This window comes from Paenibacillus sp. TSA_86.1 (genome assembly GCF_052691815.1).
Map to the genome: position 1 here is coordinate 173,014 of NZ_JBQZGE010000006.1, position 115,343 is coordinate 288,356.

A 115,343-nucleotide genomic window follows, 5' to 3' on the forward strand; every position below is an offset into this window, starting at 1 on the left:
TTTTAAACGAATATGTATTAATCACAACAACATCGTAACTTTCTCCCCTTCCCAAACGTTTATACTATATAGCAACAAGCAACTTATGGGAGGTTTGGAAGTGGATCAAAAGAAAATGGTTGTGAGCTTGCTCGCCAGTGCAATGTTGATCAGTTCAACGGCGGGTCTGGCGATGGCTGCAAATACAACAACGAAGTCAACGGCTGCCAGTAGCAATAGTAAGGCAACGAAGAAAACAACAGCTCCGAAAAAACAGGTTGTACATACCCTGGGGAACCTGTCCCCTGTTAAGGTGACTGCACGCAGCACCGTAAGATTAACGGATGTGAACATTCTGGCTCAGGATGATGGTAACGTCGTGACATATACGCTGTCGTATCAAAATAATGACAGTAAACCTCTGATGATGATTGATTATTGGAGCAAGGTGAAGACGAGTGGAGGCACGGTGTTCTCCCCTAAACTGATCACGAAGGATCAGGAAAAGAAATCAATCTCTCCTGGTTCCACGGTAGAGCTGACTTATGTCATGAAAGCGGGCCGTGAAGTGAAGATTAGTGATCTGAACTTCCTGATCGTGAAATGGGACTTCAGTCAAGCTAACTATGAACGTACGCTGGGCAAGTTTAATGTGCCTGCCTCTTATAGCATTGTTACACCTGTAGGTAAACCTAAGACGGTTCGTCTAAGTGACTCTGCCGTGAAGGTCAAAGTCTCCGGAATTAAAGTCTATCCAGGTGAAGATAAGAATCAGTATGTGAAAATTGGAGTCAATTTAAACAACATTAGCTATAAATTGTTGGAGAATCCAAACATCAAATGGATTTTGCGTACTCCGGGTGGTGCGAACTATCCATTAATTCCTGACAAGGACAGTGCAACGGTGAGCATTCAGGCACAGGCGAACAAGTCTCTGGGTCTGATGGCTTCAGTTCCTGCATCCGTTAAGTTGCAAAAGTCCGAACTGCTGCTTGTAGAGGAACAGGGCGAAGAGAAAAGTGTGCTTCCTGTAGCAGCTCTGCAGCTGCCTGAGGCAAGCAAAAGTAATGTAAGTGTTGCAGCAAACCAGTCTAATATTATTTCGATTGATGGACAGCCTCTGTCTACGTTGTTAAGCTCCTCCAGAGTTCGTGTAGATGATGGGGAATATACGTTAAACATGCAGATGGTACTTAAAAACGAAGGTAAAAAGGCGATCAAGGTACCGACATACTCCTTCGAGGTACGTATGGCTGATGGAACGATTAATCCCATCGAAACCAAAGCATTGGACAACTTGAAATTGAATCCAGGCGATATCAAGACCATTAAGCTGAGTGGAACATTCCAAGGGGATGGCGACACCAGCAAGATGAAGTTGTATGTCATGAGCCCTAAAGACAAGAACGAGGGCACAGATTCCGCAACGACAACTCCGGCAAACGGATTGGTCTTCTCTTATCCTGTCGGAGTCTATACTCTGCCTGAGTCCGTGTCCGAGGGGGATGGACTGACGACAGAAACCGTTATCAAAAATAACAAAGGTACATTTGGTGTATCGTTCGGTTCACTGCAACGTTTGCCATGGCTGGATAGCGATATCATTGCCGCTAAGGTGACGATTCGCAATGCATCCACCAAAACGGTACAGCTTCCGGAACTGGAAGCAATGTTTACGATTGACTCTGCGAAGATCGATGGAGATAAGAAGTTAATCTACATGCAAACCGGTAAACTGCTGGGTGCAGGTATGACAACGGAAGCTTATCTATTAACGAAGATCCCATCAGATCTGCGGATGTCCCGTTTGGAGCTTAGCCTGAACGAAAAGGTAAGTGAAGAAGAAACGAATGAATGGATTACACTGAATACCTCTGGTCTGATCCAACCGGTATCCTTCATCTCCAAAGGTAAAACGTACCTATCTGGTACGGGGGATAAAGAGACGGAGATGGGTGCACGCAGAACGATCCGTTATCCAGGGGCATCATCCGATATTGTGTATACGGAATTTGAGATGACGAATAAATCTTTGCGTCAGAGCGGTCTGGGCAAACTGGTAGCTTACTATAAGACAGCAGACGGTCAGTACTATAGTGCAACGGCAAAACAATCGGAGCGTTTGCCAGGACCTGGACAGAAATCCATTGTGACGTTCTGGGCCAAACTGCCAAAATCCGTTACCTTCTCGGACTTGAAGCTGGTTGTAGGTGAAGGGGTTGCCGATGGTAAGTTTGTAACTGGTGAAGGAGAAGCAACAGCTTACGTTAATGCTATGGCATTCGAGGTTCCACCCGTATCCATCAGTGTACTAGGCTCCCTCAGCAACATTGATCTCTACCCTTATAATCTGACAGCACATAGTGTGCGCGCTTATCTGGCAGGCAGCGCGTCTGTGCAGATTGAGATGAACTACACACTCACTCGCAACGAAGAGACAGAGATGGCTGAAAATGAACATAAGCTAATTCTCACACTGACGGATCAAGCGGGTAAGTCGTATGAGAAAGAGCTGACGTTGGGCACAGACATCAAGGCGGGTAAGAACCAAACTCTGACCTGGAGCATTGAAGACAACTTCTTCGAGAAGCTGCGTGGCGGTTCGTATCGTCTGAGCCTGGATGATCAATTCCAGGGACAGCGTCTACGTCTGGCAGAACAAACCTACGGATATGACCTGACAAAGCTTCCTAGGGAAGAACCGACAGAGGTGAAATAAGGAATATTACTTCCTGCAAGCTCTTACTAAGTCGTACTTCGATTACGAGAATGAACACAGAAAACCTCGCTTCCCCATGAAGGGGAGCGAGGTTTTACTTGTCCCATCTCATCTTTTTCTCTATAGTTAAAGTTAATAGATTACCAGAGGAGGAACAAATTACAGATGAAGTCATATATGAAAGTATCTCTGGCCGCACTGGCCATTGGTGTTGGTGTGTGGGTAGGGGCGGTATATAACGATACAGCTATTGGTGCAGGTACAAGTCAGCCGGGAACCGCAGATGATCCGGTGGTGACGAAGAGTTATGTGGATCAGCAGATTCAGAAGGCACTGGGCGGGGGTGCTGGCACAAGTCCGGGAACATCCACTGGTAACAATGGATCGACGGGAACAGGCAACACAGGCGGATCTAGCACAGATCCGGGACTGCCGCCGCTGGTATCAGGTGCAACAGATACCGTGGAGATTGTAACCGTGAAGCCGGGTCAACAGCTGCTCGGTAAATCTGGCGCGGAGTTCATTGTACGTAGCGGTAAAGCGGTGATCGTCAGTGAGGGTACGAATGGTGTAGCCGATCTGACGGACGGGGTAGACCTGACGAATGGTCAGGCAGCGCCGACCAATCACCTGCTTTCTTTTCCAAGGGACGGACGTGGTATTACGGTTCTGGATGGTAACAAGTACAGCTTGACAGTCATGGTACGCGGTGGATATACGTTGAAATAGGTTGTGCAGATTGGTGTGAAATTATTCTTTTTCTATTGGTGGCTTATTGCTCAGATTAACCAGTTCTAACAATCATTAATACGGCTAGCCGGGCATGTTCCTGCTCACTCTATACCTGTAGACAACCCACAAACGGAGGTGCAGGAACAATGGCTAGAAGTAATAAGAAGGTTGTGCCGGAAAGTCGTCAAATGCTCGATCAGATGAAGTATGAAATTGCTGCTGAGTTTGGTTTGAATGTAGGCTATGGTAGCCGCGGGGGTCTGGCAGGTGCAGATACCGAGTTTGGCGGAGAGCTTGGCGAGATGAGTGACCATTCATATGGGCAGTATAAAGGGTGGGGGCATCTCACATCCCGGGAAAATGGATCGGTCGGTGGAGAGATTACCAAACGCTTGATCCGTCAGGCAGAACAGCACTTGTAGAACTCATTCGTAACGTGCCCTTGAATTGACACCACTTGACAAATACGATAAGATGGCATATGAGGTATGCAACCTTTTCCACTAGGGAAAGGTTGATTTTTTGTTAAGGCCATTTCCTGAAAAATCCTTGTCTTCGTTAATGCGGATCAGTGTCCTTATTATACTGTAAGCTTCTTCGAGGGTATAGTGAACGAATCGCCGTTATGTTTTGTTCGGGCAATCGCCATACTATTGTTATGGGAGGTTGAAACTTCATGTCTATTAAAGGCCGACATCTTTTTACATCGGAGTCTGTAACTGAAGGACATCCGGATAAAATCTGTGATCAGATCTCTGACGCTGTTCTGGACGCATTTCTTGTGAACGATCCAAATGCTCGTGTAGCGTGCGAAGTTTCGGTGGCGACAGGCCTTGTGCTTGTTATTGGCGAGATCAGCTCTGCTTCTGAATATGTGGACATTCCAGCTATTGTGCGGAATACGCTGAAGGAAATCGGATACACGCGTGCCAAATACGGTTTTGATTATAATACATGTGCGGTACTGACGTCACTCAACGAACAGTCCGCTGATATTGCACAAGGTGTTAATGCTGCGCTGGAGCATCGTGATCCAGAGCAAATGGCACGTGAAACAGAGAACATTGGTGCAGGTGACCAAGGTCTGATGTTTGGTTTTGCAACCAACGAAACACCGGAACTGATGCCACTTCCAATCGCTTTGTCCCACCGTATCGCACGCCGCCTGGCGGAAGTGCGCAAGAACGGTACGCTCGAATATTTGCGTCCAGATGGTAAAACACAAGTGACGATTGAATACGACGGTGACAAGCCGGTACGTGTGGATACCATTGTGGTATCTACGCAGCATGCAGAAGAGACAACACTGGAACAGATCCAGAAAGACATCAAAGAGCATGTAATCCTGCCTGTCGTTCCAGCGGAATTGCTGGACGAGAAGACCAAATATTTCATTAACCCAACGGGACGTTTTGTTATTGGCGGACCTCAAGGGGATGCAGGCCTGACAGGACGTAAGATCATTGTAGATACATATGGTGGTTATGCACGTCACGGCGGTGGTGCATTCTCGGGTAAAGATCCGACGAAGGTAGACCGTTCTGCAGCGTATGCTGCTCGTTATGTCGCGAAGAACCTGGTTGCTGCGGGTCTGGCTGACAAGGTGGAAATTCAACTTGCTTATGCAATCGGTGTAGCGAATCCGGTATCCATCAACGTGGATACTTACGGAACAGGCAAAGTCAGCGAAGAGAAGCTGGTGGAGCTTGTACGCAACAACTTCGATCTTCGTCCAGCCGGCATCATCCGTATGCTTGATCTGCGTCGTCCGATCTACAGACAAACGGCTGCTTACGGTCACTTTGGCCGTACAGACCTTGATGTACCTTGGGAACAAGTGGACAAAGTAGAACTGTTGAAAACGCAGGCAGGTCTGTAAGCGAAAGCAATGTTTAACATAAAAGTGGAGAATATGACAAAGCCTTTGGTTCCTTATGGGATCAAAGGCTTTTTTATGCTGAATTTCTAAAAAAATAAAATCCTATAATTTCCAAATGGTTAAACTTCATTCCCAATTTGACCGACATACATATAGAGGTCTGTACACCAGACATAAGGAAATAGGATTGAGGGGGAAGGATGGGTGTTTGTGAATAAATGGGCTCGTAAGGGATGGATTGCACTATTCGTTGTCATGTTAATGACACAAGGCTTGTTAACCGGCTGGACAGGCGGAAATACGGCTTATGCCGCAGATGACTTGGCTGCGAAGGGAATTAGCGCCACATTACCTCTGTTAAATGCAACGCAGGCGGACGGAACACAGCCGCTAAAGATTGAATTCACCAACCCGGTGAGAAAAGTAACTGGAACGCAAGAAAAAATCAGCATTCACCGACTTTCAGATAATTCGGTAGTACGTGACATTAATGTCGGCGATCCAACTGTAATTATTACACCTGATGATGCGGCTGTAGATGCGACTTTGGGAAAAGTAATTACCATCACGCCAAGTCAGGCATTGCCTGGAGGCAGCTTTTATGTTTCCATTGGCAATCGGTCTTTTGTATATGCGGATGGTCAGACTTTTTTTGAAGGACTGAACAAAGAGTGGACATTCCATGTAGCTGCTGCAAGTCCGGCCAGACTACTAAACCGTACGCCGCAAACGGCATCTACGGGAGTATCACCATCAGCTAATATCACATTGACCTTTGATCAGGCCATGTCCAGAGGCATAGGTAAGCTGCAAATCTATCAAGGAAATACGTTGTTCGAAGAGGTGGACGCAAGTTCTCCACAGATTAGCTTCAATGGTTCCCAAACGACGGTAACGATTGATCCAGTTCGAAATTGGGCCAATAACAGCACCATATACATAGCTGTACCCGAAGGTTATTTCCGTGATGCACTTGGCAATGATACGGCAGCGATTCAGCGAATCGACTGGGGGTTCAGTGTGATCTCTGATCCATCGGCAATCACAGTAGCCTCCCTGTCTCCTGCGAATGGAGCAACGGGAGTTGCGCTCTCAACGGAACTAAATGTAACCTTCACCAAAGAGCTGGATACCAGCTATTCTGCTCAAGCCATCCTGAGAAGTTCGAACGGTGGTACGGTTAACGCAACAACGATCATTAATAGCTCGAATAACCGTCAGCTACGCATCATTCCACAATCTGCTCTGACGAGTAATACAACGTATACAGTCGATATTCCGGGTAACGTCTTCCGGGATCGTTCCGGTAATCTGTTCACAGGTCTAACCGGGACAAGCTCATGGACGTTCAGAACCCTGTCTGTCGATACGACACCTCCGGTGCTTAAAACAGCGAAAATGTACAGTAATACGATTATTCGTCTAACCTATGATGAATGGTTATCCACGTATGACCTGCTGCCTTCCAGCTTTGCAGTGACGGTCAACGGTGAAAATCGCAGTGTAAGCACGGCTTATGTCTCAGGCGATAGTGCACATGTTGTGCTGGATACAGGAGTCGCTGTCGGACAAGTGGTGAAAGTAGCTTATACTGCACCAACAACAACTACACGTAGAATTCAGGATTTGTCCCTGAATGCGGCAGCCTCCTTCTCGGCAAGAGATGTGGAAAATGGACTGGATTCCATTATGTCCAAACCTCGTGAAGGTGTGGCATACACAAACAGCATTACTCTCTACTATCCAGAGACCGTATATATCAATTCCAGTAATGCATACAAACAGTTCAGTGTTACTGCGGATGACAAAAATATTGGTGTAAGCAGCATGTCAACCAACACCAGTTCACAGGTTACGTTGAACCTCGGTTCTTCGATCAGCAACGGTGAGGTGGTACGAGTATCGTACCAGCCAGGCAACGAGCCGGTAAAAGACAGCCGCGGGCAGCCGCTTGCAGGTTTCAGTGGGTTCTATGTACGGAACACCAATGATTCGAAGCCACCTGTATTCCAGAAGGCTGAAGTTAATGCCAATAAGCTGTGGATTTATTACAATGAGCCGCTCAGTCGATTGAACAAACCGATGAACAATCAATATTCGGTACTGGCAGACGGCAAACCGATATTTGTGAACAACGTGGACATTGATGATGATCTGGTGACGCTAACGCTGACCACGCCAGTGACAAGTACACAAGTTGTGACGTTATCTTATGTGCCGGGGGCAACTCGGTTGACGGATCTGAGTAACAATCAGGCTGCGTTGCTGGATCTTGTGCCCGTTACACAGACATTCGGAAACGGTACAATTCTGTCCGGCGTTCTGCAAGGAGATACGATTCAGATCAACTTCCGGAACGCATTAAAATCAGAAGCGGTATTGACCCCTTCCCAATTCAGAGTGCAGATTGGCAATGAGATTATTCCAGCCAGCTCAGCCTCGGTTAACGGGTCTGTTGTGACCATTAAACTCTCTAAAGCTGCCCAAGCGGGACAGTCGGGCACAGTGACGTATACACCGGGCGGTGTGCAGCTTAGAGATGCATTGAATACAGAAGTTGGGGCGTTCGGACCTTTGACGCTGCAGGAGAAGTCGGCGAGTACTACCCCAACCGATAATACATCGGCAGGACTTCCATCCTGGCTAACGGAACGTAATGCGAATAACTCCGGTTTTGCTCAGAGTATGTTAGTTCTGGGTACGGATTCCGCAACGGCCAAAACAGCAGCTTCTCGTTATAACCGTACAACACAGCAGTACACTCTTGATGAGAATAAGCTTGAACAGGCCTTCAATTACGCTTCAAATAGCTTTAAGTTGAATCAACCGATCATATTTGAAGTTCCAGCAACGAGTGAAGCAGCCTATGTGGGTATTCCATTCCACAAGCTCTCTCAACTGGCAGGGAAATACCGTACAGGTACGGTCGGGGTCAAATATAAAGACAATGTATGGATGGTCCCTTTTGCAGACCTCACATTTGTAACTATGGGACAAAGTGCAGGAATCACGACGGCTCCAGGGACAGCAACGTTGTATGTTCAGATGGAGGCTGTGCCAAGACTATCCGCAGGTGCCATGGACTTCATGTTATCCAGATCCAATGCACAGAGTCTGGGAGAAGCAACAGAAACCTTTGTTACACTCTTTAACGGCAACACGGGAAAAAGTGTAGAGCAAAATATTAAAAGTCAATATATAACTAAGGTGCCTGGAAACACTTCGACACTGTTAACGACCTTGACAGCGATTGATCCTAACTCACAATCGTTATCGTATATACCAACGTCTTACCGAACCTCTTCGACAGGGATTGTAGCAAGAGGTCTGCTGGATGGAAATCGCGTGATCGCACCGATTACCCATCTGGTCAGTTTCCCGAAAGCATCGGATTGGTCCAGAGAAGCATTAACGGAACTCGCTTCCAAATGGATTATTACCTCGGATAATCTGGACAAGTATAATGTCAAAACGAATATCACCCGTGCCGAGTTTGCTGAACTCGTTGCGAGAGGGTTAGGACTCAAACCAGATGCTTCTTCAGCACCATTTACTGATCTTGGCAGAAGACCTGAGACGAATGGATATATCGGCGCTGCAGTGAAGGCAGGCATTATTGAGGGTGTAGGCAAAGGGAAGTTCCAGCCAAACAGCCCAATTACCCGTGAACAGATGGCGATTATGTTAATCAAAGCCATGAAATCTGTTGGCCAACAACCGGCACTTCAGGAAGACGCAGATGTTACGCTGAAGGTGTTTAAGGATAAAGACAACATCAAAGCATCCAAGGATTTTGTAGCCAAAGCTGTGCAGACAGGCATTATCCAAGGAAACCTGGATAAGACCTTCAAGCCTTTGGGTAAAGCAACCAGAGAACAAGCAGCCGTGATGTTAAAACGGATGTTGAATCAGATCGGTTATCTGTAATTGAAATGAGCCGGTTTCAAAACTCATAAGATATAAAGGTTCAAATATAAATATGCAGAATTATTCCCCAGGTATGGAGACTCACTTCAGGCCTGGGTCTTTTTTTTACCAAAAAAGCCCTTAATATTCAGGATAATCGTAACTTTTTCCACAAAAAACAGTCTATTAATAGAAGGGTATGCTAGAGGTCGTTCTATGTACTGCCACTCGGCTGCATAAGTGTGATGTCTAAGATTGATATACAAGATGGGAGAGACGTTTCGAACATGCTGGGGAAACATGGGAAACAGCGACAAGACGTTAAGTACAACAAGGCAAAGAAATGGGCAATTGTAACACTGGCAGGTGTGATCTGGATTGCACCCGTAATGAGTGCAGGCGGGCAGATATGGTCTGGAACTTCATGGCAATCGGTAGCATCGGCCGCATCGACGAATACGAGCAAGCTCGGAGAAGAAATTCTGACTTCGGGTGCTAAGCTCATGAAATACAGATATACGACAACACGTTCAGGATCTAAGGTGAATGTGCTTGCAGATGTGATCCAGGTAGATCTGCAAAATCCTTATGTGAAGCTGGATGTGATGACAGGTAGAGGCAACAAGTTAAACAGCAAACAGAGCACTGGCGGTATGGCGAAGGAAAACGGCGCAGTGGCTGCGGTGAACGGGGATTATTTTAACGTATCCGGGGAAATGTCACCGATTGGCGGTCAAGTCTCTGACGGAGTTCTGGTGTCTACACCATCTGAACTGAAGGGCATGTATGCCCTCACCGTAACCAAGGATGGCAAGCCGATGATCGATGAATATTCATTTGATGGCACAGTGAAGGCACAGGATGGTTCAACCTTTGCCCTGCGTGGGATAAATAAGGAGGACTATACGGTTGAAACGGGATCGGGTTCATACAGCCATGCGAACTCCATGTATATTTATACACCTGCATGGACGTCAACCAAACGTCCGAATGATCCTTCTACCACGCCGACGGAGGTGCTCGTACAGAATAATGTCATCACGCAAATTTCGGATAAAAAGGCGTTAAATATGACTGTGCCGTCAGACGGGTATATCCTTCGTGCCCATGGTACAGCGGCGACATGGATCATGAGCCACCTGTCTGTCGGGCAGACAGTGGGAGCAGATTACAGACTGGTCGCCAAAACGACAGGACAGACTGTTGACCCAAGTAGTCTGGAAATGATGATTGGTGGTCATACGATTCTGGTGAACGGAGGCCAGGCGGCTTCCTTCTCGCGGAATATCGCTTCTTCGGGAATTGGTGGTGTCCGTGCCAGAACAGCGGTAGGATATTCTCAGGATGGCCGCTACGTGTACATTATTGCAGCAGAAAAGAATGGGAATAGCAGTGGTATGTCCCTGACTGAACTCCAGTCGTTCATGACCAGTATCGGGGTATGGAAAGGCATGAACCTGGACGGCGGCGGATCAACAACCATGGTTACACGTCCGCTGGGTGAACAATCGGCCAGCCTGACATTTAATACCGAGTACGGTACCGAGCAGCGTCAAGTTGTCAATACACTCGGCGTGTTCTCAACAGCACCTGAAGGTAAGCTGAAGGGCTTTGCGGTAAGCGGCAGCCAGACGTTGCTTGCAGGTCAGGAAGGCAAGTATTCTGCGAAAGGGTATGACACCTATTACAACCCGATCGCCACAGGCAATATTCCGTTGACCTGGAAATCAAGCAATAACGGAATTGTCAGTGTCAGCAACGGAACGATCAAAGGTGTGAAGCCGGGTACAGCAACGTTGACGGCTACGAGCAGTGGAGCTGCATCCTCGATCAAAGTAACGGTACTGGGCGGCAGCGAGCTGGCTTCTCTGACAGCTGGTTCAGGTCTTGGTTCGCTTCAAGCGGGTACCACCGTCTCGATTCCAGTTACGGCTACTACGAAGAGTGGGCAAAGCGTGACTGTACCAGCGGATTCTCTGACATGGGAATTCATTGGATTTAAAGGAAAAGTAGCAGGTGACCAGCTGACGGTATCATCTGTGAATGATGGAGCACAGGTTGGTTATGCGATCGGCCGTTATGATGGTTACAGCACGGTTGTTGTACTCTCTGCAGCAGCGAGCGAAACCATCTGGGAGAATTTCGAAAACGCGAACTATCCGATTAACTTCACAACCAATGCAGCAGGTGTCACAGGGTCGGCCGCAGTCGTGGCAGGAACCGGTGAAAAGGCTGGATCTAAGGTACTGCAACTCAGTTACGATATGACGGGTGGAACCGGTAAAATGTACGCCTATGCGGAGCTGAACGGTTCAACAGGTAGAGACGTATCAGCAACGGCAACCTCCATGTCGATGGATGTGATGGGTGACAAGAGCCTGAACTGGCTGCGAGCGGAATTCACAGATGCCAAAGGCAAAACGGTATATGCCGATCTTGCCAAAGCGATTGACTGGAACGGATGGAAGAAGGTTAGCGTAGACCTGAATGGTCTAAATATGGCTTATCCGGCAAAACTGAAGCGTGTATATGTTGTTAACGTAGAAGAGGGGCAGGATGAGCGTGCGATGACCGGAATGGTTGCGTTCGACAACATTGCGTTCACGATGCCTTCGAAATCCAGCGAAGTTGGATTGCCTGTGGGCACAGCTTCACTGGTGCTTGGACAGAAGTCGATGACGGTGAACGGTACAAAAAAAATCATTGATGCAGCACCAGTCATTCAAAATGGAACAACATATGTGCCCATCAAACATGTACTGGATGCCTTTGGCGGACAGGCAAGCTGGGACAGCAAAAATCAGCGGATTACCGTAATTCGCGGCAGTAAACTGATCGATCTGGTGGTAAGTCAGAAAGAATTGGTTCTGAACGGCAAAAGACAGAGCGCAACGGTTGCACCTTACGTAAGTGGGGGTAGGACTTTAGTCCCTCTCAGACTCGTATCCGAGCAACTTGGGCTGACTGTAAAATGGGAACAGAACACGAAGACCGTTACCATCTCATCGTGATATGGTATGATATATACCGGAAACGATAGAAATGGAGTCGAACAAACGTGGATTTACAAGCCGATGCCATAGACCGCGTCATAAAAAACGCCATACAAGTCATGGAAAACAGCAAATATCAAATGTTTGAAATCATGGACTCCACTCGCGATGAGCTGAAGACGCTCAATGAGGAGCTCAAGTCAGTGCTGAAGGAAACGGCGGAAACGATCGAGAAAGTAGATCAATTGGAGCTGAATTACCGCCGTTCCCGGATCCGGCTGACAGAGGTGAGTCGTGACTTTGTCCGTTATTCGGAGCATGATATCAAACAGGCGTATGAGAAAGCGACACAGCTGCAGCTGGATCTGATGATTTATCGTGAGAAGGAAATGTATCTAAAGGCCCGTCGGGATGATCTGCAGAAGCGTGCCAAAAATGTGGAGGCTTCTGTGGAGCGTGCCGAGACGATTGGTTCGCAGATGGGCGTTGTGCTAGAATATTTGTCAGGCGAGCTGGGTCAAGTGACCCGGATTATCGAGTCTGCCAAGAATCGACAAATGATAGGTTTGAAAATAATTTTGGCCCAGGAGGAAGAGCGGAAACGTATTGCCCGGGAGATTCATGACGGGCCTGCGCAGATGCTTGCCAATCTAGTGCTTAGGACGGAAATTGTAGAAAGAATGCTCATTAAGCAGGATTTTAAGATGGTCCAGGCCGAAATAGTAGATTTGAAAGGCCAGGTTCGTTCAAGTCTTGAAGAAATGAGAAAAGTTATTTTCAATCTGCGTCCTATGGCACTGGATGATCTGGGTTTGATTCCAACGCTTCGCAAGTATGTGCAGGATTTTGAAGTAAAAACAAAAATCCGGTCGCTTTTTGAAACAAGAGGTAAGGAACATCGTCTCTCTTCTGCAATGGAGGCTGCAATCTATCGTCTCGTGCAGGAAGGTCTGTCTAATGCTGCCAAACATGCTTATCCCACATATGTTGTCGTAGAAATTACATACCAGGCTCAGCTCGTCAAAATTGTCGTACAGGACAATGGGCTTGGGTTCAAACCGGAGCTTCTTGCGAAGAAAAGCAAGGATCATACCCACTTCGGTCTGATCGGGATGAGGGAACGTGTTGAACTGTTAGAAGGAAGAATAGAGATTGAATCCGCAGAGAATCAGGGAACCAAAATAGTCATTCATATCCCGACAAACGTGGATAAGGGAAAGGAGTAGTAGGATGGAAAACCGTGATACTGGAAAAGCATCAATTAAAGTTCTTTTGGCTGATGATCATCAGCTGTTCCGAGAGGGCTTGAAACGCATTTTAAATATGGAGGACGATATTGAGGTCATCGGCGAATGTGGCGATGGTATTCAAGTGCTCGAATTCTGTAATCAGGATAAGCCGGATATCGTACTCATGGACATTAACATGCCTGTGGAGAACGGTGTTGAAGCGACCGAGAAACTGCGCGAGCTGTTCCCGGATGTTAAGGTTATTATTTTGTCTATTCATGATGATGAAAGTTATGTATTTGAAACACTCCGTAAGGGAGCAAACGGATATTTGCTGAAGGACATGGAGGCAGAGTCCCTGATCAATGCGATTCGTTCGGTTCATGAAGGGCATGCATTTATTCACCCTAAAGTAACGGGCAAACTGATTATGCAGCTTCGCCGTATGACGTATCTTAATGAGACAGGTGCGATGAGTGAAGGAGCTTCGAAGGAAGCAGGCGTTAAGTTTGTTGCCGGGGACAATAACCCGCTGACACGTCGTGAAGCTGAGGTATTGCGTTTGATGGCTGAGGGTAAGAGCAACAAGATGATTGGTGAATTTTTGTTCATCAGTGAAAAAACAGTTAAAAACCATGTCAGCAGTATTCTGCAGAAGATGGAAGTGGACGACCGTACACAGGCTGTTATTAACTCCATCAAATATGGATGGGTTACGCTGTAATAGGTGTAATTTTTAGATCTGTACTCACTCGCGCCCTCTCCACTCGCTGGATTGGTTTGCGGGTTGATGGACTTTATCACTGCACATGAACAAAGTGTCGGGGTGTGTTGAACATCTGTTCAAGTGAGCGTCGACTGGTTGTTGGCTGTAACCCTTCGGAATACGTGGCATATACTGCTGTATACAGGGATGTTCGCCATGGGTGAACATGACCTTCCGAGGAGGTGCAGTTGCCATGGTTGCTCATTTGACTATGATTCTGCTTATATACTTCCTGGCGGCAATGGCCGTTCATGTGATGCACCAGCGCCATACTTCCCGCCCGGAGTCCGAAGGCTTCGAGCAGATTCTGCTCATTCCTTCCAATCAGGTAGGACGAATTGAGGGCATTATTCGAGCACTTTGTCTGGAATTATTATATCGTGGTAAAAGCTTCACATTAACGGTGGTCGCCGATCATAAAGAGGCGGAGACCATCACGATTATTGAGAAGATGATGCAAAGACAAGGCATGGAGCTGTCTTATCTTCCTGCTGTGCCAGCGGAACTTGAACATGCAGTGCAGACAAATGAGGGCTATCGTCTCATTGATCTGCGCAATGCCAGTGATGAAGCCGGAAGCAGGTAATTCTCACACTAGTCATGTTGCAAATGTGGAGATACACATTTTTGACGGGAAAGATTACAGCATGGTGCTGTAGTCTTTTTTTTGTAATTGTAGCCAAGCCTGCCTTTAAATTAAAAATGGGTTTTATTGCAATCTATGGTTAGTTATTGGGTTTATCACTTCGGATGACGCTGGAAGAAGCATTTTGAAGTCAGAAGTCTTAAGTTAAAAATATAGACTGATCAAACTGGAAAAAGTTGCGCATATTCCAAAGAAAAAATCCAATTTTTTGTTAAAGTGATTGGGCAGCTAGTGTTTTTGACGGAATGCGTTGATCATAAAGCAGGCTCAGGTCAGTTAGGCAAGGTGTAGATTGGAAAATGAGGAATTGTTTTGAAGTGGAATCATCGTTATACTGAGAGAAGAAGCAAAGCTGTGATATAAACAATGGACATGAAGCACATGCTCCGGCGAAGGCGCCGGTTGGTATGTGCTTTTTTTGCGTTTCTGGACTTAAAAAGGGGAGGGAATGGCAGATGCAGGTTGGGCTTTATGTGTGCCGGGTGGGTGAGGCGTGGACTATGGTGATGTCTATTGATCTCCGGGTAGATGTGGTGTGGTGGCTGGAGGGGTTGAGTGGATGGAATGCGCAGCAATGGCTGGTGTTAAGCATGCAGTTGCCGTTAAGTCAGGCTTCATGGCTGGTGGATCAATTCGAGCCAGCACGTAGCATGAATCAATGGCGGACGGAGGCGTGGCAAAGTTATTTGAACAAGAAGCTGGACTTGTACGAGCAGCTCTCGGGTGAAACGGAGGCAAGGATAGGAACTGCTGCTGCGCATGCAGTTAGGGTGGGCGGGATGCCAAAGTCATATCCCGCCGAGTATTGGGCTCAGCTGGAGCAGTGCGCAGCATGGCTGGCTGAGCGGATGAGCGGCCGCCAATTACTGGCGGCCGAGGCCGAGGCGCTGCTGGCGGCGGAGCCCGCCATGCCGCCCGGGGGCTGGCGCGCGGCTGCGCAGCTCGCGCGCTTGCATGGGCGGCTGCAACTGACAGCCGCCCTCGAAGGGCCCGCCACGCGCCGCCGGCTCGCGTGGCTCGGCCGCGCGCGAAGCGCGCCCCGCTGCCACCGCTGTGGCAGCGAAGCCAGGCAGCGCGTGCCCTGCGCTGCCTGCGGCCTGGCGGCGTGCGCCTACTGCGAGGCATGCCTCGCGCTAGGGCGCAGCCGTGCCTGTGCGCTGCTGCTACGCAGTGCAGCGCAAGGGGCCGTGCCCGCACGCGGCGAAGCATCGCGTGGCACGGCCCTGGCCCCCACCGGCGGCGGACTCGCCCGGTGGGGGCTAAGCGCAGCGCAGAGCGCGGCAGCAGCCGCGGCGCTCGCGTTTTTGACCCGCCCGCCCGCCGGGGATGGGCCGGGGCGGTTCTTGCTCTGGGCCGTGACCGGGGCCGGCAAGACCGAAATGATATTCCCCCTAATCCAGCACACGCTGGATCAAGGGGGACGAGCGCTGGTCGCTACACCGCGCAGGGATGTCGTGCTGGAGCTGGCTCCGCGCCTCGCCAAAGCGTTCCCGGACACCTCGCTCGCGACGCTCTATGGCGGAAGTTCGGAGCGCTGGAAAGACGCTCAGCTCACGCTGGCGACCACACACCAGCTCATGCGTTTTTACCAAGGGTTTGATCTGGTAATCATCGACGAGCTGGATGCGTTTCCTTACCATAACGATCCCATGCTGGCTCACGCCGCCGCTTCGTGTTGCAAACCGGATGGCAACTTCGTTTATTTGTCCGCTACGCCGCCAGCCCGGTTACAACGTGAGGTTGCTCTGGGCAAGCTTGTTCATGCGAAAGTGCCAGTCCGTTTTCACCGGCATCCGCTGCCTGTACCGAAACTGATCAGCATGCCTACCGTGGCGCAGTGCATCAAACGTAAACAACTTCCAGCCTCCATCGTAAGGAGCATTCGCGCTTCCTTACAGCGTGATGCCCAAGTGTTTGTTTTTGTAACACGTATCGCCCAGATTGAGGCTTTTGTGCATCTGATGCGCCGGAATTTCCCGAACATCCCGATCGAAGGGACGTCGTCACAGGATACGGAGCGGGCCGCCAAAGTCATTGCATTTCGGGAACGCTCCATCCGTCTACTCGTGACAACCACCATTCTGGAACGAGGAGTGACGATCCCGCGGAGTGATGTGTTCATTTTGGATGCGGACAACGGACTTTTCGATGAGGCCTCATTGGTGCAGATGGCAGGCCGTGCAGGGCGCTCCTTGGACGATCCGGCAGGTCGTGTCGTGTTCGCTGCATCCCGCCGTACACGCTCTCAAGCCAAAGCCGTAGCGCAGATTCGTAAAATGAATGCCATTGCTCGTCGTAAAGGTTACCTGCATCCACCAGCCTCCAAATAGTCAAATTACATCAATGTACCCACCTGAACTTGAACAGGCGCACGGTAGACTAATCTTCTAAAAGAACAAATTTTTGTACCAGAATAATCTATCCTTTAAACAAAATCATTACATCTCTTCACTTAACGCTATCACTAACACTAACGCTATCGCCGTCACACATCCTGAGACTGAACACTTTCAACATACTTAAGCTCGCCACTTCTACTCATTATTTCGTCAAGAAAGGAGAAACACTTCATGCTTCGTTATATCTCCCATATCCTCGAACGTGTTCAACATATAACCAGGCATCTCCATCCACTGCTCGGCCCACCTGGTTCACCATGCTTGACTTGCGGAACTCGTGCGATTTTATCCTCACGTTACCCGGCGATATGCCAGCCTTGTGTGCAGCAGATTCCATGGATTCGGTCGATCCGCTGTCAACGATGTGGACGTGGTGTTGGATGCCCGGACTGTGCGCGTCCGCAGATGCAGAACCGCTCTTTTATCTGCAATCGGAGCGCCGTCCAATATAACGATCTGATGAAAGATTGGATAAGCCTATATAAATTTCGAGGCCATGAGCGCTACGCCCCGCTGCTAACTGCACTATTGATCCAAGCCTTTCAGGCGATGAGTGAGGAACTGACTTCTATATGTAAAAAGGAAACCAGGGAGCCGCCATGGCGTCCTGACGCTGTCACGTATGTACCCGTGAGCGGGGAACGCTTGGCCGAACGCGGCTTTAATCAGGCGGAGCGGCTGGCAGCAGGCCTTGCCACCGCCGCTCGTCTGCCCTGTATTGATCTGTTGCAGCGCCAGATCAACACAGGGAAACAAAGCTTCAAGTCTCGCGCCGAGCGGTTCGAAACGATGAAACATGCCTTTTTGATCAAGCTTGATGAATTTGATTTCAGTCTGCTCAGGAATTACAACAAGCCGTTTAGACTACTTTTAATCGATGACATCTATACGACCGGTAGTACGTTAGATGCTTGTGGACATGTCATTTTACAGGCAGCAAGTAACACTGGCATCCCGGTGGAAATCTATACACTCACATTAGCGCGGTCTTAATATGTTATTTTCATCGCTCAAAAAGTCAGAGTAATAAAAACGTTGGGATATATACAATAAGGTAAGATAACCTATTTAAAATAGCGGTGATCGACTTTAAGAAAGATTTCATATATACGCAATCTCATGCATTTTATATTTATCAATATTGTATAGACTTCACGTGAGAAAATAAGGTAATGTATAGATATTAACTATTCGGAAAAGGAAGTTGGAGAGGGGAGTTTTAGCGATGAATTTAGGAAATTGTCCTCGTTGCGGCAGATTGTATGCATTGAATTTTCGGGATGTATGCTCGAACTGTATCAAGGAGATGGAACAGGAATATCAAGTATGTGTAGAATATTTACGCGAGAACAAAGGCACTAACATACAGGATTTATCTGATGCAACTGAAGTTTCAATCAAAACAATCACCAAGTTTATTCGGGAGGGACGGATTTCCATCGAAAACGCCCCGAATATGATGTATCCTTGTGAAGTATGTGGGACTTTGATTCGAGAGGGACACATGTGTGATTCCTGTCGTACTCGATTAACCAAAGACTTGGCTGGCGCTGCTCGTGAAGTAGGTCAGAAGGAGAACAACCAAGTAGGCGTACGAACCTACAATACTGTCGACAAACTACGGAACTAATAGGAACGTGGTCTTAAATACGAATAATGCTATAACAAATGTTTTGGAACGTACCGATAAACTTATTAAAGATTATCGGTTTTTTTTATTATCCTACTCATTTCAAACACATAAAGATAAAGAAAGAACATTCTATTTTATTTGAAAGGAAGTGCACTTCGAATGAAAATCAACGAACCGAGTCGAATTGGAGCCATCAATTCATATCAGAGGAATGTAGAATCCAATCAGCAGGCTGAGGCCAAGAAAAGCCGCCGCAAGGATGAAGTATCCATTTCTCCGGAGGCGATAAAGATGCTTGAAGAACAAGGACGTACGCAAGATGCGGGACGGTTGCAACGGATTCAAGAATTAAAAGAACAGGTGGGCTCAGGAACGTATCAGGTAGACAGTAGCAAGCTTGCTGACAAGTTGCTACCGTATTTCAAGTCTTTTGATAAGGAATAGGTGATTATGTAATGGCAGCACTGGACAGATTAATTGCAGTTTTAGAGCAGATGGAACAAAGTCACCGCGATATGCTGGCACTCTGTCAGGTTAAACGAGAGGTAATCGTAAAAAATGATGTGGACCAGCTTATTGCTATCATGAATAAGGAATCTAAGTTTATGAAACTGCAGGAACCGCTTGATACGGAACGACTGCATGCTGTTCATGAACTACTTCAGGAGCGTGGCATCAAGTCCATGCTGAACCTGAATATTACCGAGATTTCCAAGCTGATCTTTGATCCGGCTGACAAACAGCGATTGTTTGAAGTTCAGAAGAAGCTGGCGGGAACATTACAGGAACTGAAAAACATTAATCAACTGAATCAAAAGCTGATCGAGCAATCGTTAATGTTTATTGATCTATCGATGGACATGTTTGCTTCGAGACCGGAACAGGATGCAACTTATCAGCATCCTGCTGATAAGCAGGGCAATCCAGGGCGAATCGGTCTGTTCGACACGCGTGCCTGATTAAATAGGGGGAAACCAGGTGACATCTACATTTCATTCAATCGAAACGGCTAGACGCAGTTTGTTCGCACAGACGACCGCTCTTAGCACGACAGGTCATAACATCGCTAATGCCAACACGGAAGGGTATTCGCGTCAAAGAGTAAATATGCAGGCATCCATTCCTATGGAGCCGTTTGCATTTCTGCATAGTACAACACCAGGACAACTCGGGACAGGGGTCGAATTTGACTCCATTACCCGTATTCGCGAGAAATTTTTGGATGACCAGTACCGCAATGAAAATACCAACTTCGGAAGTTGGTCCATTCAGCGGGATACGCTGGAGAAACTTGAGGCGATTGTCAACGAGCCTTCCAAAACAGGTTTTCGTACCGTTATGGATAATTTTTATAAATCCTGGTCAGATCTAAGTAAAAACCCGGAAGATGTTACGGCTCGCCGCATCGTTAAAGAGACCACGCTCGCTCTCACCGACGCCATGAATCAGATTAGTCGCCAATTAGACTCTCTGGATCAGGATCTGGACAGTAATATTGCAGTAAAAGGCAATGAGATTCAGGGTTACCTGGGTAACATTGCTAACCTGAACAGCGCAATCGTTAAAGTTGAATCTCTTGGTGATAATGCAAACGATTTGCGTGACCAACGTGACTTAATGGCAGACAAGCTGTCCAAAATTATGAATATCAGCGTTACGGATTCACCACAGGGTTATCAAGTTCAGATGAATGGACAAGCACTTGTGACTGGTGGAGCTGTACAGGCTACAGTAGATTCGGCGTTTTTGAATGACGCATATACAGCAGGCACACTCACGAACGGTGAGGTTCATGGCATGATCAAGTCCAGAGATACACTGGTGAGCGATTACCGTAAACAAATGGATGAGTTAGCGAATACGCTGGCTAACGGTGATATTGAGATTACTATCCCTGCGGGTTCTGTACTACCTGATAATACCGTCCTGGATAATGTTACATACACAGGAGCAGCGCGGACACTGGCAAGTGATCTCAAGGTTACTGTCAAAGGTTTAAACGGATTGCATCAGCTTGGGTACAGCATGGATGGTACGAACACCGGAGCTTTACCGTTCTTTACTGCAGCTGGCGGTGGGACTGCAATTACAGCGGGGAATATCTCCTTGAATGCAGCCATCGTGGCTGATCCCAATAAGATTGCCACTTCACTTCGGACAACAACGAATGCATCTGGAACAGAAACGGTAATCAAAGGAAATAATACACTGGCTAATCTACTTGCTAATCTCAAAGATACACCAATGAAATCAGCCGACGGCTTGCGTAATGCAACCATTGGAGGCCAATTTAGCGCTATCGTAGGTCAACTGGGTGTACAATCTCAGGAAGCTGCGCGCCAAACTTCCAACTCGGAGTTTCTGGTACAACAGGTAGATACGCGTCGTCAATCCGTTAGTGGTGTATCGCTGGATGAAGAGATGGGGAACATGATCAAGTTCCAGCATGCATATAGTGCATCTGCTCGATTTATGACCACATATGACCAACTGCTTGATAAATTAATTAACTCTACGGGTATGGTAGGCAGATAATAAGAAAGGAGAGGACTAAAGATAATGCGAGTTACCAATAATATGTTGAGTTCACAGTTGATTCTTAACCTGAACCGAAATGCACAGCAGATGAACAATACACAGACTCAATTGGCCACAGGGCGTAAGATTAACAAGCCATCGGATGATCCGGTTGGAATTACCTATTCTCTTCGTTATCGTGGGGAACTATCGTCTAATGAGCAGTATCAGAAAAATGTGGACAGTGCGATATCCTGGCTAGACTTCAATGATACCGTTATGGATCAGGCAGGAAGTGTAGTACAGCGTTTGAGAGAATTAACGGTACAGGCTGCAACCGGAACGAATCCACAGTCTGCTCTGGACAGCATCAATCAAGAAGTGAAACAGTTAAAAGCTCAGCTCATCGATATTTCAAACAGTACACTGAACGGGAAATATATTTTTAATGGTGAAAATTATACGGCTAAACCGTACGATTTTCCTACAAATGCGGATGGATCCTTTGATACATCCGGTGCTGCCTCAGTTCTTACGGATACAGGCAAGATTAATTATATCGTTGGTGAAAGTATCCAGCTTCCGATCAATGTGACCGGTAATGAAGTGTTTGGAAACTCTTCTGAGGCCGATAACTTGTTTGTCATCTTTAATACGATTAGTCAGGCTCTAGCCAGCGGAGATCAGAAGGAGTTATCGAATCAACTTAACAATATTGATTCGCGGACAAACCAAATGCTTTCCATTCGAGCAGAGATCGGCGCAAAAACCAATCGTATAGAACTAATGCAAGGCAGACTGAGTGATCTGGAAGTTAATTTATCTGATTTACAGTCTAAGGTTGAAGATGCGGATTATGCTGAATTATCCATTAAATCGAAAATTCAGGAAAATATTTATAATGCTTCGCTGTCTACAGGAGCTAAGATCATTTCCCAATCATTGGTTGACTTTCTAAGATAAAAGGGGAGATCCTCTGGTGAGTAGTATTCCAATGCTTCAGATCCATACAACACCTACTGTAATTCATATGGATGCAGACATGGGGAAATACTCCATTCGGCAACCGAAAGCAGAGATGGAGCTTCGTACCACGCCCGGAAAATTAACGGTACAAAGCCATCCAATTGACCTTAATGTGGATCAGTCCAAGGCCTTCTCAGCCTATCATGGAGGAAATATGTTTGATATGAATGCCCGGATCTATTCAGGTATTCAGCAGATTTTTCTGCAAAATATGGCTGAGCGTGTACAGCAAGGGAACGAGCTTGCAGCAATTCATAAGCCGGGCAATACGATTGCAAACATTGTGGGAACGAACTGGCAAGCGAAGCCTTTTCCAGAAACACGTACTCCTGCATCTTCAGGTAATGTGGCTATCCGTATTTCGACGAGAGCGCCTGACATTCGTTTTGAGGCAGGGAAATCAGAAATGAATGTCACGGTAAACAAACCTGAGATTGAGTACCAACGAGGAAAGTTGGATATCTATGTACAACAATACGGTTCTGTGCAGTACACTCCGCCTTCAATAGATATCGGATTATAAGTTATACTATAGAGCTATAGACGGTTGAAAGCATCCGCTATAGCTTTTTTTATCTAAAATTATTATCGCCAGGGAGGCGTTTATCATTTTTATTGAGACAAGTACTTGGGGCAAGATTGAAGTCGATGAAAAAAGTATATATCAATTTCCAAGAGGTTTGCCTGGTTTCGAAGATGAAACAAGTTTTGCGTTAATTCCTTGGGAAGAGACGCCTTTTAGTTATCTACAATCGTTAAAGGAGAAAGAACTCTCATTTTTGGTGGTTAGTCCATTTGAATTCAGGCAGGATTACAGTTTCGAACTCAGTGACGAAGATAAAGAAGAATTACTAATAGAAGAAGACGTGGCTGTCTTCTCTATCGTTACCATTCATTCCGAAATAACGAAATCTACAATGAATTTGCTCGCTCCGGTTGTGGTTAATCCTGTGAAGAGAATAGGTAAACAAGTGGTTTTACAACAATCGAGTTATCTGACCAGACATCTGATCTGGACGGAAGAACTGACTCCAACGAAGGGGGGAGCCTAAGATGTTAGTATTATCACGCAAAAAAGGCGAATCGATTATCATTCAGGATAATATCGAAGTAACTATTCTCGCGGTGGAAGGGGATACGGTGCGAATCGGTATATCTGCTCCCAAGCAGATTGATATCTTTCGAAAAGAGGTATATGCATCCATTCAGGAGGCTAACCGGGAATCAGCTGCACCAGATGCTCCAAGTGTTGCTGCCTTTATGGAGCTGCTTCAAGGAGTAGAGAACAAAAAAAAATAAAAAAATTCCAATTCACTATAAACAGTTCTCCTCTTCCTGTCGATATATAGTTTAGACGCTGCTTCGGCAGGGCGGCCGACCTTAATGTCGCGGCGTTTACCACATGGATGTGGAACTAACTTATTTTCAGGGAGGAAATTTCTAATGATTATCAATCACAATATCGCTGCAATGAACACTCACCGTCAACTGGGTGCAAACACAACAAACACAAACAAAGCAATTGAAAAATTGTCTTCCGGTCTGCGTATCAACCGTGCTGGTGACGATGCTGCAGGTTTGGCAATCTCCGAAAAAATGCGCGGTCAAATCCGCGGTTTGGATATGGCTACTAAAAACGGTCAAGACAGCATTTCCTTGATCCAAACAGCTGAGGGTGCGTTGAACGAAACTCACTCCATCCTGCAACGTATGCGTGAGCTTGCAGTACAATCTTCCAATGATACAAACACAGATAAAGACCGTACTGCATTGCAAGATGAAGTAAACGAGTTGGCGAAAGAGATCACTCGTATCTCCAACACAACTGAGTTCAACACAAAGAAATTGCTTAACGGTTTCGCAGATGGTGCTTCTTCTGTAACTAACGCTGCTAACCTGAGCTTCCACATTGGTGCAAATGCTGACCAAAACATCACTTTGACAATCAAAGCGATGGATGCTGCAAGCCTTGGGGTTGGTGCAGCTACTGGATCTACTTCTGCAACTGGTGCAACAGCAGCTGCTGTAACTGGTGGTATCAGCATCTCCAGCGCAACTTCTGCAAATGCTGCAATCACAACAATCAACAGTGCGATTGAAACAGTTTCCACTGAGCGTGCTAAACTGGGTGCTTACCAAAACCGTTTGGAGCACACAATCAACAACTTGGGAACAACTTCCGAGAACTTGTCTGCTGCTGAATCCCGTATTCGTGACGTAGACATGGCGAAAGAAATGATGAACCAAACGAAAAACAACATCTTGGCTCAAGCTTCCCAAGCGATGTTGGCACAAGCAAACCAACAGCCACAAGCTGTTCTGCAATTGTTGCGTTAATTTTAAGTTTTATAGAAAACTGCCAAGTTTTATCTTGGCAGTTTTTTTGCGTTAAAAATAGATTTACAAAACTTCTCAAATAAAATTACCGAAAAACGACTAATTAAAACAGGAAAATCCACCGACATATAATATAAGACTGAAGAGACGAGAGGGTTCTATGACTAAAACAATATCCTTATGTATGATCGTAAAAAATGAAGAGAACGTGTTGGAACGCTGTTTAGATAGTGTTAGAGAGTTTGTTGATGAAATCATTATTGTAGATACGGGCTCGATCGATGGCACACGAGACATAGCAAGAAGATATACAGATAAAATCTATTCCTTTGAATGGATTCATGATTTCTCTGCAGCTAGGAACGAATCCATTGGATATGCAGCATCTGATTATATCTTAGTGTTGGATGCTGACGAGTATTTAGAATCGGGTCATGAATTGCAACAAGATTTGCAAAAGGAACTAGATTACTATGTCTTTAATATTAAAAATACAACAGATCAAGGTACGACATTTAATCATACTGCAATAAGGCTATTCAGAAATAATATTGAATTATGTTATGAAAACAGATTACATGAACATTTGAACATTATTGATAAAAACTTTACAAGTGGAATTGCTAACGGTTTAATTGTTCACTCGGGATACGGGGATTTTACTAAACTTGAAGAAAAAAAGGTGAATCGAAATCTTCCGCTGATGAAATTGGAAGTTAAAGAAAATCCGACAGGATATAACTTGTTTAATATGGGGAAAACATATTTTGGATTACAGGATTACATGAAGGCAGTAGAGTTTTTCAAACGTGCATATTCATTAAGTAAGGATCGCATTTACCTGCCTGAATTAATAACTAAATTGGCATATGCGCTTGCAGAGATTGGACAAATCGATGAAGCATTAAATATTCTAAAAGATGCTACGATCATTTATCCTACCGAAACCGAAATGAAATATATCCAAGGAGTCGTATATAAAAAGGCAGGATATGATAAAGACGCTGAAGTTTGTTTCTTACACTGTCTTGAACTTGGGGACCAGGGTTCTACGGTGACGGAAGGTAGCGGGAGCTTTAGAGCTCATCTTCAGCTATCTGAACTATATGAACAAGATGGTTATTTAAATGAAAGTTATAAAGAGAAGATACAAGCGATGGAAATTAAGAACTCATTAGAAATTATTTTTGATTATTTGGAATTTACGTTGAGAATGAATCAGCCTGCTGAAGAAGTTATACAGAATATTGAGAAGTTTTATAAAATGGACAGTATTCAAGACTTGCAAAACCTAATGAATATGTTGTATGGTTTGCGTCATCCGTTACTGCATCACTACCTGGAAAAATTCAAAATAGCGGCAGATGCTTATATTAGTGCGGTCGCGATGATTTACAGTAAGGATCGGCAATTGATGAAGAATGTTTTGGATCGGACTGAGGATTTCACTAAAGAAGAAAATGGCGAAGATCTTCTACTCTTAGCGTATGTGTTCAAAGATGTAAATTTACTTACTCAACTTCAACCATTGATGAACTTGGGGAGCAAGGAATTAAAGAGTATTAGAATGCTCATTGAAGGAAAAGCTTTGCCTGGTTCAATCAGTGTGAGTTTAGAAAAAGTGTTGTTTGCATTGTGTGAGAAGTTAATTGTTATCGAGGAGTTTGATTTATTCCAGGAACTCGCGGAAAAACTTATGGAATTAAAACAAAATTATAAAATAACACTTAGCAAGCTCTTGAAAAAATATAACTTTGATGAGTTGGCTATAGATGTGTTAACTACCCTGTATAACAATAAAAACAATAACATTGAAGTCATGCAGTTGCTTGGAGACTTGTGTTTCCGGAATAACTATCTGGAAGATGCAGCATTCTTTTATAACTATCTAAAGGAAAATAACCCAACCTATAAAAACTATGAGAGATATTTCAATTTAACTAAAAATTCCAATAGTGAATTTGAGACAATGCAAGTGAAGAGGGAAATATCTAAACGTTATCCAGCTGCTCTATGGATAGCTAACATATAAATTTGAGTTAAAGAGTAAAGAAGTCAAATGAAAAATGTATTGATATTCGGAGCTTCTAGATATGGCAAGTGGATACTGTATCATTGGATGAGCGGGAATGAAAGAAAAAGTGTATGGTCTGAAGAAAGGGGGAGAATCGTTGCAGCATTATAATTAAATGATAATCAAGGAAATTATCAATTTATATATATGAGAATATAATGGGGTGTATTAGATGAATATCGCTTTATTAACAGCTGCAGGCACTGCCAGTAGAATGCGTCAGAGTATTCCGAAGCAATTTCTTCATATAGATAATAAACCAATTATAATTTACACAATGGAAGTTTTTCAGAATGATCCTAATATCGATGCTATAATGGTTGTTACCTTGGAGGGCTGGAGAGAAGTTTTGTTATCTTATGCTAAGCAACATGGGATCACAAAGTTAAAGTGGGTTGTTGCAGGTGGGGATACAGGTCAAGAATCAATCTACAAGGGTCTAATAGAAATACAAAAATCATGTGAAACAGAGGATACCATCATAGTTCATGATGGAAATCGTCCTCTAATTACGAATGAAATTATATCCGATAGTTTGGCTACATTTAAAAATTATGGGGGCGCTGTAGCCGCTATACCTTGTAATGAGGCAGTATTCCGAAGCGAGGATGGTTGTTCATCTGATTTTTATATACCGCGAGAACAGTTGTTTAGAACTCAAACGCCTCATACCTATACTCTGGGTAAACTTCTTTGGGCGCATGAAGAGGCAGCAAAAATGGGGATAGAAAATTCCGTAGCTAGTTGTACTCTAATGCAAGAGTTGGGCGAAAAAATATATTTATCAAAGGGCTCAGAAAAAAATATAAAGTTGACGACGATGGAAGATATGGAAATACTCAAGGCGCTTCTGCACACACAATAGGTCAATGTGGATGTAATATTCCGAGGAGACGATAACTTATGATCCAGAAAAAATTGAAATATGTTATGGATATAAAAAAAGTAGCAGATCAAGATCTCAACTGGAACAAGCTCACAAATAAGAAAATAGTAATATCAGGGGCCAGTGGGATGATCGGAAGATTTTTAATTGATGTAATTATGTATCGAAACAAGATTTATCAGGACAACATATCCATTATTGCTTTGGGTAGAAAAACGAGCCAAGGTATTGCTATATTTAAAGATTATTTAGAGGATGTACGATTTCAATTCATACCATGCGATATAAATGATCTAAATACGCTTAAGGGGATAGAGACTGTTGATTTTGTTATTCATGCAGCTAGTAAAACCCACCCACTGGAGTATTCAAATACACCCATTGATACGATATTAATTAATACGTTGGGAACAAACAATATGCTTGAACTAGCAGCTCGTGAAAAGGGCACGCGATTTGTAATGCTTTCTTCGGTCGAAGTATATGGAGAAAACAGAGGAGACGTTGAGGAATTTAATGAAGATTATTCTGGATATATTGACTGTAATACGTTAAGGGCAGGATATCCAGAAGGAAAACGAGTTTCAGAAGCGTTGTGCCAAGCGTATAGTAAAGAGAAAAATGTTGATTTTGTAACGGTTCGTTTAGCAAGAGTTTTTGGGCCGACTATGAATATGGATGATAGCAAGGCTTTGTCTCAACTTATAAAAAATGCAATAAATCAGGATGATGTTGTCCTTAAAAGTGAAGGTAATCAATACTTTAGCTATTGTTATGTCGGTGATGCAGTATTGGGGATTTTAAAAATAATGTTGGAGAGTAGAACTGGGGAATGTTACAACTTGTCTGGGAAGAATGGAAATATTACACTTAAAGAATTGGCAACTTACTTGGCGAACTTGAATGGTAAACAGATCAGATTCGAGATAGCAGATGAAGTTGAAAAAATCGGATATTCCAAGGCGAGTAAGGCTATCCTTAATCTCGACAAATTAAAGCAATTAAATTGGTCTCCTATATTTGATATTAAAGAAAGCTTGAAAAATACAGTTGAATTGTTGCAGGAATAAAAGAAATTATTATAATTTGGAGGCAACATGAGAGAGGCATTCAACGAGTACCTATATATTAGTTATAGAAAAATACAAGCTATGACTGTAGCTTTTTTTTACTATTTGTTTCGCATTTTGCCGATCGATGATAGAAAGGTTGTATTATCGAGTTTCGAAGGGAAGCAAGGATATAATTGTAATCCCAAATATATCGCAGAAGAATTATTGAGAAGAAATAAAACAAATCATCTGCCATTCAAACTTGTTTGGTTAGTTAACGACACAAATCGAACATTCCCAAATTCTATAATTGTGAAAAAAAACAATTTTTGGAACAGAGCATATCAACTATCAACTGCGGCTGTTTGGATTGATAACCATAGGAAACCGTTAGAGACCAGAAAACGAAAAAAACAATTGTATATAGGTACTTGGCATGGAGCCATTGGCTTTAAAGCTGTTGGTGAACTCAGAGGAAGTTCCTTTCCTACAATAGCCCGTTTGGTAAGCGAACATGATTCGAAACTAGTGGATTATTTTTTGTCTAATTCCTCATGGTGCAGTGATATGTATAGAAAAGCTTTTTTTTATGAAGGGGAAATTCTGAAGACCGGTTCTCCAAGGTGTGATATTTATAGAGAAGCTGAGGTTGCTCGAGAAAGAATATTAAAGGAGTTTCAACTTCCTAAGGGCTCTAAGATATTGATATATGCACCGACATTTCGAAGTGGAAGTCAGAAGACAGTCATGCATACATTGGCAGGCGGTAATCGGCTGTCCTATGAAGATTTACTAGAAACATTGGCTGAAAAGTTTAAGGGTGATTGGCATATATTTGTGAGACTGCATCCAGGGATTAAAACACGGAAGTTTGAAAGTGACGAGAATAATCCTAGAATTATTGATATTACGGAGAGGGATGACGTATACGATCTAATAGCAGCTTCTGATCTGTTTATTTCTGATTACTCAAGTATAGCTTTTGATGCGGCAACAATGAGAGTTCCCGTTTTTATCTTTGCTGAAGATTTAGAAGACTACATTCAAGAACGAGGTAATCTCCTTTGGAACATGGAAGATTTACCCTTTAAAGTTTCGTATAGTAATGATGAGTTATTGCGAAATATTGTTGAATTTGATGAGATGAAGTACCAAACGGAATTAGAACAATTTTATAAAAAAGTAGAATTATTAGAAGATGGACGTGCAGGTGAGAGAGTTGCAAATTTTATAGAGAGCCGTAGGATTGGCAGTAGTTGAAGAGATTTCAGAATGAAAATATAGAGAAGATGATTTCCTTAATTAAAGGGAATCATCTTTATTTCTTTTCCTGAAAAAGGTATTTATTGGGTGTGTCCTGGGGGCCTTTTTAACTAATGAAATTTTCTTTCTAGTCCGATATAAATTAGAGAACTTAAAGGTAAATCTACACATTTTATGTAACTTGAGAACTCTGTTGAGCCCGAGTTGATAGCAAATGTCAGTATTCATAGTAAACCATTTTTTATAACACATATGATATTAACAAATCTAGGAGGAATACAAAAAGATGATAACGGCAATCATTTTGGCTGGTGGCACTGGAGTTAGAATGAATAGTAGGACCAAACCGAAACAATTCTTAGAACTTCATGGAAAACCAATTATTATTTATACATTAGAACATTTCGAGAATCACCCACTTATTGATAATATTGTAGTGGTATGTGTTAGTGGTTGGCAAATTGAGCTTGAAAACGAAATTAAGAAGCATTACATTACTAAGGTTAAAAAGGTAGTTACTGGTGGCGAGACAGTTCAAATGTCCACATACAATGGTTTGAAGGCTATTTTTAATGAAAGTAATCAATCTGGAGAGAGTATAGCCATAATTCATGATGGAGTACGCCCATTAATTGATAAAAAATTAATAACGGACAACATTGAGATGGTTAAGCAGAGAGGCTCCTCAATCACAGTCAGTTATGCCATAGAAACAATATCTTCCGTAGATGATGATGGAAAAATTGTTAAAGTTGAAAATAGAGATAAAGCCAGAATTGCGAAAGCACCACAATGCTTTTATATGGACAAACTAATGGAAGCACACCATAGAGCTCAAAGTGAAGGAATTAATTGGATGATTGATGCAGCATCGCTGATGAATTATTACGGACATGATCTTCATACCGTAGTTGGATCAAATTATAATGTGAAAATTACAACCCCGGCTGATTATTATATTTTTAGAGCACTGTTTGAAGCAGAAGAGAACTCCCAGATATTCGGACTATAAAATGAAGAAATTAGGTGGTTAGATGAATACAACCTTGGAAAGTGACTTTGAATATATACAAAATGCTAACTTACCCTGGGAGAGATTAAAAAACAAAACAGTTTTTATTACTGGAGGTACTGGATTTATAGGTTCACTATTAGTTCGTTTTTTTGATTACATGAACAAAAAATATCAATGGAATACAAAAATTGTGACCCTCGTTCGTGATCAAAGTAAAGCAGAAATCTTATTAGATTCAGTTGGAGTAGAGATAATAAAAGGTGATATTTGTCAATTGCCACAGATTGAAATGGATATCGATTTTGTTTTTCATTGTGCAGCAATAACAAATTCAAAGGCAATGATTGAAGAGCCTGTTGAGGTGACGGAAGGGATTGTTCAAGGTACATTTAATCTGATGCGATTATCCCATGTTAAAAATGTAGAGAGTATTGTATTTCTCTCTTCAATGGAAGTATATGGTGTTAATGATGGGATTACCAGAGTAAGTGAGAAGGATCTGGGACATATTGAGATCTATAATGCAAGAAACTGTTATCCTCTAGGGAAGAGAATGGCTGAAAATATTTGTTTTAGTTTCTTTTCTGAGTACAAGGTTCCAGTTAAGGTTGCTAGACTTGCACAAACCTTCGGGGCAGGAATTTCTGATAATGAAAATAGAGTTTTTGCCCAATTTGCAAGAAGTGTTCTTTATGGCCAGGATATTATACTTCACACAGATGGGGCTGCAATGGGCAATTATTGCTATTCTGCGGATGCAATCCAGGCTCTTTTATATATTCTTTTCAACGGTAAAGAAGGGCAAGAATACAATGTGGTTAATGAACAAGCTAGTTTGAGTATTAGAGAAATGGCAGAGATTGTTGCTGAGAATGTTTCCGGAGGAAATATTAAGGTGAAATTTGATATCCCTCCTGTGAATAAATTCGGTTATGCTACCCCAAGTAATGTAAAACTATCGGCTGCCAAACTGCTGGAGCTAGGGTGGGAACCTAAATATGGTTTAGAACAGATGTATAAAAGAATGATTGATTATATGACTCTAACCGAACAAAAAGTGACTGTCTAACGGTACCTGAATTGAGATATCTCAAAATATTGTAACCTATTTAAATTATATAGTTGGATAGTGAGGTAGGGTTACATGATGGACGAACGAATTCTTCATATGTTTACGGAAGCGTTCAAAGAGTATAGCAAACTCCCTATAGCTTTATATGGTTTAGGAGTTAACACGAAGAAAATACTTGAGTTAGGTGATACGTTCAATTTTGTTGGAATTGTAGCAAATGATAGAGTTGGCGAAATCGTTTATGGTAGAGAAGTTCTGTCTATCGAGTCAGTTGTGGACAAAGCGGAAATCATCATCATTGTTTCTCAAATGAAATCTGTTAAAGCAATATACCAACGAATAAGAGATATTGAAGAGTATGGACTTGAAATTTACGATTTAACGGGTAATCAGCTGACTTCTAATCGCGGAAGTGAATTTCAAGAGGATCCCTATTGGGAGCTGAATTCAAAATTATTGAAAGAACATATCGATCGTAGTGACATCGTTTCGTTTGATCTATGGGACACACTAGTCATGCGAAAGGTTCTGAATCCGGCTCTGATTTTTAGTGTAGTTGAACAAAAAATGAATATTGTTTTGGATGACTTGAACTTTAAACAGTTGAGAACTGAAGCAGAGCAATTATTGTTGAACGAGGGAAAAGTTCCAACTCTAACAGAAATTTATCAGCTACTTCAAAAAAAACATTCAAAGCTCAGTTCACAGGTATGCGACCAGATGATGGAATTAGAAGTTTTGACAGAGATGAAGTATTCAATACAGAGAGAATCGGTTGTTCATTTACTGAACTATGCAAAAGAGCGTGGAAAACAGATTTATTTTCTTTTTGAGACTACTCTCACGGCTGTTCAGGTCAGCAAACTTCTTGAAAGCTGTTCAATTTTAGATGTGGCAGAAGCTCACATAGTGATCTCAAGTGAAGTGAACAAGACGACTCAAGACGGTTCATTGTTTGCATATTTTAATGAAATATCAGGTTCAGGTAAAAAAATGTTTATAGGTAACCGAAATGCTCATTTAGCCAAAGAACACAATATAGATGCACACTTTTTAGCGAATTCGTACGAGATGTTTAGTAAATCTTCAATTAATCATATTATCGATCAAGCAATTACGTTGAATGACAACATCATTCTTGGACTTTTTGCATCGAAGGCTTTTAATGATCCGTTTGCTTTGTCTTCCTCCAAGGGGAAGATGAAAATCGATAATTTATATGAACTTGGATACTACTGTTTCACGGCCTTAACACTAAAGTTCCTTACTTGGTTAATTGAGAAACATAAAGATAATAGTCGCTCAATCGTATTGTTTGCTTCACGAGATGGGTATTTTCTTCATCAGCTATACCAGAAAATTAGAAATAAATATATCAGTTTAGAGTTACCGGTAGGTATTTATTTTTATACATCAAGAAGAGCATTAACCGTTGCCTCCATCTATTCTGAAGCAGATATCATAAATATTGTTCGATCAGTATTAACTCTATCCGTGGGGAAACTTAACAAAATTTTAGAGCAACGATTAGGAGTTACTTTTGATGATCAGGATAAGGTACTTAATTGTGAACTCATTAATGTTGTAAGTAACGAGGATAGTACTTCAATTATAAACAGAGTTCTTGACTATAAATTACAAATTCTCAGTAATGCACAAAATGAGCGAGAAAATTATTTGAAATATATTAACAAAATTGTTGGTGATGACTACAGTGATAATTACAGGCTGTATCTCTTCGATTTATATACAAAAGGGACAAGTTATTACCACCTCAATAAATTATTATCAGCGAAAGTAGAGTTAGTATGCTTTGACCTGAAGGACCATCCAAATGAATTTATAACAAACTCTGATAGTGTACATCGCATGTATAAAGAATCTGATAAATTATCATTTTCTTTTTTTGAAAGAGTATATCAACTATTTGAGGTTGCGTATGCCTCTTCTGAAGGTCAACTACGATGTTTTGACAGTGAAGGTAATCCTGAATTTATTGAGAATAGCGAGTATAAATATAATGAGATCAAAACGTTGCAGAGAGGTATTATTGATTTTATGAGTGATTTGGAACATTTGGATGAAGATTGGTATTTGAAGTCTATTAATTTGAATATGACAGATTCTTTTGCTGAGATATTGGATGTAAGAAAAACGGTTATGTCTCCAACATTAAGCAAAGGATTTAGCTATTATGACAGTTTTGCTTCGGAAGACATGATGAACATATGGGAAAATACGGTTTAAGGGGAATCGGATGTGCGAAAAAAAGTATTAACTACGTTGATCAGTTTGACTAAATCACTTCAGGATGCGGTTTCTCATTTAGAGATACTTCTTAGAATGGGACGCCACACCGATGCTTTAGAAATTCTGAAAGGTTGTCAAGAGGGAGCAATTAATATTGGAACAACCATTGAGCAACAGTCTGTTCCAAATGCTTCTCAGATTATAAAGCGATTGGAAAATTTCTGTGAAAGTGTTTACCAAGTATATATTAACTTAGAGAATAGAGATTATCAGGCACATGGTGCATTAATAAATTTATCTAGTCAACTCCAAGAGATTGAATTTGTCATAAAAGAAATCAAAGTGAAATATGAAGTCGTTTTTCTGCCATATAAAGCTTCTATGTGGGATTCTATGGAGAGTGTATGGAAAGCTGCGAATGAAGATCCGAATTGTAATTGTTATGTTATTCCTATCCCCTACTTTGAGAGAATCAAAGATTCAGAAAATTCTTTAGTGAAGTACGAAGGAATGGAACTTCCATCTTATGTTACTAAGACCTCCTTTGAGCAGTATGATTTCAATCAGAAGATGCCTGACATTATTTATATTCATAATCCATATGATCAGTATAATAATGTTACGTCTGTCCATCCTGCATTTTATTCCTCAGTATTAAAAAAATATACAGAGATGCTAGTATACATCCCGTATTATGTTACAGGAGGTTCTGTATCGACAAGCCTTCTTTCTTTACCCAGTTATCAAAACATAGACAAAATTATAACTCAGTCCAATAGTTCAACTGAATTTTTTGGAAATTATGTATCTAAAGACAAGTTAGTTGCTTTAGGTTCTCCCAAAATTGATAAAGTGTTGTCTTTATCTAATGAAAGAGAAAGAAAATCTGAAATGGATGAGATGACAAAAGGAAAGAAAGTCATATTTTATAATACGAGTCTCTCTAGTATATACCAGTATAAGGAAAAATCTCTCCAAAAAATGAAACTTGTGTTCTCAATTTTTGAAAAGAGGGAGAATGAGGTGTTATTTTGGAGACCTCATCCTTTGGTTAAGGCTACATTGCAGTCCACATTTCCAGAGTTATACAAGGAATATAGTGAACTAGAACAAGAATTTATCATAAATAAAATAGGGATTCTAGATACGTCAGCTGATATTTCTCAAGCTGTTGCGTATTCGGATGCATACATTGGTGAGGAGGGTTCCTCAGTAATACATTTATTTGGTGTGCTGGGTAAACCTATATTTTTGCTTAATATTGACACCTTTGGAGTGGACGAGAGTCGTACAGGTTTTGTAGATGCATGTGTAGAAGGAGATTTAATGTGGTTTTCCCATATCCATTTTAATGCTATCTGTAATTTGAACATTCGTACTGGGGAAGTTGAAATCGTGGATACCATTATTGATGAAGCACTTTTTAATGAACGTTTATACCATGATAATGTGAAAATAGGCAATAAATTATATTTTGCACCAAGCCGTGCTAGAGAAATGACCATATATGATTTGGAAACTCGCCTATCCTTAAAGGGAGTTTATGAAGATGGGCCTGATAACATCCGTACTCGATTCACAAGAATGGTTCAACATGGAAATTTCTTATATATGCTTCCTTTAAATTATTCAGCTCTAGTGAGATATGATATGTATAACGGGACATTCAAGTACTACCCTGAAGTTGTTGATAAAGTTAAAGCACTTTATTCTAACAAGATTGATGGTTTGTATTTCATGAACGCATTCATTATAGAGGGGGATCTACTCCTTATGGCTGCGGCTCAAACGAATGTCATTCTGGAATTCAACATGATTACAGAGAATATAAACTTGTATAGAGTAGGAAAAAGTGAAAATGGATTTTATGGCATGGAATATGATGGAGAAAACTACTGGATTATCCCTAACGGAGAGGGTTCTATTATGAAATGGAATCGGAAAACAGGGCATGCATTGGAGTTTAACTCTTATCCTGAAGGATTCCTTTCTGGAGGCCATGGCTTCTATAACATCCTGCCTTTTGAGGGCTACATGCTTATGTTCCCTAAATACGGCAACATGATTGTTAAAATAGACACGGATACGGGAATAATGAGTGAATATCCATTATCTCTACCTTATAAAGAAGGAGAAAGAGAATCAGAGCGCCACGACTGGCAAAATAATTACTATTACGCAAAAAAGATAAATGATACAGAAATTATTGCTTTGACTGCATATAATAGCTCCCTGATCCGAATTGATACGGTTAAAAATCAAGCTGTTGTTACAAAAACTGACAATGTAAAAAGAAAGTCCAAGCTTGTTTTTAAAAGTTGTGGTGACAATTTACCGTATGCATGCAGAGAAGGAATTCTTTCTACCATAGAGGACTTCTTGAATGCGTTGAATGATGATTGGGGAATCAATTCGGAAAAGCAGAAGAAAGCTTATGAAGCGGTTATTAGCAATATGGATGGTACAAGTGGTCTGAAAATACACCAATATATGATAGACCAGATGGTTGATCATACTTAATTTGATGTGAGCATGCATAAGGGGGATTCGTGTGAGTGTTTGGAAGGATCAGACCTTTTTTGAGGAAGAAGTGAAATCAGGATATACCGTCTCTACAGAAATTAAAAAAATATGGGCTGTAGAACTTGATTTAATTTCTAAACTTAGAGAAGTATGTGAACGATATCACCTTACATTTTTTATAGCAGGGGGCACTTTACTTGGAGCTGTTCGACACCAGGGATTTATCCCATGGGATGACGATGCTGACTTTCTAATGCCTAGAGCCGATTTTGAAAAATTAAAAGAAATTGCACATATAGAGTTTACAGACCCCTACTTCTTGCAAACAGAGGAAAGTGAAGTAGATATGTATCTGGGGGGATTCGCCCGGCTCAGAAATAGTCATACTACCCAAATGAACCAAGTGGATATGAATCGGAACGCGAATTTGGGAATTTGGATAGATATTAGTATATTAGATTATCTTGAGGAAGATGAAGTGAAAAGAAAAAAACAGGTTGATAAAATCCGATTCTTCCAAAGATTAATGTATGCAAAAATTTTCAGGGAACAGGAAAAGTTTCTTGAATTATCTAAACCGAAATGGAAGTTGTTTATATTTTTTGCTAATCTTCTCTCCAGAGAGTGGATTCTAAAAAAATTACAAAGGTCAACAACTTCGTGTGAGCCCTCAAATTATGTAACCAGCTTCTCTTATCAACCTAATCGTTATTATCCAAAAAGGTATGAAACTGAAATTTTCATAGATAAGATTCTTTTGAATTTTCATGAATTAAAGTTACCAGCTCCAATTGGTTTCAATAAATATTTGGAACATCAGTATGGGGAAAAATACATGAAGTACCCGCCTGAGGACGAGCGTCGACCAACGCACTTAGGCATAATTAGCACAGAAATCCCTTATCAAAGATTTTTGTTGAACTTTCATAGCTTCCAACAATCGTTTACAGGTAAAACAATCGTGATTTTTGGCGCAGGGCAAATGCTGGAGTACTATTTAATGCATGAGGGAAAAACCATGCCCCCGGAGTTTATCATTGACAATAGTCATGAAAAATGGGGAACACACCTATTTGGTCTAAATATCAAGAAGCCGGATTCCTTATATGAACTCTCTAAAAGTGATCTAGTCATAATTATATGCAGCATCCATTATAAAACGATAGCCAATCAGCTCACTACTATGGGATTTGACTATTATATCTATGTACAAAATAAAGACTGGCTCTAACTCTACGAAGCCCTCTTATATCTCATGAGAAGCGCCCAATTTTCACTGTTATCCAGTTGTTAGAGCGTTTATCAGCCCGTAATCTTGTTGTTGGATAACAACAGAACACACAAAATGAGCAGGGGGTAGTCATGGTTAATGCAAATAAATTAACGGTTTTAAAGTCGTTTAAAGAAAATTTTGAAAAATATAAAAACAAAAAAATAGTCTTATATGGAACTAGTATTATTTCCCAATTTATTATGAGTGAATATGCTGATTACAATATCCTAGGTTTTCTGGATGGACAGAAAAATTACGGTTATGCGTTTGGTAAAAGGATTTATTCATATGAAGAATTGGAAGAAATTCAACCTAACATCATTATTATTGCTGCCGATAAAAAGAATATAAGATTAATTTATGATCGAATTTGCTATTTTTGTTACACTAACCATATTTCACTATATGCCGTTGATGGAAGAAATCTCTTTACATCATTCGATTACAATGGCTATACAGAAAAACAATTGAGATATAGTGAACTAAATGAGGATGACTTAAGATCAAGGATTGATGCAAACAACACTATATGTTTCGATATATATGATGTGTTACTTATGAGGAAAACTTTAACTAATGAAGATATGTTAACTATTGTAGAGGATAAGCTTCGTAGGAGAGGCATTGAAATTCCTGATTATATAAAAATGAGACAACTGGCCCAATCAGAAATTACCCAAGCGAACTATACAATAGATGATATTTATATAAATTTAATCAATTTAACGGGTGTATCAGACAAGACAGCGATGCTAGCACGCTCTATAGAGCTTGAAGTTGAGGAGAGTATCACTTGTAGCAGAGATAAGATGAAAGAACTTCTGCTATACGCAGTAAAACGTAAAAAACAGGTGGTTTTAAAGGTAGATACCTATTTGACAAAAGAATTTATAGAGAAGGTACTTCAAAAACATGAAATCAATCCGTACGTTAATATTTTTTTGAGCGATCATGAGTTTGAGATTGAGCTTGAAAACAATGAAGAGATGAGTACATGTCTTTACATTGGAGCAGATGCAGAAAAAGCGAAGATGTATCGGACGCACAATACGGTTGAGACTTTTATAATTAAGAGCGCTCAGGACATGTTTGAGATTTCAACGTACAGGAATCTTCAACATAGCCTGCAATCTGTTAATGAACGTTCCATGGCAGGTCTATTAATTTCTAAAGTGTTTAATAATCCATTTTCACTCTATCATGCTGACAGCAGGCCTGAGATTCAGAATACTTATGACTTTGGATACTCCTTTGTAGCCCCACTAATAACTAAATATGTACTTTGGATTATAGAAGAAATGAAAACCGACTCCTATGACGACATTCTTTTCGCCGCAAGAGATGGTTATATTGTGCACAAACTATACAAATTAGGATTAGAAAGTATGAAGATAGATATCCCTGTGGGAACTTACTTCCAAACTTCCAGAACGTTATGTACCATTGTTTCTACAATGGATGAAGAAGATATAAGATGGGTGGCTGATATTCCTCATGCTTATGCGCCCGAGCTTATGCTTCAAAGAAGGTTTAATCTAAATCCGGAAGACATTGAACCATATCATGAGGAAACGTATAAAGATATCGTCTCGTATGCATTGCACCATAAAGATGTAATTTACAGAAATTCTGAGATTGTACGAAAAAGATACTTGGAATATATGGACGATTTAGGGCTATCTAGTGATAAAAGGTATGCTTTTGTAGATTTTGTTTCCTCAGGAACGTGCCAGCGATTGTTGAATAAAATTATTCCATTTGAAATCAAGGGTTTATATTTCTGCAGATACAATAAAAATGATGAGGCTAAACTGATGTTACCCGTCGAATCTTTATTTGAGAGTATAGCGGAACATAACATCTATTGCAGCTACTCGTATGAACAATATTTAATGTTAGAGACCATGATGACCTCATTATTGCCGTCGATAGCCAGCATGAAATCTGGGGGAGAGTTCATATATGGTCACGAGGCACGAAGTCAAGAGGAATTACAATACGTTGAAGATATTCATCGTGCCATAGAAGATTACTTTAAGGATTTTGTGGGAAATTTGTACATTCAGAATGTTGAGATAAATAAATATGTTGTTGATACTATATTAAGTTACCATCAGCTCAAGTATACAAATGAACACTGTAGTATCTTTGATAATTTGAGGTTAATGGAAGATTTTGGTCAGTGGGACATGACATTATCAAGGGGAAATTAAAAGGTGGAATAACATTAATGGCAGTATTTAATTCGCAGTATGTATTTCATGATGAAGATCAGAGAGAGTTGGATGCAGAGGAACAGGATATCTCTAGATATATAGCTCAAAATACAAATGATGATTTCGATCTGTCAATATCCAAAGATCATAGATGGAAAATTTTCGATCAATTAACTCGTATGAGAAGATCACTTTTGAACTGGTATAGTTTTAAAAGTGATTCATCATTGTTAGAAATTGGTGGAGGGTTCGGAGCATTGACTGGTTTATTTTGTGACGTGTGCAGAGAAGTAGTTTCTGCAGAACGGTATAAAAATAGAGCAGAGCAAATTTATGTAAGGCACCAGAACAGGAATAACCTTACGGTATATGCGGGACGAATCGAAGAGATGCCCATTGAAAAGAAGTTTGATTATATAACGCTTATAGGATCGCTTGAATACAAAGGGAATGGCAGCAAGGACAAAAAAATCTATTCAGATTATCTCAATATATTAAAAGGATGGTTAAATCCAGGTGGGAAACTGCTTGTGGCTGTAGAAAACAGGTTAGGTGTGAAATATCTTTGTGGAGCTCCCGACCGATATACAGGTATTCCCTTTGCGGGGATAAACCAGTATCCGACAGGTAGCAGCGGATATTCTTTTAGCAAACAGGAACTAGTTGATATTATTGAATTAGCGGGTTTTCAGCATCATAAATTTTATTATCCACTTCCTGATTACAGACTGCCACAACTTATCTACTCTGAAGATTATATACCGAATACAAGTGTTGGTGAAAGAGTAATCCCTTATTACACGAATTCTGCATCACTGGTCGCTTACGAGAATGATTTGTACGATGATTTTGTTGAGAATAAGGTTTTAGATGTGTTTTGTAATTCTTTTCTGGTAGAGTGTTCTATTGATTCCGATTTTTGTGATGTAGTTTATGCTGCAGTATCTACAGACCGTGGGCGTAAAGAAGGGTTTGCTACCAAAATACACAGTAATGACATGGTTAGTAAAACACCTCTTTATGCAGAGGGAAAGCAACAACTAGAGGGTATAAAAAGCAATCTTGATTATATATCAAATAATGGTGTAAGTGTAATAGAAACGGAAATTTTTGAAGGTACACTCAAGATGCCATTTGTTAAGAGCAGTACTTTGTCGGATTATTTAAAAATGATCATTAAAACAGATTCCAATCAGTTTCTATCATTGTTCGACCTTTTATACACGGAAATTTTACGATCATCGAATCATTCAAATCAGACTAACTCTTCTCTGTATGGGTATGACAATCAAATAGATTACGGTATTATTTTAGAAAAAGCATTTATTGATATGATTCCAATCAACTGCTTCTTTCAGGACGGAAAATTAGTCTTCTTTGATCAGGAGTTTGTGAGAGAGAATTACCCAGCTAAGTACATTTTATTCCGAGCCATTAAATACACCTATTTTTTTATAAAGGATGCAGAGCAGTATGTTCCAATATCTAACTTGAAAGCAAAATATGGTTTACTGCATTTGTGGGAATATTTCGAAAAAGAGGAAATGAGATTTGTTTCTCTGAACAGAAAATATGAAGAATATCAGAGCTTTCTAGCAAGGGCATATGTGGATAGAGATCATATGCTTGAAAACGCAAAGCGTTTATTATAAATAGAAGATGGGGATAAAAACATGAATAAAAAGAAGGTAGTGTCGATTGTTGTCCCAGTTTATAATACGGAAGAATATTTGAGAAGATGTTTAGATAGCCTATTATTACAAACGTACCCTTATTTAGAGATCATTGTAGTAAATGATGCTTCAACAGGGGATGTAGAGAATATAGTGACAGAATATCAATTAAAAGACGACCGAATTTTTTATGTAAAGAATGAAACGAATCAAGGACTTTTTAAATCAAGAGTTAACGGTTCACTGCAAGCTACGGGTGAGTACCTTGCTTTTGTGGATAGTGATGATTATATCGGTATTGATTACTATCGTTTACTCATTGAGAATGCAACTGAAAATCAATCGGACATCGTTTTGGCGAGAACGGTTATGGTAGAGAAAGAGAAGGTTGTTTTTGGCATGCATGATATTGCATTTCCTGATCAGATAGTGCACGGTGATGCTGTATTAAACATGTTTTTAGCCCAAGAAGGTAGATGTTATAGCTGGCATACGATGTGGAATAAGTTGTATAAAAAATCACTTTGGGATCAATGTGTACCCTATTTCAAAAAACAAGAAGAACACATCGTGATGATGGAAGATATCGCATTCTCCTTTCCTTTATTTTATTTTGCCAAGAAAATGTCTAAAGTTAGTAACAGTGTTTATTATTACTGTCAGAATAAGGGGAGTTCTACCGACGTTAAATCAGCTTCAGTTCAACAGCTGGAGAAGAATTTAGGGGATATCTTCAAAGTATTCGATTTTGTGAAACTATTCCTGTCATCTGTTCAAGCTCCAGAAGATGTTATACAGAAGTTTTATGATTTTAGAAATTATTATTCTAGGGATTGGAAAAAAGGTTTAGAAAACCTTGAGAATGAAGAAGACAGAGTAAGGTTCACTAATATGATCATTGAATCTTATGGAGAGATCGGAGAGTTCAGGAAAGAGGACCGTCTCTTTAGAACAACCAGAACAATCTGGAATGACGAACTGGAAGAGATCAAAAAGAAAATATGGCGATCAGATTATGAATATATAAGCTTTGACTTTTTTGATACATTAATTACAAGACCTTTCTATAGACCAACTGATTTGTTTTATCTTTTGGATAAACGTTTTGAACAAGAAACCCAGCTTAGTATTAGTTTTCAGCAGGTTAGGATCGATGCGGAAATAGCTACAAGAGCTCTAATACAAAAGCAGCATCCTGAGTATCAGGATATAACGATTGATGAGATATATGAGTATATTCAAGATGTATATGGAATTTCAGCTGACATATGCAATACTTTAAAAGAGGAAGAACGAAATCTAGAAATCAAATTTACGAACCCTAGGAAAACAATTAGTGAACTGTATCAATTCGCTTTATATGCTGGGAAAAAAATTATAATTGTTTCGGATATGTATTTAGATGAAAAAACGATTACACGACTACTTGCTAAAAACGGGTATGCTGATTATCAAAAAATCTTCCTGTCCTCTAAAGAGCGTGTATTAAAGCATACTGGAGATTTATTTAGAAAAGTTTTAGACGATTTACAAGTAGAACCTAACCGGATGTTACATCTCGGAGACAATTATCATAGTGATATTCTGAAAGCTGGAGAATTGGGGATTCATACTGCGTTTATTCCCAGAACGATTAATATATTTGAGAACAAAGTAAAAGGCTTTGATACAGGTGAATGCAGCGCATTATCTGAGAAGGTGAGCGGGGTAATATTAGATAGGAGTAAGTTATTAGAATCAACCGGATATGGAAGTATGGTAGCAATTGCTGCTAATTATTATTTTGATAATCCATTCCGTCCATTTAATAGCGAGACGGACTATAATGCAGATCCTTATTTCATAGGATATTATGCAGTAGGAATGCATTTGGCTGGTCTGGTCAAGTGGATACAGCATCAGGCAGATTCACATCAAAGAGTTCTTTTTATGGCCAGAGACGGATTTTTGGTTAAAGAAGCATATGATATTTGGACTGAGTACACAGAAACAGCTCCAAAATCAAAGTATGTTTACAGTTCTAGAAAGTTACTTTTGCCTGCATCTTTAGAGCATAAAGTTGAATTTATGAACTTACCAATTCTTTATAATCAATACAGTCCCAAAAGCATTATGGACTTGTTACACTTCTGTACTCAGGACTTGACTGTGAAAGATAGAGAAGAAAAAATGTTGAAATACAGAATAAATGAAAATGAACGTTTTAATTCTAAATATGACTATCAGAATTTCATGAAAATTTATTTAGACGAATTCTACGATAATTATAAGCATCAAGAGTCTAAAGAGTTATTAACGCAGTATTATAAAGATGTTCAGGAAACAGATATTACCTTTGATCTTGGCTATTCAGGGAATATACAAAATTCTTTCGTTAGAGCCGTAGGTCAACCTGTGGATGTTATGTTTGTTCATTCTGATGCAATAAAGAGCAGACAATTAAGCCGAAAAGGAAATTTCGAGATTAAAACGTTCTATGATTTTTCACCCGCGATCTCTGGACTATTAAGAGAGCATATTTTATCAGACTACAATGCGTCTTGCGTGGGACTTCAAAGAGAAGGGACAGAAGTTGTGCCGATCTTTGAGATGGCTACAAAGCCATATACGGATACTTTTGTGATTGATAAGATTCATCAAGGAGCTAGGGCATTTATCAACAACTATTGTGAAACGTTTAGTGAGTATTTTGACTATATAACATTTAAAAATTATGAGATTTCTCTACCTTTTGAGGCATTCTTGAGAATACCTAAAGGGAAAGACTTGCAAATATTTGAAGGATCTTATTTTGAGGATGATGTGTTTGGAAAGCAGAATGCGATTAACATAGCTCAACATATGGAGAATCAGTATAAAGTATTACCTCAGTTTGCTGGGGAAGAGTCCGTAGAGTTGTTTCGAACAGCTTTCATCGACAGTATGAGGGTTAGTCGTAAATTGGCTTATTTCGGAGGGGGTAAAATTGGGAGAGAAATACTGGCCCAATATTCGGATTTGCCCGTTAAATTCTTCCTCGACAATGATAGAGAAAATAGTGGGAAAAATATAGAGGGAATAGAAATCAAACATCCTGGAGAAATTGAAAACTGGAAGGATATTTATATTATCATTACGACGTATCGTAGTTCAGAAATTGAGAAGCAACTTAAAGATTTAGGATTGCAAAAATATAGTGATTATATTAATTTCAATGAAATATTTAGAATCTTATAAAAGTGTATAAGAAGAAAAGCAAAAATAAAATCGTCGGAGATCTTAAAATGTAAGATCTCCGACGATTTTGTGTTGTAACATGAAAAGATATTAAATAGAATTCTGAATTAACTTTCGAATTTGTGTCGAACTCGTCCCTTTAGTATAGGGTAAGAATTCAATATTAGAACCAAGCTGATTTAATCGGTCTTTATCTTGGTTCCAACTAGGCTCATTCTTCCAGTCATCACCTGAAAATAAGCAGTCAAATTGGTAGAGTTCCCATGCCTTAAGTTTATCGATATTATCCATAGTGACCAGTTCGGTTCGATCAACATATTTTATGGCTTGGATTATGGCTTGACGTTCATCCTGAGGAATAAAAGGTGTTATGTTTTTGAAGTGAAAAACTAACTCATCAGTTAAGACCCCAACAATGAGATGATCACATCTTTCTTTTACTTTACGAAGCAGATTCAAATGGCCGATATGAAATAAATCAAATACTCCAGCAATATAACCAATATTATATTCCTTTTTTTTATATAGATCAGAAGGTTGCATGTAAATCACTCCTATATAATAAATCACGATTACAGCTTTAATATGAGCGTAGTTCCAATTATCGTATTTGAATTATTTGTTTATGTAAAGAATTATTTGAGTACATTTTTTATGTGATTATAACTAAACACGACTCACCATGGATTTGTTTAGGGGAGGGTTTAATTTAACATACCTCTTCATTCTCACTTAAAGATTGCCGATAAATATAATAAATAATTCCATCGGGGGATGAATGATGAATCTACAGTTTTCACTTTCTACCAATGTGACTGGGACTTCTTCAGCTACAAATAACACACCAGTTGAGCCTCGTAGTAATCAGGACAGCATGTTATTGCAATCGGTTAGAAACGGAACAGATTTATCCAAATTAGAACGGCAAGGTTTGAATATTTCACCTGGTGATGAACAACTCATCAAGGCAATTGACAAAGCGGTTAAAGCGCTTCAAGGCCCTACAACGACATTAGAAATGAGTGTTCACGAGAAAACAAATCAAATTCTCGTTAAAGTTCTTAATAAGGAAACTGGAGAAGTTCTTCGAGAGATTCCGCCAGAGAAAACACTTGATCTGGTAGCCAAGATGATGGAAATTGCAGGAATTGTGATTGATGAAAAGGTATAGGAGGGTGAGATAAATGGTACAACGGATTAATGGATTTTCGGGTATGGATGTTGACAGTTTGGTCAAGTCACTGATGACGGCTAAACGAGTTCCACTTGATAAATTGAAACAACAGAAGCAAATTTTTGATTGGACTCGGGATAGCTACAGAGAATTGAATAGTAAAATTGTACAAATGAGTAATAAACTCTTTGATATGAGTAGTAAATCGGAATTGCTAAATACTCAAAAAGCAACAGTAAGCGGGAACTCGACAGCTGTTAAAGCGGAGGCAAATGCGGAGGCAGGCAGCGCATCCATGGAAGTGAAAGTGACCAAGCTTGCTGAGAAGGCCGCCATGAAAAGTTCAACAGAACTTCAGGCTGGTGGAGTGAAAGCAACTCGTGCCACAACTCTTGCAGATATCGCAGGAAGTAGTGCTCAGTCAACATATGACCTCAACATTAACGATAAAACGATTATGTTTGCTAGCACAGATACCATGGCAGTTGTTGTTGCGAGAATAAACTCGCAGATGCCAACAGTGAATGCGTCTTTCGATGAAATTAGCGGTAAGTTTACGATTACACATAAAGAATACGGCAAAGAGATCACAGATACGGGCGAGAATAAACAATCCAAAGCGAGTTCGTTGACAGATGTACTCAAACTTGATGTGCCTGCCGATTTTGGTACGGGTAAAAAGGTGGATTATACCAAAGGAGAAGTTACCGTTACAAGTAGTTTAGGTGGCTCTCAAACATTTAACCCGTCTACAGATAATCTCACGGTTAATGGAGTGAAATTAACTTTCCTGGAGTTAAGCGGAAGTAATAACTCAAAAGTTACAACCCAGTCTGATCCAGCCAAGGCTGTTGAGACCATTAAATCGTTTGTGGACTCGTATAATGAATTACTAGGACTGATGAATTCCAAAATATCCGAACAAACCTATCGCAGCTTTAAACCTTTGACAAGTGAACAGCGTGAGAGTATGAAGGAAGATGATATCAAGAAGTGGGAAGAGAAGGCCAAAAGTGGTATTCTGAAAAATGATGGTATTCTCACTGATACTGTAACTACCATGAGATTGATTCTTTCTAACAATCTTAAAGGTCTAAGCGAAGCGGGAATAACAACAGGGCAGTACTATGAGAAGGGCCAGCTGAAAATTGATGAAGCTAAATTAACACAAGCTTTAGCAGCTAACCCGGAGAAGGTGTTGAGTATTTTCCGCGGTTCTACCTCGGATTTGAATAGCAAGCCTATTTTTGGTGAAATAAGAGAAAAGTTAAATGAGACGTTGGATATGTTTACGAAAAAAGTGGGTACATCCAAATTTGATACGAATGCTTCCATGGCTTTGAAAACAGAAAGTATTATGGGAGAGCAATTAAAAGATTATAACAATCGTATCTCAAACATGGAGCGAAAAATGACGGATTGGGAAACGCGATATTATAAACAATTTACAGCGATGGAAAAAGCAATGAGTAAATTCCAATCCCAATCTTCCAGTTTGGCAGGCTACTTTAAGTAAAAGAGGAGGAAGGATTTGAAATGATTACATCTCCTTATGAGAAATATAAACAAAATTCAGTACAGACTTCGACACCAGGCCAGCTGGTGATTATGTTATATGACGGAGCCATTCGCTTTGTAAAGGCGGGACTGGATGGCATAGAAAAAAAAGATTATTACAAAGCAAATGTGAACTTAGGTAAAGCTCAGACGATTGTTAGTGAACTAATGTCCACCTTAAACCAATCCTACGAGGTAGCAAAAGATTTGTTTGCCTTATATGAGTACACGAATCATTTACTTATTCAGTCGAACATTAAAAAGAATAAGAGCTTTGGTGAAGAGGCATTAGGATATTTACAAGAGCTGAGAGAAACCTGGGTAGTGATCAATAAACAAACCACAGGTACGCTATAGTATGGAGAGCAACGATCTAATAAACCAATTGCTGGATGAGCTTACTATCTTAACGGATGTCTTTGTAAAAGATATCGATGCAAAATCGTCGGATGAGACTGAAGCCTTTGTTAATGAACGGCAGCTTATTGTGGAACGTTTAATTGAGTTGAGTGGTACTCATAAGACAAGCCAAGAACAACAAACAAAGTTAAATCATGTCCTTGCTCATGATGCCCTGATCCAGTCTCGTATGTTAGCATTAAAAGAAGAGGCTCAGCAGTGGTTGATTCAGCGGAATGTAGCTCGAAATCAACGAGATGTCTATGAATCTAAATATACGGCAGACAGCTATCTCATGGATAAAAGAAAATAACTTTTATGCAGATCAAGATGAAGGGTAACCTCTTGGTCTGTTTTTTTTATTTTTAGCATTCAACATTTCTCCCTATAAATCTACAAAAAATACCAAGAAAACATTTTCTTTACCAATTGACAATGGATAAGTTTGGATGGTATTATCTGAATTGTGGGCTAGGGTTTTGGCCAGAGCTTCACTTCATTTGATGACGAAGGGAATGTTAGTGCATGCAAGGTAAAGTAAAATGGTTCAACGCAGAAAAAGGTTACGGTTTCATTGAGACTGAAGATGGCGGCGACGTATTTGTACATTTCTCCGCAATTCAATCCGAAGGCTTCAAAACTTTGGAAGAAGGTCAATCCGTAGAATTCGACATCGTCGAAGGCGCACGTGGACCGCAAGCAGCTAACGTAATCAAATTATAATCATCCGGACAATCCGACCTACATATATGGTTAGATGGTTACCAAATTGAATTATCGCTAGCATCAGACTCCGGTGATCCGGGGTCTTTTTTTGTGTTCATAAGTTTTACGTTTTACATAAAAGATTGAGTAACCTCATAAACGGTTAAATAATTGATCAAGCGCCTGATATATTGATTTATCTAAATACCCCAATATGCCCGAAAATGGCGAAATATCACGAAATATGGCGTTAAACCTACTTTGGTTGATGTGACTGGAGCAGATGTCATTATTCGGTCACCGGGAGTTTTTACATGGCGCTTACATTCGTGTTATAATGAAGTGGCAAAGATAAAGGAGGAGTGCCCTATGAATTTAAGTATTCGAGGTCAACAAATCGAGGTTACCGAAGCTTTGAAAGATTATGTCGACAAAAAGTTGAGTAGACTCGAGAAGTATTTCGATGCACCCCTTACCTCTGACGGTGCCGTTACACTGAGCACGACAAGAGGATTGCATACAGTCGAGGTGACGATTCCTTTGAAAGGCTTTGTGCTCCGTGCTGAAGATGAGAGCGATGATATGTACGCATCCATTGACGCCGTTGTGGACAAGCTGGAACGTCAAATTCGCAAACACAAAACAAAAATTAACCGTAAATTCCGTCAGGAAGGCAGCCTGAAGACACTCTTCGTGGAAGATCCGTCAGGCACAGTGGCTACAGCCGAACTGGACACTGATACGGATGACGATGACTTGGAAGTTGTACGTACGAAACGTTTTATGTTAAAACCAATGGACGTGGAAGAGGCAATCCTCCAAATGAACATGGTTGGTCATAACTTCTTCGTATTTTCCAATATCGAGAATGAAGAAGTAAGTGTTGTTTACAAACGGAACGATGGCAAGTATGGCTTGATTGAACAAGGCTAAATATACTTACAGCATCGTTTCAATTGAATAGAACACCACAACACCACATTATCGAATATAAGCAGGAGCCAATTGCTTCCTGAATTGAACCTAACGAGAGCCTCCATCCTTTAAGGGATGGGGCTCTTTTGTGCGTAGCGGCTGCTTCGCCATCTAGTAGAGAGAGAAAAACCTGTAATAGCGAATCGTTCGCCTAAAGCTGGAAATAAAATAATGAAACTATTGGCTATACTGTTGCGTCTAATAACTAGGGATCAGCAGGAATATATAAAACGAAGTAGAATTATTGAAAGTAAACATACATTCTGAAATAAACTTCCATATTTCCCACCAATAAAGACTTGCATCTTGCAACATCTAGGGAAATAAAACAGTCGCGTTGTCACTTCCGTGAACGACTATGATTTTTTGCACTAAAACTCGGTTTATATGGGGGTCAAAGTTCAAAGAAGTCTGCTGCGGCGTGTTGCGGCGACCCTTACAAACTGTTACAATTTATGCAAAGAGAATCATTGTCCTGATGAAGAATTGTCAACGAATGATCGCTAATCATAATCAATGACAGGCACAGCACCATGAACATGATTCAACGGCTCGAATTCTGGCAAGTTTTATATACACCAGACCCGAGTGAACACCGGATCAGCTTCATGAGTAACCGTGGCAAACCTGGAGTTGATTCATCTTATATTATTTTTTGTTTGTCACCCCCGGGGGTAAATGGAGCAACATTCCATCCGATGGTGCCGCATGGCGGCAGCAGGGGGTCTATTCTGTTTTGCACGAAAGGGGTATACCATGTTAGGACTTGTCAAAAAGATCTTCGGAGACATGAACGAGCGTGATGTGAAACGTCTGATGAAGACGGTCGATGTGATCAATAAACTGGAACCACAATTTCAGGCTTTGTCTGATGAGCAGTTGAAAGGCAAAACGGATGAATTCCGTGCTCGAATTGAAAAGGGAGAAACGACAGATGAACTTCTTCCTGAAGCATTTGCAACCGTACGGGAGGCATCACGCCGTGTACTGGGAAAACGTCATTATGATGTACAAATGCTGGGCGGAATCGCGCTGCACGAAGGCCGTATTTCTGAGATGAAAACGGGTGAAGGTAAAACGCTGGTAGGAACACTCCCGGTATACTTGAATGCATTGATGTCCAAAGGTGTACACGTAGTCACAGTCAATGACTATTTGGCTCAACGGGATAGCCAGGAGATGGGACAAATCTATGAATTCATGGGCATGACGGTTGGGGTTAACCTCAGCGGTATGGATCATGCGTTGAAGCAGCATGCATATGCATGTGATGTTACGTATGGTACGAACAATGAATTCGGGTTCGACTACCTGCGTGATAACATGGTGTTATACAAAGAGCAAATGGTACAACGTCCATTGTTCTTCTGTATTATTGACGAAGTGGACTCCATCTTGGTCGATGAGGCGCGTACACCACTGATCATTTCCGGACAAGCTCAGAAATCGACGGATCTGTATTATGCAGCCGATCGTTTTGTGAAACGTCTCGTGCCCGAAGAAGATTTTACAGTTGATATCAAAGTGAAGTCCGTGGCGCTGACTGAGGGCGGCGTAGCGAAAGCGGAGAAAGCATTCGGCATTGAGAATTTGTATGATCATGCCAACGTTACGCTGAATCACCACATTGTACAGGGTTTGAAAGCAAATGTGATCATGCGCCGTGATGTGGACTACGTTGTCACGGACGAAGAGGTCATGATTGTTGATGAATTTACAGGCCGCTTGATGGCTGGACGTCGCTACAGTGATGGACTGCACCAGGCCATTGAAGCCAAAGAGGGCATCGAGGTTCAGAACGAGAGCATGACGCTGGCAACGATCACATTCCAGAACTACTTCCGGATGTACCGCAAACTTGCGGGGATGACAGGTACAGCAAAAACAGAAGAAGAAGAGTTCAAGAAAATCTATGGACTTGAAGTACTACAGATTCCGACGAATCGTCCGAACAAACGGGATGATATGGCGGATGTGGTGTACAAAAGCATTGATGGCAAGTTCAAAGCGGTTGTGGAAGAGATCGTCGAGCGCCACGGCAAAAACCAACCGGTTCTTGTGGGTACTGTATCCATTGAGAACTCGGAGCGTCTCTCAGACATGTTGAAACGTCGCGGTATCAGACACCAGGTCTTGAACGCAAAGTTCCATGCAGAAGAAGCGGAAATTATCTCTGGTGCTGGTCAGGCAGGTGCAGTAACCATTGCAACGAACATGGCCGGACGGGGTACAGATATTATTTTGGGTGAGGGCGTTGCCGAGGTTGGCGGCCTTCATATCATCGGTACAGAGCGTCATGAATCACGCCGGATTGATAACCAGTTGCGTGGTCGTGCAGGACGTCAGGGTGACCCGGGTTCTACACAGTTCTACCTGTCTCTGGGGGATGAATTGATGAAACGTTTCGGGGCAGATAACGTGCTGAACATGATGGAGCGTCTTGGTTTTGAAGAAGACCAACCGATCGAGAGCCGTATGATTACGCGTGCTGTAGAATCAGCTCAGAAGCGGGTTGAAGGTAACAACTTTGATGTACGTAAAGTCGTTCTTCAATACGATGACGTTATGAACCAACAACGTGAAATCATCTATAAACAGCGCCGTGAGGTACTGGAGTCTGAAAATATCAAACAGATCGTTATGGATATGATCAAACCTTCCATTGAACGGATCGTTGAAGCACACTGCAGTGACGACATTCCAGAGAACTGGGAGCTGCAGGAAGTGGCAGACTTCATGAACAGCAAATTGCTGGATGAAGGCTCTATCACCAAAGATGAGCTGTGGGGTAAAGAAGCTGAAGAGATCGTTGAGTATCTGTTCGAGAAAGTACAGAACAAGTACAACGCTCGTGAAGAACGTATCGGTGAAGAGATGGTTCGTGAGTTCGAGAAGGTTGTTGTACTTCGTGCGGTAGACAGCAAGTGGATGGACCACATTGATGCAATGGATCAATTGCGTCAAGGTATCCACCTTCGTGCATACGGCGGTACAGATCCACTGCGTGAGTACCAGTTCGAAGGTTTCGAGATGTTCCATCAGATGATCGCTTCGATTCAGGAAGAAGTTGCGACATATGTGATGAAAGCTCAGATCGAAAGCAACCAGGAGCGTCAGGCTGTTGTGGACGAGAGCCAGATCTCGACAAGCGGTGAACCTGCGGATAAACGTCCGGTGAAGGTTTCCGACCAGATTGGTCGTAATGATCCTTGCCCTTGCGGCAGTGGCAAAAAGTTCAAACATTGTCACGGTCAAGAGTAGTCTTCGTCTCATTTCTTTTATCGAAGTGCCCAATGTAAGATAGATTAGTCTTATGTATATCGTTTGACTTATACGGCTCCTTGCAGCCGGATGTTCAATAGGATAAAGTGAAGGATGCATATCCGATGACTGGTGCATATGAATAATCATATGACGCTAGGTGAAGGCGGGCGCCCCAACTGGTAACAGTATGCGCAGCCTTAGGAAATGCATCCGAGACTTGATCTGATCGAACTTCCTGGATGCGGGGAGCTTATCTTAATGAAAAGAGGAATTGCACATGATTGATCCAAGCGTGAAGCAGGACCTGCGTGAAATAGGCAAGAAATTAACAAACCTTAGGGGGTCTCTTTGACTTAGATCTCAAGAACGAGATGATTGAGAACTTCGAAGAGAAGATGTCGGCTCCGGATTTCTGGGATGACAATGAGAAGGCGCAAGCTGTCATTGCCGAGATGAATGCAGTGAAGGGCTCAGTGGATCATTACGCGAAGTTGCAACAGGATTATGACGATGCATTGATGATGGCTGAACTGGCCGATGAAGAAGGCGATGAAGAACTGGCGGCCGAGATTGGCAACAATGTTTCTGCGATTGTAAGCAAGCTGGAAGAGTTCGAGCTGCAGCTTCTCCTGAATCAGCCGTATGACAAAATGAATGCCATTCTGGAACTTCATCCAGGTGCTGGTGGTACCGAGTCGCAGGACTGGGGACAGATGCTGCTGCGGATGTATACACGCTGGGCGGAGAAACGTGGTTTCAAGGTTGAAGTGCTGGATTATCTTCCAGGGGATGAAGCGGGTATCAAAAGTGTGACATTGTCCATCAAAGGGCACAACGCATATGGGTACCTGAAAGCAGAGAAGGGTGTTCACCGTCTGGTGCGAATCTCTCCTTTTGACTCATCGGGCCGTAGACATACGTCTTTCGTGTCCTGTGATGTGGTGCCAGAGATCGACGATACCATCGAGATCGACATTCGCACCGAAGATCTCAAGATTGATACGTACCGTGCGAGCGGTGCGGGTGGACAACACATTAATACCACTGACTCCGCCGTGCGGATTACACATATTCCGACCGGAGTGGTCGTGACCTGTCAGAACGAGCGTTCACAGATCAAAAACCGTGAGCGCGCGATGACGATGCTTCGTTCGAAGTTGTATGAGCGTAAAATTGAAGAGCAAAAACAACAGCTGGATGAAATCCGAGGGGATCAGTCGGAAATTTCGTGGGGTAGCCAGATTCGCTCCTATGTATTCCATCCCTATAGTATGGTAAAGGATCACCGTACAAGTGTGGAGACTGGAAATACAGGAGCAGTTATGGACGGCGACCTCGATGCATTCATCGATGGTTATTTGCGTAGCCAAATTAAAGTAGAAACCGATTAACTCAAGTTCCTGTATGGACCCGTGCGCACAGGCGCATGCTGGTGTATACAGGGGCTTTTTTTTGAACATTTTTATGAAATGTGAAGAAGATTATGGATACGTTATATAAAGGAGAGCACGACAACATGCAAGAACAGCAACCTTCATATCCTCAGCGTAAAAAGAGGTTAACCACGTTTATCCCACTGAATGGGCCTTGGCGGAACATCATCGATACCCTTTTCATTATCGTGGGTTCGTTTTTGATTGCGGTAGCCTTTAATTTATTCCTATTGCCGAATCAAATCGCTTCTGGCGGTGTATCGGGCTTATCCATCCTCGGAGACGAATGGCTCGGTTGGGAACCGGCGTATACCCAATGGGCCATTAATATTCCGCTATTAATTGCAGGTTTTCTGCTTATTGGCAAACAGTACGGTGTACGTTCCATCCTTGGCAGCATCGTTCTACCACTCTTTGTGTATTTGACGAGTCATTGGGAGATCCCGACGGCAAATCCATTGCTTGGTTCCCTGTATGGAGGCATTGGCGTTGGTCTGGGTATCGGGATTGTGTACCGGGGCAGAGGATCAACCGGGGGAATGAGCATTCTAGCTCGTATTGTGCAGAAATACAGTGGGCTCAGTTACTCGCTGTGTGTTGTTATCATGGATGCAACCGTGATTATTTTGGCTGCCTTTGTGTTGTCGCTGGAGCAGTCCTTGTACGCATTAATCGGATTATATGTGACCGGTAAAGTGATTGATGCCGTTGAGATGGGACTTGGGTATTCCAAGGTGGCTTACATTATTTCCAATCAGACGGAGGCGATAACCAAAGTCATTCTGGCTGATCTGGATCGTGGTCTGACCAAGCTGGAGGCGAAGGGTGGATATACCGATGACCAGCGTACAGTACTGATGGTGGTGGTTGGGCAAAATGAAGTGCCGAGACTAAAAACGCTGATCCGATCTGTAGATCCGGGAGCTTTTGTCATCATTAGTAATGCACACGAGGTGCTTGGAGAAGGCTTTAAGCGTGGCGAGCATATCTAAGTATTAGAAGTATAAGGTAGAATAATAAAAGCAGATCCTCTTTTTACCCAGATTACGGGGAAGGGAGGTTCTGCTTTTATTTTTTTGTCCCTGCCTGAGTCTACAAGATCGGAGACAGCAGCCGAGATATGGCTTCTTTGACACGAATCATGAAACTGCGGCTTTGGTATTCCTCTAGCGACAACTCCCGCGATACATGCAGGTCGTGCTCAAAGGTCTGTACAAGTGCCGTTGCAATCGTCTCATCATACATAAAGGCGTTGACCTCGAAGTTCAACCGGAAACTGCGATAGTCAATATTGGCTGTGCCTACGGAAGCAACCAGACTATCAATAATCAGTGTTTTGGCGTGAATAAAACCATTATCGTAGATAAACGCTTTGGCGCCTACTTTTAACAGCTCCCCAATATAAGAAAGTGTGGCCCAGTATACAAAGGCATGATCCGGCTTATTTGGAATCATAATACGAACATCGATGCCGGACAGGCAAGCAAGACGAATCGCTTCGAATACACTGGCATCCGGGATGAAATAGGGTGTTTGAATGAGAATTGAATGTTTGGCGCCATTAATCATCTTCAGGTAACTGTTCTTGATATGCTCGGTCTCGGCGTCAGGGCCGCTGGATACAATCTGCATCGCGGTTTGGCCTGATCCCTCGATATGAGGGAAGTGAGCGGGAACGTACGGCGTGTCATGTTGTTTGGAAGCTTCGTTCCAGTCGAGCAGGAAACGCGTCTGTAGGGCATGCACCGCATTGCCTCGAATACGGAGATGGGTGTCGCGCCAGTAACCGAATTTCGAATTCAACCCGAGATATTCATCTCCTACGTTAAATCCGCCAACATAACCAAGATTACCATCGATGATAACGATTTTACGGTGATTGCGATAGTTCATTCGCAGATTGATCAGACTGAATTTCGAGGGGAAAAAGACTTCAACAAGTCCGCCCGCTTCACGTAATTCTCTGAAAAATCGATTTCTTACCCGCCGCGAACCCAGCGCGTCATAGAGCAGACGAACCTTCACGCCTTCGCGCGATTTGCGGATTAGGGCGTCCCGAATTCTTTTGCCGAGACTGTCCCCGCGATAAATGTAATATTGCACATGCACATGATCCTGTGCTGCCTCGATGTCATCCAGAAGCCGCTGGAACTTATCTGTCCCATCGGTGATGATCTCAACCGCGTTATCCTCTGTCAGGAGTGCACCGTTTTGTTTGAGGTTCATGTAGATCATGTCTTGGCTATTTTCTGTTGCCTTATTGGAGAACGGGGTTCGATTATCCTGCAGCTGGGCAAGCTGCGCCTCAATACGTTCCTCCAAGCCAAGCTTCTTGCGCTCTTTCCATTGAAAGAGACGGTACCGAGTCAGATTCTGACCCGTCAAAAGATAAAGTATGAACCCGAAAACCGGAATAAAGTTCAACACCAACAGCCAAGCCCAGGAAGCACTGGCATCCTTGCGTTCAAAGAAGACGACTGCGGCAGCGAAAATAATATTCAGGCCCAGGAGCACAACAAGTAAAATGGATTCGATATGCACTTTAGTCCCCCATGTCTCATAATGACCTTCGGAGCTTGGTTCAATATAACCTGAAATATCAAGGTATATATCTGAACCAGACTCTGTATGTAATGTTTCCTGCTATTATGTATTTTAACAGAAGAAACCTTGTTCGTCCCTAAGGTAAAAAGATATCGTTCGGATTTGTTGGAAATCCGTGTTAAATTGATGATAGAGTGTTGTATTTATATAACTAGAGTCGTATAATAATACACAAATATGCATAGAAGCGACGGAATTGTCTTCTCAAGCTTTGACAAAAACCTTGAGCAAGGCACAAGTAGCGCATACAACAGGATAGGGGGAGCGAAAGTGAATAACAAATTAAGAGTGGCAATCGTCGGTTCCACCGGCTACGGCGGGGTGGAGCTGATTCGTTTTTTTCAAAATCATCCGCAAGTTGAAATTACATCGGTAATCTCTTCATCGAGCAGCGGGGAGTCCATCGCCGATGGATTCCCGCATTTGACGGACGTGATTCGCAGGCCACTTGACGGTGTTGATCCGGCAGAGATCGCAAGTCGTGCAGATCTCGTATTCACCGCGACCCCTTCTGGTGTAAGTGCAAAGCTCGTACCGAGTTTATTGGAAACAGGACTGAAAGTGATCGACCTGTCTGGTGATTTCCGTTTGAAAGACGGATCGGTATATGAGCAGTGGTACAAACATCCCGCGCCGTCAGCAGATTTGTTGGAGAAGGCTGTATACGGTATGGCTGAGGTGTACGGGGATGAAGTGAAAGGCAAAGATTTTATATCCAATCCCGGCTGTTATCCGACAGCGACACTGCTGGGCCTGATTCCTGCGGTGGAGGCAGGTTGGATTGATCCCTCGACTATTATTATTGATGCAAAATCGGGTGTATCCGGTGCAGGGCGCGGAACCAGCCTGACTAACCATTACGCAGAGATGAACGAAAATTTTAAAGCCTACAAATTGAATAAACATCAGCATATCCCTGAAATCGAGCAAGTTCTCGGCAACATTACCGGAAGCCCGGTGACCGTTACTTTTACAACACAACTTGTACCCATGACGCGGGGAATTATGAGTACGATGTATGCGAAATTGACGGGTGAGCGTAGTGATCGGGAGATTGTAGATTTATATCGTAAATATTATGAGAACAGACCTTTTGTACGTGTACGTGAACCTGGCATCTGGCCTTCAACGAAAGAAGTATCCGGATCAAACTATTGTGATATTGGATTTGCCGCAGACCCACGCACAGGGCGTTTGACGATCATTTCGGTTATCGACAACCTGGTAAAGGGTGCATCCGGGCAAGCGATTCAAAATATGAACCTGATGATGGGATGGGAGGAAAACCTCGGGCTGAACATGACACCAGTATATCCATAAGGATGTGACGAGTGAACATTGCAGGGGGAAGCGTGTAGAAGCGGTGTCTCATTAGAAAGTCATACAACATGGGTAGCGGTTGGGCGGTTTCAGTTGAAGCAGGCGGTTCATCAGCATATGGCTGAACGCATACGGGGGATATGATATGGGAACAAATGTGGAGCAACAGGCTTTTACCGTAGTTGAAAATGGAACAATTGTAACGCCAGGCGGGTTCACCGCCGGTGGACTGCACTGTGGATTGAAAAAAACATCTCGCAACGACATCGGAGCGATTCGTTGTGATATTCCTGCGACAGCTGCTGCGGTGTACACTACCAACGTTTTTCAGGCCGCACCGCTCAAAGTCACTCGGGAAAGCCTGAGCAATGGACGTTTGCAGGCTATCATTGTAAACAGTGGTAATGCCAATGCATGTACAGGGCAACAGGGTGAAGAGGATGCATATGCGATGCGCGCGGCAGCGGCTCGTGAACTGGGCGTGGCTGAAGAGGACGTGGCTGTGGCATCCACAGGTGTCATCGGTGAATTGCTCAAGATGGACGCGGTACATTCAGGCATCAAGGCACTTCCGGAGCAACTGGGCAAGGAAACGAACGAAGCAGAGCAATTTTCACAGGCGATTCTAACTACCGATTTGGTGAAAAAAGAAGCTTGCGTCTCCGTCGTAGTCGGCGGCAAGACGGTAACCATTGCGGGAGCGGCCAAGGGCTCGGGTATGATTCATCCGAATATGGCCACCATGCTGGCATTTATGACCTCAGACGCGGTCATCGGAGCAGAAGCGTTGCAGCGCCTGCTGCGCCAGGCGACCAACCATACGTTTAATATGATCACGGTGGATGGTGATACCAGCACGAATGATATGCTCGTAGCAATGTCCAGCGGTTATGCAGGTAATGAAGAGCTTACGATGGATCACCCGGATTGGGATGCATTTGCTGCCGGGTTCACCTACGTATGCCAGGTACTTGCCAAAGCGATTGCGCGAGATGGTGAAGGAGCGACCAAGCTGGTTGAAGTTGAAGTTACGGGTGCGGTTAGTGATGAGTCTGCACAAGCAATTGCCAAAACCGTGATCGGCTCAAGCCTGGTGAAATCCGCCATGTTTGGTGCTGACGCAAACTGGGGCCGGATCATTGCTGCTGTAGGCCGTGCAGGCCAGCCAGTGAATCCGGATACGGTGGATATCCGTCTCGGTGACATCTCGGTACTCGCACAGTCTCGTCCTGTTGTATTTGATGAAGAAGCGGCACTGGCATATTTGCAGACGGATACGGTGCGCATTGTGGTAGATCTGCACCACGGTGAAGGTAACGCCGTAGCTTGGGGCTGCGACCTGACGTATGACTATGTACGGATTAACGCTGCGTATCGTACGTAAGTGGATGTTATACCATGGATAGGATTGTTTTAATCCATGATTCAACTCATTTGAGGAATTTTATTGATTAGTGATGTGAATTCACCAATTTGTTGGTTAGATTAATCACAATCAGCATATTGATTCATTTCAGAATTGATTAAGATTTCGAGATTGTATTGAAGTCATATTGATTCTGAGTGGTGTTAAAGGTCTTGAACTTTGCAGCTTGATCTCCAGAAAGCTGCGTACCATCATAGATGTAAAAATGTTTTTAAGGAGATTAAACTTTTAAATGTAAAAATAAACGAATGTAGTGGAAGAGGCGGAATCGATTCTGTAGAAGCGGAGCGTTCGCATTTGTCTCCGGGTTTTCCCTTTGGAAAAGGGGAATCAGAAAAACCTGGAGACAACGGCGATCGAAAGAACGATCCGTATCTGGAACGCTAGCGTTTATCTGTATCTTTTATATAGGTGTTAATCCTTTAAAATTCGATTAGGAAGGAGCTTTGCCTCGTGAATTCAACCTTGCCAAACGGCAGTACTGCAACGGAAGCAGGTACGGAGAAACAGATGTTTGTGATGAAATGTGGAGGCAGTACACTGGCTGCATTGCCAGAGTCCTTTTTTGCAGACTTGCGTGACTTGCAGTCATCGGGAAACGGCCCGGTTATCGTTCATGGCGGCGGCCCGGCAATCTCCGATAATCTGGCGAAGCTTGGGATCGAAACAGAGTTCGTGAACGGCTTGCGCAAAACTACTGAGCCTGTACTGGACGTTGTAGAAATGGTGCTGGCGGGTAGCATTAACAAACAGATCGTTCGTCTGATCCAGCGTGTAGGCGGTCAGGCTTTGGGTGTCTCGGGAGTGGATGGCGGTTTGATTCAGGCAAAACCCGTATCAAACCACGCCGAGATCGGCTGGGTCGGTGACGTGACAAGTGTCAAAGCAGAGATCATCCAAGGCATCGTAAATATGGGCTATATGCCTGTTATTGCACCTGTTGGCGTAGATGAGAGTGGACAGCGATACAACATTAATGCAGATACCGCAGCGGGAGCGGTGGCCTCCCATCTGGGTGTAAGCCGAATGATCGTTGTGACAGACGTACCAGGCATTATGAAAAACGTAGACGGCGAGAAGAAAGTATTGCCATCCGTATCCGTTCAGGAGATCGAGGATATGATCCAGACTGGCGAAATCTACGGTGGTATGATCCCGAAGGTACGCGCAGCGATTGCATGTATCCACGGCGAAGTACGCGAGGTTATAATCGTGGACGGAAGCGAGCCGAAAATCCTGAGCCGTGTGCTTGGCGGCGAAACAATAGGTACACGAATTATCCGAATGCAGTAGATTCAATACGAAATTCAGACTTTAGGCCTTTATTTATATAAAAAAGAATTTGTACACGGTGTTTTTATGAATTGTTCATAACACAATAACGATGAGGATAGAAAAAGCCTGAAGAAGCGAAGCGTTCGCATGTATTATGGGTTTTCACTCTTATCATTGTTGAACTATTTTGTTTACACAAAAACGGAGAGGACAGAAAAAGCCTGAAGAAGCGAAGCGTTCGCCTTTATCACCGGATTTTCCCTTTGAGAAAAGGGAATCTAAAAAATCTGGGGATAACAGCGATTGAAAGGTTATTCTGTCATCGGAGTGGTCGGTGTAAACTGCCTTTAGTTCAATAAATATGATCGGAAATCCGTGGATGAGAGCGATCAAAGGTTATTTTGTCATCAAAGTGGTCTGGTGTTATGTTTTTGATTCACCTGACGGGTGTACGAATCGACAAGGAGTGATATGGTCATGGCAAAAGGCAACGAACAGCCAGGTTCTGGCACAGCCGTAGCGGGGGCAACAGGAACAGGAGCAGCGGCACAGACGGAAAGCTCACTTTTTCAAACGTATGCACGATATCCGATTAGCTTGGTCAAAGGTAAAGGCAGTTGGTTGTGGGACGATCAGGGGAACCGTTATCTCGATTTCATGTGTGGACTTGCTGTAACGAGCCTGGGCCATGCACCGGAGAAAGTCGGAGCGAAGTTGAAAGCTCAGATCGATGAGCTATGGCACGTATCCAACCTGTTTCAGATTCCGGGGCAGGAAAAGGCAGCGGCTTTGCTGACAGCCAACACCTGCGCAGACGCGGTCTTTTTCTGCAACAGCGGCGCTGAAGCGAACGAAGCAGCCATCAAGGTGGCTCGTCGTTATCACCAGAAGGTGAAAGGCACAGAGCGGTACGAAGTCATTACATTTGCTCAATCATTTCATGGACGCACATTGGCAACATTGACGGCAACTGGGCAGGATAAGGTAAAAGAAGGATTTTTGCCACTGCCAGCTGGATTTGTAACGGTGCCATTGCATGATATTCCTGCGCTCGAAGCGGCGATTGGACCGAAGACCGCAGCGATTATGCTGGAAATGGTTCAGGCAGAGGGCGGAGTGTATCCGGTGGAACCGGAATTTGTAAAGCATGTGCGTAAACTGTGTGACGAGCACGGTTTGCTCATGATCGTGGACGAAGTACAGACAGGCATGGGGCGTACAGGCAAGCTGTTCGCTCATGAGCATTATAGTGTTGAACCGGACGTGTTCACCGTTGCGAAGGGCATTGGCAGTGGATTCCCTGTTGGCGCAATGTTGGGAAAAGATTTCCTGCGTGATGCATTTACACCGGGTAGTCATGCAACGACGTTTGGCGGTACCCCGCTTGCTTCCTCTGTAGTTATTGCAACGATTGAGACGATGCTGGAGGATCGCTTGCCAGAGCGTGCAGCTGAGATGGGTGACTATCTGATGACGTCTTTGCGCAATCGTCTGGCGGGCAACTCGTTCGTGAAAGAAGTGCGCGGTATGGGTTTGCTGGTTGGTATTGAGTGTGCAGAGCCAATCGGTGACATTGTACTGGCAGGTCAGAAACGTGGCATTTTGTTCGTCTCGGCTGGGCCTAATGTGATTCGTTTGCTTCCTAACTTGTATGTAAGTAAAGAAGAAATCGACGAGGCCGTGTCCCTGGTGGCGACATTGATTGAAGAACACGTGGCGGCGAAGGCATAATCTCTCATGATGAAAAAATAAAATACTGAACCGGGGCCATAACGGCCCCCGGCACAGATTAAAGTGAATGAATCCCTGTAGCCGCGTGGTTATCAGGCAGCAGAAGTAGTATGAAATTTCTGCCCAAGCGGGTGCAGGGAACCGGAAATGAGGAGGAACTAAGATATGGCAGTACAACACACAGACAAGGTTCAGAAGATTGACCTGAGAGGCCGGGATTTTATCGAATTCACGGACTATACAGCAGAAGAGATTCGTTACTTGCTGGATCTCGCGATTGAGATCAAAGGCAAACAAAAAAGCGGTGTACCGTTCCAACCCCTGAAAGGCAAAACGATCGGACTTATTTTCGAAAAATCATCTACACGTACGCGTGTATCCTTTGAAGTGGGTATGTTCCAATTAGGCGGTCACGCACTGTTCCTGAGCAAAAATGACATTCAGTTGGGACGCGGCGAAACGACGCATGATACGGCTAAAGTACTGTCCCGTTACCTGGACGGCATTATGATCCGTACGTTTGGACACCATAATGTGGTTGAACTGGCAGAACATGCCGATGTACCGGTGATTAACGGCCTGAGTGATGCGGCTCATCCATGCCAAGTACTGGCAGATTTCCAAACGGTACTGGAGCATAAAGGTAAACTGGCAGGTCTGAAAATGGTTTACGTGGGCGATGGCAATAACATGGCACACTCCCTGATGCTGGGTGCAGCCAAAATGGGGATGCACGTTGCAGTAGCAACACCGGAAGGATATGAACCGGACAGCAATGTGGTGGAGCAGGCTCGTGCCATTGCTAAGGAGAGCGGTTCCGAAGTGCTTGTGACGTACAACGCACAGGAAGCCGTGAAAGATGCCGATATCGTGTACACGGATGTATGGGCGAGCATGGGTTTTGAAGAAGAGCAAAAGATCCGTGAGCAGGCGTTTGCGGCGTATCAGGTGGATGAGGAATTGATGAAAGGTGCCAAGCCTGACTACATGTTCCTGCACTGCCTGCCGGCACACCGCGGTGAAGAAGTGAGCGCGGGTGTCATCGACGGCCCGAACTCGCTGATCTTTGATCAGGCAGAGAACCGCCTGCATGCACAAAAGGCCCTGATGGCCGCTTTGATGAGCGAATAGTCGCGATTTGAGGCAATGGGTTGATTTTACAAGCCAATTTGGCGATGATAGATAAAATATAATAAAGTGTTTGAATTAACGTAATTGATCTTGGGGAGGACCATATCACATGGCTAAGGAAAAAATCGTACTCGCCTATTCCGGCGGGTTGGACACATCTGTAATTTTGAAATGGCTGAAAGAAACCTATGATGCAGAGATTATCGCGTTTACAGCGGATATTGGTCAGAAGGACGAACTCGACGGACTCGAAGAAAAAGCACTCGCTACGGGCGCTTCCAAAGTATACATTGATGATCTGCGTGATGAATTCGCCAAAGATTTCATCTATCCGATGTTCCAGGCAGGAGCCCTCTACGAAGGACAATACCTGCTGGGTACAAGTATTGCTCGTCCACTGATCGCTAAACGCATGGTGGATATCGCTCGTGCAGAAGGTGCTACAGCGATTGCTCACGGCGCTACGGGCAAAGGCAATGACCAGGTTCGTTTTGAGCTGAACGCAGCTGCGCTTACTCCGGACATTAACGTTATTGCACCTTGGCGTCTGGAAGAATTCCGCAATCAGTTCCCGGGACGTGCCGAGATGATTGCTTACGCTGAAAAACATGGCATTCCGGTTACCGCGTCTGCGGCGAAACCTTACTCGACGGACCGCAACCTGCTGCATATCAGCTATGAGAGCGGTGTGCTCGAAGATCCTTGGTTCGATCCAAGTGCGGACGAGAACAAAGACATGTTCCTGCTGAGCAGCGCACCTGAGGATGCACCGGATCAGCCGGAGTATCTCGAATTGGAGTTTGAACAAGGGGACTGTGTTGCCCTGAACGGCGAGCGTCTTAGCCCGCTTCAAGTAATGGAGCAATTGAACGAACTTGGTGGCAAACACGGCATCGGCCGTGTAGACATGGTGGAGAACCGTTTTGTCGGCATGAAGAGCCGCGGCGTATACGAAACACCAGGTGGAACGATCTTGTTCACTGCACATCGTAAAATGGAATCTATCACAATGGATCGTGAAGTAATGAACCTGCGTGACAGCTTGATTACACGTTACAGCACACTCGTATACAACGGCTTCTGGTTTGCACCGGAACGTCTGGCGCTTCAAGCATTGGTAACCGAAAGTCAGAAGAACGTAACCGGTACGGTTCGTGTGAAACTGTACAAAGGAAACGTGATTGGCGCAGGGGTGAAAAGTCCTGTCAGCCTGTACAATCCGGACATTGCTACTATGGAAGCTGATCCATCGGAGGCATATGATCAAGGCGATGCAACAGGCTTTATCCGTCTGAACGCACTGCGCTTGAAAGTGCATTCCGGTGTGGAACAAAACAAAAAATAATTCACGGCGTGTGTGTCACGCTACATCATAATTACTGACAAGGCAGGCCGTTCTTGCACATTCTGGCAGGGGCGGCTTTGTCCATGAACGAAAGGGGATACTCACTGTGAGCAAGCTGTGGGGAGGACGTTTTACGAAGCAAACCAACCATCTGGTTGAAGAATATACCGCATCTATTAACTTTGACAAAGCGTTAGCGGAAGAAGACATTCAAGGCAGTCTGGCCCATGTAACGATGCTGGGCAAATGCGGTATTTTGCCTGCGGAAGATGTGGAAACCATCAAAGAAGGTCTAATTACCGTTTTGCATAAAATCCGTGCAGGAGAAGTGGAATTCTCCGTATCCGACGAAGACATCCATATGAATATTGAGAAAAACCTGATCGAAACGATCGGCCCTGTCGGCGGTAAGCTACATACAGGCCGTAGCCGGAATGACCAAGTCGCAACGGATATGCACTTGTATCTACGTGAGCGTGTCGTTGGATTTGTTGGCATGTTGCATGCTTTGCAGGAAGCGCTGATCGGACAAGCTAAAGACAATCTGGATACGATTGTACCGGGATATACCCATCTGCAGCGTGCGCAGCCGATTCTGTTTGCACATCACTTGATGGCTTACGTGTCGATGTTTCAGCGTGATGCTGAGCGTCTGATGGACAGTTACAAACGCATTAACGTACTGCCACTTGGTGCAGGTGCGCTTGCTGGCACAACGTTCCCGATTGATCGTCATTTTGTAGCAGAACAGCTTGGTTTTGATGGTGTATATGAGAACAGTCTGGACGCGGTAAGTGACCGTGACTTCATTGTAGAGTTTCTGGCAGCCGCTTCCCTGATCATGACTCACTTGTCCCGTCTGAGCGAAGAGCTGGTGCTGTGGAGCAGCACGGAGTTTGGTTTTGTAGAGCTGGATGATGCGTTCTGCACAGGCAGCAGCATTATGCCACAGAAGAAGAACCCGGATGTTCCTGAGCTTGTTCGTGGTAAAACAGGACGTGTATACGGCAATCTGATCGGATTGCTGACCGTGCTGAAATCTCTTCCGCTAGCTTACAACAAGGATATGCAGGAAGACAAAGAAGGCATGTTCGACACGGTAGCCACGTTAGAGGGTGCACTTCAATTGTTTGCACCGATGGTCGCAACAATGACGGTGAACAAGGATCGCATGCGTCAGGCTGTAAATCAGGACTTCTCCAACGCGACGGACATTGCCGATTTCCTCGTAGGTGAGGGTCTGCCTTTCCGTCAAGCACATGAAGTGATTGGTAAAACAGTGTTGTACTGCATCCAGAACGGCAAATATTTGCTTGACCTGACGATTGATGAATTCAAGCAATTTTCACCGCTGTTCGATGATCGGATCTATGCTGTATTACAGCCGGAAGCAGTAGTTAACGCTCGTAACGTATACGGTGGAACAGCGTCTAATCAGGTGGCGGAAGCTATTGCTCGTAGTGAGAAGCTGCTGGGACAGACGGAGCAATGGATCGAGAATCGGGGTTAACACTTAGGGGCAGTACTCAGTGAAGATCTGACGATGATCTGAATGGGACAGGACCTTATCGATTGTGATTATGGAATGAATGAAAAAGAACTAAAGAACTAAATAAACGAAAAGAACGAAAAGAATTAAAAGAACAAAAAGAACAAAAAGAAGAAGCATGTTCGAGAGCTGTACTCTCTGACATGCTTCTTCTTTTTGTTCCCTACCGCATTATGGCCTTTGCCAGCTTCCTTCAGTTACAGAGGTGAGCACCTCACCGTCCTGAACAACGACATGTCCGCGGACAATGGTACCTGCCACGCTCGACGGGAAAGTGTGCCCAATATAGAGGCTTTGTTTATGTTTCGCGTAATAGTTTTCTTCTGTCACGGTAAATGATTCCTGTAGATTTACGATGGCAAAGTCTGCATCCATCCCGATAGCAATGCTTCCCTTCCGGTCTGCCAGGTCAAAGCGTGCTGCCGGATTGGAAGCTGTCCAGGCAGCGACGTGTTCAAGTGGAATACGATGTGTGAGTGCAAGTTCCAGTGCCGAGAGCAGGGTGAATTGTCCGCCGCTGATTCCGCCCCAAGCCTGAAAGAGGTTATAATCTTTCGGGTCTTTCATCTCATAAGGACACGGCGAATGATCTGAGGACAGCATATCGAATCGTCCTTCTGTCAGGAGGGAGACCAGCCGCTGCTGTTCCTCCGCTTCTCTCAGTGGAGGTGCGCATTTGGCGATCGTACCTTTTTCCCGCAAGCTATCATGGTTAAAGAGTAGATAATGCGGGCAAGTTTCCACGGTGACATTCATGCCGCGGGTTTTGGCTGCCTCGATTTTAGCCACGGCTGCTGCGGAACTGATATGAACAAAATGCAGGGCACAGCCTGTGATTTCGGAGTAATAGATTGCGCGTTCAACCGCTTCAACTTCTGCGAGGATCGGTCGCGTCTCCAGGTAGTCGTCAGCACTGAAAAGTCCGGCAGCTTCCTTTTCCGCTTTAAGCCAGTTGGTTATCGCCGCGCTTTCCGAATGCAGAGCCAGAATTTTGCCGAGGGCCGCAATCTTTTTCATGCCAGTCAATAACGTCATATCATCTACTGCTTCGAATTCTTTATTACCTGTGGTAGATAAAAAGGCTTTGAAGCCAATTACGCCAGATTCAGCTAACGATTGCAGATCATCTTCGTTGCCAGGTACGAGTCCACCCCAGAGGCCAAAATCGACGATGGATTTTTCATTGCCGATCCGTGCCTTCTCCAGTAGTGCTTCTTCCGTGACGGTGGAGGGGATTCCGTTGAGTGGCATATCGAAAAAGGTAGTACAGCCGCCTGCAGCCATCATGGCCGATCCGGTTGTAAATCCTTCCCAGTGCTCCCGCCCAGGTTCGCTGAAATGCACATGTACATCAATCATACCTGGAAGCACGTGCTGTCCGGTGGCATTCCATTCCTGTTTGGTTTCGCCCTCCAGTGTGGCGGCAATTGCCGCAATCTTGCCATCCTTCACACCGATATCAACGCTCGTGACTCCGTCTGGCAGCACTACGCTTCCGCCGCGTATGATCAGATCATAATGTTCCATATCCATCCCTCTCCTCTTTGGTGGTATTTGAATTGTATGGCTCGAATAGTTGAGTCAGGCCTGTGTTTGTATTCGTATTTACTCGTAGATCGTACCTTTTTTAAATGAAGAGCCTTTAAAAGCAAATTTGCTGAGCAGCAGGTAGGCAAGTCCAGCCGTGATGAATCCGGTGATCCAGCCGATATCCACGAGCAAGAAGGCAGCTCCGGCTCCGATCAGCATGGCTAACAAGGCGCTTGGGTTATAACCTTTAAATGAACCATTTTCCAGATATAACTCCGCTGTGTTCACCTTCTGATTTCGCAGGATATAGTACTCAACTAGCATGATGGCTACAATGGGACCAAGGAAGGCGGAATAGATTAGAATAAACGTATTCAAGCCTTGTGCCGAGGAATCCTGTACGAGTACCCAAGGGAAGGAACAGAGGGCGAGTAAGCCAGTGATGATGACAGATGCTTTATATTTGAGCTTGGTAACAAGCGAGATGACATAAGCCGGCGGTACGATGTTAGCAACCATGTTAACGGCAACTGCGCCAATAACGATGAAGGCGGAAACGAATACAGTGATATAGGGGTTGTCCACGATAACAGCAAAGGCCTTGACTGGATTGGAAATGCCTGTTGCTGCCGCCATCATTGCCCCGATGGTCAGCACGAAACCGTAAGCGATAACGATGGGGAAGAAGTACAGCATGCTGCGTTTTTTGTCACTGATGCCGCTTTTAAGTTCGCGGGAATAATCACCTGCGCTGAGGAAGATAGCTGCATAATTACCCAGGAATACCATAATGAAAGCGAAGAATGGAAGTCCCCATGTACCTTTTGCATTTACCCAGTTTTCGCTAATGGCTGTGCTGTGGGAATTGAGTAATAAGCTGAATACGTAGACAAGTGCCAGCATAATGACTACGGAAGCGAGGGTCTCCACCCACTTAATCGCATGAAATCCATAAAGGGACAGGACAATCTGAACCGCTTGTAACAAGACGAAACAGATTGGAATACTGTCAAAGCCGCCGCCGCTTAACACTTTAACAATTTCGTTCAAGGCTGTTGCTCCGACCCAGCTCTGGAAGCCGTACCAGACAATGGCGGGCACACCACGTAAAAATGAGGAGATGATCGATCCTTTGATGCCAAAGGACATGCGCAGTTGAACGACATAGGGGATGCCTGTTCGATAACCGAAACGGTCATTGATTGCAAAGATCACGGAAATGATACCAATGGCAATCATCGCAGCTACAAACGTCTGAAACACATTGAGCGTGGCAACACCAGCAACAATGAGGCTTGCTCCGAGTGTCATGTTACCGAGGTTCACGCCATCCCCGATCCACATGAACATGTAGGGTACTGATCCGATTGTTCTCTCGCTCTCCTGTTTCGGTTTCAAGGAGTCGTCGATGCTGATTTCTTCGTGTAGCTGCGTCTGTTCCCGTACTTGTCCTACCAAATTCGTTGACATATCTGCCCCACTCCTCTTTGATATGGGGTGCCGCAAGGCTGGTCGATCTCTGAATTAACGAGTCATTCCATCCATTCCTGTCTGCACACCACAGATGATATAAAACATGTAAGATAAAATAACTTAATAATGTTATGTATCCTTACCTGTTCTTTGTAACTCTTATTTTATCATCTTGTTTGTACAATTCATTGACAAAAACGTAGATTGTTATCGTAATTTCTGTTGAAATTGCATGAAAAAATATGACATTATGTGTAATGTTAGGGAGTGATCGCTCAAAAAACGTATTTTCATGTTCGAAAAACCTTACAATGTTCGGGTTCAGTTCTCTACCCTATTTTCCAGCGTCCTGAGCCCTGCAATCCGACAGCCCACTGTATCGCCCGGTTGAATGGTGACCGAGCCCGGCGTGCCTGTTAAGATGATATCTCCTGGATGGAGTGTCATCACATTCGAAAGAAAAGAGATCAGGTACGCAGGAGAGAAGATCATGTGATCAACCGTATTGCTATGGGTAACTTGGTCATTATGCACCGTTCGAATCTCAAGTTCATTCAGGTTCTCGTATTCATCAGGCGTTGAGAGGGAGGAGCCAAGGCTCAGGAAAGTGTCAAAACTTTTGGCACGTTGCATGAACCGGGGGTTGCGGGCGTGAATCTCCTTGGCAGTCATGTCGAGTGAGGTGGTGTAACCCGCTATGACGCTCGACGCCTGCTCTTCAGAAATATGTTTGCATGTTTGTCCGATGACCATCGCGAGTTCTGCCTCGGCACTGATCTGTCCGGCTCCATCCGGTAATTGAATCGCTTCCCCGGAGCCGATCAGGGATGAATGGGGCTTGAGAAAGATAACGGGTTCATCCTCGGGTGGGCGTCCAGATACCTCCATTGCTTTCGCCCAATAGTTCATGCCTACACCGATGATTTTCCCGGGTCTGCGATAGAGCACACGGTAGGACACTTCATTGACCGGTAGATAAGGCAGTGAAGGGAGGTGCTCTTGTCCGTGACTGTCGTACCAGTTATGCAGCGTGGCGAATTGGTTTTTTTGCAGTAAATGGAACAGATCTGTATCCCAGTTCATACCAAGCTGTTCATTCAGCGACGCCAGCGGAATGATACCTCGATCCGTGTACAAGGCAACTTGCTCTCGCCCTTGATATTCAATCGTTATGAGTTTCATGATCACACCTCTTCCGCAAATTGTTTGGCTGTCCACTGCAATAGCTTAAGATCTGTATTCGTACCGCCGATAAAAGATAGGCCAATGGGCAGTCCATCAGGACGGAGAATAGGAACTGTAACCTGAGGCAGGCCGGAGAGTCCGGCGATACAGGAGAGCTGCATCGTTTTGGCACGGTAAGCCTCTGCTTCAGGACCCTTTAGTCCCAGAAGGGGAGCCGGGCCGGGTGCTGTTGGAATGGCCAGTAGTCCATGTTCTCCTAACAAATGAACGAGGTTACGCCTTACACGAGCGCGTAGATCCGCTTCGGCCTTGCTTGCAGACTCCTCAAGGGAGCAGGCCCACTCAAAACGTTCAGCGATACCAGGGCCGAATGTCGGACTTTCTTTTGTTAGCCAGTCGCCGTGTTGACGCGCGATTTCCAGCCCTTGGAGAACGCGGAACGCTGCGGACCAGTCCGCCAAACTCTCGGCAGGTTCCGTCAGGTCGATTGTTTCATATCCATCCGGCTGCCAGCCCTCCATTTGGTTTAACGTCCCAAGGAGAAGCGAACGATCCTCAGCTTCTGGCAGGTTCCATGCTTCTGTCGCTATGAAGAAGTGAGAGAATGGCTTCATATCTGTTTTAGATGTCATTCCTAATGTAATTTCTGATGTTCTTTCCTTCAACAGATGCTCTTTTTTCAGTAGCACGTTGCCTACGTTGCGTAAAATCGTTGCATCCTGGCTCATCCAGCCCACTGTATCGAATGAATGTGCAAGAGGAATGACACCTTCTGCCGAGACTGCTCCATGTGTTGGGCGGAAGCCATAGAGACCGCAATATGAAGAGGGAATGCGTACGGACCCACCCGTATCCGTCCCAATAGCGAAATCAACCAGTCCCGCTGCTGCTGCAACGGCGGACCCACTCGATGAGCCGCCTGGAATCCGATACGGTGCGATGGGGTTGATTGGCGTACCGTAATGGGCGTTTTCTCCGTTCAGGCTGTACATCAGTTCATCCGTCTGTGTTGTGCCTTCGAGGTTTGCCCCGTTTTCTAGCAGGGTAAGCAGGGCGGGTGCAGTGGACTCTGAGGGAGCGTGTGTGCGAAGCCAATCAGGATTGCCTGCTCCGCTTGTTTCCCCGTGAATATCAAAGACATCTTTGACTGCAAAAGTCAGTCCACTGAGTGAGCCAGCATGGGTGGCTGGCAGTTTGATTTCCGCATTAACGAACGCTCCCCACCGGCTAGACTGGTTTGCATCCGTATTTTTCTTCGGATCGGGTTTCAGTGCCTCTCTTGGTTTCTGGTTAGGAAGTTTCATTGTTTATTCTCCTTTCGTTCTTATATTAGGCTTCAGTGCACTTAGTGAAGAGCGAGAGTGAACCTGATTCAGCAACAAGGCCAGTAAAATGCCTACCAATAACCCATTTCCGAGGAGTGGACGTAGCAGTGGTGGCAGTGTAGTGAAGATTTCAGATGGTAATCCCATAACAATAATACCTATGAACAAAGGTGCAGCCGTCCGGTAGAGATTCGCCGAATCCATATGAATCTGTCCGAAATACTGGAGGGATGAACCTAATAGGCGAAGGTAGGTCACGAACAATACAGCGCTTCCGATACTGAGCGGCAGTTGTGTAAGTAAACCGCTCACAGCAGGGATCAGGCCGATGGCCGCAAACATCAGGCCGCCAATGACAAACGGAAGTCGGTCTCGAATACGGGTCTGTTGGAGAAACCCGACAGATGAAACATAGGGCGCATATGGGACAAGCCCGAGCAGCCCTGATATCACTGCAAGGATGCCGCTGATGGTGAAAGAACGTTTGTACTGGCCGCTCGAAGCTTCATGCTCATAAATAGAGTCTGTACCTTTAAGGGCACCAAACGTATTCGACGTGTTGATTAGGCCGGCAATAACAGCAATTGCGATTACGCCAGCATTTAGTCCGCCCGCTGGTTGCCCGAGAGGGAACCAGCTTGCATCCAGTGTTCCTGAGTTGCCATTTCCGCTGAAGCTGCCAAAGACAACTGCGTGTAATACCCAACCCCCCAATATTCCAATTAGCAAAGCATATTGAGCAATTGCAGGCCGTGCTTTGGCTGATAAGACAGCAACGAAAACGGCTACTGCTGCAGCCAACAGGAAAACACCTGGCTGGATTGCAGATGCTTTACCGGAAGAGCCGGATGAAATGCCCAGCATGCCTTCGAGAAAAATGATATTCAGTCGGCAACCGAGTAAGAACATAAATACAGCCATGACACCCGGTGTGAATAATTTGGATAATGGGGCAGCCAGGCCACACAAGCCAATCAGGATAGTGATCACACCGGAGATCAATATACCGACGGCTAAACTGCCGCCTAGTTCCGTCAGTGATATGCCCAGTGAGGGTGCTGCCGCGCTGAGACTTAGAATGACGCCCCACCATAACCCGGATTGTCCTTCCATGACGGATCTTTGATGTCCAAGCCATGCTTGTACTGCGCATGCGATTCCAGTGAGGATAAATGAACACTGGATCAGGAATTGAATTCGTTCATGGGGCAATGCAAATGCCGCCCCGACTGTAATAGGTATGACTACTGTGTTGGTAAATAAGAAAAAAAGCCACTGTAGCCCGCCCAGTCCAGAGCGTAGCCAGTTGATATTAGACATGTGTCACCTTCCGTGTGGAGCCTCGTTGAGAATGTTTCCCGTGCACATGGGCAATCCATAATGCACTTCATGTATCTTGAACGAAGTCTGAATTGTACAAAAGGATTCCGGAAGTTCCCGGAATCCTTTCTGTATTTAGAGAAATAACCTTGGTCCTAATTGGAAAACGGTCCTGTTCCTAAGCGGTATCTTAATCCCTAAGAGCTTTACTCTGCTTGCTCGTAAACGTCGAGGGCCTCTTGCACCCCGCGTCCGATCACAATCGGGGCTTGGTGCCGGATTAGCACAGCTTCCAGTGCCGACAGGGCAAATAATACGTTTTCTTTGCGACAGCTGTAGCCCATGGTTCCTATTCTCCAGATCTGACCATGCAGCGGGCCGAATGAGCTGGCGATTTCGATCCCGAACTGTGTCAGAAGTGTAGTGCGTACAGATTCGCCATCAATGCCTGCTGGAATTTTCACACAGGTGACGACCGGAAGTTTCCAAGCCTTATCGTTGAATAATTCCAGTCCCATACCGCGGATGCCAGCCATCAGTGCTTTTTCATGCAACCGATGACGCTCAAAACGTGCTTCGAGCCCTTCCTCAAGCAAAATGCGCAGTCCTTCACGCAGCGCGTACAGCATAGATGTTGCCTCGGTATGGTGATTCAAACGACGGGGTCCCCAGTAGTCTTGCAACTGACTCAGGTCAAAGTAATTACTACGGATGGGGTGTGCTACATCCCGGCGATCACTATCAAGTGCGACACCACGTTCTACCTTTTTCCGACTTGCCAGGATGCGTTCTACTCGTTCGTTGTAAGTCACTGGTGCCATACCGGAAGGTACCGATATGCACTTTTGGGTGCCGCCAATTACGGCATCAAGCTGCCATTCATCCACTTTGACGGGTGCGCCGCCGATTGAAGCAACAGCATCGACCACCGTTAATACCCCGAGTTCACGGCAAGCCGGGCCGATTTGATCCAGTGGCTGCATGCAACCGGTTGAAGTCTCCCCATGTACTATGGCCACCATTTTGGGTTGAACCCGCTTCACCTCATCAATCACCGCTTGTTGGTCAAATACTTCTCCCCACGGGCACTCCATCAGATGGAGTTCAGCACCGTGGCGCTCGGCGATTTCAGTCAGCAGATGTCCGAAGCGGCCGAAGATAGGGATAAGCACTTTATCACCTGGCTCGATCAGGCTGCATAGTACGGCTTCCAGACCAGACCGTGAAGTTCCATCAACGGGAAAGGCCCATTGGTTTGTCGTCTGGAAGGTCTGTCGTAACATATCCATGGTTTCATTCATCATGCGGGTAAATTCCGGATCAAACTGACCCAGAATAGGTGTTGCCATAGCTCGTAAAACTCTGGGATCAACCTCGACCGGCCCTGGTGTCATAATCGTTCTCAAAGGTGCATGGATTTCCCGGTACTGTGTCATCTCATCATCGCCTCCTGATTTCTGGTTGTTTGTTCAGTATGCCAGCTTATATAACAGGTCGATTAACAGGCGTACGCCTCGTTGTAAGTCTTCCGTATGAGTAAATTCTGCAGGGGAATGGCTATTGCCACCCTGGCTTGGTACGAATAACAGTCCTGTGGGACAATACGTGCCAAAAATCTGTGAGTCGTGTCCTGCTCCGCTGGTCATCGATCTGTACGAAACACCCCTGGTTTTTAAAATATCCTCGGCAGTTTGGTTTAACGTGCAATCCATCGCAATGGGGGGTTCATCCATCCATTTATGGTATTCGACCTGTGTCCCGTGTTCAGAAGCGATGATCTCGAATTCGCCGAAGCATGCTTCGCAAAATTGCTGAATTGTCTCCGCATCACTGTGTCGTACATCCAAACTAAATGTGACCTCACGTGCAATGACATTACCTACGTTCGGCTTGACTTCCATTCGTCCAACCGTGGCGACGAGTCCGGATTCATGCGCTTTGGCGCGCTGCATTAATATCCGGATCAGCTCGGCCGAGGTAAACATCGCATCTTGACGCCACTGCATGGGTGTTGTTCCGGCGTGATTGCTTTCGCCGTATACCGTAATGTTATAACGGCGTTGACCCACGATGTGACTGACGATGCCGATGGATTTCTCCTCACGCTCGAGTACCTGGCCTTGTTCGATATGCAATTCGATAAAACATTCCAGGTCTTTGCGCGTAGGTTGTGGATGTAGTCCTAACCCAAAACCTGCCGCTTGCATCGCTTGTTTAAACGGTATTCCGTTTATGTCTTTAATGTGGTGAATAGCATTGTGGTCTTTTACTCCCGTTATGTTACCCGAGCCCCAATATGTCATTGGAAAACGGCTACCCTCTTCTTCACACAACGATACCACTTCAATAGGTTTGAGTGGCAGGCCATGGTGTGTCAGCAAATATTCCACTGCAATGAGTGCGGCAATGATCCCATAGGCTCCATCATATTTGCCCCCGCCGATCACGGTGTCGACGTGGGAGCCGGTTAACACTACGTTTGCTTCAGGATCACGTCCGGAGAGTCGACCAAACAAATTCCCGACATCATCATAACGTGCGGATAACCCGAGTTGTTCTATTTTAGACTGGATTGCCTTCTGAGCCGCGCTCCAAGCCGGGTCATAGAGCAAACGGGTCACACCGCCTTTTTTGTCTTTTCCGTACGAAGCCAGCCATTCGACCATCTCTTCGATCTGCTTAGACAAGGCAGATGGTTTTGGTTGTTCGATCATCAAATGCAGTATCCCCCATTCCGGCAGCGCTAGCTTTCCAACCGATGTTAGATTAATTAACTTGGCATTGCGTTTAATTCATCGTAAAATAAAAAAAGTTAAAAATCATTCACGAAAATGTAGAAGAATATCTGAATTCGTTGTACATGTTAACCATAGGGGTGGAGAATGATGAAGATGAGTGACCTGCTGAAGCTACCTGTATTCAACGGGACAATCGTGGTAGGGGGAAGTGACGGTTTGAATAGGGAGGTCCATACTGTCAATATGATGGATGCTCCTGATATCATTCCGTACTTGAAAAGAAATGAATTGCTGATTACAACTGCTTTTCACTTCAAAGACGATCTGCCGGCCTTGCTTGAGCTGATCCGTGAGATGGGGCATCAGGAATGCGCGGGGTTTGGTATTAAAAGCAAAAGATTCCTCGGCAGCATCCCTGAGTCAGCGGTTCAGCTCGCCAATGAGTTAGATCTGCCTCTGATGGAACTTCCCGTCGATCCTTCACTTGGTGATATTGTCAACAAATCACTGAGCCATATTCTCGATGTGCGAACGACGGAGTTGCATAATGCGATACAGACCCATCGTCAGTTCACTCAGCAGATTATGAGTGGTCAAGGAATACCGAAGCTGCTAGATCAACTATCTTCCTTGCTGCGTTTGTCTGTTTTTCTGCTGGGGCCATATCTACAGCCGATCTTCGGCCGAGTTCCTGCTAAAACGGCAGTGCATCTGGAGAAATTGTTATCAGGTGGAGGTCAATTTCATGTTGCACCTTCCGTGTTCTCCGCATTTACTCTGCTGGGGGAGGGACGTGAGACGTTAACTTTGTTTCCCGTGTACACCCATAGACAGCTGCATTTCCTCTGCATTGCCGGTTTTGTATCTCCGTCTGAACGTTCTGGCATTCTGACCATTGAACAGGCAACCAACGTGATCGCGTTTGAGCTAATGAAGGATAATGCCCTGAAGCAAAATCGGCGCCGTATCCAGAATGAATTTTTTACAAACTTTATCGGAGGGGTCTTCTCAAGCAACGAGGAGATTGCAAGTCGGGCACGAGAGTTCGGACTGTCTAGCGATCAGCGATATCTTTGCGCGGTCGGTAAGCTGAATGGCAAGGAGCGAACGACGTCATTCATGCAATACAAGGCGGAACAGGACCAGATTGCCGAGCATCTTCAAGGGGAGCTGGCGAACTTCCGTCATCCGATATATCTGTTCACCCATGACCGATCCTATGTGCTACTTATGCCGCTGGTAGAAGAGTGGGATCTGATCAAACCTTTCTTTATCGAGCTGCTGGAACGTCTGCAACGTAAAATAGCGATGTATTACGAATCGGGGTTGTCATTTGGTCTCAGCAGTTATGCCCAGCCGCTTACTCAAGTCCCTTTATCTTTTAAAGAGGCCAATGAGGCGCTCTATTTCGGAAGTATATCGGGGAAAACCAGTTTTATTGAATTGTATCAGCCGAAAGAAGTATCTGAAATTTTACGTCTGATCCCTCATGACCATCTAAGGAAGTTTTATGCGGATACGATGCAAGGTTTCGAGGACGAGACACTTAAGGATCACCATATGTTGCTTCATACGTTGTCTGTATATCTGGAAACGCATTGCCATCTTGCAGAGACAGCCAAACGACTGTACATTCACCGGAATACCGTAATTTATCGGTTGGAGAAATGCGAGGAGATTATTGGCCGTAGCTTGAAAGATCCGGAAGAAACATTGCGGCTACGGATGGCTTTTCGGATCAAGGCGTTGTTGCCAGAAGAGGGTAAAGCAGAGTGGTGAAAAGTAGCCGGATGGATTCGTGGTCGAAAATGTAACGTCACTTCAGATTCGAATCAATATGAGGTGTAGATGTAGATGAAGATTATGGCAATGACAATGCAATAGCAGGCTGAGATGAACTGTGCCTCCGGGTTAGTTGTTAGTAACCCGAGTGTCAGTCACTTCGAGCCTGCTTTTATGATGAGCACATTTGTTTACGGTAAGCAAATGTTTGTGTAGATACCATATCTAAAATGCTACGAGTACGGCAGGTTTGTGGTTTTCAAGAATCCGTAGTCTTCAAGAGTCTGGTGTAAAGAGAGGCTCTGCTTACCTCAGTCTCTTTTAGGCAGCGGTAGCCACTTTAACACATCCTGAATTTTCATGTCCCAGTAACCCCACTCATGCTCTCCAGGCTCTTCTTCATAAGTTAACTCGAAGTCTGTCTCGGCGCAGGCTTTTCGGAATGTCTGATTATCTTCATACAGGAAATCCTCTGTTCCACAGCACTGATAGAGTAGCGGTCGTGGAGCGGAGCTATGTTTTCTTTCCTGGAGCAAATGGATCAGATCGTCCTCTGAACCTGCAAATTGCGGTCCGAAGATGCGTAACAGTTCAGCCTGAGGTAAGGCAGATGGGGCTTCGTTGTCCAGATGAGCCGCCATGTCCAGAGCGCCCGAAAGGCTTGCGGCGGCAGCGTACTGATCAGGTTTACGCAGTGCCAGCTTAAAGGCGCCATATCCACCCATGGATAGGCCTGCCACAAAATTATCTTCGCGTTTAGCTGAAAGTGGGAAGAAGGAGCGGGCGAGCGCCGGCAGCTCTTCACTGATAAATGTCCAGTAACGTCCTCCCTCTGCCATATCCGTGTAGAAGCTGCGATGAACCTGTGGCATAACAACGGCAATGCCAAGGGAAGCGACATAACGTTCAATGGAGGTACGGCGGATCCAGATGGAATCATCGTCTGACATCCCATGAAGCAAATACAGGGTGGGGTGCAGACCTGAACCTGTGACGTTGTCCATACCGATCTGATTATGGGTCTGCTGTGGCAGAATCACGTGCATGCTTGTACTTAATCCGAGGGCATCCGAGTAGAAATCACATTTAATAAGTGCCATATCAAAAAAGTAACCCCTTTCATAAATGGAAGTTTAGAAGGATGTTTCTATGCGATGGGAAAGGTAAGAAAACTGAATTACATCAGCCATAATTCAAGGTTATACCCAAAATAGAGCAAACGCAATGACGGGTTGTAAAACGTGTTCGATATTTCCTTGTCTTTACAACGTAACAATGTTTTGTTACACTAACTTTGATGAAAAGGGGGTCCTGAAATTGACGGATGATTTGATCTCCAAAAAAGAACTGCTTGATCTGACAGGTATATCATATGGTCAACTGTATCGGTGGAAACGGAAAAATCTGATTCCCGAGGAGTGGTTTATTCGAAAATCTTCCTTTACGGGACAGGAAACATTTTTTCCAAAACAACAGATTTTACAGCGAATCGACAAGATCATTCATATGAAAGATGGGCTGTCACTGGATGAACTGGCAGACGTATTCTCACCTACACTTGGAGAGGTAGAGATGTCGGATCAGCAATTATTGGATCGAAACATTGTTTCGTTATCTTCGCTTGATCTCTTAAATGAGGCTGGACGACAGCAGGCATTATATGGTTTGGAACAGATTATGATGTTATATGTGCTTGAAAAGCTGCTTCTTAGCGGGGATATTACCCAGCAGGAAGGGTTACTGCTGATTGATGTCATGTCCGAACACTACTACCGGTTCCGTGACCGCGCCAGTGAGTTGCTACTTATTCGCAAAATGGGTGTACCTGCCTTTATGGTAGTGAACTCGGGAGCGGAGCTTTACTTTGATCAAGGGGTGAAAGTGGTACTTCGCATTCCGCTTGCAACGTTTATGGAAGAATTGAAACTTAAATTGGGCTGAGGGGGATTATACGAATGGAAGAACGCCACTTAAGAAATGATCTGAATGTTACAGGGTCTCGCAAAACGACAGGCGGGTCCTATCACCGGGTCAATATTGACGGGATGGCTAAACTGGACGGTGATCTGGATTGTTCCTCTTTAAGCGTTAACGGCACGCTGAAAATCTATGGTTCCCTCGTCTCCGAAAGCACAACGGTAAATGGAATGGCTAAAGTAGAAGGAGAGCTGCGCACTCAATCTCTCGATGTCAATGGATCACTGGGAGTTCACGGAGCAGCTCGTGCAGAAAGTACGACGGTTAATGGTATGTGTACAATTAATGGTCCACTGGTTAGTTCACGGCTTCGTGTCGACGGCATGAGTACAATCAATGGGGACCTGACTACGCCGGAATTGACGGTGAACGGGAAATGTAATGTGCGCGGCAGAGTGGATGGCGAACGTATTGATATCGGGGGTATGGTAACCATTGATGGAGATGTACAGGGAGAGAGCATCCAGGTGCAGGGTAATATCAAGGTAGGCGGACTGCTTAACGCGGATAGTGTGGAGATTCGTCTGTATACGTCTTCTTCCGCGAGAGAAGTAGGCGGGGGACGTATCGATATCCGGCGCAGGGAACGCAGCGGCTTCTGGAAAGCACTTGGATTGGGCGGTGCACCATCCTTCAGAGCTCAACTGATTGAGGGAGATGAGATTGTACTGGAAGATACCGAGGTGGATACGGTTCGAGGTAATCGAGTCCATATTGGGCGCGGCTGTAATGTGCGTTTTGTGGAGTACTCTGGCGAACTGTCTGTTGATCCGGAAGCGAAGGTAGGCAACAGTGAGCGAATCTAGCCAAGAACTTAACTGTTGTGGCATCTAGACAGCAGAGTGGATGGCAGGCATTTCAAGGTAGAAGGTTTTGCCATAAAGCAATCGGTCCTTGGACTGATTGCTTGTTACTGCTTTTCGGATATACTAATGCAGTCATATGAATAGAACGGGAATGGAGAGATTGACAACAATGGCTGCACGTAATAACAAAATTGGATTTGTGCTGGCAGGTTTGCTGCTCAGCATTTTAATGGCCTCTATGGATAATACCATCGTAGCTACGGCCATGGGCGATATCGTCGGCAAACTTGGCGGACTGGACAAGTTTGTCTGGGTAACTTCTGCCTATATGGTGGCTGAGATGGCCGGCATGCCGATCTTCGGTAAACTGTCCGATATGTATGGACGCAAGAAGTTTTTCGTCTTTGGTATCATTGTGTTTATGCTCGGCTCTGCATTGTGTGGGACCGCGACATCTATCGTTGAACTGACAATGTATAGAGCTGTTCAAGGGATTGGCGCAGGAGCCTTGGTGCCGATTGCTTTTACGATTATGTTCGATGTAGTTGCACCGGAATCCCGAGGCAAGCTGGGTGGATTGTTTGGAGCGGTCTTCGGTCTTTCGAGCGTGTTTGGGCCGCTGCTCGGAGCTTATATTACAGAGTATGCGACTTGGGAATGGGTATTTTACATCAATCTGCCTCTGGGTTTGATTGCATTTCTGTTTATCGCATTCTTCTATAAGGAATCTCACCAGCATCAGTCGCAGCAGATAGACTGGCTGGGTGCTGTTACATTGATTGGTGCCGTAGTCTGCCTGATCTTTGCTCTGGAGCTGGGTGGCAAGACGTTTGCTTGGGACTCCGCGCAGATTTTGGGACTGTTTGCTGGATTCGTCGTGCTAACCTTGCTCTTCCTGTATGCTGAGACGAAGGCCAAAGAACCCATTATCTCATTCAGTATGTTCCGCAAGCGGGTGTATTGGTCAAGTAACGTTATTGCCATGTTCAGTGGAGCAGCATTTATTACTGCATCGGTGTATATCCCGATTTTTATCCAGGGCGTGCTTGGCGGTAAAGCAACCAACTCGGGTCTTGTCTTGTTGCCGATGATGCTGGGTTCCGTAGTGACGGCTTCCATGGGCGGTGTGCTCATGACCAAAACGAAATACCGCAATATTATGATTCCGACGCTGGCTTTACTTGCAGTGGGACTAGGTTTACTGACTACATTGGATGAAAACTCATCCTTGTGGACGATCCGTATCTATATGGTCATGATTGGACTTGGCGTCGGCGCATCCTTCTCTGTGCTCAGTAATGCAGCGATGAATGCCTTCGAACCGCAAAGACGCGGGGCGGCGAGCTCTACACTGAATTTTCTGCGTTCTCTGGGCATGACAATGGGGATTACAATCTTTGGGATTATACAGAGTCAAGTATTTACGCGTAAAATGACGGACGGCATGGCTGGTGCTGCTGGCGAAGCCGGTGCATCGGCTTCGCCAGCAGGTGGGCTTCCTGCCGGGATGGATCTGACCGATCCACATGCGCTGTTGTCACCAGAACTTCGTCAAGGAATTCCGCCACAGGTGCTGGAATCCATTACTCATGCGTTATCCTCTTCCATTGTGCAGCTGTTTGCCTGGGCGGTGATTCCAGCAGCCCTTGCGTTGATTGCTTCCTTCTTTATGGGGAACGAGAAAATGGTTGTGGGAGAAGAGCAAAACGAGTATACAGGCGGGCACTAGGCTAAGGGGTGCTAAGCCATTATCGAAACATTAATCCAGTGTTTATTCTTGGGTTATAATGTTTTGAACTAAGGAAAAACAACGATTGTCATAGATGGGCTTCGTTAGAATATCTTGAAAAAACATGTCTCAAATCCCGTCATGGGTATGAGACATGTTTTTTTATTTTTCTTACAGATCATTCCTGCAGCCTTAAGGCTTGTGTTTAAGTTGAACTTTCATTTACACAATAACAGCGATCGGAAGGTTATTCTGTCCGCGGAGTGCCAAGTGTAAATCTCCTTCGTTCTACTTGTACACCTGAATTTAAGGCTGATTCCCCTCCCGAATGCCATCCTCCACCACTGAAGGTTGCTGTGGATCAGGCATGCTGATGTGACCTGAACGTGCAATCAGACGGCTTTGAGCCTTGTAGGTGTCGCGTGAGATCGTTTTGGATTCAACCACTTGGCCATCCACTCTCTTGGTGCGCACCGTCTCGACAATATAACCCGGCTGTCCATTCTGAAGCACTTGCTGGGCGCCCTCAGGTAGCACATTGCTGGATACATATTTTACGGGAACACTCAGCGTTTCAATCGTACGGGACTCCAGTGCATAACTGACGTTCTCCGGGAATGTACCGAAAAATTTCACAACCATGCGCCCACCTTGCACCTTCGCGTGGATTAACAGGGATTTCTCGGTGCTGTTTCGAAAACGAAAATTAATGGCGCCTGAGGCAAAGGTAGCATCTAGCCCTTTCGGCAAATATTTAACTGGCATGGAATGATTGCGCCGCTCCACAATATCCAGTCCCGTCAGCAGAGCAGCATTATATACGGTGCTGGATACCTGACAGATTCCCCCGCCAATGCCAGGCGTTAGCCGTCCATTAACGATGACCGGTGCCTCCCGGAAACCATAGTCCTTCTCCGCTTTGCGAATCACCTTTTCATAGTCGAACACACCCCCAGGCAGCAAAATCATCCCGTCAATAGCCTGAGCTGCAGCGCTCACATTATGTACCCGGCCCTGACTGCTGTTCCCCAGTCCCGTAGAGAATTGAATGATTTTGCGTTCGATGCCTTCCTGCTTCAGCGAATCGATGGTTACTTCGGGTTTCAAGGTGTATAAGGGTAAAAGAATCCGTATCGGATCTGGCTTGACTCCGTCATTCACTTCAATTAAATCCCGGTGCAGCTTATTCTGCACGAGGGCAGAAAGGGTTTTCCAATCGATCCGGCGCACGCTTTTCTCCGGAATGTACTGCACTTGATCGCTTGCGGTGATTCGGCGGACAGCTTCCGCCGGGATACCGAAGGTTTCTTTTTCCCAAGCAGGGCTAAGCAATTGTTGAAAGGTTTGTTCGTTGTAGGTCATATCGAGTGGGAAGGTCTGAGGGAATTGATACCGTGCATACGCGCGTTCCCACAGGTTCCCCTCATCCAGCTGTTTTACCGCGGCCTTGAAGCTGTTTGCATGGTAACTCACCCCTAGTTCGGCGGCGGTATGTGACATCGTTATCGGGTTTGGTTCAGCTACTTCGATTGTGACAGGCCAGTCCTGCAATTGTTGAATGCGCGTTTGTAGTTCTGCCGGCACTTGCTTGCGAGGTTTGTCATCGAGTGCCCAGCCGCCGACCTGAACCCCTTTGGGGAAGTTGGGCTGATTCACGTACATATAGAGCAGTCCATAGGACGCGGAGCCGATCAAGAGCAGGGAGAACAGGACGATGACCGTTACATGTATTTTTTTCATAACCGAACGCTCCTTTTGGCTTCTGTTGTTCCGGAATTCGCAACACTCTCTATCTATATGATCCAAGAGTGGAAAACTTTCGGGTACTCAATAGGTAACAAATTTGTTACAATAAACTTCATATGAATCCATGCTTCACCATCAAAAGAGGGACAGGGTGGATTTTTCCTGATGAAATTCAGGTCTTTTTAAAGGAAATGCCGGGATTGTGTCGAAATGATAATGGCTAACTATGCGAGCAGGAAGTGATGATGTGATAGAAATGCAGGACGTGTGGAAGACCTACGCCAATGGTACCCACGCATTACAAGGGGTGTCGGTGAAGATCGACCGCAATGAATTTGTCTATATCGTTGGTCCGTCCGGTGCGGGCAAATCGACATTTATGAAACTGATGTACAGAGAAGAAGTGCCAACCAAAGGACAAATATCCATTAACGGATTTAATATTGGCAAGCTGAAACCACGTAAGATCCCTTATGTGCGCCGTAATATCGGCGTTGTGTTTCAGGATTTCCGTCTGCTGCCGAAGATGACGGCATTTGAGAATGTTGCATTTGCAATGGAAGTTATTGAAGCACCTAAACGGCACATCAAGAAACGGGTTATGGAAGTGCTTGATCTGGTAGGGCTGCGCAGCAAGGCTAATCGCGAACCTTCACAGCTATCAGGCGGGGAACAGCAACGGATTGCCATCGCACGTGCGATTGTGAACAATCCTTCTGTTATTATTGCGGACGAGCCTACAGGGAATTTGGACCCGGAGACGTCATGGGGCATTATGCAATTGCTGGACGAGATTAATTTTCGGGGAACAACGATTGTTATGGCTACGCACAACCGAGATATTGTAAATACGATGCGTAAACGAGTTATCGCCATTGAAAGCGGAAAGATTGTACGGGATCAGATGAGAGGGGAATACGGTTATGAATTTTAGTACTCTCTTGCGGCATCTGCGGGAGGGTTTCAAGAACGTATTCCGCAATGGCTGGATGTCCGTGGCATCCGTCATGTCGATTATCGTCTCTCTGTTTATTCTTGGCGTGTTTATGCTGCTTGTGCTCAACGTAAACTCGATGGCAAATCAGGTCGATAGCCAAGTGGAGATCAGTACGTTTCTGGAGTTGAATGTGGATGAGAACCTGCGCAATACATTGCAGCAGGAGATTAGCGCGATGCCAGAAGTCAGTGAGATTCGTTTTGTATCCAAGGAAGAAGGACTCAAAGAATTCCGCGAACGTCTTGGAACCAGTGCCGATAATGTATTGAGTGGTTTCGATGTAGATAACAATCCGCTCCCGGATACGATCGAAGTCAAAGTGATTGAACCGGAAACGGTTAATTTTGTCGCGCAAAAGATCGAAGCCTTAAACGAGAAACATCCGGAGAAGCCGATCATGAAAGTGAACTACGGCAAAGAAACGGTGGATGTTCTTTTCAAATTTACGAAGCTTGTTCGGAATATCGGATTTATTTTTGTCGGGGGACTGGGTCTGATGTCCATGTTCCTGATCTCGAATACGATTCGCGTAACGATTCTGGCACGCCGCCGGGAGATTGGTATTATGAAGCTGGTGGGTGCGACCAACACCTTTATCCGCTGGCCTTTCTTTATTGAAGGGGCGTTAATTGGACTGATCGGTTCCGTCATTACGGTCGCGGTTCTGTTCTTCGGATACAGTCAATTGCTGGCAACGATTGGTCAGGATGTTTTTATGCAGATGCTTAACCTGATACCACTGAGCGAGATTTGGCCACTGATGGGAACGCTGTTGATCGGGCTTGGTGTACTTGTGGGCATTTTGGGCAGTACGCTATCGATTCGCAAGTCGCTTAAGGTGTAAGTTAAAAATATCGAAAAGAATGACAAAACAGGTTCATTATTGAGCGCTGTTTGACGATATGTAGGAAAGACGCAATGGTTATTAGGATTTGGATGAAAGAAAGCAAAGAACATGCTGTTCACCACCTGTGCAGGTTGCTTTCTTGTGAAATCATAGGATGGGGGATCATCATTTTGAAAAAAACCGCTTCGCTGCTGGCCTTTATGTTATTGGCCGGTATGACGCTTCAACCTTCTGACGGATACGCCAAGAATAGCATTAGTGATATTGACCAGCAGATTCAGCAACTGGAGAGTAAGGCGGCTTCCGCCAAGCAGGAGCAGAAGAAGGCTGCTGCCAATAAGCAGGAAGCCCAGCATTATAAGAACAAAACCAATGATTATCTGAAGGTTGTCCTGGAGCAGATTAATGTCGTTAGTGATGAACTCGCGAGTGTATCATTGCAGATTGAAAATACGGAGGAGGAACTCCGTACAACCAAAGAAGAACTGCAAGCGGCAGAAGACCGGATCGTGGCAAGAGGAAAGTTGTTGGAATCACGTGTGCGTCTGATGTACACGGACGGAGCAGTATCCTATCTGGATGTTCTATTGTCGTCTACCAGCTTTACCGATTTTCTAACCCGAGCAGATTCGCTCAAAACGATTGTGGATCAGGATCAACATCTGTTAGATGAACATAAAGCGGACAAGCAACTTGTGGTGGAGAAAAAGGCAGATTTGGACAGGCAGTATGCGCAAGCCAAAAGCCTATATTCACAAAAGAAACAACGCAAGTCCCAGCTGAACGAGAAAGAAAAGGAAAAGCAAGTGCTTCTGGCTTCATATGATGCTAAAATTGAACAATCCGAAGAGTTGACAGCGGAGCAGGAAGCGGTCTTGATGCAGATCGCCGGCAAGCGTTCAGCTCTGCTGCAGGAGAAAAATAAATTGCGTGAGCAACAGGCGGCAGCGGCAGCTAAAGCACGAGCCGCAGCTCTAGCAAGAGCGAAAGCAGCAGCCAAGCAGCCAACGCGTGTAAGCTCAAACGGCAACAGTGCGGTTACCTATTCATCAGGAAGCGGCATATTTGCAAAACCTGTCTCTGGTGGACGTATATCTTCACCATTTGGTCCGCGGATTCACCCGATTACAGGTGAAGTAGGCAAAATGCATGCGGGTGTCGATTTCGCTGTGCCTGTGGGCACATCTGTTCATGCGGCTTCCGGCGGAATTGTCATTATGGCAGAATGGTATAGTGGATATGGTTATACGGTTATTGTTGATCATGGCGGAGGTTTGTGGTCATTATATGGTCACTTGCGTGAAGGTGGATTCAAGGTTAGCAAGGGAGATACGGTCAACAAAGGGGATACGATTGCCGAGTCAGGCAATACGGGGAACTCGACAGGACCTCACTTGCACTTTGAAGTGCGAGATAATGGAACAGCTGTGAATCCAATGAACTATTTATAGAGCCCGGTTTCAAGAGAGAACATTTGGTTTAAACTCCGAATGGAAAAATCATAATCCGTACAAGCTAGACATATACTAAGCTGGCATGTTCAGGGAATGATTCGGGGCAATCCGAATCGGATGCGCTTCAAAACTAAAGGCGGTGACAAACGGATGATGAAAAAAAGATCGGCGCTGCTGTTCGTTATTTTGGGACTGCTTGGCGGGAGTCTGTTAACGCTGGTGTTAATGACTTACCCTGGCATTACCAGTCAGGTCAGACCCGGCGAAGGACTGCTGGCAAGTGTAACCGGCAGCTCGCAGCAGAAAAACGATTTGAAGAAGATTGAAACCGCGATGGATTTGATCTCCAGCAACTATTATAAAGATGTCGACCGTACCAAGCTGATTGATGGTGCGATCAATGGCATGATGGAATCTCTCGGTGATCCGTACTCCAACTATATGGGACAGGAAACGGCTGCCCAGTTTGAAGAATCAATCGAAGGTTCATTTACCGGAATTGGTGCTGAGGTTTCCTCGCAAAATGGTAATGTCGTTGTCGTGTCACCAATCAAAGGTTCACCTGCTGAAAAAGCTGGTATTCGTGCGAAAGACATCATTATGTCGGTTAACGGTGAATCGCTTCAAGGACTTGAGTTAAACAAAGCGGTTAACAAGATTAGAGGTCCAAAAGGCAGTGAAGCCAAAGTACAGGTGAAACGTGCGGGATCAACAGAGCCGATTGAATTCACGATTGTACGTGATGATATTGATCTGGAAACCGTCTATGCACATATGGAAGATGGCGGTATCGGCGTCATCAACATTACGCAGTTTTCGCTGAATACAGGCGAACGGTTTAAACAAGAACTGGCGAAGCTGGAGAAGCAAAATATGAAGGGCCTGATCATTGATGTACGGAATGACCCGGGCGGTGTACTGCAAGTCGTCATTGATATTGCAGAACAGTTCGTACCGAAAGGCAAAGTCATCGTTCAGGTTGAAGATAAAAACGGTAAGAAGGAGCAAAGCAAATCGAATGGATCAGCTAAACCTTATCCAATCACCGTTTTGATGAATAAGGGTAGCGCAAGTGCTTCCGAAATTCTGGCTGGAGCTTTGCAACAGTCGGCAGGCGCTAAACTGGTGGGTGAGAACTCCTTTGGTAAAGGAACCGTACAGACCAGCTACGAAAAACAGATGGGTGACGGTAGCCTGCTGAAGATTACAATTGCCAAATGGTTAACACCAAATGGTAGCTGGATTCATGAAAAAGGCATCAAACCCGATATTGCAGTGAACCAGCCCGATTATTTCTCGGTTGCACCGATTAATAAGGAGAAGCTTCCACTGAAATATGACAGCAATAGCACGGATGTGAAAAGTGCACAGACGATGCTGAGAGGACTTGACTTCAAGCCGGATCGTGTGGACGGGTATTACGACCAGAAGACGGAAGAAGCAGTCAAGGCGTTCCAGAAGAAAAAAGGCATTCAGGTTACCGGCCAGATTGATGAGAAAACGGCCGAATCTCTGGAGGCATCTCTGATTGAACGAATCGCGAATCCTCAATATGATGCACAGCTGAAACGCGCGATCGAAAATGTCTCGAAGGATATTTCGTCCGCAGTGTCGAAGCCATAGAGAAGGCTGATTTTCAGCCTTCTTTTTTTCTGAACCGGCTGAAGGAGAGGAGCGAAACACTATAATGGAATGGGTATGGCCTTGGGTAACCACATTAGGGGAAGCATTTTTACAGTTGTTGATTCAGCCGTTTTATTATATAGCAGTTATTCTGATTGCTTTAATTTATCACCGTCAGTTGCTCCAGGAGCGTAAACTCTTCCATGTGCGTATGCAAAGCTCAATCACGCAGACGATTCGAGCTGTCCTTGGTGGAATTATCATCGGCGTCATGGTGTCCCTGATATCTCTATTCCTTGGTGCACACCTTACGTTGGGAAGTCTGATTAGCATATGGATTGCAGCTTTGGTCTTATCTCTGATTCGTATCCGTTATTTGTGTTTTGCATATGCAGCAGGGGCGCTGGGAATTCTGCAATTTGCTCTGAATGTGGCTTCAAGTTGGCAGCCTGCAGGTATGCTTGGACAGGCTGTGGAGACTGTGCGTGCATTAGATATGCCTGCACTGCTCGTTCTGGCTGCATTATTGCATTTGGGTGAAGCAGCATTAGCTCGCATGCAAGGTGTATCTATGGCCTCTCCGTTTCTGATGGAAGGCAAACGTGGGAAGTTGGTAGGCGGATATCAGATGCAACTCTTCTGGGCGATTCCGCTGCTGATACTGGTTCCGACAACCGGAGGCATTACGGAACTGGCGTGGACTCCGCTGTTTCATGCAGGCCAGGGCTATACGCTGGTGGCTCTGCCGATCTTGCTCGGTCTTAGCGAGAACACACAGAGCATGCTGCCTGGGCGCAAACTCCAGCGCTCAGCCAAGCGCCTGATGCTGTACAGCTTGGCGTTGCTTGTGTTCAGTCTTCTTGCTGTATGGTGGTCACCTTTCACAGTGATTGCAGCATTGATTGCTTTTGCCGGACATGAGCTTCTGGTGTGGTATAGTGCGCTCGAGGAACAGCAACTTAGTCCTGCATTTGTTCACCCGCAACATGGACTCAAGGTATTGAGTGTAATTCCGGATAGTCCCGCAGCAGAACTGGGAATTGAGGCAGGGGAAACCCTGTATAAAGTGAATGGGGTACTCGTTCATTCTCCCGAAGATCTGCACCGGGCACTGCGGATGAATCCAGCCTTTTGCAAGCTGGAGGTGCGTAATCATCAGGGAGAGAGCAAGTTTATGCAGCGTGCGATCTACGAAGGTGAGCATCACCAGCTTGGCGTTATTATGGCACCGGATAACCATGAGGTATGGGCGGTCCAACCGCGTTCGGTGACGCTGCTTCAGGTGATTACGCTCAAACTATTCACTCACCGGAAAGAGCGGCGTGTGGACGGGGTTGTACTTGCCTTGCCACCAGCAGCCCCTGAAGTTAGCGAAAAAGGATCGGTGGAGATGTAAAACAAAAAGGTATTTCCAGACGTCTTTGCCGGCGTACGGAAGTACCTTTTTCTTTATTTTTTAAGCATAAAGATGGCGATTTGGGTGCGATCCCGTAAATTTAGCTTACTAAGGATTTCCGTCACATAATTTTTGACCGTACCCTCACTGAGAAACAGCTTCGCAGCAATCTCCTTGTTGGATAAGCCTTCAGAGATAGCCTCAGCAACGGAAAGCTCCGCACGGGTGAGACCGTAGGTTTTAAGAGGCTCGTTTACAGGGGGAGAGGCTGGCGTACGAAGAAGACCCGCGAGTTTGCGTGCGACATCCGGATGGATCAGCATATCCCCGTTATGAACAGTTTTGATGCCCTGTACGATACGGGCAGGAGGGACATTTTTGAGCAGATAACCGCTTGCTCCGTTCTGTATAGCCTGAATAATATACTCATCGTCGTCAAACGTTGTCAGCATCAGTACTTGGATATCTGGAAAACGGGTTTTGATTAGACGAGTTCCTTCGACTCCATCACATACGGGCATACGAATATCCATGAGTATCACATCTGCTAGTATTCCTGATTCAAGGCAGGCAAGTGCTTCCGTCCCATGGGAAGCGGTGCCTGTAACATGAATATCTGCATCAAGGCCGAGCACCACGCTCAGGCTTTCGCGGATAAAAGAATCGTCGTCGACAAGAAATACCTGAACCTGTGAAGATTTCTCAGGAAGTGGGGGTCGGTTTTCATGATTTTGTTCTGACATGAGGGTGTTCCTTTCCCTTTTTAAAGTAAACTCATTTTGTTCGAAACGGGGATACGGGTGATGACTGTGTAGGGATCAGTGGACTGAATTTCGACAGTGCCTCCAATGAATTGTGTACGCTGTCGCATGCCTTCATGCCCAAGACCCGTCGTTACGCCATCTAAAAGGGAGTGAGTACTTCCGTCATTACGGATGATCATACAGACCTCCTGATGCTCAAAGACCAGCTGCAGACCAATGGAAGAGGCCTTTCCATGTCTAAGTGCATTGGTCACGGCTTCTTTGGCATTTTTGTACAAAACAATCTGTGTGCTTGGATAGAGAACATATGGCTGACCACAGATCTCATAATTGGTTTGTATCCCCGTATCCCGCCCAACATCCTCTAATAAGCGATCCAAAGCATAGGCATCAGAGGCATGGAAATCAGGACGCAGTTTGTGAAGCGTGTTACGCATATCATCCATACTTGCAGCGAGTTGATCACGAATCTGTTTGACCATTTCGGTGCCCTGTTCGGTATTCAAGGGTATGGTGAGCAGGGCAGCCTCGGACATCATTTTTGTGCGAATCAGACGATGTCCAATATCATCATGAAGTTGTCTGGATATTCGGATACGTTCTTCTGCCTGGGCTGCATCCTCCAATTGTTTTGCAAATAACAGAAGCTGTGCGCGTGTCTCGTGCAGCTCATAATGTTTATGTCTTAGCTCGTCATACACATTCTCCAGCTGCTCCCGGCTATTTGCCGTTTTGGCCCCTTGCCAGGAGAGTGCTGCCGTCATCAACAATAGCAGGTTGCCGGCAATGATTACTTTAACGCAGTCGGAGAACCAGGTGAAGGTTTCAACTTGAACTGCCACGGCTTCAAGATTCAGCATAGGTGGAGTTGTATAATACCAATGCATTGCAAAATTACTTGTAATAAACTGAATCCCTAACATGACCCATCGTATAGATCCGTCTAACCGATACATATAAACATAGAGAACCGATAAGGAGATAAAAAACATAAAGGGTCCATATTGAGCCAGTAACCAGCCGGCCCACAAGATTTCTGCCAAGAATAACAGTGATTGCTCAGCACCTGAACGAGTGAAACGGTTGGCTACCGCGAGTCCAGCCGCAATGAGGATGTACAGGGTGTATACTGCTTCGCTGTGCATAGGGAGAGTCAAACTGAACAGCACAGCGGGCACGAATAATAAGCCATATTGCAGGAATCCCATGGGCATATGTAGTGACATCCTTTTTAGGAAGATTGAAAAATAAGATGATACTGCACCCTTGATTATAACATAGGCAATCACAGGATCAGGAGATGACTTAAGTCACCTTTGATGTATGACTTTGTGTACCTTCGCCAAGGGTAGACATTCGTTACAATATACTTAGAAATATCGCGGCAAGAGCTCAAATGGAAGGGGCATAAATGCATGAACATATTAGAAATGGATCACGTTGTTAAACGATATGGCAGCAAGTTATCGGTGGATCATCTGAACCTGAATGTACAAAAAGGTGAAATTTTTGGTTTGCTTGGCCCAAATGGGGCGGGGAAAAGCACCACAATCAGCATGATTGCAGGACTATTGAGCATGGATCAAGGAGAGATCAGGCTGGATGGTCTATCGGTGAAGGAGCGACCGCTGGATGTGAAACGCAAGATTGGACTGGTTCCACAGGATTTGGCATTATATGAGACGATGAGCGCTGCCGATAATGTTACCTTTTTTGCCCGATTATACGGTTTGCGAGGAAAAACGCTCAAAGAAAGAGTGCAGGAATCTCTCGAATTCGTCGGATTACAAGATAAGGCCAAGGAGGCGCCATCGACCTTCTCGGGCGGGATGAAACGCAGGCTAAACATCGCATGTGCTCTCAGCCATCGACCCGATCTGATTATTATGGACGAACCCACCGTTGGCATTGATCCGCAGTCCCGTAATCATATTCTGGAATCGGTGCGAACACTCAACAAAATGGGCTCGACCATTATCTATACAAGTCATTATATGGAGGAAGTTGCCGCGATCAGTAATCGGGTAGCCATTATGGATCAAGGCCGAATTATTGCTTGTGGCACCGAGGCTGAGTTAAGGGAACGCGTTGCATCGGAGGAAAAAATCGTACTCACCACCTCGGGAATCGATGCCGGTGTTGTGGAAGAACTCAAGCTTCACCCGCGTGTACGGGCAGTCGAAGTCACTGAAAATACATTAACCATTATGCTACCTTCGGCACAGCAAGCATTGCAGGATATGCTGTTTATTTGCAGCAAACATGACATGTCCATTCAATCTCTCCGGGTCGAAGAACCGGATCTCGAAACGCTTTTCCTCAATCTGACCGGGCGTACGCTCCGAGACTAGGAGGGCATAGGATGAGCATATGGCATATTTGCATCTTTGAACTCAGACGTATTCTGAAAATTCGATCTGTGGTGGTGAATCTATTTATTCTGCCGCTATTGTTGATCTTCATCTTAGGAACGGCTCTATCAAGCGCGATGGGAACGGGGAATGCAACGACACCTGATACGGTACGCGTGGGGATCGTGCAATCTACTGAAACGGTGTCATCTCCTGTGGGAGAGGCTCTAAAAACATTTGTCACTGCACCTGAGGTTGCGAAGATGATGAGGGCTCAAGATTTGTCTTCCCAAGACGAAGCGGTAGATGCGTTAAAACGAGGGGAACTTGATTTTGCAATAATTATGACTACCGATATGGTTCAGCAATGGATGGCTGGAGAAACGGCGAAGCTACAATGGATACTCGGGAAAGACAACACATTGAATATGGTGGGGCAGACGTTGTTTACTGGCTTCACAGACGGGTTAAATCGACAGGCAGCTATGGTCAAAGTACTCGGGCCTGAAACGATGAAGAAGATCGCGATGCAAGCTGGCACTGAATCGGCATCAGGGCATTCCAACATTACGGTTAGCAGCCCGGGGCATTCCGATCAATCCTACAGTGCTTCACAATATTATGCAGCAGCAATGCTAGCGATGTTTATGCTGTATTCCGGTATGACAACGATCAATAGCCTGTTTACAGAAAGGGACAAAAAAACGCTCGCCCGTCTTCAGGCTGCTCCAGTAGGCAATGGGGTTATCTTTGCTGGAAAAATTGCGGGCAACAGCCTTCTTGCCTTTATGCAGGCTATGATTATTGTTCTCATGACTCATGTATTATTCGGTGTGGAATGGGGCGGTCATCCTTGGCTGGTCGTTCTGATCTGTGTACTGATTACTCTGGCCTCCATGACCTTGGGCATAATTGTTGCACTGGTCAGTAAAAACGCTGCTTCAGCCAGTGCGTTGATGCAGAGCATCATCATTGTAATGACCTTTATCAGCGGTGGATTTACTCCAATCGCCCTCGATATTGTGCAGCGTATAAGCGAGTTTACGGTCAATCACTGGGCGTTGCAAAGCTTCCTGAGCATGATGCTGGATGCACCTTTGCATGAGATCATGAACAATATTTTGATGCTTGGGGTTGTATGTGCAGTCCTGGCCGCCGCCGCTGCAGTGTTATACAGAAAGGTTGGATACCATTATGAATAGTTTGCATATCGCTTGGCTGATGATCAGGAGAACACTGGGGCGCAAACGTGGATTCATTGCCTTTCTGCTGCTTCCGTGTCTCGTAGTGACGGGTGCGGTTGCTCTTTTTGGAAGTGATCAGGCAAGTCGTGCGGTTGTTACTTATGTGAATATGGATCAGGGAATCGCAGGATCATGGATGATGAAAGAGCTTGCACGCTCGAAAGAGTACAGTTTTAAACCTGTGAAGAATGAAGCCGAAGTCAAATCGGACGTCGTTCGGCAAAAAGGAAGCATGGGAATTGTGATTCCCGCAAATTACACACAATTCCTGCTGCAGGGCGAGCAGACAGAGGTTAAATGGATTGAACTGCGTGTCAGCGAAAGTTCAACCATTCTTCGTGCAGCCGCCCAAGGGGTGTTGAATGGTTTGGAACAGTCAGCTTCTGCAGTTCGAGCATTTTCCTCGGCATCCTCCTCTAACGTTGATGTGACCAACCAGGAGGAGAGGTTCGCACAACTACTGCAAGAGATCGGCAGACATCACGTATCCGGAGAAGCGCTGAACTTGCAATTATATCCCAAGCCGGGGTTAAATAACGTCACCGGATTTACAATCATGTTTATGATGGGGTTATTAACGAGTGCAGTTGCTGTTATTATGGAAGACCGAAAGCAGCGAACCATGGCTCGAATGTATACCGCTCCGGTCAGATCATATGAAATTGTGCTGGGTAATTTTCTAGGCAGTCTGGCGATTGGGGTCATCCAGGTTACTCTTGTGCTTGGCTTAAGTAGATGGGTTTTGCATTATGATGCGGGGATTCCGTTTGGTGTTCATTTTCTGATTCTTAGTGCGTTTATGCTTGTATCAATGGGACTTGCAAGTACTGTCAGCGGACTCATTCGTGAAACCAAAAATGCCAGTATGTTGAATTCCCTCATTATTGTACCAACCTGTATGATTGGGGGCTGCTTCTGGCCATTATCCATCATGCCGGAGTATATGCAGAAGCTCGCGAACTTTGTACCACAGAAGTGGACGATTCAGGCTGTGGAAACGATATCTGCCGGGGGCACATTGGCGGACATCACCCTGCCGCTGTTGATCCTGTTTGCTATGGCCGTGATCCTGCTAGCTGTCGGTTCGGTCATTCTTCGTCCTGATCAGCCAGGGATGGATGCGTAGTAATGAGGGAACAGAACGGGAGCGGGGTTAAGGTTACTGGTTATTGAATATAATGCAAATATAAAATGAATAGAAAAAGCACGTCTGCCGGGATGAAGATCGCAGTACGTGCTTCTTGATGTATTGTTTTTTAAACTTGCTTCAATCAACTAGCGCTGCAACTGGCGAAGTACCGTAATTTCGACCCGGCGATTCTTCTGTCTTCCAGCCGTAGTTTTATTGTCTCCAGTTGGGCGAGTGTCCGCATAACCCGCGTATTGGAAGTGATCGGGGTCAAGTTTACCTTGATCCAGAAAGAAGCGGAGTACCGATAACGCCCGTTCTCCGGATAGCTCCCAGTTATCTTTGAAGGTGGAATTTGCCCCAATTGGAATATTGTCTGTGTGTCCCTCAATACTAACTACCATCTGAAGATTGCGAAACAAACTGGCGAGTTTGCTCAGTGTGGGCGCAGCATCTTTTTTCAGGGCAGCTTGTCCTTGGTCAAACAGAAACCGGTCACTTAGTGTAATGGAGATACCCTGGGGCTTGTCCGCCACAAAAATTTGATTATCCAGTTGATTATCCTCAATATACTGGGTAATCACATTAAACAGATTTTGCAGTTCCTGCTCCTGTGTCCTGAACTGTTCTTCTCGTTCTGTGAGTGGACGGTTGTTTTCATCCGGGCTATCTTTACCCGAATCTGATGCCGGGTCTTGGTTATCCTCTGACCCTCCCTGAACCTGGGATGGAGGTGTCTTGGTAATCGTTTGACCAGGTGTCTCGCCGAGTCCATTCCCCAGCTCAAGAATGGAGTCTGATTTATTAAAAGTGCTTTGAAGGGATTGAGTCACGACATCATATTTACCAGTATCCAAATTGCTCATGGCGTACATGATGACAAAAAAGATCAGCAGCAGCGTAATGAGATCGGCATAGGTAATCATCCACCGCTCCCGATGATCAGCAGTTTCACGTTTGGCACGCCGTTTACTGCGACGACTCATCCAATCCCTCCTTTGCAAATGGAGGCTGTACGACTCGGCGGTGTGAGAGTGTAAAAGACTCTAGCCGTTTGCGGACAAGCTGCGGATTCTCACCATTCTGAATGGCAAGCACGCCTTCGAGCATCATCTCCATGGCTTGAACTTCATCAGCCCCTCTGGATTTGATTTTGGAGGCGATGGGTAAAAAGATCAGGTTAGCACTAGCAACCCCATACAGGGTAGCGGTAAAAGCAACAGCGATGGCTGGTCCGAGTCCTGTTGGATCGGTTAAGCTCCCGAGCACCTGAATAAGTCCCATGACAGTTCCGATGATACCCATCGTTGGGGCATATCCACCGGCAGATTCAAATATTTTGGCATAACCTTCATGCTTTTGTTCAACAGAATCAATCTCCATCTCGAGAATCTGCCGAACGACATCCGGGTCTGTACCATCGACAACCATCTGGATCCCGTCTTGTAAAAATGGATGTGGATGATCGACTACTCTGCGTTCCAGAGCAAGCACACCGGATCTGCGGGCAATGGATGACATCTCGATCAGTTCTTCAACCCATTGTTTGGAATCATGAGAATGACGTCCAAACGCCATGCGTAAAGCAGCAGGAATCGTGCGCAGACGGTATGCAGGGAAGCTGGCTACTACGGCAGCGATGGTACCCCCGAACACGATTAAAGCAGCTGTTTTCTGTAACAGGCCGGATAACTGACCGCCTTCCCACAGAAAACCACTGATAACTGCGGCAATTCCGGCTATGATACCGATAAGTGTCGCAATATCCATAAATTAACCCACTCCTATCTTGATTTCACGTTTGCATCACTTAAACGAACAAGGTATAATTGAACGGGAACAAATATTCCTATTACTATAAGTTTTCCCAACTGGAAATTCGGGGAACTTCGACAATATATAGTGACTATTATTTTAGACGATAGGGTGAGATACGGCAATGAGCGATATTATTATGAGCGACAAAACGTTCGAAATCGAGTCAGAGTTTTCTCCCCAGGGTGATCAGCCTGCAGCCATCAAGGAATTGGTGCAGGGGGTCCAGGAAGGGAAGAGATACCAGACGCTTTTGGGTGCAACGGGTACGGGTAAGACATTTACCATTGCACAGACTATTGCTCAGTTGCAGCGTCCCACGTTGATTATCGCGCACAACAAGACACTGGCGGCGCAGCTGGCGAGTGAGTTCAAAGATTTTTTCCCGAATAACATGGTGGAGTATTTTGTCAGTTACTACGACTACTATCAACCGGAAGCCTATATCCCTTCCTCAGATACGTATATCGAGAAGGATTCGAGCATTAATGAAGAGATTGATAAGTTGCGACACGCAGCGACCAGTTCGTTGTTTGAACGCCGCGATGTCATTATTGTAGCGAGTGTGTCGTGTATATACGGTTTGGGTTCGCCTCATGACTATTCCAGCATGCTGTTGTCACTGCGAGTTGGGATGGAGAAACCACGTAATCAGATTTTGTCACGACTCGTAGAGATACAGTACCAACGGAATGATATTAACTTTGTACGCGGCACGTTCCGTGTCCGTGGTGATGTTATTGAGATTTTTCCGGCCTCCAAGGGTGAACATGCGATTCGAGTAGAGCTGTTCGGGGACGAGATTGAGAAGATTACCGAGATTGACGTCTTAACCGGAGAATTAATCGGTGAGCGTGAGCATATTGCCATTTTCCCGGCATCTCACTTCGTAACCCAGGAAGAAACGATGCGCGTGGCACTGGTGAACATTGAGCGTGAGCTGGAAGAACGTCTCGAAGTGTTGCGTGAGCAGGGTAAGTTGCTTGAAGCGCAGCGGCTGGAGCAGCGTACACGTTATGATATTGAGATGATGAAGGAAGTTGGATTCTGCTCAGGGATCGAGAACTATTCCGGGCCGCTGACCTTCCGTGAACGTGGGGATACACCATACACACTGATGGATTACTTCCCGGATGACATGCTGATTGTAGTGGATGAGTCTCATGTGACATTGCCACAGATCCGCGCAATGTACAATGGTGACCAGGCAAGGAAGACTGTGCTGGTAGATCATGGTTTCCGTCTGCCTTCTGCACTGGATAATCGCCCGCTTAAGTTTGAAGAGTTTGAAGGGAAAATGAATCAAATCATCTATGTATCTGCCACACCGGGACCGTACGAAATTGAGCATACCGATACGATGGTTCAGCAGATTATTCGTCCAACGGGCCTGCTTGATCCTATTATTGAGCTGCGTCCAACGAAAGGGCAGATTGATGATCTAATTGCGGAGATTAACGACCGGATCGCTAAAGATGAGCGTGTACTGATTACTACGCTGACCAAGAAGATGTCGGAAGACCTGACGGATTACTTGAAGGAAGTTGGCATTAAGGTTAGATATCTGCACTCGGAGATCAAAACGCTGGAACGGATGTCCATTCTGCGTGATCTCAGGCTGGGTACCTTCCATGTGTTGATTGGCATTAACTTGCTACGGGAAGGTCTGGATCTTCCAGAGGTATCGTTAGTGGCTATTCTCGATGCGGATAAAGAAGGTTTCCTGCGTTCCGAGCGTTCTCTGATTCAGACGATAGGTCGTGCCGCGAGGAACAGTGAGGGTAGAGTTATTTTGTACGGTGACAAAGTGACGGATTCTATGGATAAGGCGATGAAAGAGACGGAACGACGTCGTACCATCCAGATGGAATACAATGAGAAACATGGCATCACACCGCAAACGATTCGCAAAAAGGTGCGTGATGTGATTGAGGCAACGAAGGTTGCCGAATCCAAAAACGATTATCTGACCGGTGCTGCCGAGAAGATGTCGAAGAAGGAGCGCCAGTCGCTTATTCAGCGTCTGGAAGTAGAGATGAAAGATGCAGCTAAAAACCTGCAGTTTGAGCGTGCGGCCGAGCTTCGGGATGCGCTGCTGGAGCTGAGAGCAGAATAGATGTAAATGGATAGAGAATGCTTTCTTGATTGAAACTTTGTGATAAGAGAACGGCCAGTTGGCCGTTCTCTTGTTGAGTAAAGAAATGCATCCGATGACCCGATAATAAGACATGTTGAAATCACAAAATCGAGTCAATACTAATAGGAACGATGAATTTGGTTAAGAGGTTTATATGTAAGTTGAACAAATCATTTACACAGAAACGGAGAGGACAGAAAAAACCTGAAAAAGCGGAGCGTTCGCCTAAAAGCTTTCTGACAAGAAAGCTGCATCGGAAGCATAAGCCTATCAACAGATTTTTCCCATTAATAAAAGGAGATCAAAAACTCATTGGAGTGTGCGTGTAAATAATCTATAGTTCAACTTATATAGAATAGAAAAGCAATGAGAGGATGAATACCATTGGCGAGCGAGAACATTGTCATCAAAGGCGCACGAGCGCACAACTTGAAAAACATCGATATCACCATTCCGCGTGACCGCTTTGTTGTATTGACTGGTTTGAGCGGATCAGGCAAGTCCTCGCTAGCGTTTGATACGATCTATGCCGAAGGACAGCGGCGTTATGTAGAATCATTGTCAGCTTATGCACGTCAGTTTTTAGGTCAGATGGAGAAACCGGATGTCGATTCCATTGAGGGTTTGTCGCCCGCGATTTCAATAGATCAGAAAACAACAAGCCGTAACCCACGTTCCACGGTAGGAACTGTTACCGAAATCTATGATTACCTGCGTCTCCTGTTTGCACGTGTGGGTCACCCGCATTGTCCGGATCACGGGATTGAGATAACATCACAAACGGTAGAACAGATGGTGGATCGTATCATGCAATACCCTGAACGTACCCGGTTGCAGATACTGGCTCCAATTGTTGCGGGGCGCAAAGGGGAGCACAAAAGTGTATTTGCTGATGTGTCCAAACAAGGTTTTGTACGTGTGCGGGTTAATGGGGAACTACGTGACCTATCGGAAGATATCCAACTGGAGAAAAACAAAAAACATACCATAGATGTTGTCGTTGACCGGATCGTTGTAAAGGATGACGTTCAGGCACGCCTGGCTGACTCTATTGAGACGGCTCTCAATCTGTCGGGCGGGCAGCTGCTCGTTGATATCATTGGTGAAGAAGAGTTGCGCTTCAGTTCGAATTTTGCCTGCCCGGTCTGCGGATTCAGCATCGATGAGCTGGCACCTCGGATGTTCTCTTTTAACAGCCCATTTGGTGCTTGCCCGGATTGTGACGGTTTGGGTGTCAAAATGATTGTAGACCCGGACCTGCTTGTGCCGGATCGCAGCAAAACGATTGAAGAAGGAGCGTTTGATGCTTGGACTGGAGGCACGTCCACGTATTATCCGCAATTTCTCCGCTCGGTATGTGAACACTTTAATATTCCGCAGGATGTGCCTGTCGAGGATCTGCCTGCTGATCAGATGAACAAACTGATGCAAGGGACAGGCTCGGAGAAAATTCGATTCCGTTATGAAAATGATTTTGGACAACGTAAGGAAGCATTAGTTACGTTTGAAGGCATCGTTAACAATCTGGAGCGTCGTTATCGCGAAACGGCTTCTGAAGGCATCCGTGAGTTCATTGAAGGATACATGAGTGCGAAGCCTTGCGGGACATGTAAAGGGCAGCGACTGAAACGCGAAAGCCTTGCAGTAACGATTAATGATCACAACATGGCTTATGTAACAAGTCTGTCTATCGGTGAAGCGGGACGATTCTTTGATTCGTTGCAGTTGACCGAAAAAGAGCAAACCATTGCCAAACTGATCCTGAAAGAGATTAACAGCCGTTTGGGCTTCCTTGTTAATGTAGGCCTGGACTACCTGACGCTAAGCCGTGCCGCTGGAACGTTGTCCGGCGGTGAAGCACAGCGGATCAGACTAGCCACTCAAATAGGTTCCAGCCTGATGGGCGTGCTCTACATTCTGGATGAGCCAAGTATTGGTCTGCACCAACGGGATAATGATCGCTTGATCTCCACGCTAGCGCATATGCGGGATATTGGAAACACATTGATCGTGGTTGAGCATGATGAAGATACCATGATGGCTGCGGATTACATTATAGATATTGGCCCAGGCGCAGGAATTCACGGCGGTATGATTATGTCACAGGGTACACCGGAAGAGATTATGAATGACGAAAATTCGTTAACGGGTCAGTACCTTAGTGGACGGAAGTTTATACCGATTCGTAACGAACGCCGAAGTGTTGGGGACCGCTGGCTGGAAGTACGCGGCGCCAAAGAGAATAATCTGAAGAACCTGAATGTAAAAATTCCTGTAGGGGTGTTCACCGCTGTAACGGGAGTGTCTGGTTCGGGTAAATCTACGCTGATCAACGAGATTTTGTACAAAACGCTGGCACGGGATCTGAACCGTGCGCGAGTACGCCCGGGGCAACACAAGGAGATTCGTGGACTGGAGCATATCGATAAAGTGATTGATATCGACCAGTCGCCGATTGGACGTACACCACGTTCTAATCCGGCGACATATACGGGTGTCTTTGATGATATTCGTGATCTGTTTGCTCAGACGAACGAAGCCAAGGTGCGTGGATACAAAAAAGGCCGTTTCAGCTTTAACATCAAAGGTGGACGTTGTGAAGCTTGCCGGGGAGACGGCATTATCAAAATCGAGATGCATTTCTTACCGGATGTATACGTACCATGCGAGGTCTGCAAAGGCAAACGGTACAACCGCGAAACGCTTGAAGTGAAATACAAAAACAAAAATATTTCGGATGTGCTTGAGATGACAGTGGAGGACGCTACTCAATTTTTCGAGAACATTCCGAAGATTCATCGCAAAATGCAGACATTGCTTGATGTCGGCCTCGGTTACATTAATCTGGGTCAACCTGCTACAACACTGTCTGGTGGTGAAGCACAGCGTGTGAAGCTAGCTTCCGAGTTATACCGCCGGAGTACCGGCAAAACGATCTACATTCTGGATGAGCCGACCACTGGTCTGCATGTTGATGATATCGATCGTCTGCTCAACGTACTGCATCGTCTCGTTGATTCGGGAGAATCGGTGCTTGTCATAGAGCATAATCTGGATGTCATCAAAACAGCCGATTATATCGTCGATCTCGGTCCAGAAGGCGGAAGCGGTGGCGGTACTATTGTAGCCACAGGGACGCCGGAAGATATTATTCAGGTGGAGGCTTCGTACACGGGTAAATATCTTAAACCTGTACTGGAGCGCGATACGGAGCGGAGCAGAGCTCTGCAACTGGCAGACTGATAAGAGCGAAGCAAAACTGTAATTTGGATTGCGCAGCTATGCTGTAACTGGTATGGCTTATCTGTAAGGAGTATTGCTTAAAGGCTACGTTACTATCATTGCTCCGCTATAGTTTGTACTGTGTGCGCCTCTGTTGCTACTATGACTGCTCTGCAGCTAATGAAGCAGACATTCTGCGACTGGTGGAGGATTCTACGTTGGCGGACTTGTGCGATGTTCGATTAGGTAACGAGTTGAAATAAAGATGCGAACCTTCTTTGCCCGAGAAACAGGCAGCGGATGACAATCCACTACCTTTTCTGCGGTGAGGAAGGTTTTTTTATGTGATGTTTAGGAGTGTGTTAGGACGAGTTGGGGGAAAGAGAAGTGGGCGTTAAAAAGTTGAGGTGAGTCCACGGAGACTGTAACATTAGGGGAAAGTAAGAAGCAAGAAGTAAGAAGTAAGAAGTAAGAAGTAAGAAGTAAGGTAAGAAGTGTTGTGAAACATTAATAAGCAGTAAGACATTGAATAAGAAGTAGCCTACGTTGGATGTGTTAAGTTAACTTAAGTATATATTTGCGCTAAATTGTATTTATTAAATGGGTCGTTCAGGTACCTAATGTTAGTGTAACTTCCCCTTGATTTGCAGGCTCGACCAGACAGTGATCTAACGATCACAGGAGAGCTTATTTGAGCAAAATCAGGTAACTCAGAATTCTAACGATCACCAGCGACGTTATTTCATCCAAAAACCGAGTTTTACGCTGATTTCGACGATTTTGAGTAAAATAGCGTTTCTCATGATCGTTAGATTTTGAAACAGGTGATAAGCGGCCCAATAAGCTCCGTGGTGATCGTTAGCGCGCAAAACTTACATGGTAACTTCGAGGGATTCAAAGTGACTACATAGAACAACGTGAAAAACATGAACAGCATGAACAACATAGTGACTACGGTGTGGTTACTGCATGGAACTGTGCGGAACTTCATAGTGATTATATAGTGACTGCATGGAACTGTGTGGAACTTCATAGTGATTGTATAGTGACTACATAAAACTACATGTGACTGCCTCTGTTACCTGCTCCGATCTTCTTTACATCTTATCTGCTACCTGCGTACATTTTCTATTAGCTGTTAACAAGACGATATAATGAAAGTGTTTACATATTAGACTGGATAAGCTTTCACGAGCTAATCGGTCAATATGGATTTTTTTTCATTTTTCTGGATGATAGGGCTTGCATTACTAACAGTGTACAGATAACATAGAGGAAGAGTTTAGGGTATGCGTTAAGTTGTTCAACTATGGTGAGGAGGTCTGTCTATCCATGCTGCTTGCAGAGGCTGCCACGGCGAGTACATCGAATTTTAATGCATTTGATATTTTTGTCATCTTGTTTACCATCCTGATTTCTATCGGACTGGTTCGTCTGCTTCGGGCACCGAAGAAAAACTTGTTTGCCATCGGGTTTACAGTGGTCAGTCTGCTGGTATTTTTGATGACAGACTACGCGATGATCACGGGCTGGTTTGGTTAACAGAAACACCAGTGCAGTAGAGATACCAATAACACATGAACAGTATTAGACACTTTCCACGATGGATATGGAAGGTGTTTTTTCATGTCTGTAAACCATGAGGAAATGATTTTTTTGTCGAAAAAGAACGAAAATTAAAACGATTGTACAGGCAGAATTTGTATGATACATTGAGGGATACCGGAATTGCAGATGAGAGAGAAGATAGATTCGGCCAGGAATCGGCTGTCCAGTCGCGCAAGAAGGATGTATAGAGAGGGTCAGGTGAAATCATGAAAAGGTTTTTAAAGAGAGCGACAGCTATGATGATGGTTATGGTGCTCTCCATGGGTATGGCGGCTACGGCTGGAGCTGCATCTTCCAAGACAGGCATGCAAGCCAAGGTGATCGACGGCCAGGTGTATGTGAATACCAAAGATCTGGTGAAGATGTTCGGTGGCAGTGGTCAATACGACGCCAAATCCGGAACGTATACATACAAGGGAAGTGCAAACATCCCGCAAGTGATCGAGAAGGTATCTCCGTCCGTAGTAGGCATTATCGGCAAAACAACGGAAAATCAGAACGGGTCGGCAAATGACCGTTATAATCTGGCACATGGCACAGGCGTTATCATTCGCTCTAACGGATGGATTGTGACGAACGCTCATGTGGTAGATGAGTTGATTGATCCAGTCGTGGTAACGACAGACGGTAATACATACAAAATTACAGAATCATTCAGTGATCCGTTAAGTGATCTTGCGCTGGTTAAAATTGATGCTAAATCCCTCAAACCTGCGGTCTTTGCTAAAGCTACACAGGCTGTTGTGGGGGAGACAGTCATTGCGATCGGTACGCCGATCTCCTTTTCGTTGCGTAATTCAGCTACGGTTGGTGTGATCAGTGGCCTGAATCGCGGCGTGGAAGCATCTTACCGTTTAATTCAAACGGACACGGCTATTAATCCCGGGAACAGCGGCGGGCCGCTGGTTAATCTGAAGGGGGAAGTTGTCGGCATTAACTCGATGAAGTTCTCTGCGGTGGGCATTGAGAGCATGGGGTTTTCCATTCCGGTGGATACCGTTAACTTTGTTATTAATCAATTTTTCAAATATGGAACGGTCAAACGCGCGAGTCTCGGATTACAGCTGGAAGAGAGCTGGTCCGCCATTGTAGGTCTGCCTGCGGAAGATGCGTTGACGGTTACGGGTGTACTGAGTATGGAGGCAAAGAAAGCCAAAATCAAGGAAGGGGATGCGATCTACAGTGTGGCGGGCAAACGTGTATCTTCAGTCGTAGATATCAACGAATTGCTCAAAGCGTATTTACCTGGACAAAAGGTGAAACTGCTGGTGCAAACCGATGGTGACATCGTAACCCGCACCGTAGTCCTTGTCGATCGATCTTCGCTGGAGGACAAGTCAGAGGAATCACTTCCAACGGATGAAGAATAAGGCCCAGCAAGTAACCCGAATCTAGAGAGGACGAATGAACGGAATGAAGAAGTCATGGTTACGCGTGTTAAGCACGGGGGTATTAGCGGGGATGTTGCTGGCAAGCACAGCTCTGCCGGTATGGGCATCCGATGAGTTGATCACGAATGAGCTACGGGTCAAAGCAGGGAGTACAACCGCATTTATTAACGGTAAGAAACAAAACATAACAAAACCCCTCATCGTTAAAGGTGTGACTATGGTGCCTGTCGGTGTGTTCAAGAAGGCATTTGGAAGCGAGATTGGGTTAGAGAAAAATGATGTGATAAAAATTAAGGAAGGTCCGCATGTGGTGGCCTTAAAAATAGACAGTTCCATTGCCTGGATTGACGGAGCCAAAGTGGAGATGGGGGCTGCACCCAAAATGATAAACGGTGTGCTGATGGTTCCTCTTCGCCCGGTTGCTGCCGGAATGGGTGCAACGCTTGCGCCGAACAGTTCGGGAGAGATCGTCATTCGTATGCTGCAAACAGGTGAGGGTACCGATGATGACGGCATTGATCTGGACAAGGGGAAAACAAGAATTGGCAACAGTTATTATGGCTGGTCAATTCATTATCCGGCTGATCTGCTGGTGTTACAAACCAATGAACAGGAACGAATGATGACTTTTGGAGATTCGGACGAAAGTTATTATCTCGAAGTATATGTGAGTGACCAGAATGTTGTACTGGATGCGGACGACTTGCTGACACAGCTGGTTCAGATGGCCAAACAGGCAGGAGATACGGTACTGGATCGTGAAGCGATATCTAAAGGGAACAACCCTTATGCAAGAGTTATCGTCAAAGATGCGGACGGTGTGTTATGGGAGTTACGCCAGTATGTTCATGACGGTCGTCAATATGATGTGTACTTAGCGGATTATGAAGCGACCAATTATAAAGATATGGGCAAGCATGCTTCATTGCTCAACTCCTTTGAGCCAAGCTATGCGCAGTCTGATAGAAGGATTAAAGATATTTCCACGGTAGAAGAAGGCATGCGAGCGGCTTGGAATGATGACTACGGTATTGAATTAAAGGTTCCGGCTGGCTGGTCTATGGATAATAAAAATATGGTCTATCAAGATAAAGACGGAGCGTATTTGCAGCTTCGGGTGACTTCTGCCAAGTCTGGAGCAACGGTGAAGGAATGGAGTAATCAGCTCGAAAAGTGGATGCGCGAAACCTTCACAGCAGAGAGCTATCAGCAGGTGGGTTCCTTTACGACGGATATCTCTGGTGAGACGGCCGAGGTGAATGAATTCCGCTATAACTTCGGTGCAGGATGGCAGACCGAGTTTGACGTTCTTTTGCAGAAAAACGGGTATCGCTATTACGCGGAGTATACCTTCCCTGAAGGACAGACTGCAGACCGGGCATGGTTTGAACAGATCATGAAGAGTGTGGAAATTGATTTTGACACGGTAAAAGATAACTTTGGTCAGCTGGATGAAGATCCATATCTGACCGATAAAATGAAGACGATCACGCGGACGTCCAAAACGTATCATTACAGCGTGGATATTCCGCGCTACTGGACGCCGTACAATGACCGATTTGAAAGCTCACCTGTCGTTTATACGTTCACAGGCGGAGACTTCTCTATTGCGGCTACAGAGGACAAGTCGATTGAAATGACGGTTAGTCAGCTGAGAGAGGCATATGCAGAGGCAGCCAAAACTCGAAAAAGCTTCAATCTGATCCGTAGTGAGGAGCTGACCTTTGCAGGGGTGCCTGCGTTCTCTTTTACGTATCATGAAGTGGACAAGGGTGTACCATATACAGGACGTCAGATCGTGTTTGAAAAGAATGGAACAACGTATACGATCACAAGTGGTCTGAACGATGCGAACCGCACGCAAGTGCAGGCAGCCATGTTGGAAAAAGCAGTGAACTCATTTACTTTTATCAAATAAGAATAAAGATGCATAGAAATTGCCGGAGGGTTAGAGAACCTTCCGGTTTTTTTTTTGAGATGAAGTGGAGATGTGTAGAGTAGGAGTGGAGTGCATTAAATGTGAGTGGAATGTCGATGGAAAAAGATGAAAATCATAAACGGTTTTTTCAGGAAAACGTAGAAGAGTGGGTGCAGAAGTGGTACACTATACTAGTTCAGGAGTTATTACTGCTGATTTGATGAATAGAGAGACTGTAGGCCTCGATTTCAGGCAATACAGACATAATGTATAGATATAGCGATACTTGACGTTGACAGCAATGAGGTGTACCTAAACACGGGTACAAGGGAAGAAAACCGGCGTAGGCCGGTATGGGGAGGATCTACATGAAAACAGCAACAATACGAAGAGAAGACGTTGAGCTTCTGGCACCTGCCGGGGACTGGGATTGCATGCGTTCGGCGGTAGCCAACGGGGCGGATGCGATTTTCTTCGGGGTCGAAAAGTTTAATGCACGGGCACGAGCAAACAATTTCCGCATGGACGAGCTGCCGGAGATTATGGCGTTTTTGCACAGTTATGGCGTAAAAGGGTTTCTGACCTTTAATATATTGATCTTTGAAAATGAATTGAAAGATGCCAAGGAACTCATTGATGCCTGCGTAGATGCGGGTGTAGATGCTGTGATCGTGCAGGATCTGGGTCTGGTCAAAATGATTCGTGAGATTTCACCAGACTTCCCGATTCACGGTTCTACTCAGATGACGATTACGTCGCCTGAAGCGGTGGAGTTTACCAAGCCGTTTGACATGGAACGTGTCGTACTCGGACGAGAGAACAATCTGAAGCAAATTCAGAAAATTGGCGACCAAGCGAAACTTCCGATGGAAGTATTTGTGCATGGCGCACTCTGCGTGTCCTATTCGGGTCAGTGTCTGACTTCCGAGATGTGGGGCGGACGTTCTGCGAACCGTGGCGAATGTGCACAGGCTTGCCGTCTGCCGTATGATCTGATGGTAGATGGCGTTCACCAGCCAATGGGTGATGTGGCCTATCTGTTGTCTCCGAAAGATCTGGCAGCCATTGATATCATGCCGGAATTGATTGAAGCGGGCGTAACGTCTTTCAAAATTGAAGGCCGCCTCAAAACGCCAGAGTACGTGGCGAACGTAGTTAGCAAATATCGCAAAGCGATTGACCGTTATTTTGACGGTGACAATACACGGACAAGCAAGGAAGAAATTCGTGAGCTGCAACAGAGCTTCTCGCGTGGATTCACCCATGGTTTCCTGGACGGAACGAATAACAAACAGCTGGTAGACGGCACGTTCCCGAAAAGCCGCGGCGTTTATCTTGGTCGTGTGGATCAAGTATTGCGTGACGGTGTGGTTCTGAAACTGGATGCACCCGTGAAACGTGGAGACGGCATTGTGTTTGACGCTGGTGATCCAACGAAAAAAGAAGAAGGCGGACGTATATATGATGTGCGCCGCAAAGGTGTGAAGATCGAAGGCGAGGCCGGCGAAGGCTGGATCGTGGACATCGTACCGGGCCGCAGTGATGTGGATCTGCGCCGTGTGAAAGTCGGCGACAAAGTGTGGAAAACCAATGACCCCGCGCTCGACAAACGTCTGCGTCAAAGCTTTGAGATCGATAAGCCTTACCGTGTCTTCCCGGTCAAAGTAAAAGTCATCGGCAGCCCGGGCCAGCCGCTCAGCACGTGGTGGACCGACGTGCAGAAGGGAACGACCGTGCGCGTGGATTCGGAGATGGAACTGGACATTGCCCAGAAACGTCCGATGACCCATGAATTGCTCGAGGAGCAATTCGGACGCCTCGGTGGCACCGTGTTCCAGCTGGAGGATCTGGACGTCAATCTGCACGGTGACGTCATCATCCCGATGCGCGAGTTGAACAATATTCGCCGTCAGGCGGTCGAACAACTCGCGGGCGAGCGCCCGAAACCGCCCGTCTACGTGAAACGGGCGGTGGACGTGTACGGCGATGCGGTACAACCGGCATCGCCAGTAGCTCGCGGTCAGGCAGAGCTGACCGCGCTGTGCCGTAGCCTGCCACAAGTGGAGGCAGCGCTGGAAGCGGGCGTCGGCATGATCTACGCCGACTTCGAGTTCATCAAGCAGTTCCCGGCAGCGGTGGAAGCTGTGCATGCCGCAGGCCGCAAAATCGCGCTGGCAACGCCGCGTATTCATATGCCTGGCGAGAATGGATATCATAACAACATCCTGCGTCTGGAGCCGGATGCGGTACTCGTACGCAACACAGGTGCGTTGTACTTCTACCTGCGTCACCGCAGAATGAACCCGGACGCGAAGCATCCGCAGCTGATCGGTGACTTCTCCTTGAATATTGCCAATCACAAGGCCGTGGAACTTTTCCTGGAAGCAGGTTGTGACTGGATTACACCATCGTATGACCTGAACATTCAACAGATGGTTGATCTGCTGGGCAACTCTCGTACAAGTCAGACCGAAGTGGTCATCCATCAGCATCTGCCGATGTTCCATACAGAGCACTGCGTATACTGTACGTTTATGAGTGAAGGAACGGATTATACAAACTGTGGCCGTCCTTGTGAAGAAAAACGTGCATCCCTGCAAGACCGAATTGGTATGTCTCACCCGGTACGCGTGGATGAAGGCTGCCGTAACACGGTGTATAACGCAGTAGAGCAGTCTGGCGCTGAATACTTGACTAACTTTATGGATCTGGGTGTATCCCGTTACCGGGTAGAGTTCCTGGAAGAGACACCGGAGCAGGTGAAGGAGGTTATCGACCTGTACAACCGTGCACTGCGCGGCGAGATCAGCGGTACGCAAGTATGGAAAACCCTGAAAGCAACGAACCAATTAGGCGTTACACGCGGCCAACTGGTGAAATAATAAGCAACCCCAATCTCTGCTTTACGGAGCTCTTGGGGTTTTTTCTATAAAAAAAGCGACATCGGCAACCAAGGAGGTGTGAGGCGTGGCTCCATTTACGATGATGGATATTAAATTGCTGTGCGGGGTCACGGCATTTAAACACGGTGAAGAATATCAACAGTCAGGCAGGATTGGCAAGCTAGCTGTGATTGAAGACGGACGTCATTACCAAGCCGTTGTCCGGGGAACAGAAGCCTACCAAGTCAAGGTTGATCTAGATGAGGCGGGGGAGATTGAAGCACATTGCAATTGCCCGGCCTATGGCAACTACTATGACTATTGCAAACATATCGCAGCTGTTCTACTCGCTATTCATGAACATACGGACACTTCCGATCTATCCGACAGCAGAGGCAATACATCTAAAGTAGGCACACTGGTCGAAGAGCAGACATGGGAGCGGCCTTATTCAACTCCATCATCATCTGCATGCAGGGTAGAGGCACAGCAGCAACCGCATCAGCACCAACCGGAACAAACGCAGCGTCAAAGGCCGCAGACGTTGTCCCCTTCTCCTTTTGCCCAGGCAGGTCGTCCGAGTTCGGCTTCAGGCTGGGGACGCTCGGCGGACAAACCGTCCTACCGCACGGCAGACCAGATTTTGTCCATGTTTGCGAAGGATCGCAGATTGCCACATGAACGGGAGCATAAATACACAGCACCCGTCACTCGCTCCGTGTTGCGAGAAGAGCTACAGGTACAGTTTATATGCAAACTGGTGCATGTTTCTCGTGGTGGAGCCAAGCTGGCACTTGAATTAAAAGTAGGCAATAAAAGGCACTATGTTGTGCAAAAGGTGAAGCAGTTCCTGAACTGTATCGAGAAGGGTGAGCCCATGTCCTTCACCAAGCTGTTCCATTATGACCCGCTAATGCATGTATTTCGTGCCCAAGATCAAGCGATCCTATCGATGCTCATTCGCATGAGACAAAGTGAAGAGGCATATCGTGAGTCCATCTCCGGATATTTGGGTGCTTCGGACGGAAGGGATATCCTGATTGCGCCCATCGTGTGGAAGCCTTTGCTGGAGCTGCTTTTGCAGGTGGACAGCCGGATGGAGGGTACAGGGCTGGCGAACGGACCGCTGATCATAAGCGAAGGGGCATTGCCTTTATTTTACCGGATCGCGGAGGGGGTTAATGAGGGTTATCAGCTGGAGGTGTCGGGACTGCGCGAACTGATCCTGCTTCCGGCGTATGATGCGGTGGTTGTTGAAGGGCAGCTCTATATGTTGGAACCCATGCAGATACGAAGTCTGGAAGATCTGAGTAGTGCGCTCACTTCTTATGGCATTAAAGAGAGCATTGATATTTCTTCACAGCAGGTGGATGAGTTCGTGCAGCATGTTGTTCCGGAACTACGTATGCTGGGGCATCTATCGATTGATTCCCGTGTGCGTGAACAGATTGCTGAACCCGAGTTGTCACCGAAGCTGTACATCGACTTTTACCGGGAACGCATTACAGCACGTCTGGAATTCGATTATGGCGTCATGGTCATTAACCCGCTTGCAGAGTATTTGATCAATGAGGAAGAGAAGAAAGTAATCTTGATCCGCGAACGTTTCAAAGAACGAAATCTGATTGAGAGACTGGACCGCTCTTTCCTGGAGCGGGAGGGAAGTGTCTGGGCAAGCGAACGTGAGGACGCCATCTATGATGTGATGTATCACCTGTTGCCTGAGCTGGAGAAGCTGGCCGATATCTACATGCCGAATGCTGTGAAAGCGATGATGCCAACGTATCCGGTACCGCCGAAGGTTCGCGCTGATCTGGGAAGAGGACTGGACTGGCTTGAGATTTCCTTCGAGATGGAAGGCGTGGATGAGCAAGAGTTGCAGGAACTGATGCGCAGCATTGTGGAAAAGAAAGCTTTTTTCCGACTGCGAAGCGGTGTCTTCCTGTCACTTGAGAATGAAGGCGCGAGCAGCTTTGCTCATATGGCTGACGCGCTTGGTCTGGAATCGAAGGATATCCAGAGCAGCCATATCCGGCTGCCTGCTGTAAGGGCTCTGCAACTCCCGGATAGAGATGAGGTTTCCGGTCATGTGAAATGGGGAGGTTCGCTCAAACGTTTCCTCGATGATCTGCGTGATCCTGAGCGAATGGATTTCCCTATACCACAGACTTTGGCTCCTGTGCTGCGGGATTACCAGGCAACTGGTTATCAGTGGCTTCGTACACTTGCACATTACCGGTTTGGTGGCATTCTGGCCGATGATATGGGATTGGGGAAAACACTGCAGAGTATCGCCTACATCACCGCATCGTTACAGGAGAGACCTGTGTATGAGCAGGGACAAGCGGCAGGGGCGTCAGCTGATGCAGGCAACACCATCTCTAATGATTGGATCATGAATGAGCCTCAGCAGGCTTACTTGGCCAACACCACTGGAACGATAGATGACGCTTGGCACACCTCGGAGCAGGAGGGGCTGACGATTCGTACGCGAATGTCGCATCCGCCTGTACTGGTTGTCGCGCCTGCTTCATTGACATACAACTGGGAGAATGAATTTGCACGATTTGCTCCGCATCTGAACGTACTGATCGCCGCAGGACAGAAGGAGGAGCGTGCCAGCATGCTGGCGGGTATGGACAAGGCGGATGTGATCGTGACATCGTACCCGCTGCTGCGCCGTGACCTGGATACGTATCTGGGACGAACCTTCCATACCTTGATTCTGGACGAGGCACAGGCGATCAAAAATGCATCGTCTCAGACGGCGCAGGCAGTCAAACAGATTCAGGCGCCGCGCCGATTTGCTCTGACAGGCACACCCGTTGAGAATTCTCTGGATGAACTGTGGTCTATTTTTGAAGCCGTATTCCCGGGACTGTTCCCTAGCTACAGAAGGTTCCGTGACCTGCCGCCCGAACGTATCTCGCGCATGGTGCGTCCGTTCATTCTCCGCCGCCTGAAAAAGGACGTGTTGGAAGAACTGCCAGATCGGATTGAGACAGTGCAGCGCTCCGAGCTGACGGTGGAACAGAAAAAGCTGTATGCAGCTTATCTTTCCCAGCTTCAGGATGAAACCTCAAAGGATATGGAAGAGAACGGATTTCAGAAAAATCGGATTAAAATTTTGGCAGGCATTACCCGTCTGCGCCAGTTATGCTGTCACCCGGCACTTTTTGTGGATGGATATCAAGGGGATTCCGGTAAAATGGAACAACTGTTGCAGACAGTTCAAGACTGTTTGTCCGCTGGCAAACGTATTCTGATCTTCTCCCAGTTTGCAAGTATGCTTCATCTTATTCGTCAGACTCTTACGGCACAGGGAAACAACCTGTTTTATCTGGACGGACAAACTCCTGCACAGAGCCGTGTAGAGATGTGCCGCAGATTTAACGAGGGAGAAGCCGAGTTGTTCCTCATTTCACTCAAAGCTGGCGGAACCGGACTTAACCTCACAGGAGCAGATACCGTTATTTTGTATGATTTGTGGTGGAATCCCGCGGTGGAGGAACAGGCGATTGGACGAGCACATCGGATGGGACAGAAACAGGTGGTTCAAGTCATTCGTCTCGTGACCGAGGGCACCATTGAGGAGAAAATTCTGGAGTTGCAACAACGTAAGAAAGATTTGATTGCCGAGGTGATTGAACCGGGCGATGGAGGAACAACGACATTATCAGAGCAGGATATTCGCGAATTGTTGATGGTATAGAGAAAACTTGTTTTTTTATGCAACGATTGTCAAAAAATGTGGTAATATATAGAGAAATGCACCGCTTTTACCAACCTGAT

83 protein-coding genes are annotated in these 115,343 nt (G+C 45.1%); 68 read left to right on the forward strand and 15 right to left on the reverse strand.

What is annotated here, in order from left to right:
* The first annotated feature begins 100 nt into the window (after positions 1-100).
* The 32 genes from ACUTVW_RS14895 to ACUTVW_RS15050 all read left to right on the forward strand — a co-directional run bounded on the left by ACUTVW_RS14895 (position 101) and on the right by ACUTVW_RS15050 (position 45,274).
* A complete protein-coding gene (locus ACUTVW_RS14895; RefSeq protein WP_445646530.1) occupies positions 101-2,698 on the forward strand; it encodes a hypothetical protein in 2,598 nt (865 codons plus the stop codon).
* A 165-nt stretch (positions 2,699-2,863) separates the two neighbouring features.
* The gene (locus tag ACUTVW_RS14900) at positions 2,864-3,427 is read left to right on the forward strand and encodes a hypothetical protein (protein WP_445646531.1); all 564 of its coding nucleotides are present in this window, start codon (positions 2,864-2,866) and stop codon (positions 3,425-3,427) included.
* Positions 3,428-3,576: 149 nt separating this feature from the next.
* The gene (locus ACUTVW_RS14905) at positions 3,577-3,852 is read left to right on the forward strand and encodes a small, acid-soluble spore protein, alpha/beta type (RefSeq protein ID WP_434749175.1); all 276 of its coding nucleotides are present in this window, start codon (positions 3,577-3,579) and stop codon (positions 3,850-3,852) included.
* A 254-nt stretch (positions 3,853-4,106) separates the two neighbouring features.
* Positions 4,107-5,309 carry a methionine adenosyltransferase gene (gene metK / locus ACUTVW_RS14910; protein ID WP_434749176.1) on the forward strand — a complete coding sequence of 401 codons (1,203 nt, stop codon included), beginning with the start codon at positions 4,107-4,109 and terminating at the stop codon, positions 5,307-5,309.
* A gap of 204 nt (positions 5,310-5,513) precedes the next feature.
* Entirely contained in the window at positions 5,514-9,236 is a 3,723-nt protein-coding gene (locus tag ACUTVW_RS14915) for a SwmB domain-containing protein (RefSeq protein WP_445646532.1), read from the forward strand.
* A 266-nt stretch (positions 9,237-9,502) separates the two neighbouring features.
* Positions 9,503-12,226 (forward strand): stalk domain-containing protein, encoded by a 2,724-nt coding sequence (locus ACUTVW_RS14920; RefSeq protein WP_445646533.1) that lies wholly within the window; start codon positions 9,503-9,505, stop codon positions 12,224-12,226.
* A gap of 47 nt (positions 12,227-12,273) precedes the next feature.
* Positions 12,274-13,434 carry a sensor histidine kinase gene (locus tag ACUTVW_RS14925; protein WP_434749180.1) on the forward strand — a complete coding sequence of 387 codons (1,161 nt, stop codon included), beginning with the start codon at positions 12,274-12,276 and terminating at the stop codon, positions 13,432-13,434.
* A gap of 4 nt (positions 13,435-13,438) precedes the next feature.
* The gene (locus tag ACUTVW_RS14930; protein ID WP_024631627.1) at positions 13,439-14,161 is read left to right on the forward strand and encodes a response regulator transcription factor; all 723 of its coding nucleotides are present in this window, start codon (positions 13,439-13,441) and stop codon (positions 14,159-14,161) included.
* Between the two features lie 235 nt (positions 14,162-14,396).
* Positions 14,397-14,789 (forward strand): hypothetical protein, encoded by a 393-nt coding sequence (locus tag ACUTVW_RS14935; protein ID WP_434749181.1) that lies wholly within the window; start codon positions 14,397-14,399, stop codon positions 14,787-14,789.
* A 515-nt stretch (positions 14,790-15,304) separates the two neighbouring features.
* On the forward strand, positions 15,305-17,179 hold the full coding sequence (locus ACUTVW_RS14940) for a helicase-related protein (protein WP_445646534.1): 1,875 nt from the start codon (positions 15,305-15,307) through the stop codon (positions 17,177-17,179).
* A gap of 240 nt (positions 17,180-17,419) precedes the next feature.
* Positions 17,420-18,241, forward strand: coding sequence for a ComF family protein (locus ACUTVW_RS14945; protein ID WP_445646535.1), 822 nt, complete (start codon positions 17,420-17,422; stop codon positions 18,239-18,241).
* A 232-nt stretch (positions 18,242-18,473) separates the two neighbouring features.
* Entirely contained in the window at positions 18,474-18,878 is a 405-nt protein-coding gene (locus tag ACUTVW_RS14950; RefSeq protein WP_445646536.1) for a TIGR03826 family flagellar region protein, read from the forward strand.
* 162 nt (positions 18,879-19,040) lie between these two features.
* Positions 19,041-19,325, forward strand: coding sequence for a flagellar biosynthesis anti-sigma factor FlgM (flgM, locus tag ACUTVW_RS14955; protein ID WP_445646537.1), 285 nt, complete (start codon positions 19,041-19,043; stop codon positions 19,323-19,325).
* A gap of 11 nt (positions 19,326-19,336) precedes the next feature.
* Positions 19,337-19,840 carry a flagellar protein FlgN gene (locus ACUTVW_RS14960; protein ID WP_445646538.1) on the forward strand — a complete coding sequence of 168 codons (504 nt, stop codon included), beginning with the start codon at positions 19,337-19,339 and terminating at the stop codon, positions 19,838-19,840.
* Positions 19,841-19,859: 19 nt separating this feature from the next.
* Positions 19,860-21,416 (forward strand): flagellar hook-associated protein FlgK, encoded by a 1,557-nt coding sequence (flgK, locus tag ACUTVW_RS14965; RefSeq protein ID WP_445646539.1) that lies wholly within the window; start codon positions 19,860-19,862, stop codon positions 21,414-21,416.
* A 24-nt stretch (positions 21,417-21,440) separates the two neighbouring features.
* Complete coding sequence (flgL, locus tag ACUTVW_RS14970) at positions 21,441-22,361, forward strand: flagellar hook-associated protein FlgL (protein WP_445646540.1); 921 nt, start codon at positions 21,441-21,443, stop codon at positions 22,359-22,361.
* Positions 22,362-22,377: 16 nt separating this feature from the next.
* Positions 22,378-22,947, forward strand: coding sequence for a DUF6470 family protein (locus tag ACUTVW_RS14975; protein WP_445646541.1), 570 nt, complete (start codon positions 22,378-22,380; stop codon positions 22,945-22,947).
* A gap of 115 nt (positions 22,948-23,062) precedes the next feature.
* Complete coding sequence (gene fliW, locus ACUTVW_RS14980) at positions 23,063-23,476, forward strand: flagellar assembly protein FliW (RefSeq protein ID WP_445646611.1); 414 nt, start codon at positions 23,063-23,065, stop codon at positions 23,474-23,476.
* 1 nt (position 23,477) lies between these two features.
* Entirely contained in the window at positions 23,478-23,723 is a 246-nt protein-coding gene (gene csrA, locus ACUTVW_RS14985; protein WP_434749190.1) for a carbon storage regulator CsrA, read from the forward strand.
* A 144-nt stretch (positions 23,724-23,867) separates the two neighbouring features.
* Positions 23,868-24,761: a flagellin Hag gene (hag, locus tag ACUTVW_RS14990; protein ID WP_445646542.1), complete on the forward strand. Its 894-nt coding sequence runs from the start codon at positions 23,868-23,870 to the stop codon at positions 24,759-24,761.
* A 160-nt stretch (positions 24,762-24,921) separates the two neighbouring features.
* The gene (locus ACUTVW_RS14995; RefSeq protein ID WP_445646543.1) at positions 24,922-26,793 is read left to right on the forward strand and encodes a glycosyltransferase; all 1,872 of its coding nucleotides are present in this window, start codon (positions 24,922-24,924) and stop codon (positions 26,791-26,793) included.
* Between the two features lie 214 nt (positions 26,794-27,007).
* Positions 27,008-27,700 (forward strand): IspD/TarI family cytidylyltransferase, encoded by a 693-nt coding sequence (locus tag ACUTVW_RS15000; RefSeq protein ID WP_445646544.1) that lies wholly within the window; start codon positions 27,008-27,010, stop codon positions 27,698-27,700.
* A 38-nt stretch (positions 27,701-27,738) separates the two neighbouring features.
* Positions 27,739-28,791, forward strand: coding sequence for an NAD-dependent epimerase/dehydratase family protein (locus tag ACUTVW_RS15005; protein WP_445646545.1), 1,053 nt, complete (start codon positions 27,739-27,741; stop codon positions 28,789-28,791).
* A 27-nt stretch (positions 28,792-28,818) separates the two neighbouring features.
* Entirely contained in the window at positions 28,819-30,033 is a 1,215-nt protein-coding gene (locus ACUTVW_RS15010; protein WP_445646546.1) for a CDP-glycerol glycerophosphotransferase family protein, read from the forward strand.
* Between the two features lie 289 nt (positions 30,034-30,322).
* Positions 30,323-31,048: an IspD/TarI family cytidylyltransferase gene (locus tag ACUTVW_RS15015; RefSeq protein WP_445646547.1), complete on the forward strand. Its 726-nt coding sequence runs from the start codon at positions 30,323-30,325 to the stop codon at positions 31,046-31,048.
* A 22-nt stretch (positions 31,049-31,070) separates the two neighbouring features.
* Positions 31,071-32,120: an NAD-dependent epimerase/dehydratase family protein gene (locus ACUTVW_RS15020; protein WP_445646548.1), complete on the forward strand. Its 1,050-nt coding sequence runs from the start codon at positions 31,071-31,073 to the stop codon at positions 32,118-32,120.
* A gap of 75 nt (positions 32,121-32,195) precedes the next feature.
* Positions 32,196-34,370, forward strand: a complete 2,175-nt coding sequence (locus tag ACUTVW_RS15025; RefSeq protein ID WP_445646549.1) for a hypothetical protein — start codon at positions 32,196-32,198, stop codon at positions 34,368-34,370.
* Between the two features lie 12 nt (positions 34,371-34,382).
* Positions 34,383-36,893, forward strand: coding sequence for a hypothetical protein (locus ACUTVW_RS15030; protein WP_445646550.1), 2,511 nt, complete (start codon positions 34,383-34,385; stop codon positions 36,891-36,893).
* 31 nt (positions 36,894-36,924) lie between these two features.
* Positions 36,925-38,127 carry a LicD family protein gene (locus tag ACUTVW_RS15035; protein WP_445646551.1) on the forward strand — a complete coding sequence of 401 codons (1,203 nt, stop codon included), beginning with the start codon at positions 36,925-36,927 and terminating at the stop codon, positions 38,125-38,127.
* Positions 38,128-38,258: 131 nt separating this feature from the next.
* Entirely contained in the window at positions 38,259-40,382 is a 2,124-nt protein-coding gene (locus ACUTVW_RS15040) for a hypothetical protein (protein WP_445646552.1), read from the forward strand.
* Between the two features lie 17 nt (positions 40,383-40,399).
* Positions 40,400-42,037, forward strand: a complete 1,638-nt coding sequence (locus ACUTVW_RS15045; RefSeq protein ID WP_445646553.1) for an SAM-dependent methyltransferase — start codon at positions 40,400-40,402, stop codon at positions 42,035-42,037.
* A 21-nt stretch (positions 42,038-42,058) separates the two neighbouring features.
* A complete protein-coding gene (locus ACUTVW_RS15050; RefSeq protein ID WP_445646554.1) occupies positions 42,059-45,274 on the forward strand; it encodes an HAD-IA family hydrolase in 3,216 nt (1,071 codons plus the stop codon).
* A 90-nt stretch (positions 45,275-45,364) separates the two neighbouring features.
* Here the strand turns inward: ACUTVW_RS15050 and ACUTVW_RS15055 are convergent, their stop codons facing one another.
* Positions 45,365-45,817 carry an adenylyltransferase/cytidyltransferase family protein gene (locus tag ACUTVW_RS15055; RefSeq protein WP_445646555.1) on the reverse strand — a complete coding sequence of 151 codons (453 nt, stop codon included), beginning with the start codon at positions 45,815-45,817 and terminating at the stop codon, positions 45,365-45,367.
* 238 nt (positions 45,818-46,055) lie between these two features.
* Here ACUTVW_RS15055 and ACUTVW_RS15060 point away from each other — a divergent pair, with 238 nt between their 5' ends.
* The 9 genes from ACUTVW_RS15060 (at position 46,056) to ACUTVW_RS15100 (ending at position 55,773) form a co-directional block, all read left to right on the forward strand.
* Positions 46,056-46,445, forward strand: coding sequence for a flagellar protein FlaG (locus ACUTVW_RS15060; protein ID WP_445646612.1), 390 nt, complete (start codon positions 46,056-46,058; stop codon positions 46,443-46,445).
* Between the two features lie 13 nt (positions 46,446-46,458).
* A complete protein-coding gene (gene fliD, locus ACUTVW_RS15065) occupies positions 46,459-47,964 on the forward strand; it encodes a flagellar filament capping protein FliD (protein WP_445646556.1) in 1,506 nt (501 codons plus the stop codon).
* A 20-nt stretch (positions 47,965-47,984) separates the two neighbouring features.
* A complete protein-coding gene (gene fliS / locus ACUTVW_RS15070) occupies positions 47,985-48,362 on the forward strand; it encodes a flagellar export chaperone FliS (RefSeq protein WP_445646557.1) in 378 nt (125 codons plus the stop codon).
* Between the two features lies 1 nt (position 48,363).
* Complete coding sequence (locus ACUTVW_RS15075) at positions 48,364-48,717, forward strand: hypothetical protein (protein WP_445646558.1); 354 nt, start codon at positions 48,364-48,366, stop codon at positions 48,715-48,717.
* Between the two features lie 212 nt (positions 48,718-48,929).
* Entirely contained in the window at positions 48,930-49,127 is a 198-nt protein-coding gene (locus tag ACUTVW_RS15080; protein ID WP_024631599.1) for a cold shock domain-containing protein, read from the forward strand.
* Positions 49,128-49,478: 351 nt separating this feature from the next.
* Positions 49,479-50,042 (forward strand): ribosome hibernation-promoting factor, HPF/YfiA family, encoded by a 564-nt coding sequence (hpf, locus tag ACUTVW_RS15085; RefSeq protein WP_145414115.1) that lies wholly within the window; start codon positions 49,479-49,481, stop codon positions 50,040-50,042.
* A 798-nt stretch (positions 50,043-50,840) separates the two neighbouring features.
* The gene (gene secA / locus ACUTVW_RS15090) at positions 50,841-53,345 is read left to right on the forward strand and encodes a preprotein translocase subunit SecA (protein ID WP_445646559.1); all 2,505 of its coding nucleotides are present in this window, start codon (positions 50,841-50,843) and stop codon (positions 53,343-53,345) included.
* 280 nt (positions 53,346-53,625) lie between these two features.
* A protein-coding gene (gene prfB, locus ACUTVW_RS15095) for a peptide chain release factor 2 (protein WP_445646560.1) occupies positions 53,626-54,739 on the forward strand; the annotation gives its coding sequence in 2 pieces (ribosomal slippage) (positions 53,626-53,697 and positions 53,699-54,739; 1,113 coding nt in all).
* Between the two features lie 125 nt (positions 54,740-54,864).
* Positions 54,865-55,773: a YitT family protein gene (locus ACUTVW_RS15100; RefSeq protein ID WP_445646561.1), complete on the forward strand. Its 909-nt coding sequence runs from the start codon at positions 54,865-54,867 to the stop codon at positions 55,771-55,773.
* A gap of 100 nt (positions 55,774-55,873) precedes the next feature.
* Here ACUTVW_RS15100 and cls read toward each other — a convergent pair whose 3' ends face one another.
* Positions 55,874-57,322: a cardiolipin synthase gene (cls, locus tag ACUTVW_RS15105; RefSeq protein ID WP_445646562.1), complete on the reverse strand. Its 1,449-nt coding sequence runs from the start codon at positions 57,320-57,322 to the stop codon at positions 55,874-55,876.
* A 333-nt stretch (positions 57,323-57,655) separates the two neighbouring features.
* Here cls and argC point away from each other — a divergent pair, with 333 nt between their 5' ends.
* From argC to argH, 8 genes are all read left to right on the forward strand, one after another.
* A complete protein-coding gene (gene argC / locus ACUTVW_RS15110) occupies positions 57,656-58,705 on the forward strand; it encodes an N-acetyl-gamma-glutamyl-phosphate reductase (protein ID WP_445646563.1) in 1,050 nt (349 codons plus the stop codon).
* A gap of 145 nt (positions 58,706-58,850) precedes the next feature.
* Complete coding sequence (gene argJ / locus ACUTVW_RS15115; protein WP_445646564.1) at positions 58,851-60,089, forward strand: bifunctional glutamate N-acetyltransferase/amino-acid acetyltransferase ArgJ; 1,239 nt, start codon at positions 58,851-58,853, stop codon at positions 60,087-60,089.
* Positions 60,090-60,641: 552 nt separating this feature from the next.
* Entirely contained in the window at positions 60,642-61,424 is a 783-nt protein-coding gene (gene argB, locus ACUTVW_RS15120) for an acetylglutamate kinase (protein WP_445646613.1), read from the forward strand.
* Positions 61,425-61,785: 361 nt separating this feature from the next.
* The gene (locus ACUTVW_RS15125; RefSeq protein WP_445646565.1) at positions 61,786-61,926 is read left to right on the forward strand and encodes a hypothetical protein; all 141 of its coding nucleotides are present in this window, start codon (positions 61,786-61,788) and stop codon (positions 61,924-61,926) included.
* Positions 61,884-63,137, forward strand: coding sequence for an aspartate aminotransferase family protein (locus tag ACUTVW_RS15130; protein WP_445646566.1), 1,254 nt, complete (start codon positions 61,884-61,886; stop codon positions 63,135-63,137). The genes ACUTVW_RS15125 and ACUTVW_RS15130 overlap by 43 nt, the downstream gene beginning before the upstream one ends.
* 165 nt (positions 63,138-63,302) lie before the next feature.
* The gene (argF, locus tag ACUTVW_RS15135; protein WP_445646567.1) at positions 63,303-64,268 is read left to right on the forward strand and encodes an ornithine carbamoyltransferase; all 966 of its coding nucleotides are present in this window, start codon (positions 63,303-63,305) and stop codon (positions 64,266-64,268) included.
* 109 nt (positions 64,269-64,377) lie between these two features.
* Positions 64,378-65,613 (forward strand): argininosuccinate synthase, encoded by a 1,236-nt coding sequence (locus ACUTVW_RS15140; RefSeq protein ID WP_445646568.1) that lies wholly within the window; start codon positions 64,378-64,380, stop codon positions 65,611-65,613.
* Positions 65,614-65,719: 106 nt separating this feature from the next.
* Positions 65,720-67,123: an argininosuccinate lyase gene (gene argH, locus ACUTVW_RS15145; RefSeq protein WP_445646569.1), complete on the forward strand. Its 1,404-nt coding sequence runs from the start codon at positions 65,720-65,722 to the stop codon at positions 67,121-67,123.
* A gap of 210 nt (positions 67,124-67,333) precedes the next feature.
* Here argH and ACUTVW_RS15150 read toward each other — a convergent pair whose 3' ends face one another.
* The 7 genes from ACUTVW_RS15150 to allC form a co-directional block, all read right to left on the reverse strand.
* Positions 67,334-68,689 carry an allantoinase gene (locus tag ACUTVW_RS15150; RefSeq protein WP_445646570.1) on the reverse strand — a complete coding sequence of 452 codons (1,356 nt, stop codon included), beginning with the start codon at positions 68,687-68,689 and terminating at the stop codon, positions 67,334-67,336.
* 78 nt (positions 68,690-68,767) lie between these two features.
* The gene (locus ACUTVW_RS15155; protein WP_445646571.1) at positions 68,768-70,162 is read right to left on the reverse strand and encodes an NCS1 family transporter; all 1,395 of its coding nucleotides are present in this window, start codon (positions 70,160-70,162) and stop codon (positions 68,768-68,770) included.
* Positions 70,163-70,486: 324 nt separating this feature from the next.
* Positions 70,487-71,347, reverse strand: coding sequence for a fumarylacetoacetate hydrolase family protein (locus tag ACUTVW_RS15160; protein WP_445646572.1), 861 nt, complete (start codon positions 71,345-71,347; stop codon positions 70,487-70,489).
* A gap of 2 nt (positions 71,348-71,349) precedes the next feature.
* A complete protein-coding gene (locus tag ACUTVW_RS15165; RefSeq protein WP_445646573.1) occupies positions 71,350-72,654 on the reverse strand; it encodes an amidase in 1,305 nt (434 codons plus the stop codon).
* A gap of 3 nt (positions 72,655-72,657) precedes the next feature.
* A complete protein-coding gene (locus ACUTVW_RS15170; protein ID WP_445646574.1) occupies positions 72,658-73,995 on the reverse strand; it encodes a uracil/xanthine transporter in 1,338 nt (445 codons plus the stop codon).
* A 206-nt stretch (positions 73,996-74,201) separates the two neighbouring features.
* On the reverse strand, positions 74,202-75,431 hold the full coding sequence (locus tag ACUTVW_RS15175) for a pyridoxal-phosphate-dependent aminotransferase family protein (RefSeq protein WP_445646575.1): 1,230 nt from the start codon (positions 75,429-75,431) through the stop codon (positions 74,202-74,204).
* A 33-nt stretch (positions 75,432-75,464) separates the two neighbouring features.
* Positions 75,465-76,709 carry an allantoate deiminase gene (allC, locus tag ACUTVW_RS15180; protein ID WP_445646614.1) on the reverse strand — a complete coding sequence of 415 codons (1,245 nt, stop codon included), beginning with the start codon at positions 76,707-76,709 and terminating at the stop codon, positions 75,465-75,467.
* Positions 76,710-76,877: 168 nt separating this feature from the next.
* Between allC and ACUTVW_RS15185 the strand changes: the two genes are divergently transcribed.
* On the forward strand, positions 76,878-78,512 hold the full coding sequence (locus ACUTVW_RS15185; protein WP_445646576.1) for a PucR family transcriptional regulator: 1,635 nt from the start codon (positions 76,878-76,880) through the stop codon (positions 78,510-78,512).
* A gap of 314 nt (positions 78,513-78,826) precedes the next feature.
* Here ACUTVW_RS15185 and ACUTVW_RS15190 read toward each other — a convergent pair whose 3' ends face one another.
* Positions 78,827-79,615: an alpha/beta hydrolase gene (locus ACUTVW_RS15190; protein ID WP_445646577.1), complete on the reverse strand. Its 789-nt coding sequence runs from the start codon at positions 79,613-79,615 to the stop codon at positions 78,827-78,829.
* 217 nt (positions 79,616-79,832) lie between these two features.
* Here ACUTVW_RS15190 and ACUTVW_RS15195 point away from each other — a divergent pair, with 217 nt between their 5' ends.
* From ACUTVW_RS15195 to ACUTVW_RS15205, 3 genes are all read left to right on the forward strand, one after another.
* Entirely contained in the window at positions 79,833-80,456 is a 624-nt protein-coding gene (locus ACUTVW_RS15195) for a YhbD family protein (RefSeq protein WP_445646578.1), read from the forward strand.
* A gap of 14 nt (positions 80,457-80,470) precedes the next feature.
* Entirely contained in the window at positions 80,471-81,298 is an 828-nt protein-coding gene (locus ACUTVW_RS15200) for a hypothetical protein (RefSeq protein WP_434749215.1), read from the forward strand.
* Between the two features lie 169 nt (positions 81,299-81,467).
* The gene (locus tag ACUTVW_RS15205) at positions 81,468-83,027 is read left to right on the forward strand and encodes an MDR family MFS transporter (protein WP_445646579.1); all 1,560 of its coding nucleotides are present in this window, start codon (positions 81,468-81,470) and stop codon (positions 83,025-83,027) included.
* Positions 83,028-83,333: 306 nt separating this feature from the next.
* On the opposite strand, the gene ACUTVW_RS15210 is transcribed toward ACUTVW_RS15205, so the two are convergent.
* The gene (locus ACUTVW_RS15210) at positions 83,334-84,767 is read right to left on the reverse strand and encodes a VanW family protein (RefSeq protein ID WP_445646580.1); all 1,434 of its coding nucleotides are present in this window, start codon (positions 84,765-84,767) and stop codon (positions 83,334-83,336) included.
* A 253-nt stretch (positions 84,768-85,020) separates the two neighbouring features.
* Between ACUTVW_RS15210 and ftsE the strand changes: the two genes are divergently transcribed.
* The 5 genes from ftsE to ACUTVW_RS15235 all read left to right on the forward strand — a co-directional run bounded on the left by ftsE (position 85,021) and on the right by ACUTVW_RS15235 (position 91,090).
* Complete coding sequence (ftsE, locus tag ACUTVW_RS15215; RefSeq protein WP_434753186.1) at positions 85,021-85,707, forward strand: cell division ATP-binding protein FtsE; 687 nt, start codon at positions 85,021-85,023, stop codon at positions 85,705-85,707.
* Positions 85,697-86,614 carry a permease-like cell division protein FtsX gene (gene ftsX / locus ACUTVW_RS15220; RefSeq protein WP_445646581.1) on the forward strand — a complete coding sequence of 306 codons (918 nt, stop codon included), beginning with the start codon at positions 85,697-85,699 and terminating at the stop codon, positions 86,612-86,614. The genes ftsE and ftsX overlap by 11 nt, the downstream gene beginning before the upstream one ends.
* Before the next feature lie 173 nt (positions 86,615-86,787).
* On the forward strand, positions 86,788-88,068 hold the full coding sequence (locus ACUTVW_RS15225; protein ID WP_445646582.1) for a murein hydrolase activator EnvC family protein: 1,281 nt from the start codon (positions 86,788-86,790) through the stop codon (positions 88,066-88,068).
* Between the two features lie 153 nt (positions 88,069-88,221).
* Positions 88,222-89,694 (forward strand): S41 family peptidase, encoded by a 1,473-nt coding sequence (locus ACUTVW_RS15230; RefSeq protein ID WP_434749219.1) that lies wholly within the window; start codon positions 88,222-88,224, stop codon positions 89,692-89,694.
* A gap of 64 nt (positions 89,695-89,758) precedes the next feature.
* Positions 89,759-91,090 carry a PDZ domain-containing protein gene (locus ACUTVW_RS15235; protein WP_445646583.1) on the forward strand — a complete coding sequence of 444 codons (1,332 nt, stop codon included), beginning with the start codon at positions 89,759-89,761 and terminating at the stop codon, positions 91,088-91,090.
* 53 nt (positions 91,091-91,143) lie between these two features.
* Here the strand turns inward: ACUTVW_RS15235 and ACUTVW_RS15240 are convergent, their stop codons facing one another.
* Both ACUTVW_RS15240 and ACUTVW_RS15245 read right to left on the reverse strand, forming a co-directional pair.
* On the reverse strand, positions 91,144-91,833 hold the full coding sequence (locus tag ACUTVW_RS15240) for a response regulator transcription factor (RefSeq protein ID WP_445646584.1): 690 nt from the start codon (positions 91,831-91,833) through the stop codon (positions 91,144-91,146).
* Positions 91,834-91,853: 20 nt separating this feature from the next.
* Positions 91,854-93,068 carry a sensor histidine kinase gene (locus tag ACUTVW_RS15245; RefSeq protein ID WP_445646585.1) on the reverse strand — a complete coding sequence of 405 codons (1,215 nt, stop codon included), beginning with the start codon at positions 93,066-93,068 and terminating at the stop codon, positions 91,854-91,856.
* 201 nt (positions 93,069-93,269) lie between these two features.
* Here ACUTVW_RS15245 and ACUTVW_RS15250 point away from each other — a divergent pair, with 201 nt between their 5' ends.
* The 3 genes from ACUTVW_RS15250 to ACUTVW_RS15260 are packed head-to-tail and all read left to right on the forward strand — an operon-like array spanning position 93,270 to position 96,575.
* Positions 93,270-94,205 (forward strand): ABC transporter ATP-binding protein, encoded by a 936-nt coding sequence (locus ACUTVW_RS15250; protein ID WP_445646586.1) that lies wholly within the window; start codon positions 93,270-93,272, stop codon positions 94,203-94,205.
* Positions 94,206-94,216: 11 nt separating this feature from the next.
* Entirely contained in the window at positions 94,217-95,407 is a 1,191-nt protein-coding gene (locus ACUTVW_RS15255; protein WP_445646587.1) for an ABC transporter permease, read from the forward strand.
* Positions 95,400-96,575, forward strand: a complete 1,176-nt coding sequence (locus ACUTVW_RS15260) for an ABC transporter permease (protein ID WP_445646588.1) — start codon at positions 95,400-95,402, stop codon at positions 96,573-96,575. The genes ACUTVW_RS15255 and ACUTVW_RS15260 overlap by 8 nt, the downstream gene beginning before the upstream one ends.
* Before the next feature lie 149 nt (positions 96,576-96,724).
* Here ACUTVW_RS15260 and ACUTVW_RS15265 read toward each other — a convergent pair whose 3' ends face one another.
* Together ACUTVW_RS15265 and ACUTVW_RS15270 are read right to left on the reverse strand one after the other, a co-directional pair.
* Complete coding sequence (locus ACUTVW_RS15265; RefSeq protein WP_445646589.1) at positions 96,725-97,564, reverse strand: flagellar motor protein MotB; 840 nt, start codon at positions 97,562-97,564, stop codon at positions 96,725-96,727.
* The gene (locus ACUTVW_RS15270) at positions 97,548-98,348 is read right to left on the reverse strand and encodes a flagellar motor protein (RefSeq protein WP_445646590.1); all 801 of its coding nucleotides are present in this window, start codon (positions 98,346-98,348) and stop codon (positions 97,548-97,550) included. The genes ACUTVW_RS15265 and ACUTVW_RS15270 overlap by 17 nt, the downstream gene beginning before the upstream one ends.
* 169 nt (positions 98,349-98,517) lie before the next feature.
* On the opposite strand from ACUTVW_RS15270, the gene uvrB reads away from it, so the two are divergent.
* The 7 genes from uvrB (at position 98,518) to ACUTVW_RS15305 (ending at position 115,263) form a co-directional block, all read left to right on the forward strand.
* Entirely contained in the window at positions 98,518-100,509 is a 1,992-nt protein-coding gene (uvrB, locus tag ACUTVW_RS15275) for an excinuclease ABC subunit UvrB (protein WP_445646591.1), read from the forward strand.
* 405 nt (positions 100,510-100,914) lie between these two features.
* Complete coding sequence (uvrA, locus tag ACUTVW_RS15280; RefSeq protein ID WP_445646592.1) at positions 100,915-103,773, forward strand: excinuclease ABC subunit UvrA; 2,859 nt, start codon at positions 100,915-100,917, stop codon at positions 103,771-103,773.
* 1,311 nt (positions 103,774-105,084) lie between these two features.
* A complete protein-coding gene (locus tag ACUTVW_RS15285) occupies positions 105,085-105,294 on the forward strand; it encodes a hypothetical protein (RefSeq protein WP_445646593.1) in 210 nt (69 codons plus the stop codon).
* 272 nt (positions 105,295-105,566) lie between these two features.
* On the forward strand, positions 105,567-106,730 hold the full coding sequence (locus ACUTVW_RS15290; RefSeq protein ID WP_445646594.1) for a S1C family serine protease: 1,164 nt from the start codon (positions 105,567-105,569) through the stop codon (positions 106,728-106,730).
* 43 nt (positions 106,731-106,773) lie between these two features.
* Positions 106,774-108,669, forward strand: coding sequence for a stalk domain-containing protein (locus tag ACUTVW_RS15295; protein WP_445646595.1), 1,896 nt, complete (start codon positions 106,774-106,776; stop codon positions 108,667-108,669).
* A 368-nt stretch (positions 108,670-109,037) separates the two neighbouring features.
* Positions 109,038-111,551, forward strand: coding sequence for a DUF3656 domain-containing U32 family peptidase (locus ACUTVW_RS15300; RefSeq protein WP_445646596.1), 2,514 nt, complete (start codon positions 109,038-109,040; stop codon positions 111,549-111,551).
* 85 nt (positions 111,552-111,636) lie between these two features.
* Positions 111,637-115,263, forward strand: coding sequence for a DEAD/DEAH box helicase (locus tag ACUTVW_RS15305; RefSeq protein ID WP_445646597.1), 3,627 nt, complete (start codon positions 111,637-111,639; stop codon positions 115,261-115,263).
* The last annotated feature ends 80 nt before the right edge of the window (positions 115,264-115,343 follow it).

Bases quoted from the DNA above. Each gene is read 5' to 3' on its own strand.
- ACUTVW_RS15150 (WP_445646570.1), bottom strand. From the start codon at position 68,689: ATGGAACATTATGATCTGATCATACGCGGCGGAAGCGTAGTGCTGCCA.
- ACUTVW_RS14940 (WP_445646534.1), top strand. From the start codon at position 15,305: ATGCAGGTTGGGCTTTATGTGTGCCGGGTGGGTGAGGCGTGGACTATG.
- ACUTVW_RS14950 (WP_445646536.1), top strand. From the start codon at position 18,474: ATGAATTTAGGAAATTGTCCTCGTTGCGGCAGATTGTATGCATTGAAT.
- ACUTVW_RS15155 (WP_445646571.1), bottom strand. From the start codon at position 70,162: ATGTCAACGAATTTGGTAGGACAAGTACGGGAACAGACGCAGCTACAC.
- ACUTVW_RS15210 (WP_445646580.1), bottom strand. From the start codon at position 84,767: ATGAAAAAAATACATGTAACGGTCATCGTCCTGTTCTCCCTGCTCTTG.
- hpf (WP_145414115.1), top strand. From the start codon at position 49,479: ATGAATTTAAGTATTCGAGGTCAACAAATCGAGGTTACCGAAGCTTTG.
- ACUTVW_RS15060 (WP_445646612.1), top strand. From the start codon at position 46,056: ATGAATCTACAGTTTTCACTTTCTACCAATGTGACTGGGACTTCTTCA.
- ACUTVW_RS15040 (WP_445646552.1), top strand. From the start codon at position 38,259: ATGGTTAATGCAAATAAATTAACGGTTTTAAAGTCGTTTAAAGAAAAT.
- ACUTVW_RS14945 (WP_445646535.1), top strand. From the start codon at position 17,420: ATGCTTCGTTATATCTCCCATATCCTCGAACGTGTTCAACATATAACC.
- ACUTVW_RS15100 (WP_445646561.1), top strand. From the start codon at position 54,865: ATGCAAGAACAGCAACCTTCATATCCTCAGCGTAAAAAGAGGTTAACC.
- ACUTVW_RS15290 (WP_445646594.1), top strand. From the start codon at position 105,567: ATGAAAAGGTTTTTAAAGAGAGCGACAGCTATGATGATGGTTATGGTG.
- ACUTVW_RS15005 (WP_445646545.1), top strand. From the start codon at position 27,739: ATGATCCAGAAAAAATTGAAATATGTTATGGATATAAAAAAAGTAGCA.
- ACUTVW_RS15245 (WP_445646585.1), bottom strand. From the start codon at position 93,068: ATGCCCATGGGATTCCTGCAATATGGCTTATTATTCGTGCCCGCTGTG.
- ACUTVW_RS15205 (WP_445646579.1), top strand. From the start codon at position 81,468: ATGGCTGCACGTAATAACAAAATTGGATTTGTGCTGGCAGGTTTGCTG.
- ACUTVW_RS15170 (WP_445646574.1), bottom strand. From the start codon at position 73,995: ATGTCTAATATCAACTGGCTACGCTCTGGACTGGGCGGGCTACAGTGG.
- ACUTVW_RS15160 (WP_445646572.1), bottom strand. From the start codon at position 71,347: ATGAAACTCATAACGATTGAATATCAAGGGCGAGAGCAAGTTGCCTTG.
- ACUTVW_RS15050 (WP_445646554.1), top strand. From the start codon at position 42,059: ATGAATAAAAAGAAGGTAGTGTCGATTGTTGTCCCAGTTTATAATACG.
- ACUTVW_RS14995 (WP_445646543.1), top strand. From the start codon at position 24,922: ATGACTAAAACAATATCCTTATGTATGATCGTAAAAAATGAAGAGAAC.
- ACUTVW_RS15020 (WP_445646548.1), top strand. From the start codon at position 31,071: ATGAATACAACCTTGGAAAGTGACTTTGAATATATACAAAATGCTAAC.
- ACUTVW_RS15025 (WP_445646549.1), top strand. From the start codon at position 32,196: ATGATGGACGAACGAATTCTTCATATGTTTACGGAAGCGTTCAAAGAG.
- ACUTVW_RS15045 (WP_445646553.1), top strand. From the start codon at position 40,400: ATGGCAGTATTTAATTCGCAGTATGTATTTCATGATGAAGATCAGAGA.
- ACUTVW_RS15255 (WP_445646587.1), top strand. From the start codon at position 94,217: ATGAGCATATGGCATATTTGCATCTTTGAACTCAGACGTATTCTGAAA.
- ACUTVW_RS14920 (WP_445646533.1), top strand. From the start codon at position 9,503: ATGCTGGGGAAACATGGGAAACAGCGACAAGACGTTAAGTACAACAAG.
- ACUTVW_RS14900 (WP_445646531.1), top strand. From the start codon at position 2,864: ATGAAGTCATATATGAAAGTATCTCTGGCCGCACTGGCCATTGGTGTT.
- ACUTVW_RS15125 (WP_445646565.1), top strand. From the start codon at position 61,786: ATGAGAGCGATCAAAGGTTATTTTGTCATCAAAGTGGTCTGGTGTTAT.
- flgL (WP_445646540.1), top strand. From the start codon at position 21,441: ATGCGAGTTACCAATAATATGTTGAGTTCACAGTTGATTCTTAACCTG.
- ACUTVW_RS14935 (WP_434749181.1), top strand. From the start codon at position 14,397: ATGGTTGCTCATTTGACTATGATTCTGCTTATATACTTCCTGGCGGCA.
- ACUTVW_RS15250 (WP_445646586.1), top strand. From the start codon at position 93,270: ATGAACATATTAGAAATGGATCACGTTGTTAAACGATATGGCAGCAAG.
- fliD (WP_445646556.1), top strand. From the start codon at position 46,459: ATGGTACAACGGATTAATGGATTTTCGGGTATGGATGTTGACAGTTTG.
- ACUTVW_RS15010 (WP_445646546.1), top strand. From the start codon at position 28,819: ATGAGAGAGGCATTCAACGAGTACCTATATATTAGTTATAGAAAAATA.
- argB (WP_445646613.1), top strand. From the start codon at position 60,642: ATGTTTGTGATGAAATGTGGAGGCAGTACACTGGCTGCATTGCCAGAG.
- metK (WP_434749176.1), top strand. From the start codon at position 4,107: ATGTCTATTAAAGGCCGACATCTTTTTACATCGGAGTCTGTAACTGAA.
- ACUTVW_RS15165 (WP_445646573.1), bottom strand. From the start codon at position 72,654: ATGAAACTTCCTAACCAGAAACCAAGAGAGGCACTGAAACCCGATCCG.
- ftsX (WP_445646581.1), top strand. From the start codon at position 85,697: ATGAATTTTAGTACTCTCTTGCGGCATCTGCGGGAGGGTTTCAAGAAC.
- flgM (WP_445646537.1), top strand. From the start codon at position 19,041: ATGAAAATCAACGAACCGAGTCGAATTGGAGCCATCAATTCATATCAG.
- hag (WP_445646542.1), top strand. From the start codon at position 23,868: ATGATTATCAATCACAATATCGCTGCAATGAACACTCACCGTCAACTG.
- ACUTVW_RS15175 (WP_445646575.1), bottom strand. From the start codon at position 75,431: ATGACACAGTACCGGGAAATCCATGCACCTTTGAGAACGATTATGACA.
- ACUTVW_RS14905 (WP_434749175.1), top strand. From the start codon at position 3,577: ATGGCTAGAAGTAATAAGAAGGTTGTGCCGGAAAGTCGTCAAATGCTC.
- ACUTVW_RS15295 (WP_445646595.1), top strand. From the start codon at position 106,774: ATGAAGAAGTCATGGTTACGCGTGTTAAGCACGGGGGTATTAGCGGGG.
- argF (WP_445646567.1), top strand. From the start codon at position 63,303: ATGGCAGTACAACACACAGACAAGGTTCAGAAGATTGACCTGAGAGGC.
- ACUTVW_RS15240 (WP_445646584.1), bottom strand. From the start codon at position 91,833: ATGTCAGAACAAAATCATGAAAACCGACCCCCACTTCCTGAGAAATCT.
- ACUTVW_RS15000 (WP_445646544.1), top strand. From the start codon at position 27,008: ATGAATATCGCTTTATTAACAGCTGCAGGCACTGCCAGTAGAATGCGT.
- ACUTVW_RS15015 (WP_445646547.1), top strand. From the start codon at position 30,323: ATGATAACGGCAATCATTTTGGCTGGTGGCACTGGAGTTAGAATGAAT.
- uvrB (WP_445646591.1), top strand. From the start codon at position 98,518: ATGAGCGATATTATTATGAGCGACAAAACGTTCGAAATCGAGTCAGAG.
- ACUTVW_RS15260 (WP_445646588.1), top strand. From the start codon at position 95,400: ATGAATAGTTTGCATATCGCTTGGCTGATGATCAGGAGAACACTGGGG.
- csrA (WP_434749190.1), top strand. From the start codon at position 23,478: ATGTTAGTATTATCACGCAAAAAAGGCGAATCGATTATCATTCAGGAT.
- ACUTVW_RS15080 (WP_024631599.1), top strand. From the start codon at position 48,930: ATGCAAGGTAAAGTAAAATGGTTCAACGCAGAAAAAGGTTACGGTTTC.
- ACUTVW_RS14930 (WP_024631627.1), top strand. From the start codon at position 13,439: ATGGAAAACCGTGATACTGGAAAAGCATCAATTAAAGTTCTTTTGGCT.
- ACUTVW_RS15270 (WP_445646590.1), bottom strand. From the start codon at position 98,348: ATGGATATTGCGACACTTATCGGTATCATAGCCGGAATTGCCGCAGTT.
- ACUTVW_RS15265 (WP_445646589.1), bottom strand. From the start codon at position 97,564: ATGAGTCGTCGCAGTAAACGGCGTGCCAAACGTGAAACTGCTGATCAT.
- ACUTVW_RS15130 (WP_445646566.1), top strand. From the start codon at position 61,884: ATGGCAAAAGGCAACGAACAGCCAGGTTCTGGCACAGCCGTAGCGGGG.
- ACUTVW_RS14960 (WP_445646538.1), top strand. From the start codon at position 19,337: ATGGCAGCACTGGACAGATTAATTGCAGTTTTAGAGCAGATGGAACAA.
- argJ (WP_445646564.1), top strand. From the start codon at position 58,851: ATGGGAACAAATGTGGAGCAACAGGCTTTTACCGTAGTTGAAAATGGA.
- ACUTVW_RS15190 (WP_445646577.1), bottom strand. From the start codon at position 79,615: ATGGCACTTATTAAATGTGATTTCTACTCGGATGCCCTCGGATTAAGT.
- ACUTVW_RS15075 (WP_445646558.1), top strand. From the start codon at position 48,364: ATGGAGAGCAACGATCTAATAAACCAATTGCTGGATGAGCTTACTATC.
- allC (WP_445646614.1), bottom strand. From the start codon at position 76,709: ATGATCGAACAACCAAAACCATCTGCCTTGTCTAAGCAGATCGAAGAG.
- ACUTVW_RS15230 (WP_434749219.1), top strand. From the start codon at position 88,222: ATGATGAAAAAAAGATCGGCGCTGCTGTTCGTTATTTTGGGACTGCTT.
- ACUTVW_RS15285 (WP_445646593.1), top strand. From the start codon at position 105,085: ATGCTGCTTGCAGAGGCTGCCACGGCGAGTACATCGAATTTTAATGCA.
- ACUTVW_RS15200 (WP_434749215.1), top strand. From the start codon at position 80,471: ATGGAAGAACGCCACTTAAGAAATGATCTGAATGTTACAGGGTCTCGC.
- fliS (WP_445646557.1), top strand. From the start codon at position 47,985: ATGATTACATCTCCTTATGAGAAATATAAACAAAATTCAGTACAGACT.
- ACUTVW_RS15300 (WP_445646596.1), top strand. From the start codon at position 109,038: ATGAAAACAGCAACAATACGAAGAGAAGACGTTGAGCTTCTGGCACCT.
- secA (WP_445646559.1), top strand. From the start codon at position 50,841: ATGTTAGGACTTGTCAAAAAGATCTTCGGAGACATGAACGAGCGTGAT.
- ACUTVW_RS15140 (WP_445646568.1), top strand. From the start codon at position 64,378: ATGGCTAAGGAAAAAATCGTACTCGCCTATTCCGGCGGGTTGGACACA.
- ACUTVW_RS15235 (WP_445646583.1), top strand. From the start codon at position 89,759: ATGGAATGGGTATGGCCTTGGGTAACCACATTAGGGGAAGCATTTTTA.
- ACUTVW_RS15055 (WP_445646555.1), bottom strand. From the start codon at position 45,817: ATGCAACCTTCTGATCTATATAAAAAAAAGGAATATAATATTGGTTAT.
- ACUTVW_RS15185 (WP_445646576.1), top strand. From the start codon at position 76,878: ATGATGAAGATGAGTGACCTGCTGAAGCTACCTGTATTCAACGGGACA.